Origin of the sequence: Alistipes sp. Marseille-P2263 (assembly GCF_018101075.1) — a bacterium.
GTDB lineage: Bacteria > Bacteroidota > Bacteroidia > Bacteroidales > Rikenellaceae > Alistipes > Alistipes dispar.
In genome coordinates this window covers 1-115343 of the sequence record NZ_JAGQEJ010000004.1, presented here as the reverse complement: position 1 = coordinate 115343, position 115343 = coordinate 1, and the positions used below count along the sequence as shown (strand labels likewise).

The 115343-nt window shown below is 64.6% G+C and carries 87 protein-coding genes and 1 tRNA gene (1 of these 88 running past the window's edge); 48 read left to right on the top strand and 40 right to left on the bottom strand.

Features of this window, described 5'->3' with window-relative positions:
* Both KB554_RS06345 and KB554_RS06340 read right to left on the bottom strand, forming a co-directional pair.
* A protein-coding gene (locus KB554_RS06345) for a glycoside hydrolase family 2 TIM barrel-domain containing protein (RefSeq protein WP_211035248.1) crosses the window boundary here: on the bottom strand, nucleotides 1-1127 show its 5' end (the start). It extends 1942 nt beyond the left edge of the window; the window shows 1127 of its 3069 coding nt (coding positions 1-1127); it begins with the start codon at nucleotides 1125-1127; its stop codon lies off the left edge, out of view.
* A 12-nt stretch (nucleotides 1128-1139) separates the two neighbouring features.
* Nucleotides 1140-2999, bottom strand: a complete 1860-nt coding sequence (locus KB554_RS06340) for a U32 family peptidase (RefSeq protein WP_211035247.1) — start codon at nucleotides 2997-2999, stop codon at nucleotides 1140-1142.
* A gap of 218 nt (nucleotides 3000-3217) precedes the next feature.
* On the opposite strand from KB554_RS06340, the gene serS reads away from it, so the two are divergent.
* The 4 genes from serS (at nucleotide 3218) to KB554_RS06320 (ending at nucleotide 6268) form a co-directional block, all read left to right on the top strand.
* Nucleotides 3218-4489 (top strand): serine--tRNA ligase, encoded by a 1272-nt coding sequence (gene serS, locus KB554_RS06335; protein ID WP_211035246.1) that lies wholly within the window; start codon nucleotides 3218-3220, stop codon nucleotides 4487-4489.
* Between the two features lie 55 nt (nucleotides 4490-4544).
* Nucleotides 4545-4712, top strand: coding sequence for a 4Fe-4S binding protein (locus KB554_RS06330; RefSeq protein WP_211035245.1), 168 nt, complete (start codon nucleotides 4545-4547; stop codon nucleotides 4710-4712).
* 85 nt (nucleotides 4713-4797) lie between these two features.
* Entirely contained in the window at nucleotides 4798-5682 is an 885-nt protein-coding gene (bla, locus tag KB554_RS06325; RefSeq protein ID WP_211035244.1) for a class A beta-lactamase, read from the top strand.
* 4 nt (nucleotides 5683-5686) lie between these two features.
* Nucleotides 5687-6268, top strand: coding sequence for a sugar O-acetyltransferase (locus KB554_RS06320; protein WP_211035243.1), 582 nt, complete (start codon nucleotides 5687-5689; stop codon nucleotides 6266-6268).
* Nucleotides 6269-6279: 11 nt separating this feature from the next.
* Here the strand turns inward: KB554_RS06320 and KB554_RS06315 are convergent, their stop codons facing one another.
* The 7 genes from KB554_RS06315 to cysS all read right to left on the bottom strand — a co-directional run bounded on the left by KB554_RS06315 (nucleotide 6280) and on the right by cysS (nucleotide 13353).
* A complete protein-coding gene (locus KB554_RS06315) occupies nucleotides 6280-7470 on the bottom strand; it encodes a DUF1343 domain-containing protein (protein WP_211035242.1) in 1191 nt (396 codons plus the stop codon).
* Between the two features lie 64 nt (nucleotides 7471-7534).
* Entirely contained in the window at nucleotides 7535-8128 is a 594-nt protein-coding gene (locus KB554_RS06310; RefSeq protein ID WP_211035241.1) for a GNAT family N-acetyltransferase, read from the bottom strand.
* A gap of 9 nt (nucleotides 8129-8137) precedes the next feature.
* Nucleotides 8138-9253, bottom strand: coding sequence for a peptide chain release factor 2 (prfB, locus tag KB554_RS06305; protein ID WP_211035240.1), 1116 nt, complete (start codon nucleotides 9251-9253; stop codon nucleotides 8138-8140).
* 3 nt (nucleotides 9254-9256) lie between these two features.
* Nucleotides 9257-9892 (bottom strand): cytidylate kinase-like family protein, encoded by a 636-nt coding sequence (locus KB554_RS06300; RefSeq protein ID WP_211035239.1) that lies wholly within the window; start codon nucleotides 9890-9892, stop codon nucleotides 9257-9259.
* Between the two features lie 15 nt (nucleotides 9893-9907).
* A complete protein-coding gene (locus tag KB554_RS06295; RefSeq protein ID WP_211035238.1) occupies nucleotides 9908-11308 on the bottom strand; it encodes an MATE family efflux transporter in 1401 nt (466 codons plus the stop codon).
* Nucleotides 11309-11329: 21 nt separating this feature from the next.
* A complete protein-coding gene (locus KB554_RS06290; RefSeq protein WP_211035237.1) occupies nucleotides 11330-11824 on the bottom strand; it encodes a hypothetical protein in 495 nt (164 codons plus the stop codon).
* Nucleotides 11825-11877: 53 nt separating this feature from the next.
* The gene (gene cysS / locus KB554_RS06285; RefSeq protein WP_141427885.1) at nucleotides 11878-13353 is read right to left on the bottom strand and encodes a cysteine--tRNA ligase; all 1476 of its coding nucleotides are present in this window, start codon (nucleotides 13351-13353) and stop codon (nucleotides 11878-11880) included.
* 183 nt (nucleotides 13354-13536) lie between these two features.
* On the opposite strand from cysS, the gene KB554_RS06280 reads away from it, so the two are divergent.
* Nucleotides 13537-16758, top strand: coding sequence for a DUF2723 domain-containing protein (locus tag KB554_RS06280; protein ID WP_211035236.1), 3222 nt, complete (start codon nucleotides 13537-13539; stop codon nucleotides 16756-16758).
* A gap of 284 nt (nucleotides 16759-17042) precedes the next feature.
* Here the strand turns inward: KB554_RS06280 and KB554_RS06275 are convergent, their stop codons facing one another.
* Nucleotides 17043-18728, bottom strand: a complete 1686-nt coding sequence (locus KB554_RS06275; protein WP_211035235.1) for an AMP-binding protein — start codon at nucleotides 18726-18728, stop codon at nucleotides 17043-17045.
* 98 nt (nucleotides 18729-18826) lie between these two features.
* Here KB554_RS06275 and queG point away from each other — a divergent pair, with 98 nt between their 5' ends.
* Entirely contained in the window at nucleotides 18827-19735 is a 909-nt protein-coding gene (gene queG / locus KB554_RS06270) for a tRNA epoxyqueuosine(34) reductase QueG (RefSeq protein ID WP_211035234.1), read from the top strand.
* Between the two features lie 159 nt (nucleotides 19736-19894).
* Here queG and KB554_RS06265 read toward each other — a convergent pair whose 3' ends face one another.
* Together KB554_RS06265 and KB554_RS06260 are read right to left on the bottom strand one after the other, a co-directional pair.
* Nucleotides 19895-20854 carry a hypothetical protein gene (locus KB554_RS06265; protein ID WP_211035233.1) on the bottom strand — a complete coding sequence of 320 codons (960 nt, stop codon included), beginning with the start codon at nucleotides 20852-20854 and terminating at the stop codon, nucleotides 19895-19897.
* Between the two features lie 108 nt (nucleotides 20855-20962).
* Complete coding sequence (locus KB554_RS06260) at nucleotides 20963-21427, bottom strand: nucleoside deaminase (RefSeq protein ID WP_211035232.1); 465 nt, start codon at nucleotides 21425-21427, stop codon at nucleotides 20963-20965.
* 108 nt (nucleotides 21428-21535) lie between these two features.
* Here KB554_RS06260 and aspS point away from each other — a divergent pair, with 108 nt between their 5' ends.
* A complete protein-coding gene (aspS, locus tag KB554_RS06255; protein WP_211035231.1) occupies nucleotides 21536-23290 on the top strand; it encodes an aspartate--tRNA ligase in 1755 nt (584 codons plus the stop codon).
* Nucleotides 23291-23391: 101 nt separating this feature from the next.
* Here the strand turns inward: aspS and KB554_RS06250 are convergent, their stop codons facing one another.
* Entirely contained in the window at nucleotides 23392-23700 is a 309-nt protein-coding gene (locus KB554_RS06250) for a hypothetical protein (protein ID WP_141427892.1), read from the bottom strand.
* Between the two features lie 315 nt (nucleotides 23701-24015).
* Here KB554_RS06250 and KB554_RS06245 point away from each other — a divergent pair, with 315 nt between their 5' ends.
* From KB554_RS06245 to trmB, 7 genes are all read left to right on the top strand, one after another.
* The gene (locus KB554_RS06245) at nucleotides 24016-25290 is read left to right on the top strand and encodes a replication-associated recombination protein A (RefSeq protein WP_211035230.1); all 1275 of its coding nucleotides are present in this window, start codon (nucleotides 24016-24018) and stop codon (nucleotides 25288-25290) included.
* The gene (locus KB554_RS06240; RefSeq protein WP_211035229.1) at nucleotides 25287-25781 is read left to right on the top strand and encodes a metallophosphoesterase family protein; all 495 of its coding nucleotides are present in this window, start codon (nucleotides 25287-25289) and stop codon (nucleotides 25779-25781) included. Before KB554_RS06245 ends, KB554_RS06240 begins: the two co-directional genes overlap by 4 nt.
* 344 nt (nucleotides 25782-26125) lie before the next feature.
* Entirely contained in the window at nucleotides 26126-28585 is a 2460-nt protein-coding gene (locus tag KB554_RS06235) for an ATP-dependent Clp protease ATP-binding subunit (protein WP_211035228.1), read from the top strand.
* Between the two features lie 182 nt (nucleotides 28586-28767).
* The gene (locus KB554_RS06230) at nucleotides 28768-30126 is read left to right on the top strand and encodes an MATE family efflux transporter (RefSeq protein WP_141427896.1); all 1359 of its coding nucleotides are present in this window, start codon (nucleotides 28768-28770) and stop codon (nucleotides 30124-30126) included.
* A gap of 36 nt (nucleotides 30127-30162) precedes the next feature.
* A complete protein-coding gene (gene ricT / locus KB554_RS06225) occupies nucleotides 30163-31827 on the top strand; it encodes a regulatory iron-sulfur-containing complex subunit RicT (RefSeq protein WP_211035227.1) in 1665 nt (554 codons plus the stop codon).
* A 12-nt stretch (nucleotides 31828-31839) separates the two neighbouring features.
* Nucleotides 31840-32289 carry a hypothetical protein gene (locus tag KB554_RS06220; RefSeq protein WP_232522924.1) on the top strand — a complete coding sequence of 150 codons (450 nt, stop codon included), beginning with the start codon at nucleotides 31840-31842 and terminating at the stop codon, nucleotides 32287-32289.
* Between the two features lie 49 nt (nucleotides 32290-32338).
* Nucleotides 32339-33088 carry a tRNA (guanosine(46)-N7)-methyltransferase TrmB gene (trmB, locus tag KB554_RS06215; RefSeq protein WP_211035226.1) on the top strand — a complete coding sequence of 250 codons (750 nt, stop codon included), beginning with the start codon at nucleotides 32339-32341 and terminating at the stop codon, nucleotides 33086-33088.
* A gap of 224 nt (nucleotides 33089-33312) precedes the next feature.
* On the opposite strand, the gene KB554_RS06210 is transcribed toward trmB, so the two are convergent.
* Entirely contained in the window at nucleotides 33313-34416 is a 1104-nt protein-coding gene (locus KB554_RS06210; RefSeq protein WP_141427899.1) for an alkaline phosphatase, read from the bottom strand.
* 74 nt (nucleotides 34417-34490) lie between these two features.
* Between KB554_RS06210 and ung the strand changes: the two genes are divergently transcribed.
* From ung to KB554_RS06195, 3 genes are all read left to right on the top strand, one after another.
* Complete coding sequence (ung, locus tag KB554_RS06205; RefSeq protein WP_211035225.1) at nucleotides 34491-35153, top strand: uracil-DNA glycosylase; 663 nt, start codon at nucleotides 34491-34493, stop codon at nucleotides 35151-35153.
* A gap of 234 nt (nucleotides 35154-35387) precedes the next feature.
* The gene (locus KB554_RS06200; protein WP_211035224.1) at nucleotides 35388-35882 is read left to right on the top strand and encodes a flavodoxin; all 495 of its coding nucleotides are present in this window, start codon (nucleotides 35388-35390) and stop codon (nucleotides 35880-35882) included.
* Nucleotides 35883-35884: 2 nt separating this feature from the next.
* Entirely contained in the window at nucleotides 35885-36241 is a 357-nt protein-coding gene (locus KB554_RS06195) for a DUF2023 family protein (protein ID WP_141427902.1), read from the top strand.
* 147 nt (nucleotides 36242-36388) lie between these two features.
* Here the strand turns inward: KB554_RS06195 and KB554_RS06190 are convergent, their stop codons facing one another.
* The 8 genes from KB554_RS06190 to KB554_RS06155 form a co-directional block, all read right to left on the bottom strand.
* The gene (locus KB554_RS06190) at nucleotides 36389-37249 is read right to left on the bottom strand and encodes an RNA polymerase sigma factor RpoD/SigA (RefSeq protein WP_141427903.1); all 861 of its coding nucleotides are present in this window, start codon (nucleotides 37247-37249) and stop codon (nucleotides 36389-36391) included.
* 64 nt (nucleotides 37250-37313) lie between these two features.
* Nucleotides 37314-38795, bottom strand: a complete 1482-nt coding sequence (locus KB554_RS06185; protein WP_141427904.1) for a Do family serine endopeptidase — start codon at nucleotides 38793-38795, stop codon at nucleotides 37314-37316.
* A 179-nt stretch (nucleotides 38796-38974) separates the two neighbouring features.
* Nucleotides 38975-40279: a methionine adenosyltransferase gene (metK, locus tag KB554_RS06180; RefSeq protein ID WP_141427905.1), complete on the bottom strand. Its 1305-nt coding sequence runs from the start codon at nucleotides 40277-40279 to the stop codon at nucleotides 38975-38977.
* A gap of 359 nt (nucleotides 40280-40638) precedes the next feature.
* Nucleotides 40639-42672 carry a transketolase gene (locus KB554_RS06175; protein ID WP_141427906.1) on the bottom strand — a complete coding sequence of 678 codons (2034 nt, stop codon included), beginning with the start codon at nucleotides 42670-42672 and terminating at the stop codon, nucleotides 40639-40641.
* Nucleotides 42673-42773: 101 nt separating this feature from the next.
* Nucleotides 42774-44048 carry an ATP-dependent Clp protease ATP-binding subunit ClpX gene (gene clpX / locus KB554_RS06170; protein ID WP_141427907.1) on the bottom strand — a complete coding sequence of 425 codons (1275 nt, stop codon included), beginning with the start codon at nucleotides 44046-44048 and terminating at the stop codon, nucleotides 42774-42776.
* A 6-nt stretch (nucleotides 44049-44054) separates the two neighbouring features.
* Nucleotides 44055-44726 carry an ATP-dependent Clp endopeptidase proteolytic subunit ClpP gene (gene clpP / locus KB554_RS06165; protein WP_141427908.1) on the bottom strand — a complete coding sequence of 224 codons (672 nt, stop codon included), beginning with the start codon at nucleotides 44724-44726 and terminating at the stop codon, nucleotides 44055-44057.
* Nucleotides 44727-44968: 242 nt separating this feature from the next.
* Complete coding sequence (locus KB554_RS06160) at nucleotides 44969-46294, bottom strand: trigger factor (protein WP_211035223.1); 1326 nt, start codon at nucleotides 46292-46294, stop codon at nucleotides 44969-44971.
* Between the two features lie 171 nt (nucleotides 46295-46465).
* A complete protein-coding gene (locus tag KB554_RS06155; RefSeq protein WP_211035222.1) occupies nucleotides 46466-47761 on the bottom strand; it encodes a S28 family serine protease in 1296 nt (431 codons plus the stop codon).
* Nucleotides 47762-47895: 134 nt separating this feature from the next.
* On the opposite strand from KB554_RS06155, the gene KB554_RS06150 reads away from it, so the two are divergent.
* From KB554_RS06150 to rnr, 5 genes are all read left to right on the top strand, one after another.
* Nucleotides 47896-48705 (top strand): glutaminyl-peptide cyclotransferase, encoded by an 810-nt coding sequence (locus KB554_RS06150; protein WP_211035221.1) that lies wholly within the window; start codon nucleotides 47896-47898, stop codon nucleotides 48703-48705.
* A 78-nt stretch (nucleotides 48706-48783) separates the two neighbouring features.
* Entirely contained in the window at nucleotides 48784-52404 is a 3621-nt protein-coding gene (gene metH / locus KB554_RS06145) for a methionine synthase (RefSeq protein WP_211035220.1), read from the top strand.
* A complete protein-coding gene (locus KB554_RS06140; RefSeq protein ID WP_211035219.1) occupies nucleotides 52401-53357 on the top strand; it encodes a methylenetetrahydrofolate reductase in 957 nt (318 codons plus the stop codon). Before metH ends, KB554_RS06140 begins: the two co-directional genes overlap by 4 nt.
* Nucleotides 53358-53401: 44 nt before the next feature.
* Nucleotides 53402-54517 carry a M20 family metallopeptidase gene (locus tag KB554_RS06135; RefSeq protein WP_211035218.1) on the top strand — a complete coding sequence of 372 codons (1116 nt, stop codon included), beginning with the start codon at nucleotides 53402-53404 and terminating at the stop codon, nucleotides 54515-54517.
* Nucleotides 54514-56808, top strand: a complete 2295-nt coding sequence (rnr, locus tag KB554_RS06130; protein ID WP_211035217.1) for a ribonuclease R — start codon at nucleotides 54514-54516, stop codon at nucleotides 56806-56808. The genes KB554_RS06135 and rnr overlap by 4 nt, the downstream gene beginning before the upstream one ends.
* Before the next feature lie 177 nt (nucleotides 56809-56985).
* Here the strand turns inward: rnr and KB554_RS06125 are convergent, their stop codons facing one another.
* From KB554_RS06125 to KB554_RS06070, 12 genes are all read right to left on the bottom strand, one after another.
* Entirely contained in the window at nucleotides 56986-58923 is a 1938-nt protein-coding gene (locus KB554_RS06125) for a glycoside hydrolase family 97 protein (protein ID WP_211035216.1), read from the bottom strand.
* A 99-nt stretch (nucleotides 58924-59022) separates the two neighbouring features.
* Complete coding sequence (locus KB554_RS06120) at nucleotides 59023-60525, bottom strand: glycoside hydrolase family 125 protein (protein ID WP_211035354.1); 1503 nt, start codon at nucleotides 60523-60525, stop codon at nucleotides 59023-59025.
* 154 nt (nucleotides 60526-60679) lie between these two features.
* Nucleotides 60680-61111 carry an ATPase gene (locus KB554_RS06115; protein WP_198418195.1) on the bottom strand — a complete coding sequence of 144 codons (432 nt, stop codon included), beginning with the start codon at nucleotides 61109-61111 and terminating at the stop codon, nucleotides 60680-60682.
* A gap of 43 nt (nucleotides 61112-61154) precedes the next feature.
* Nucleotides 61155-63002 (bottom strand): V-type ATPase 116kDa subunit family protein, encoded by a 1848-nt coding sequence (locus KB554_RS06110; RefSeq protein ID WP_242116310.1) that lies wholly within the window; start codon nucleotides 63000-63002, stop codon nucleotides 61155-61157.
* Nucleotides 62999-63607 (bottom strand): V-type ATP synthase subunit D, encoded by a 609-nt coding sequence (locus KB554_RS06105; RefSeq protein WP_141427918.1) that lies wholly within the window; start codon nucleotides 63605-63607, stop codon nucleotides 62999-63001. Before KB554_RS06105 ends, KB554_RS06110 begins: the two co-directional genes overlap by 4 nt.
* Before the next feature lie 6 nt (nucleotides 63608-63613).
* Entirely contained in the window at nucleotides 63614-63835 is a 222-nt protein-coding gene (locus KB554_RS06100; protein WP_211035215.1) for a hypothetical protein, read from the bottom strand.
* A 22-nt stretch (nucleotides 63836-63857) separates the two neighbouring features.
* Nucleotides 63858-65183: a V-type ATP synthase subunit B gene (locus tag KB554_RS06095; RefSeq protein ID WP_141427919.1), complete on the bottom strand. Its 1326-nt coding sequence runs from the start codon at nucleotides 65181-65183 to the stop codon at nucleotides 63858-63860.
* A 3-nt stretch (nucleotides 65184-65186) separates the two neighbouring features.
* Nucleotides 65187-66941 carry a V-type ATP synthase subunit A gene (locus tag KB554_RS06090; RefSeq protein WP_211035214.1) on the bottom strand — a complete coding sequence of 585 codons (1755 nt, stop codon included), beginning with the start codon at nucleotides 66939-66941 and terminating at the stop codon, nucleotides 65187-65189.
* Nucleotides 66942-66949: 8 nt separating this feature from the next.
* Nucleotides 66950-67786, bottom strand: a complete 837-nt coding sequence (locus KB554_RS06085) for a DUF2764 family protein (protein WP_141427921.1) — start codon at nucleotides 67784-67786, stop codon at nucleotides 66950-66952.
* Nucleotides 67787-67793: 7 nt separating this feature from the next.
* Nucleotides 67794-68408, bottom strand: a complete 615-nt coding sequence (locus KB554_RS06080; RefSeq protein WP_141427922.1) for a hypothetical protein — start codon at nucleotides 68406-68408, stop codon at nucleotides 67794-67796.
* A 190-nt stretch (nucleotides 68409-68598) separates the two neighbouring features.
* Nucleotides 68599-69678 (bottom strand): phosphodiester glycosidase family protein, encoded by a 1080-nt coding sequence (locus KB554_RS06075; protein ID WP_141427923.1) that lies wholly within the window; start codon nucleotides 69676-69678, stop codon nucleotides 68599-68601.
* 374 nt (nucleotides 69679-70052) lie between these two features.
* Nucleotides 70053-71258 carry an ROK family transcriptional regulator gene (locus tag KB554_RS06070; RefSeq protein WP_141427924.1) on the bottom strand — a complete coding sequence of 402 codons (1206 nt, stop codon included), beginning with the start codon at nucleotides 71256-71258 and terminating at the stop codon, nucleotides 70053-70055.
* A 608-nt stretch (nucleotides 71259-71866) separates the two neighbouring features.
* Between KB554_RS06070 and KB554_RS06065 the strand changes: the two genes are divergently transcribed.
* The 12 genes from KB554_RS06065 (at nucleotide 71867) to KB554_RS06010 (ending at nucleotide 90209) form a co-directional block, all read left to right on the top strand.
* Complete coding sequence (locus KB554_RS06065; protein ID WP_232522926.1) at nucleotides 71867-75019, top strand: TonB-dependent receptor; 3153 nt, start codon at nucleotides 71867-71869, stop codon at nucleotides 75017-75019.
* Between the two features lie 21 nt (nucleotides 75020-75040).
* Nucleotides 75041-76705 (top strand): RagB/SusD family nutrient uptake outer membrane protein, encoded by a 1665-nt coding sequence (locus KB554_RS06060; protein WP_211035213.1) that lies wholly within the window; start codon nucleotides 75041-75043, stop codon nucleotides 76703-76705.
* Nucleotides 76706-76738: 33 nt separating this feature from the next.
* Nucleotides 76739-77134: a hypothetical protein gene (locus KB554_RS06055; RefSeq protein WP_141427926.1), complete on the top strand. Its 396-nt coding sequence runs from the start codon at nucleotides 76739-76741 to the stop codon at nucleotides 77132-77134.
* Between the two features lie 39 nt (nucleotides 77135-77173).
* Nucleotides 77174-78568: a DUF5018 domain-containing protein gene (locus KB554_RS06050; protein ID WP_211035212.1), complete on the top strand. Its 1395-nt coding sequence runs from the start codon at nucleotides 77174-77176 to the stop codon at nucleotides 78566-78568.
* Between the two features lie 143 nt (nucleotides 78569-78711).
* A complete protein-coding gene (locus KB554_RS06045; protein ID WP_211035211.1) occupies nucleotides 78712-80001 on the top strand; it encodes an alpha amylase family protein in 1290 nt (429 codons plus the stop codon).
* Nucleotides 80002-80029: 28 nt separating this feature from the next.
* Nucleotides 80030-81400, top strand: coding sequence for a family 10 glycosylhydrolase (locus KB554_RS06040; RefSeq protein ID WP_179954823.1), 1371 nt, complete (start codon nucleotides 80030-80032; stop codon nucleotides 81398-81400).
* Nucleotides 81401-81423: 23 nt separating this feature from the next.
* Nucleotides 81424-83388, top strand: a complete 1965-nt coding sequence (locus KB554_RS06035; protein WP_211035210.1) for a glycoside hydrolase family 97 protein — start codon at nucleotides 81424-81426, stop codon at nucleotides 83386-83388.
* Nucleotides 83389-83392: 4 nt separating this feature from the next.
* Nucleotides 83393-84901 (top strand): calcineurin-like phosphoesterase family protein, encoded by a 1509-nt coding sequence (locus KB554_RS06030; RefSeq protein WP_211035209.1) that lies wholly within the window; start codon nucleotides 83393-83395, stop codon nucleotides 84899-84901.
* 12 nt (nucleotides 84902-84913) lie between these two features.
* A complete protein-coding gene (locus tag KB554_RS06025) occupies nucleotides 84914-86926 on the top strand; it encodes a glycoside hydrolase family 97 protein (RefSeq protein ID WP_211035208.1) in 2013 nt (670 codons plus the stop codon).
* Between the two features lie 4 nt (nucleotides 86927-86930).
* A complete protein-coding gene (locus tag KB554_RS06020; protein ID WP_242116308.1) occupies nucleotides 86931-88358 on the top strand; it encodes a calcineurin-like phosphoesterase family protein in 1428 nt (475 codons plus the stop codon).
* 15 nt (nucleotides 88359-88373) lie between these two features.
* Complete coding sequence (locus KB554_RS06015; protein WP_211035206.1) at nucleotides 88374-89489, top strand: SGNH/GDSL hydrolase family protein; 1116 nt, start codon at nucleotides 88374-88376, stop codon at nucleotides 89487-89489.
* Nucleotides 89490-89513: 24 nt separating this feature from the next.
* On the top strand, nucleotides 89514-90209 hold the full coding sequence (locus KB554_RS06010; protein ID WP_211035205.1) for an SGNH/GDSL hydrolase family protein: 696 nt from the start codon (nucleotides 89514-89516) through the stop codon (nucleotides 90207-90209).
* Nucleotides 90210-90308: 99 nt separating this feature from the next.
* Here the strand turns inward: KB554_RS06010 and KB554_RS06005 are convergent, their stop codons facing one another.
* Both KB554_RS06005 and KB554_RS06000 read right to left on the bottom strand, forming a co-directional pair.
* The gene (locus tag KB554_RS06005; RefSeq protein ID WP_211035204.1) at nucleotides 90309-91715 is read right to left on the bottom strand and encodes a DUF5009 domain-containing protein; all 1407 of its coding nucleotides are present in this window, start codon (nucleotides 91713-91715) and stop codon (nucleotides 90309-90311) included.
* Between the two features lie 3 nt (nucleotides 91716-91718).
* Nucleotides 91719-93152, bottom strand: a complete 1434-nt coding sequence (locus KB554_RS06000) for a DUF4301 family protein (RefSeq protein ID WP_211035203.1) — start codon at nucleotides 93150-93152, stop codon at nucleotides 91719-91721.
* Between the two features lie 153 nt (nucleotides 93153-93305).
* On the opposite strand from KB554_RS06000, the gene murB reads away from it, so the two are divergent.
* The 11 genes from murB to KB554_RS05945 all read left to right on the top strand — a co-directional run bounded on the left by murB (nucleotide 93306) and on the right by KB554_RS05945 (nucleotide 102115).
* Nucleotides 93306-94313 (top strand): UDP-N-acetylmuramate dehydrogenase, encoded by a 1008-nt coding sequence (gene murB, locus KB554_RS05995; protein WP_211035202.1) that lies wholly within the window; start codon nucleotides 93306-93308, stop codon nucleotides 94311-94313.
* Between the two features lie 64 nt (nucleotides 94314-94377).
* A complete protein-coding gene (tilS, locus tag KB554_RS05990) occupies nucleotides 94378-95721 on the top strand; it encodes a tRNA lysidine(34) synthetase TilS (protein ID WP_211035201.1) in 1344 nt (447 codons plus the stop codon).
* A 4-nt stretch (nucleotides 95722-95725) separates the two neighbouring features.
* Nucleotides 95726-96796: a DNA polymerase III subunit delta gene (gene holA / locus KB554_RS05985; protein ID WP_141427939.1), complete on the top strand. Its 1071-nt coding sequence runs from the start codon at nucleotides 95726-95728 to the stop codon at nucleotides 96794-96796.
* On the top strand, nucleotides 96793-97512 hold the full coding sequence (locus KB554_RS05980; protein ID WP_211035200.1) for an aminotransferase class IV: 720 nt from the start codon (nucleotides 96793-96795) through the stop codon (nucleotides 97510-97512). The genes holA and KB554_RS05980 overlap by 4 nt, the downstream gene beginning before the upstream one ends.
* A gap of 102 nt (nucleotides 97513-97614) precedes the next feature.
* Nucleotides 97615-98214, top strand: a complete 600-nt coding sequence (locus KB554_RS05975; RefSeq protein WP_211035199.1) for a DUF6549 family protein — start codon at nucleotides 97615-97617, stop codon at nucleotides 98212-98214.
* A gap of 89 nt (nucleotides 98215-98303) precedes the next feature.
* Nucleotides 98304-98777 carry a pantetheine-phosphate adenylyltransferase gene (gene coaD, locus KB554_RS05970; protein WP_141427942.1) on the top strand — a complete coding sequence of 158 codons (474 nt, stop codon included), beginning with the start codon at nucleotides 98304-98306 and terminating at the stop codon, nucleotides 98775-98777.
* A 4-nt stretch (nucleotides 98778-98781) separates the two neighbouring features.
* Nucleotides 98782-99816, top strand: coding sequence for a UDP-3-O-(3-hydroxymyristoyl)glucosamine N-acyltransferase (gene lpxD / locus KB554_RS05965; protein WP_141427943.1), 1035 nt, complete (start codon nucleotides 98782-98784; stop codon nucleotides 99814-99816).
* A gap of 9 nt (nucleotides 99817-99825) precedes the next feature.
* Nucleotides 99826-100881 (top strand): TlpA disulfide reductase family protein, encoded by a 1056-nt coding sequence (locus KB554_RS05960; RefSeq protein ID WP_211035198.1) that lies wholly within the window; start codon nucleotides 99826-99828, stop codon nucleotides 100879-100881.
* Nucleotides 100882-101001: 120 nt separating this feature from the next.
* Nucleotides 101002-101592 (top strand): crossover junction endodeoxyribonuclease RuvC, encoded by a 591-nt coding sequence (ruvC, locus tag KB554_RS05955; RefSeq protein ID WP_141429937.1) that lies wholly within the window; start codon nucleotides 101002-101004, stop codon nucleotides 101590-101592.
* Nucleotides 101593-101711: 119 nt separating this feature from the next.
* Nucleotides 101712-101785, top strand: a tRNA-Arg gene (locus KB554_RS05950).
* 63 nt (nucleotides 101786-101848) lie between these two features.
* Entirely contained in the window at nucleotides 101849-102115 is a 267-nt protein-coding gene (locus tag KB554_RS05945) for a hypothetical protein (RefSeq protein ID WP_211035197.1), read from the top strand.
* A gap of 58 nt (nucleotides 102116-102173) precedes the next feature.
* Here KB554_RS05945 and KB554_RS05940 read toward each other — a convergent pair whose 3' ends face one another.
* From KB554_RS05940 to KB554_RS05925, 4 genes are all read right to left on the bottom strand, one after another.
* Nucleotides 102174-103166, bottom strand: coding sequence for a glycoside hydrolase family 43 protein (locus tag KB554_RS05940; RefSeq protein WP_211035196.1), 993 nt, complete (start codon nucleotides 103164-103166; stop codon nucleotides 102174-102176).
* A 94-nt stretch (nucleotides 103167-103260) separates the two neighbouring features.
* Nucleotides 103261-104655: an efflux transporter outer membrane subunit gene (locus tag KB554_RS05935; protein ID WP_141427946.1), complete on the bottom strand. Its 1395-nt coding sequence runs from the start codon at nucleotides 104653-104655 to the stop codon at nucleotides 103261-103263.
* On the bottom strand, nucleotides 104652-107747 hold the full coding sequence (locus KB554_RS05930; protein WP_211035195.1) for a multidrug efflux RND transporter permease subunit: 3096 nt from the start codon (nucleotides 107745-107747) through the stop codon (nucleotides 104652-104654). Before KB554_RS05930 ends, KB554_RS05935 begins: the two co-directional genes overlap by 4 nt.
* Nucleotides 107748-107750: 3 nt before the next feature.
* The gene (locus KB554_RS05925; RefSeq protein ID WP_141427948.1) at nucleotides 107751-109010 is read right to left on the bottom strand and encodes an efflux RND transporter periplasmic adaptor subunit; all 1260 of its coding nucleotides are present in this window, start codon (nucleotides 109008-109010) and stop codon (nucleotides 107751-107753) included.
* A 463-nt stretch (nucleotides 109011-109473) separates the two neighbouring features.
* Here KB554_RS05925 and KB554_RS05920 point away from each other — a divergent pair, with 463 nt between their 5' ends.
* From KB554_RS05920 to KB554_RS05910, 3 genes are read left to right on the top strand one after another with little or no spacing between them, the layout of a single operon-like run.
* The gene (locus KB554_RS05920) at nucleotides 109474-110556 is read left to right on the top strand and encodes an efflux RND transporter periplasmic adaptor subunit (protein WP_141427949.1); all 1083 of its coding nucleotides are present in this window, start codon (nucleotides 109474-109476) and stop codon (nucleotides 110554-110556) included.
* A 12-nt stretch (nucleotides 110557-110568) separates the two neighbouring features.
* Nucleotides 110569-113610 (top strand): efflux RND transporter permease subunit, encoded by a 3042-nt coding sequence (locus KB554_RS05915; protein ID WP_141427950.1) that lies wholly within the window; start codon nucleotides 110569-110571, stop codon nucleotides 113608-113610.
* Complete coding sequence (locus KB554_RS05910; protein ID WP_232522928.1) at nucleotides 113607-115115, top strand: TolC family protein; 1509 nt, start codon at nucleotides 113607-113609, stop codon at nucleotides 115113-115115. The genes KB554_RS05915 and KB554_RS05910 overlap by 4 nt, the downstream gene beginning before the upstream one ends.
* Nucleotides 115116-115343 lie beyond the last annotated feature (228 nt).

Below are 115343 nucleotides of genomic sequence, written 5' to 3'. Positions count from 1 at the left end.
ATATTCAATTCTTTCATAATGCGTATATCCTCGATCATCCGCTCACGGCTCACGGCATATCCCTTCAGGGGATCCATCTCGTGACGGTCGGCGCCCTTGATCAGCACGGGCTGCCCGTTCACGAGCAGTTGCCCGCCGCGAATCTCCACCGAGCGGAATCCGACGCACTGCGTGACGGTCTCGGTCACCCGGCGGCCGTCCGACACGGCGATTTCGAGCGTATAGAGGTTCGGCTCCTCGGCCGACCATTTCGCGGGACCGGCCACGTCCAGCTCCGCGGAGGCTGCGCCGTCGCGGGGTTTCAGCGTTCCGGAAGCCACCTCCGCACCCGCCGCGTCGCGCAGCGTCAGCGCGAGGGATTTCACCTGCGGCGTGGTCCGCGTCTCCACGGCCAGCACGGCGTCGCGGTAGTCGGCGTCGAGCGCGGTCGTGATGCGCACGTCCTCGAGGTGCGCCCTGTCGCGCGCCACCAGCTCCACGCTGCGGGCGATGCCCGACAGCCGCCAGAAGTCCTGATCCTCCAGATACGTGCCGTCCGACCAGCGGTAGATCTGCAGCGCGACGAGGTTCTCGCCCGGCCGGAGGTACTTCGTCACGTCGAACTGCGCCGCCAGCTTGCTGTCCTCGCTGTAACCGACGAAGCGGCCGTTGATCCAGACGTAAACGTTCGACGTGGCGGAACCGATCGAAAGCGTGACCTGCTTCCCGGCCCAGCCGGCCGGCACGTCGAACGTGCGGCGGTAGGAACCCACGTGATTCTCGGCGTCGGGGACGTGCGGCGGATCGTTCCGGAAGTTGCCGCGCCATGCGTAGCCCACATTGACATAGACCGGATCGCCGTATCCGTTCAGCTCCCAGATTCCCGGCACGGGCATCGTATCCCATGCGCTGTCGTCGTAATCCGTGCGCCAGATGCCGTCGGGCCGCTCCGTCGCGTGGCGCACCCATTTGAAACGCCACACGCCGTCGAGCGACAGCCGCTCGCCCGCCTCGAACGAGGAGCGCATCGGCAGCCGGTTCACGGCATTGACCTCCGGATCGCGCCATTCGGTCCACGTCTGCGCCGCAGCGCCCCATGCAAAGCCCGTCAGGAACCACGCCGTCAGGGCCAGGATTCGTCTTTTCATGACTTTTCGGTTTTATTTCGGTTTCAGGTTCGTTCCGTCCGTATCGGAGGTGCAGTCCACGAGGCTCATCTCGCACCGCCGGCAGTCGAAATCGAGCCGGTAGCGGTGCCGGCCGCGTTCGAGCCACAACCCGCCCCGCAGGCGGGGATTTTCGCGCAGGCATTCGCCGATCTCGCGGCGGATGCAGTAGGCCGAGCGCAGCACCGTACGGCCCGCGGTCGTCGGCGCCAGGTCCAGCCCCCGCTCGATCCGCAGCACCCCGTGGTCGCGGTAAAAGGCCTCGGCCAGACGGTTGGTCACGTTCTCCTCGGCCGTGAGGCATTCCGAAGGGTAACGCGCTGCGGGATCCTCGGCGAGAATCCGGTGTTCGGGAACCCGGGCCCGCCGCATCTCCGCGAGCCGTCCGAGCGCCTCGCGGCGCAACCCGGCCACGAGCGACGCGGGGGCGAATCGTTCCGCGCCCCGCACCTCGACCCCGCGCACGGAGAAGATCGTGTCGCCGCTGCGGACGGCCTGCCGCCGCAGCGCCTCGGCATTGGCCTCCGGATCGTGCGCCGGGCCGAGCTCCACGCGCCGCGACGCCGAGGCCGCGATCCCCTCGCAGTCCGTATAGGTCAGGCGCAGCTCCCCGGCCGAGACCTCCGCGAGCGCCGTGACGGGAATCACCCGCCGCGTGCGGCTGCGCTCGACCCGGAGCGTGAAGGCCCTGTCGTAGTTGCGGAAAACCTCCGCGCCCGGAACGATTCCCTCCATGCGGCGGGGCACGATGCGTCCGCCCTCCGCCGCATTGACGTTCGTGCCGACGAGGCCTCCGGGCGTAACGAAACAGATGCCGTCCCCGGCCGCCAGCGTCCGGCCCTCCGCCGCGTCGAGCCGAAAAGCGCCCCGCTCGACCCGGACGACACGGCCGATGCGCTCGCCCACGGCCTTCGGCGTGTCGAACGACGCCACGCCGGCGCACCGTCCCGCGAAGAAGTATTCGGATTCGCCGCGCGTGAAACTCTTGGCCGTGTCGGGCGTGAAGTCCGGGACGCTCTCGCCCACGGAGGCCCGTCCGAGACGGGGCCGGGCGGCCAGCGCCTCGTCCGTCGCCCGGCGGTAGAAGGCCACCACGTTGCGAATGTAGTTCACGTCCTTGAGGCGCCCCTCGATCTTGAACGACGTGACGCCCGCATCGAGCAGTTCGCCCAGATGCGCCGACAGATTCATGTCGCGCACCGAGAGCAGGTGCTTCCCCGCGATATAGGTGTGTCCGCGGCCGTCCGTCAGGTCGTAGGTGAGCCGGCAGGGCTGGCTGCATGCGCCGCGGTTGCCGCTGCGCGCGGACATCGACCGCGACAGGAAGCAGCGGCCGCTGTACCCCACGCAGATCGCCCCGTGCACGAAGCACTCCACCTCGGCCCGCGTCGCGCGGCAGATCGCGCGGATTTCGTCGAGCGAAAGGTTCCGCTCCAGAATGACGCGCGCGAACCCCGCCTCGCCCAGGAACCGCGCCCCTTCGGGCGTGCGGTTCGACACCTGCGTCGAGGCATGCAGCTCGACCGGAAGATCCATCCGCCGCAGGGCCATGTCCTGCACGATGAGCGCATCGACCCCCGCGGCGATCAGCTCGCGCGCCTGCCGTTCGGCCTCCTCCAGCTCGTCGTCCCAGAGGAGCGTGTTGAGCGTGGCGTGCACCCGCACGCCGTAACGGTGGGCGTATCCGACCGCACGGGCGATCTCTTCCGCCGCATTGCCCGCGGCCTGCCGAGCCCCGAACTTCGCGCCGCCCATGTAAACGGCGTCGGCCCCGTAATCCACGGCGGCCACGGCCGAAAGGTAGTCCCTGGCCGGTGCGAGCAACTCGACGGTTTTCCTGCGAAGGCTTTCCATAGATGAAACAAAGGTAAAGTTTTTTCACGAAATTCGGCGCATTCCCGCCCGGAATCGCCGCCTCCGGGACGCGGAAAAGCGAAAGAACGCTCCGGACGGCCGCCGGAAAGAGCCGCGGCGCGCCGCAGGAAAAAATTCGCCGCGCGCACGCGCAACATTGCTTTGAATTTACTATTTTTGCATTCTGTAACGCGCATATTCAAAAACCGAGAGATACTATGCTTACAATCAAGCAAATCCGCGACGACATGCAGGCCGCCGCACGCCGTCTGGCGAAGAAGGGCGTGGACGCCGCGCCCGTCATCGAAAAGATCGTCGCCCTGGACGACCGCCGCAAGGCCATCCAGGTCGAGCTGGACACGACGCTCGCCGCCCAGAACAAGGCCGCCAAGGAGATCGGTGCGCTGATGGGCCAGGGCCGCCGCGACGAGGCCGAGGAGCGCAAGCGCTTCGTGGCCGACCTCAAGGAGAAATCCTCGCGCCTGCAAGCCGAATCGACCGACGTGCAGCAGGAGTTGCAGGCGGCGCTGGTGACGCTCCCGAACTTCCCCGCCGACATCGTGCCCGAAGGCCGGACGGCCGAGGACAACCTCGTGGTGAAGCTCGTGGAGAACTACACCGCCCTGCCCGAGAATCCGCTGCCCCACTGGGAGCTGGCGAAGAAATACGACATCATCGACTTCGATCTGGGCGTGAAGCTCACCGGCGCGGGATTCCCCGTTTACAAGGGCAAGGGCGCACGGTTGCAGCGCGCGCTGATAAACTACTTCCTCGACTGCAACACGCGGGCGGGGTATCTCGAGGTCGAGCCGCCGATCATGGTGAACGAAGCCTCGGGCTTCGGCACGGGCCAGCTGCCCGACAAGGAGGGCCAGATGTACCACGCCACGGTCGATAACTTCTACATGATCCCCACGGCCGAAGTTCCCGTGACGAACATCTACCGCGACGTGATCCTCGACGAGAAGGATTTTCCCGTGAAGATGACCGCCTACACGCCCTGCTTCCGCCGCGAGGCCGGTTCCTACGGCAAGGACGTGCGCGGCCTGAACCGCCTGCACCAGTTCGACAAGGTGGAGATCGTGCAACTGTCGCTGCCGGAGCGTTCGTACGAGGCGCTCGACGGCATGGTGGCCCATGTCGAGGGCATCGTCCGCTCGCTCGGCCTGCCGTACCGCATCCTGCGGCTGTGCGGCGGCGACATGTCCTTCACCTCGGCGCTCACCTACGATTTCGAGGTCTATTCCGAGGCGCAGAAGCGCTGGCTGGAGGTCTCCTCGGTCTCCAACTTCGAGTCGTTCCAGGCCAACCGCCTGAAGCTCCGCTACCGCGACGCCGAGAAGAAGATCCGTCTGGCGCACACGCTCAACGGCTCCTCGCTGGCCCTGCCGCGCATCGTGGCCGCACTGCTCGAAAACTTCCAGACGCCCGAAGGCATCCGCATTCCCGAAGCGCTGGTTCCCTACACGGGATTTGATATTATCGAATAAGTTTCATATATTTGTCGGACACAAACACACACTTTAACAATAAATCTTTACAGCAATGGCTTACAAAATCACCGACACCTGCGTCGCTTGCGGAACCTGCATCGGCGAATGCCCCGTCGAGGCCATCTCGGCCGGCGATATCTACGTGATCGACCCGGACAAGTGCATCGACTGCGGCACGTGCGCAGGCGTCTGCCCGAGCGAGGCGATCGTATCGGAGTAACGACGACGACGTAAAATCCGACAACAGCCGCTCCGGGGACCTTCCGGAGCGGCTGTTTTTACGGTCCGCCCCGAAAAACACCGCCATGATCCGCACGATCTGCCTCGCGGCCGCCCTGCTCGCGGCGGCCTGCACCCGCCCGACGGATGACCTGGAACACCGCCTCGACGAGGCGCTGAAGGGCCGCCGCGCCCGGATCGGCGTCGCCGTCCGCACACCCGACGGCCGCACGATCCGCCGCGGAGACGTTCCGCTGCCGCTGCTGAGCGTCTTCAAGGTTCCCGTGGCCCTGGCCGCCCTCGACCGTGCCGCACGCGAACGCATGCCCCTTTCGGCTCCGTTCGACGTAGGTCCCGAACGGCTCGACGGCAATACGTACAGCCCGATGCGCGACTCGCTGCCGCCCGAAGGAGGCACGGTGACGCTCGCCGGCCTGATCCGGTACAGCATTTCGTTGAGCGACAACATCGCCTGCGACCGGCTGCTCGATTTCGCCGGAGGTCCCGCAGCCGTGGAGGAGTACCTCCGCGGGGCGGGCATCGGAGGATTCCGCATCGCGGCCTCCGAACGCACGATGCACCGCGCGACGGAAAACCAGCGCCTCAACACGGCCCCGCCGTCGGCCGTCTGCGAACTCTTCGCCTGCCTGCTGCGGGGCGGACTGCTCCCCGCGGAATACGACGCACTGCTCCGCAGCGCACTGGAGGAGGCCCCGACCGGAGCGAACAAGCTCCGTGCGGGACTGCCCGGCAACGTCCGCCTCGGCCACAAGACCGGCTCCTCGGACCGCACGGCCGAAGGCGTGCGCATCGCCGACAACGACGCGGGCTACGTCCTGCTGCCCGACGGCCGGAGCTACTGTGTCGCGGTCTTCGTCACCGACTCCCGCGAGACGGACGGAACGAATGCCGCCATCGCCGCCGAGATCTCCCGTGCGGCCTACGAATGTTTCACCCGAAACGACCCGTAACGAAATGAACGAACTCGAAAAGATGCGGGCGGGACTCTGGCTACACGCCGTCTGTCCGCCCATCGGCGAGGCCCTGCGCCGGACCGAGGAACTGGTCTTCACACTCAACGCCCTGCCGCCCTCGCGGCGCGAGGAGCGCGAAGCGATTCTGAAACGGCTTTTCGGCCGGGTCGGCCGGAACTGCTGTCTGCACAGCCCGTTCCATTGCGACTTCGGGGAGAGCATCTCCATCGGCGACGACTTCGTGGGGAACTTCGGCCTCACGATCCTCGACGAAGCGCCCGTCACGATCGGCGACCGGGTGCTGATCGGCCCCAACGTGGGTATCTACACCGTGAACCACGCCCTGCTGCCCGACCAGCGGGCCGAAGGGATCATGCGCTCGCTGCCCGTCACGATCGGCAACGACGTCTGGATCGGCGGCCATACGGTCGTAACGCAGGGAGTAGCCATCGGCGACGGCACGGTGATCGGCGCAGGAAGCGTCGTGACGCGCGACATCCCCGCCGGGGTCGTCGCCGTGGGCAACCCCTGCCGCGTCGTGCGGCCCGTCACCGAGGCGGACCGCATCGCCGAAGTCTTTTAGGGCATGCCCGCCTATTCGTACAACAGATACTTCGCCCGCAGTGCGGTAAAACGCGCGACGTCCTCCTGCCAGCGGGCGCGGATCTCCTCGTCGGAGGCTCCGGCGCGGATCATCGGGCGCACCCACCCCACGCCGACGAGCTTCTCGAACATCGGGGTGAAGAACTCCTCGCCCAGCGCCTCCAGATCGCGGTAGGCGTCGATCACATAGCGCAGCGAGAAACCCACCCCGCGCGCCTCGCCCAGCGGCATGCCGCTCAGATCGACGCCCCGGCACACGCGCCCTTCGAGCGGCGGGTGCTTGGCTCCGTCCGTCGGACGGGGCGTGAAGGAGAACTCCCGTCCGCGCATATCCGGATGGCCGTAAACCTCGAACGGCCGGTCCGTGCCGCGCCCGAGGCTCACGACCGTCCCCTCGAAGGGGCACAGCGAGGCATAGAGGTAAACGGCGCGCTGCGTCGGCAGGTTGGGCGACGGCGCCACGGGCAGCCGGTATTCGGTGGCATGGGTATAGCCGCGGCACGGGACGACGGTCAGATCGCACGGCGCGGCCCAGCTCTCTCCCACGGCCATGCGGGCGATCTCGCCGAGCGTCATGCCGTGCAGCACGGGGATCGGCAGCGCCCCGACGCCCGAACGGTACTTCATGTCGAGCACGGGACCGTCCACCCGCCCGCCGTTGGGATTCGGACGGTCCAGCACGATCACCCTGCGCCCGGCGGCGGCACAGGCGTCCATCATCCGCAACATGGTGATATGGTAGGTGTAGAACCGCAGCCCCACGTCCTGCATATCGACCACCAGGACGTCGAACGTGCGCATCGTCTCTCCGGAAGGACGGCCCGACCCGCCGTCGTAGAGCGACCGGATCGGAATGCCCGTCCGCGGGTCCTCCGAATCGCCCACACGCTCCCCGGCGTCGGCAGCGCCGCGGAACCCGTGCTCGGGCGAGAAGATGCCCGTCACGCGGAATCCTCTCCCGTGCAGCAGATCGACCAGATGAACCCTCCCGGAGGCGTCGGCGCCCGGCGCACCGGGCATGTCGGCCACGGAGGTCTGGTTGGCCAGCACCGCCACGCGGCGCCCTTCGAGCAACGGGAAATAGGCCGTGGTGTCGGTCATCCCGACCCGCGGCTGCGCCAGAACGGCCGGTGCGGCCAGCAGCGCACACACGGCCAGACAACAGAATATCCGACGTTTCATAGGCTTTTACGGATTTTTCGCTCTTCGCTAATACAACGGTCTCCGGGGGACAGCCGCCCGGAGATCAGGGATTCTCCACGAAATGAACCGGATGCCGGTCCCAGTATTTCCGGTAGGTCTCATTCTCCCGGCCGTTCAGATCGAGCTGGTACATCCGGAAGGTCACCGGACGGTTCTTCGGCTGCCACAGCTCCTCGTACGAGTAGCGGTAGGTCATGCCGACGGCCCGCATCACGGCTCCGCTCCGCGGATTGTTCACGTCGTGCGTCGCCGTGACATACGGCGCGCCCGTCCGCTTCAGCCGTGCGATCACCGCCCGGCAGGCCTCGGTGCAGATGCCACGGTTCCAGAACGCCCGTCCGAGGGCGTATCCCAGATCGCGGCTGTCGTCGCCGCTCACATGCACACAGCCGACAGGCTCCGGCCTTCCCTTCAGGCAGACCGCATAGTAAAGCCCGCCCTGCCGGACCCAGTCGCCGATATACCGCAGGTAGCGCTCCGCCTCCGCCGCATCCCGCAACGGAAACATCGGCAGGAACTCATTGACCTCCGGATCGCCCAGGAAGGCGAGCAGCGCCTCCGCATCCTCCCCGGAAAAACGCCGCAGCAGCAGCCGATCCGTCTCCATGCGATCCGTATCTCCCGCAACCGGCTCCATATCCCTCTCTTATTGCGCCTGCCCGCCGAACTCCATCAGGTAGGCCTTGATGAAGGCGTCCAGGTCGCCGTCCATGACCGCCTCCACGGCCGAGGTCTGCACGCCCGTGCGGTGGTCCTTCACGCGGCGGTCGTCGAAGACGTAGGAGCGTATCTGCGAGCCCCACTCGATCTTCTTCTTCGACGCCTCGAGCGCCTGCTGCGTGGCCATGCGCTTGTCCAGCTCGCGCTGGTAGAGCTTCGACCGGAGGATGCGCATGGCATTCTCGCGGTTCATCAACTGCGAACGGGTCTCCATGTTCTCGATCAGGAACTCCACCGCCTCGCCCGTGTCGGGGTCCTTGCCGTGGTAACGCAGCCGCACGGCCGTCTCGACCTTATTGACGTTCTGGCCGCCCGCACCCGACGAGCGGAAGGTGTCCCACTCGATGTCGGCCGGATTGATCCGTATCTCGATCGTATCGTCCACCGCGGGCGAGACGAAGACCGACGCGAAGGTCGTCTGCCGCTTGTTGTTGGCGTTGAAGGGCGACAGGCGCACCATGCGGTGCACGCCGTTCTCGCTCTTGAGGTAGCCGTAGGCATACTCGCCCTCGAACTCGAGCGTGCAGGACTTCACCCCCACCTCGTCGCCGGCCTGGTAATCCAGCACCTTGACCTTGTAGCCGTGCGCCTCGCCCCAGCGGGTATACATGCGCAGGAGCATCGACGCCCAGTCGAGCGCCTCCGTGCCTCCGGCTCCGGCGTTGATGTCCAGAATCGCCCCCAGCTTGTCCTCGTCGCGGCGCAGCATGTTGCGCATCTCGAGCTGTTCGATACGTTCCAGCGTCCGGGCATACTGCTCGTCGAGTTCGGCCTCCGTCACCACGCCCTCCTTCACGAAGTCGGGCATCAGCTGCAGGTCCTCGACCTCCTTGCACACGGCGTCGTAGTCCTCGACCCACGCCTTGATCCCCGCCACCTTGCGCAACTGCTCGCGCGCCTTGTCGGGATTCTCCCAAAAATCCGGCTCCTGGGTCTTCTCCTCCTCGTTGCGGAGGTCGATGCGTTTCTGCTCGATGTCCAGACACCGCTCCAGCGCCGCACGGCGCCGCTCCATCTCCTTGATCTGCTCTGCAAGTACCATACGTCAGAATTTCATGTTCAGTTTCCGCGACGCGAACTCCAGGATGAAATCCGCCGTTCCCTCGTCGCCGAAGACCGAGGAGTCGATGCAGAGGTGGTAGGTCGCAGCCGCCCCCCAGGTCTTCGAGCTGTAATAATTGTAGTAACCGGCCCTGCGGGCGTCGCCGCGCTCCATCTGCGCACGCGCCTCGTCGGCCGTGCAGCCCGTGCGCGCGCAGATGCGGCGGATGCGGTCCGCCTCGGAGGCCGAAATGAAGACATCGACCCGCCGCGGGTGCTCGCGCAGAATGTAGTCGGCGCACCGGCCGACGAAGATGCACGACTCGCGTTCGGCCACGTCGCGTATCACGTCGCTCTGGATCTTGAACAGCGCGTCGTTCGACAGCACGCTGGTCACCCCGCCGCAGTCGCCCGCGAAGGGCGAGCGCAGGTAGCCGATCATGGTCGAAAGCACGCTGCGCGACTCCTTCTCGTCGGCCTTCTCGAAGAACTCGGCGCACAGGCCGCTCTGCCTGGCCGCCAGCGTCAGCAGCTCCTTGTCGTAGAGCCGGACGCCCAGCCGCCGGGCGATGATCTCCCCGATGTCCTTGCCGCCGCTGCCCAGCTGGCGGCCTATGTTGATTACGAACAGCTCTTTCATGGTCGTCGTTCTGTTTTATTCGTTGGCGGAGCGGGCGGCCATCGCGGCCCGGAATTTCCGCAGTTGATACGTCAGCATGAAGAAGGCCACCACCGTAGCCAGCAGGTCCGACAGGGGCATGGCGCACCACACGCCCCAGCCGCCGCCCCAATCGGTATGGGCCTCGAAGACGCGGGGCAGGAACAGCAGGCCCGGCAGCAGGAAGACCAACTGGCGCGACAGCGACATGAAGATCGCCTTGCCGGCCATGCCGATACTCTGGAAAAAGTTCGTCGCCACCATCTGGAACCCGATGATCGGGAAGCAGAGGAAGACGATGCGCATGCCGTCCGCGGCCAGCCGCACCAGCTCCTCGTCGGTCGTGAAGAGCGACACGGCCAGATGGGGCATGAACTCCCCGACGACGAAGCCCGAGGAGGTGACGCACACGGCGCATACGATCGTCAGCCGCAGCACCTTGAGCACGCGGTCGTACTGCTGCGCGCCGAAATTGTACCCGGCGATGGGCTGCATGCCCTGGTTGATGCCCATGACGATCATGACGAAGATGAACGCCAGGCGGTTCACGATGCCGTAGGCGCCGATCATCAGATCGCCGCCGTAGGTCTTCAGCCCCTTGTTGATCAGGATGACGATGAAACACGCCGTGAGGTTCATCAGAAAGGGCGACATGCCGATAGCCAGCATGTCGCGGACGAGCCGTCGGCGCAGCCGGTAGATGCCCGGCTGGAAGTGCATCAGCTCGCGGCGGTCCGACAGGATGCGGAACTGCCAGACGAGCGACACGACCTGCGCGATCACCGTGGCGATGGCCGAGCCGCGGATGCCCCAGCCGAAGCCGTAGATGAACAGCGGGTTGAGCGCGGTGTTGATGAGCACCGTGTTGATCGTGGCGTACATCGCCTTGCGGGGATTGCCCGAGGCGCGCAGCACGGCGTTCAGCCCCAGATACATGTGCGTCACGACATTGCCCGCGAGGATCACCGACATGTATTCGCGGGCGTAGCCGATCGTGGCATCGCTCGCGCCGAAGAAGTAGAGTATCGGGTCGAGGAACGCCAGTGCGAGCAGGCCGAAGACGGTTCCGATAATCAGATTGAGCACCAGCACGTTGCCCAGCACCAGGCGGGCCGTGTCGTAGTCGCGCTGTCCCAGACGCATCGACACGAGCGTCGCGGCGCCCACGCCCACGAGCGACCCGAAGGCCGCGGCGAGGTTCATCAGCGGGAAAGTCAGCGCCAGTCCCGAGATGGCCAGAGGTCCCACGCCGTGACCGATGAAGATGCTGTCCACCATGTTGTAGAGCGACGAGGCGGTCATGGCGACCACCGCCGGCACGGCGTATTGCACGAGCAGCTTCCGGATACGCTCGGTCCCGAGCTCCATCGCCGCCGATTTGAGTTCTGTTGTCGGCATAATTCCTCTTTCGTTTTCTCCTTACCGCGGCACGGCCCGGTCGAGCCGGCCGAACCACTCCCCGTAGAGCTCCGGATCGGTCGCCAGCCCCAGCTCCTCGGTGCAGAACGCCTGCGCCGAAGAGGAGTACCACTGCCGCGAGACGTAGATCGTAAGGCACACCTCGCTGGTCTGCTGCGCCGGGGCGACGAGGAAGCTCATGCGGCGGATTTCGCCCGCCACGGGAACCGCGGCCCCCTCATAGGGCAGCACCTGCCGCGCCACGACCAGCCCCGAGCTCCGGTCCGCCGTCTCGACGAAGCACCCCTCGGCGCGCAGGACCCCGAGCAGCAGCGAGAAGGTCTCCTCCGCGCCGACGGTCATGCGGTGGCGCGTCAGCGAGTCGATTTCCTGCGGCGCCGGCATTCCCGAGCCGACGGCCGTGCCCTGACGCGACTGCATGTAGAACGGGGCCGTGCAGCCGCACGCCCCGACCGCCACGACGGCGGCCGCGAGGTATTTGATCCATCCTCCCATTTCCGAACGACTTTCGCATACGGCGGCCGCGGAAATCCCCGGCCGCCCCTTTCCTACTCCAGTTCCCAGTCCGAACCGTCCTTGCGGTCCTTGACGCGGATTCCGGCCGCCGTGAGTCCGTCGCGGATGCGGTCCGACGCGGCCCAGTCCTTCGCGGCCTTCGCCTCCTGCCGCATGGAGAGCAGCATCTCCACCAGCGGCGTCACGTAGTCGCGCCCGGCGGCCGCACCGGCGGCCTTCTCGTCGCGCAGGCCCAGAATGTCGAACGCATAGCGGTGCACGGTGCGCTTCAGCGCGTCGAGGTCGGCCTCCGAGATCGTCTCCCGCCCGTCGGCGATCTGGTTGATCGTCCGCACCCAGTCGAAGAGCGCCGAAATGACCATCGGCGAGTTCAGGTCGTCGTCCATCGCCGCGCGGCACCGCTCCTCCAGCTCCGCGGGATTCACCGTCGAAGCGGCCGCAGGGCGGAGCTTCTCCAGCGCCTCGATGCCCTTCATCAGGCGGTCCAGCCCCTTCTCGGCGGCCTGCAAGGCCTCATTCGAGAAGTCGAGCGTCGAGCGGTAGTGGGCCTGCAGGACGAAGAAGCGAATCGTCATGGGCGAATAGGCCTGCGCGAGCAGCTCGTGCGTCCCCGCGAACAGTTCCCCGAGGGTGATGAAGTTGCCCAGCGACTTGCCCATCTTCTGCCCGTTGATCGTAATCATGTTGTTGTGCACCCAATAACGTGCCGAATCGTGCCCGAGCGCCGCCGTGGACTGCGCGATCTCGCACTCGTGGTGCGGGAACATCAGATCCATGCCGCCGCCGTGAATGTCGAACCGCTCGCCCAGGTAGCGCATCGACATGGCCGAGCACTCCATGTGCCAGCCGGGGAATCCTTCGCTCCACGGCGAGGGCCAGCGCATGATGTGTTCGGGCGAGGCCTTCTTCCACAGCGCGAAGTCGTAGGAGTGGCGCTTGTCCGACTGCCCGTCCAGTTCGCGCGTGTTGGCCACGATATCCTCCAGATTGCGGCCCGAGAGGCGGCCGTAGCGGTATTTCCCGTTGTACTTCTCGACGTCGAAATAGACCGACCCGTTCGAGACGTAGGCGAACCCGTCGTCGAGAATGCGCCGGATCAGCTCGATCTGCTCGATGATATGGCCCGAGGCGTAGGGCTCGATCGAGGGCGTCTCGACGTTGAGCGCATCCATCGCCCTGTGGTAGCGCTCCGTGTAGTAGTGCGCCACCTCCATCGGTTCGAGCTGCTCGAGCCGTGCCTTCTTGGCGATCTTGTCCTCGCCCTCGTCGGCGTCGTGCTCCAGATGGCCCACGTCCGTCACGTTGCGCACGTAGCGCACCTTGTAGCCCGAAGCCTTCAGGTAGCGGAACAGGAGGTCGAACGTCACCGCCGGCCGGGCATGCCCCAGGTGGGGATCGCCGTAAACGGTCGGTCCGCAGACATACATGCCGACGCGCCCGGCCACGAGCGGCTCGAAGGTCTCCTTGCGGCGGGTGAGCGTATTGTAAAGTACGAGTTTGGAATCCATAGCGCTTTTTGAAAAAAATCGTTTCGAACGGGTAAAGTTACGACTTTTTCGCCACATATCGGCCATTTCCCGCCGAAAAAATCCCCTGCGGCGGAGTTTTCCGCACGCACCGCGTAATAAGAATTGGAAGTCCGGCGTTAAATAGCTATATTTGCCGAGATAAACCCGTATCATATACCGTATATGACATTTTTCAAACGCTGGAACAACATCGTCGGATGGGCCGTCTTCGCCATCGCCGCGATGGTTTACCTTCTGACGATGGAACCCGTTTCGAGTCTCTGGGACTGCTCGGAGTTCATCGCCACCTCCTACAAACTCGAAGTGGGCCACCCGCCCGGAGCGCCGCTGTTCATGATGCTGGCGCGTCTGGCCACGCTCTTCGCCTTCGGCAACCCCGACTACGTGGGCATCGCCGTCAATACGATGAACTCCCTGGCCAGCGCCTTCTGCATCCTCTTCCTCTTCTGGACGATCACCCACCTGGCGCGGCGCATGATGACCCGCGGCGGCGACCCCTCGTCCGCACAGACATGGGCCGCGCTGGGCGCCGGAGCCGTCGGTGCGCTGGCCTACACCTTCACCGACACTTTCTGGTTCTCGGCCATCGAGGGCGAGGTCTATGCCCTCTCGTCCATGTTCACGGCCCTCGTGGTCTGGCTCATGCTCAAATGGGAGGAGCAGGCCGACCAGCCCCACGCCTCGCGCTGGATCGTGCTGATCGCCTACCTGATGGGCCTCTCGATCGGCGTGCACATCCTCAACCTGCTGACCATCCCCACGCTGGCGTTCATCTACTACTTCCGCACGACCGACCGCGTGACGTGGCGCGGCGCCGCGTGGACGACGCTCGCGGCCGGGGCCGTGCTCGTGTTCATCAACAACATCATCATCCCCTACACGGTCTGGATCGGCGCGCAGATCGACACGCTGGCGGTCAATACGCTGGGGCTTCCGGTCAATTCGGGCATGGTGGTCTTCGCGCTGGCGCTCATCCTCGGACTGGGCTGGGCCTCGTGGAAGGCCCACCGCCGGGGGCGCGTCGTCCTGAACATCCTGCTGCTCTCGACGACGATGATCCTCGTGGGCTTCTCCTCCTACGCCTCGATGACCATCCGCGCCGCGGCCAACCCGCCGATGAACTCCAACAACCCGAACAATCCGCACGCGCTGCTGGCGGTGCTCAACCGCGACCAGTACGGCAGCCGCCCGCTGCTCTACGGCCCCTACTTCTCGGCGCCTCCCGAGGCGCTCGTGGAGAAGGAGGTCACCTACCTCGACGAGGACGGGCGCTACAAGACGGCGCGCATTCCCTCGCACTACACCCACGCCCCGGAATTCATGCACCTCTTCCCCCGCATGTGGGACGCCAACAAGGACGAACGGGAGTACAAACAGTGGGGCGCCTACCGCACCCGCACCGAGATCGCACGCGACGAAAACGGCGAGGCGGTCCGCGACGAGCAGGGGCGCCCCGTGCGGCAGGAGGTGCTCGACTTCGGCCGCAGGCGCACCTATACGGACTCCTACGGCGACACGCGCGCCGTGACCGAACCCACCTTCGGGGAGAACCTCCACTACTTCTTCAACTACCAGCTCTCGTACATGTACTGGCGCTACTTCCTCTGGAACTTCGTGGGGCGCCAGAGCGACATACAGCCCACGCGCACGACGATCACCGACGGCAACTGGCTCTCGGGCATCAAATGGATCGACGAGAAGTACCTCGGACCGCAGGAGAACCTGCCGCGCGAGGTGGCCGGCAACAAGGGCCGCAACACCTACTACTTCCTGCCGTTCCTGCTGGGACTCGTCGGGCTGCTCTACCAGCTCAACCGCGACCCGCGCAACTTCTCGATCGTCATGTGGCTATTCATCATGACGGGTATCGCGCTGGTCTTCTACTTCAACACCTCGCCGGGCGAACCCCGCGAACGCGACTACGTCTATGCCGGCTCGTTCTACGCCTTCTCGATCTGGATCGGCTTCGGCGTGCTGGCCCTGCGCGAACTCTTCGCACGGCTGACCGGGCGCGACACGGCGGCGGCCGTCGCCGCAACGGCCGTCTGCATGGCCGTTCCCGCGATTCTGGCGGCCCAGAACTGGGACGACCACGACCGTTCGGGCCGCTACATGGCGCGCGACATCGGCTGGAACTACCTCCAGTCCACGCTGCCCAACTCCATCATCATCAACTACGGCGACAACGACACCTTCCCGCTCTGGAACAATCAGGAGGTCTATGGCGTGCGTCCCGACGTGCGGATCATGAACACCTCCTATCTGGGCGGCGAATGGTACATCGACGAGATGAAGACCCGCGCCAACGACGCTCCGGGCGTGCCCTTCTCGCTGCCCAAGAGCAAATACACCCATACGAACGACTACATCCCGGTATATGACATCGTTGACCATCCGGTGGACATCCGCGAGGTGATCGACTTCGTGCGCAGCGAGGATCCGCGGAGCAAGACCGCGCTCTCCGACGGCACGCCGACCGATTACATTCCCTGCAAGCGCATCGCGCTGCCGGTGAACAAGGAGAACGCCATCGCCTCGGGCATCGTGGCCGAGAAGGACCGCGACCAGATGGTGGACACGGTTTACATCAACCTCAAAAAGAACGCGCTGGCCAAGAACGAGCTGATGCTGCTCGACATGCTGGCCAATTTCGACTGGAAACGCCCGATCTACCTCACGCAGGTCTATATCCTGCAGAACTTCGGACTGATGGACTACCTCCAGTTCGACGGCTACGCCTACCGTTTCGTGCCGATCCTCACCCCGGTACGGAACGCCTACGAAATCGGCCGCATCGACCCCGACTACGCCGCGCCGCTGCTGCGCGACAAGTTCCGCTACGGCAACCTCTCGGACCCGGACATCTACTGCGACTACTTCATCCAGTACAACCTCTCGGCCTCGCACGCCCGGGAAGCCTTCGCCCGCGTGGCCAAGGAGCTGTTGCGGCAGAACCGCGTGGAGGAGGGCGTCGAGCTGCTCGACCTGGGGCTCGAACGGCTCCCGACCTCGCAGATCCGCTTCACGGACGCCAACACCTACCCGTTCCTCGAGGCCTACTACGCCGCTTCGGCGCTCGGTGCGCCGGATGCCGCCGGGAAGGGCGACGCCCTGCTGCGCGAATACGCCCGGACGCTCATCGAGTACATCGAGTACTACCTGCAATTCGAGGGAGCGCAGGGCGACATGATCTCGGGTGCGCTCGACGAGAAGCTCGACCAGTTGGGCGACGTTTACTACCTGGCCAGCTACGCCGGACGCCGCGACGTGGTGGCCGAGCTGAACGACTACTACCGTTCGCTGGGTGTCTCGGAGGAGAACCTGCTCGACGCAGGCGACAAGCCCCACGGCGACACGGTGCAGATAGCGCCCGCCGGGGAGTGACCGCCGGGGCGAAACGCCCGGCGGACAGGGCCAAGCCGGCCAAGCCGGAAAAAGGTTGCAGCCAAAACTGCAACCTTTTTTCATTACGGCCTTTCCGCACCGCCTGCCGCCGGAAGGACGGTCCGGACGCCGGCGCATGCCGGCGCATGCCGGCGGGCGCCGAACGCCGGATGTTCCGCCGCATGCTCCGGACTCCGGACCGGGCCGAAAACAGGACGGTCCCGGGAATCCGGGACCGTCCTGTCTGTCGTCACCGCCCTCGCGGGCACGGGACACGCGCACGACTACCGCGCTCCGGAACCGGAGGGACCGCCCTGCGGATCTTCCTCCCCGCCGGAGGCCTTGCCGCGCTTATTGTAGAGGAAGCGCTTGATCTTGTGCGTCGGGGTCTTGACGAACTCCTCCTTCTCCTCGACGACCTCCGAGATGCGCGAGAAGCGGCTCACCTTGGCATTCACGAAATCCATGATCTCCTTCTTGAGCTGTTCGGTCTTGGCCTCCCACGCCTCCTTCTGCGTCGCCCACTCCTCGCGCCAGTCGTCGAGCATCGCCTCGATCTCCTCGCGGTTGAAATGCACCAGCGCCACCAGACGCCCCTCGTGCTCGGTGACGATCGAATCGGCGATGCAGACGTGCGAGTTGAGCACGCTCTCGATGTCCTCGGGATAGATGTTCTCTCCGCCCGGGCCGACGATCATGTTCTTCAGGCGGCCTTTGATATAGAGCCACCCGTCCTTGTCGAACTCGCCCAGGTCGCCCGTGCGGAACCAGCCGTCGGGAGTGAACGCTTCGGCCGTGGCTTCGGGATTCTTGTAATAGCCCAGCATGACGCTCGGCGTGAGCGCCACGATCTCGCCCTGGCGCGTCCGGGCATCGACGTTCTCGAGCCGCAGCTCGACGCCCGGCGCCTGCGGTCCGGTCGATCCGAGGCGCACCTGCGCCGGCGCGGCCCCGGCCAGCAGCGGCGCGGTCTCGGTCAGTCCGTAACCGATGGCATAGGGCACGCGGGCCTCCAGAAGGAACTGCTCGGCCCCCCGGTCGAGCTTCGCGCCGCCGATTCCGAGGAAACGCAGCCGGCGCCCGAAGAGCTTCATCAGCTTCTTGCCCGCCACGCGGTGCAGGTAGCGGCGCATGAACCCCACGCGGTAGAGTGTGCGCCAGAAGCCGTTGGAATTGAATTTGGCCAGCACCTGGTGGCGGTAGATCTTTTCGATGATGAGCGGCACGATGAGCATGACCGTGGGCCGTACCGACCGCAGGGCCGGCATCAGCGCCGAGGCCGTGGGCGGACGGTCCAGATAGACCACCCGCGCGCCCATCGAGAAGGGGTAGATCATGCCGATCGAGCATTCGTAGGTATGCGACAGCGGCAGCACCGAGAGAAACGTGTCCTCGCCGCCGATGGGGAAGATCGCGGACGACATGTCCACCTGCGCGCAGAGCGCCCGGTGGGTGAGCATCACCCCCTTGGGCTTCGAGGTCGTGCCCGAGGTGTAGATGATGACGGCCAGATCGTCCGGCGCGGGCACGGCCGTCGTCCCCTCGCCGCGCACGCGCTGCGAGATGACGCCGAGGTTTTTCGTGCGCACCACGACGTTCAGCCGCTCGATGGTCCGTTTCGAAAGGCGGGTGAACAGACGGTCGGAGACCAGCAGCGCCCGGGCCTCCGAGTGCTCAATGATCATGTCCAGCTCCTCGCCCGAGAAATCGGGCAGAATGGGCACGGCGACCATCCCCGCGGATGTCACGGCCAGGTAGCATACGCCCCAGTTGGGCATGTTGCTGCTCAGCAGGGCCACCTTGTCGCCGGGACCGAGCCCCGCTCCGGTAAGCGTCTCCTGCACCCGGGCGATACGGCGGCCCACTTCGGCGTAGGTCAGCTCCTCGCCCTCGTACATGGAAAAGGCGATCCGCGACGCGAACCGCTCCGTGCTCTGACGGACCAGTCCGTACAGTGTATTGATCGTCATGTCAAATTTCGAATTAACGTCGTATGAATAACGCGGAATTTGCGGCGAAATTACTAATTTTCGCCTGAAAATCCCTATTTTTGGGCTAAAATATCAAAATGCTCGACCATCGGAACATCAAACGGCTCGCCGCCGGGGAGGGGTTCGACCTCTGCGGCATCGCGCCGTGCCGCCATCTGGCCGAGAACGAAGCCCGTTTCCGCGAATGGCTGGCGGCGGGCTATCAGTCGTCGCTGGACTATCTGGAACGCAACGCCGACAAGCGGTTCGACCCGCGGCGGCTGGTCGAGCGGGCCCGGACGGCGGTGGTCTGCGCCGTGGCCTACAAGAACCGCGCGAGCGAAGGCTACCCGCCCGGCTGCCGCACCCGCATCGCCTCCTATGCCTGCGCGGCGGATTACCACGCGACGATCCGCGACCGCCTCCGCCGGATGCTCGCCGCGCTGAAGGCCGCCCACCCCGCACTCGAAGGGCGCGCCTTCGTCGATACGGCTCCGCTCTGCGAGAAACAACTGGCCGTGGAGGCCGGGCTGGGGTGGATCGGACGGCAGTCGCTGCTCGTCACGCCGCAATACGGATCGTTCGTACTGCTGGGAGAGCTGATCCTGACGGACGAAGCCGACGCCTACGACGCCCCGTTCGAGGGGGAGGGCTGCGGCCGTTGCCGCCGCTGTCTCGAGAGCTGCCCCACGGGGGCTCTCGTCCGCTCTCGGATGCTCGACACGGGGCGCTGCATCGCCTGCCACACCATCGAAAAGGAACCCGGCACGGAGGTGGATCTCCACGGCTGGATATTCGGCTGCGACGCCTGCCAGAGCTGCTGTCCCCACAACCTCCGCGCACCGCTCCACCGCGACCCGGCGTTCGATCCCCTCTTCGATCCGCTCGCCATGGACGAGGCGGCGTGGCTCGCGCTGGACGAAGCGCGCTTCGGGGAGCTTTTCGGCCGCACGCCCCTCACCCGCAGCGGTCTGCGACGCATCCAGCGAAACATCCGCCGGAAATGATTCCACAACGGCCAGAGCGGAACGGTCCAGGGCTTCCGCCGCTCCCGCCCGGCCTCCGTCAAACGGAAAGCGGACTTTCCCCCTTCGGGAAAGTCCGCTTTCTCATATATCTCCGAACGGCCCTGCGGCCGACCGGTCTCCTCCGGGGTTCCGGACCCCTTACTTCGTCAGCTCGGTCAGCGCGGCCTTGGCATTCTCGGCGGCCGGGCCGTCGGTCACCTTCCGGAAGGCGGCGACGGCCTGGTCCTTCATCTCCTTGGCGTTGTAGGCGGCGCCCAGCAGGTAGTACATCAGGCTCTTGTCGGCGGCCTCGGTCTGCGCGGCGGCAGCGGCCTCGCCCAGCTCGATCACCTTGGCGTAATCCTTCTTGCCGGCATAGGCCTGCAGACGGATATTCTGCGCCAGCGCGCTCTCGGGATTCTTCTCCAGCATCTTGTCCGCAGCGGCGATGATGCCGTCGTTGTCGCCCGCGGCCTGCAGCTTGGCTACCATGTTGTTGGTATAGAGCGTAATCATCTCCCGGGCCTTGGCGGCATCCTCCGCATACTTGGGATGCGTCTTGGCCGCTACGGCCTCATAGACGTCCATGCCCTTCTCGTACTGGGCCATGTCGCCGCTGGCCATGAACATCTCGCAGTAGCTCATCGCCAGGTTCAAAGCCATGCCCGTATTGTCGGGATCGGCCTTGTAGCCCTTCTCGAAGATGCCGGCGGCCGTCGCATAGTCCTTGCTGTTGAAGGCGTCGCCGCCCTGTATCTGGTAAATCTTGGCCACCCAGCCGTTCGACTTGCCCATCTGGGTCATGTCGCCGTAAAGCTCGGCCAGCTCGGCCGACTTCTCGAAGTTCTTCAGCGCCTCGGCGTAGTTCTTCGTCTTCAGCGAACCGCCGCCCAGCATGAAGTAGCACTTCGGAAGCGTCGTCTTGGCCGTGGCGACCATCGAAGCGGCGTCGGGATTGTCGAGCCCCTGGTCGATCACCTGTTCGAACTTGGCGGCCGCTCCCGCGAAATCCTTGGCGCCGTAAGCGGCGGCCGCTTCGTTGTAAAGCGCCGTGACGTCCTGCGCCGAGAGCGACGCGGCGGCAAACAGCGCGATTGCCGATACAAATAACTTTTTCATGTCGTGTGTTTTTCTTTAAAGTTTTTCAGTTCTTTTCTCGCTCCACACGCCCTGCCTGGTCGGACGCGTCGTTCGCAAAAGTATAAAATTTTTCTTTCTCTTCAAATACTACCCGCGCAAAAGGGCGAAAAACGAAGTCATCAGCTCTTCGCACTCCGCGGCGAGAATCCCCCGCGTCACGGAGGTCCTGGGATGGAGGACCGATTCCGAATAACGGCGGTAGCCCCTCTTCGGATCGTCGGCGCCCCACACCACGCGCCCCGTCTGCGCCCACGCGATCGCCCCGGCGCACATGACGCACGGCTCGACCGTCACGTAGAGCGTGCACTCGGGCAGGTACTTGCCCCCGACGGTCGCCGCAGCGGCCGTCAGGGCCTGCATTTCGGCGTGCGCCGTGGGGTCCGAAAGCGTCTCGACGAGGTTGTGCCCCCGCCCCACGACCGCCCCGTGCGAGACGACCACCGCCCCGATCGGGACCTCCTCCTCCGCCAGCGCCTTGCGGGCCTCGTTCAGCGCCAGCCGCATGAATTTTTCGTCCATCGACCGCTGCTCCTCCTCCGTTCCGTTCGTCATATCCTCATTTTTTGGTTTTCCGGCGCGTTATTCCCGTTAAAATTGCTAACTTTGCGGGTTGCGAAGACAAAGGTAACGAATCGGAACAAAAATACAAAATACGATACCATGTACAGAACCCATACGTGCGGCTGCCTGAGAGCCTGCAACGTGAACGAGACCGTGACCCTGGCCGGGTGGGTGCAGAAAGTGCGAAACCTCGGCGCCATGACCTTCATCGACCTGCGCGACCGCTACGGGCTGACGCAGATCACGGTCGAGGAGCATTCGGCGGCGGAGGTGCGCGAAGCGGCTTCGCGCGTGGGCCGCGAATGGGTGCTCCGCGTCACGGGACGCGTCGTCGAGCGCGAGGCGAAGAACCCCAAGATGCCCACGGGCGACATCGAAGTGGTCGCCGAGCGGATCGAGGTGCTCAACGAGGCGCAGACCCCGCCCTTCACCATCGAAGAGCAGTCGGACGGCGGCGACGACCTGCGCATGAAATACCGCTACCTCGACCTGCGCCGCCCGCCCCTGCAGCGCAACATGATCCTGCGGCACAAGATGGCGCAGGAGATCCGCCGCTTCCTCGACAGCGAGGGATTCCTCGAGATCGAAACCCCCTATCTGATCAAATCCACGCCCGAAGGGGCGCGCGACTTCGTCGTACCGAGCCGCATGAACCCCAACCAGTTCTACGCCCTGCCGCAGTCGCCGCAGACGCTCAAGCAACTGCTCATGGTGGCCGGCTACGACCGTTATTTCCAGATCGTGCGCTGCTTCCGCGACGAGGACCTGCGCGCCGACCGCCAGCCCGAGTTCACGCAGATCGACTGCGAGATGTCGTTCGTCGAGCAGGAGGACGTGCTCGAAATCTTCGAGCGCTGGGCCAAGCACATGTTCCGCGAGGTGCTGGGCGTCGAGTTCGCCGAGCCGCTGCGCCGCATGCCGTGGATCGAGGCGATGGAGAAGTACGGTTCGGACAAGCCCGACCTGCGCTTCGGCATGGAGTTCGCCGACCTGACGGAGGCCGCGAAAGGGCACGGGTTCCCCGTCTTCGACGAGGCGGAATACGTCGTCGGATTCGCCGCCCCGGGCTGCGCCTCCTACACGCGCAAGCAGATCGACGCCCTCACCGAGTTCGTCAAGCGGCCGCAGGTGGGCGCCAAGGGGCTGGTCTGGATCCGCGTCGAGGCCGACGCCGTGAAGTCGTCGGCGGACAAGTTCTACACGCCCGACGAGGTGCGCGCGCTGGCCGATCGCTGCGGCGCGAAGGCCGGCGACATGGTCTTCATCCTCTGCGGCCGGAAGTTCAGGGCGCTGACGCAGCTCTGCGCCCTGCGCCTCGAGGTGGCCCAGCGGCTCGGACTGCGCGACCCGAAGAAGTTCGCCCCGCTGTGGGTCGTGGACTTCCCCATGTTCGAGTGGGACGACGAGACGCAGCGCTTCTACGCCATGCACCACCCCTTCACCTCGCCCAAGCCCGAAGACGTGCAGTACCTCCGGAGCGACCCGGGACGCGTGCGCGCCAACGCCTACGACTTCGTATGCAACGGCACGGAGCTGGGCGGCGGTTCGATCCGTATCCACGACCAGCAGTTGCAGGCGCAGATCTTCGAGTGCCTGGGCTTCACGCCCGAGGCGGCCGAGGAGCAGTTCGGCTTCCTGATGAACGCCTTCAGATACGGCGCGCCCCCTCACGGCGGCCTGGCCTTCGGCTTCGACCGGCTCTGCTCGCTCTTCGGCGGTTCGGACTCGATACGCGACTACATCGCCTTCCCGAAGAACAACGCCGGCCGCGACGTGATGCTCGACGCTCCCTCGGCCGTCGCGCAGGCGCAGCTCGACGAGCTCTGTCTGGAATTGAGGAATCCGGAGGCATAGAGCCGAAGTCGTCCGACACAGGTCCACCGACCGATTGTGCATACACCCCTGCCGCCGCTGCGGCAGGGGTGCATACATAAAAACGGCTCGGTTCTCGAGACCTACATGGCGGCGATGAGCGAGCCTATCGCTCCTGCCACAACGATTAAAATAATCAGCGCGATACACGACATTACCAATCCGGCGATCGCCAAACCGCGCGGAACCCGGAAAATGCCCACGAACGAGAAAATCAGTCCCAACAGCCACAACACCCAGCCCAAACCGGGCATCCAACTGAAAATCAATCCGAGTAAAGCCAGCACGAAACCGGCGGTTCCCAGTCCATTGGACCGTTTTCCCTCCGATTGGTTGACGATAACAGTCTGTCCTCCACGATCATAGGGATAACTCCCTTCCTTCTTTTCCATAAATGCAGTCGATTTATCCGCCGCCCGCACCCCGGCAGCAAAAAACAAAAAAGAAAGCGTGGTGCCGAAGCCTATTTCAGAATCGTAGGTCGTAGGATACCCTGCAAGATAAAATAAGCGACAGCTCCCACGCCTATACCCGCGAAATACGGATACGACGCGGCAAGATGTTTGCCTATTCCTCTCTTGCAATGAATTTCCTACGTTCACGATTCGGGAACAGACTTACACTCTCCGTGTTTGTCAGTATGTCCGGCAAATATAGGATTATTTTTTGAAAAATCGCTATCTTTGTTCCCGTAAACCGAAAGCACCATGTCCGCACCCCTTGCCGAACGGCTCCGCCCCCGAACGATCGACGAATACATCGGTCAGGAACACCTCGTGGGACGGAACGGCGTGTTCCGCAAGTTCTTCGAGACGGGCAACGTCCCCTCGTTCATCCTCTGGGGTCCGCCGGGCGTGGGCAAGACCACCCTCGCGCGGATCGTCGCCACGCAGCTCGAACGTCCCTTCTTCACCCTCTCGGCCGTGACGTCGGGCGTGAAGGAGGTGCGCGAAGTGATCGAGTCGGCCCGCAAGAGCCGTTTCTTCGACCAGCGGCCCCCGTTCCTGTTCATCGACGAGATACACCGCTTCAACAAGTCGCAGCAGGACTCGCTGCTGGGGGCCGTCGAACAGGGTGTCGTGACGCTCATCGGCGCGACGACCGAGAACCCGTCGTTCGAGGTGATCTCGCCGCTGCTGAGCCGCTGCCAGGTCTACATTCTCCGCCCGATGGAGGACAAGGACCTGCAAACGCTGCTCGACCGGGCGCTGACCGCCGACGCGGAACTCCGGGAGCGGGAAATCGAGGTCCGGGAGACGGGCGCGCTGTTCCGTTTCTCGGGAGGCGACGCACGCAAGCTGCTCAACATCCTCGACATCGTCACAGGCGCCACCGAGGGCAAGGTCACGATCACCGACCGTTATGTCACGGACTGCCTCCAGCAGAACATCGCCCTCTACGACAAGAACGGCGAGCAGCACTACGACATCATCTCGGCCTTCATCAAGTCGGTCCGGGGCAGCGATCCCAACGCGGCGATCTACTACCTCGCGCGGATGCTCGCCGGAGGCGAGGAGCCGCGCTTCATCGCCCGGCGGCTCGTGATCCTCGCCTCGGAGGACATCGGACTGGCCAATCCCAACGCCCTGCTGCTGGCCAACGCCTGCTTCGACACGGTGCACAAGATCGGCATGCCCGAGGCGCGCATCACGCTGGCCGAGACGACCATCTACCTGGCCACCAGCCCCAAGAGCAACTCGGCCTACGCGGCCATCAACAAGGCCCTCGCGCTCGTGGAGCACGACACGACCAACCGTCCCGTGCCGCTGCACCTGCGCAACGCCCCGACCAAGCTGATGGACAAGGCCGGCTACGGCAAGGGCTACAAATACGCCCACGACTACGCGGGCAACTTCGCCGAACAGGAGTTTCTGCCCGAAAGCCTCGCGGGCACGAAGTTCTACGAACCCAACACCGGAAACGCCGCCGAAGCGAAGATCGCCGAACGGATGGCGCAGTTGTGGAAAGAGAAATACAAATGAAACGCATAGGGATCATCTCCGACACGCACGGCACGTTCGACGACACGCTGCGGGAGTTCCTCCGCGACGTGGACGAAATCTGGCACGCGGGCGACATCGGTTCGCTCGAGATCTCGGACCGCATCGCAGCCTTCAAGCCCCTGCGGGCCGTGGCCGGAAACATCGACGACGCGCTCACGCGCCGCATCTACTCCGACTTCAACGTCTTCGACTGCGAAGGCGTGCGGGTGCTGATGACCCACATCGGCGGCTACCCCCGCCGCTACGACCCGCGGGCGCTGGCCCGAATCCGCAGCGTGCACCCCAAACTCTTCGTCTCGGGGCACTCCCATATACTCAAGGTCATGTACGATCCGATCTACGACCTGCTGCACATCAACCCCGGCGCAGCGGGCGAATACGGCTTCCACAAGGTCCGCACGGCCGTGCGCCTTACGATCGACGGCGCGCAGATGCGCGACATGGAGGTCGGCGAGTGGTCCCGGCGGTAGGAAGTCCCGCCCCGGGAGGGAAAATCCTTTTCCGCAAAAAGCCGGGAAAATACGCCGAAGCGGCCGTCGCAATGCGCCGGAACGCATTCCGCATACCGTCTCCGGATGCGGCGCCAAACGGTCATGCGCTACACATATCCGCCCGACAACATCCCGACACGCATTATATAACACTGTATATAAGCAATTTAATCGCACATAAGGACATGCACGATCCGGAGAGAATCCGGCTTCAGCCCGGCTACGGGACAATCCGCAAAGGCCACGCACCAAACAAATACGTCCATATAATATTCACATAAGCCCCCGCGTTAGTCTGTCGAAACCAAAAAGACGACGCAACGATGCAACTGAAAATTTCGAAAACGCTCGAGGGGCTTATCGCCCGTTCGGCATTCAACACGACGAAGGCGGGCATCACCCACTCGCTCAAGGATTTTCTCGCGCTGGAGCTGCTCCGCGAGGAGGGCTCGCTCGCCTTTCAGCTTTTGTCAGCACGGCTCCGCGACTGGGAGCTTTACCAGATACGTCTGCGCATCGAGCGCGAAGTCGCCTCCGCCAAGGCGAAGGCGGACGACCGCTCGTCCGAGGAGTTCTACCGCAACTTCTCCGCCGAACTGCTCGCCACGTCGGACGCTCCGCGGAGCGTCACGACGGGTCACGCCCTGCTGTCCATCGCCGGCGACCGCACGACGGCCACCGCGCGCGTACTGGAAATGTACGGCATCACGCCGGAGACGATCGCCGAGGAGCTGCGCAAATTCGCCGCAGGCGGCGACTTCCGCACGGAGATCGAGGTGCACCGCCTCGACTTCAACGAGGAGAACCGCCCCGCCGAACAGCGCTCCGCCGCGCATCCGCTCGACAAGTTCGGCGTGAACCTCACGCGGCTGGCCCGCGAAGGGCGCATCGACCCGGTCATCGGACGCGACCGGGAGATCGAGCGCGTGGTGCAGATTCTCTCGCGCCGCAAGAAGAACAACCCCATCCTGATCGGCGAGGCGGGCGTGGGCAAGAGCGCCATCGTCGAGGGGCTGGCGCTGCGCATCGCGCGGGGCGAAGTGCCCTACACCATCGCCGGAAAGACGCTCTTCTCGCTCGACGTCTCGTCGCTCGTGGCGGGCACAAAGTTCCGCGGCGAGTTCGAGGAGCGGATGCAGCAACTGCTCGACGGGCTGCGCCGGGCGCAGGACACGATCGTGTTCATCGACGAGATCCATACCATCGTGGGCGCAGGCTCCACGCAGGGGAGCCTCGACACGGCCAACATCCTCAAGCCGGCCCTCGCCCGGGGCGAGTTGCAGACCATCGGCGCCACGACGCTCGACGAATACCGCGAGAACATCGAGACCGACGCCGCGCTCGAACGCCGCTTCCAGAAGGTGCTCGTCGAGCCGACGACGCCCGAGGTGACGCTCCAGATTCTGCGCAACATCGCTCCCGGCTACGAACGGCACCACAAGGTGCGCTACTCCGACGAGGCCCTGCGCGCCTGCGTGACGCTCACCGGACGCTACGTCGCCGACCGCTACTTTCCCGACAAGGCGATCGACGTGCTGGACGAGGCCGGATCGCGCGCGCACCTGCGCTCGGCCCGGGAGCCGGATTCGCTCCGCTCGATGGAGGCCGAACTCGACGAGGTCCGCCGCGAACGGCGCGAAGCGGTCGAAACGCTGGTTTACGAAAAGGCCGCCGCGGCGCGGATGCGCGAGCTCGCGCTCCGTTCCAAGCTGGACGAGCGCCGCGCCGAATGGCGGCACACGCTCGAACACAACCCCGTGCAGATCACCGAGGAGGACATCCGGCAGGTGCTGACCGACATGACGGGCATTCCGGCCGAACGCATCTCGGACGGGGAGGCCAACCGCCTGCGGAACCTCGGCGACTACCTCGCACGGCGCGTGGTGGGCCAGCAGGAGGCCGTGGAGAAGATCGCACGCACGATCCGCCGCTCGCGCACCGGGCTCAAGGACGAGAACCGCCCGATCGGCGTCTTCCTCTTCGTCGGCCCGACGGGCGTGGGCAAGACGCTGCTGGCCAAGGAGGTTTCGAAGTGGCTCTTCGACGAGCAGCGCGGCCTGATCCGGATCGACATGTCCGAATACGGCGAGAAACACAACGTCTCGCGCCTGATCGGATCGCCGCCGGGGTATGTCGGATACGGCGAGGGCGGCCAGCTCACGGAGGCCGTGCGGCGCCGGCCCTACTCGGTGGTGCTCTTCGACGAGATCGAGAAGGCGCATCCCGAGGTCTTCAACACGATGCTGCAAATTTTCGACGAGGGACACCTCACCGACGGCGCGGGCCGGAGGGTCGATTTCCGCAACACGATCCTCATCATGACCTCCAACGTCGGCTCGCGCGCCGCCGTGCGGCGATCCGCGCAGGTGGGTTACAGCACCCCCTCGAAAAGCTCCTGCACCGCCGCCGCGCCGCAGGGCGAGTACCGCAAGGCGCTGGAAAGCGTCTTCGCGCCGGAGTTCCTCAACCGCATCGACGAGATCGTCGTCTTCCGCACGCTCGACGAGGGCGACGTGGAACGGATCGTCGAGCTGGAGCTCGAAGGGCTTTTCGCCCGCACCTGCCGGCTGGGTTACAAGGTCAAGATCACCGACGGCGCCAAGCGACGCCTGGCGGCGATGGGCTACGAACCGCGCTACGGCGTGCGGTCGCTCAAACGGACGCTGACGGACAACGTCGAGGAGCCGCTCTCGTCGCTCATCCTCGACGGCAAGCTCCGCATGGGCGACACGGTGGTCGTCGAGTCGGACAAGGCCCGCGGCGTGAGGCTGCGCGTCGCCTGACGGAGCGCACGGCGGCAGCCGGCCCCGTTCCGAGCAGACAGTCCCGACGGGCTGTCTGCTCTTTTGCGTCCGGAAGGTGTCCCGAAAGCATTTTTCTCCGCCCCTTTCGGCTCCGCATGAGGTTATTCGGGCCAAAATTCGTACCTTTGCCGCCCCGAACCGAATCGCAACCGAAACATATTATGTACAGATTTTCGCTATACAGGGAGCAGTACCGGCAAAACCTGCGGCTGGCGCTGCCGATCGTGCTGACGCAGGTGGGACAGATTCTCACGCAGGTGGCCGACAACCTCATGGTCGGCCGCTACGGAGGCGACGACCCCACGCCGCTGGCCGCCGTGTCGTTCGGCGGCGCCGTGTTCTTCATCCTCTTCGTCGCCGCCATCGGCATGGCGCTGGGCCTCACGCCCCTCGTGGGGGAGCTTTACGCCCAGAAGGACCGGATCCGCTCGGCCGCCCTGCTCCAGAACGGCATCCTCTTCTACACGCTGCTGGGACTGATCATGGCCGGCGTGCAGTATGCCGTCATCCCGCTGATGTACCACCTCAAACAACCCGTCGAGGTGGTCGAAATGGCCATTCCCTACTACCGGATGCTCGTCTTCAGCATGCCTTTCATGATGCTGTTCTTCTCCTTCAAGCAATTTCTCGAGGGCGTCGGCAACACGAAGGTCGAAATGGTCGTGACGATCCTGGCCAACCTGGCGAACATCGGCTTCAACTCGGTCTTCATCTACGGACGTTTCGGTCTTCCGGAGATGGGCGCCGAGGGCGCCGGACTGGGCACGCTGCTCTCGCGCGTGCTGGCCGCCGCCCTGATCATCGGCTACTTCTGCCGCCACAGGGGCTACCGCCGCTACCTCGACGGATTCTCGCACCGCGTGCTCTCGGCCGAGGTCGTGCGGCGGCTCGTGCACATGGGCCTGCCGATCGCCATGCAGATGTTCCTCGAATCCTCGGCCTTCGTCGGCACGGGAATCATGATGGGCTGGTTCGGCAAGATCGCCATGAGCGCCAACCAGATCGCCATCACGCTGGGCAACTGCGCCTTCATGATCGTCATGTCGATCGGCGCGGCGACGACCATCCGCGTCTCGCACTGCTACGGCGCACGCAACGTCGGCGAACTGACGCTGGCGGCCAAAGCCTCCTACCACCTCGTGCTGGCATGGAACGCCCTCGCGGCGCTGGTGTTCATCTCGCTGCGCCACCTCATCCCGACCTTCTTCACCACGAACGCCGAGGTCATCGCCACGACCTCCTCGCTGCTCGTCTTCGCCGCCCTCTATCAGCTCTCGGACGGCATCCAGAACGTCTCGGTGGGCGTGCTGCGCGGCATCCAGGACGTGAAGGTCATCATGCCCATCGCGCTGGTCTCCTACTGGCTGCTCAACCTCCCGGTGGGCTACCTGCTCGGCTTCACGCTCGGCATGGGCCCCACGGGACTTTATCTGGGCTTCGCCGTGGGGTTGTCGTCGGCCGCCGTGCTGCTCATCCGCCGCATCCGCCGCAGCGTCCGGAAACTCCGTGCGGGCAATTGAAATTTTTTTCGTATCTTTACGCAAATTATGCCTACGATGGATACCGAAAAACCGCATAACAACAGATTCAAACCCGAAATAGGCCGCGGCTGCGCCTTCTGCGACTGCGGCTCCGAAGTCGAAGCGAAGCCCTGCGACGGCTGCTTCAAACTCCACGAGACGGCGTGGCTCGAGGAGTACCCCGTCAATGTCCCGAGCGACATCGTCGAGGTGCGCTTCAAGAACACCCGCCGCTCGTTCTACCAGAATGTCAACAACCTGCCGCTCAAACGGGGCGACATCGTGGCCGTGGAGGCTTCGCCCGGCCACGACATCGGCATCGTCTCGCTCACGGGCGACCTGGTCGCGCGGCAGATGCGCCGCACGGGCTTCAACCCCTACAACGGCGAGTTCAGGAAGATCTACCGCAAGGCCAAGCCCTACGACATCGAACGCTGGCAGGAGGCCATCGCCCTCGAACACGAGACGATGATCGCCTCGCGGCAGATCGCCGCCGACATGGGACTGAACATGAAGATCGGCGACGTGGAGTACCAGGGCGACAAGATCAAGGCCATCTTCTACTATATCGCCGACGAGCGCGTGGACTTCCGCGAGCTGATCAAGGTCTTCGCCGAGCGGTTCCACATACGGATCGAGATGAAGCAGATCGGCGCGCGGCAGGAGGCGGGCCGCATCGGCGGGCTCGGCGCCTGCGGCCGCGAGCTGTGCTGCGCCTCGTGGATGTCGAGCTTCTCGAGCGTCACGACGGGCGCCGCGCGCGTGCAGGACATTTCGCTCAACCCGCAGAAGCTGGCCGGGCAGTGCTCGAAGCTCAAGTGCTGCATGATGTACGAATACGACGCCTATGTGGACGCCCGCAAGGAGTTCCCGCGCCTGCGCGAACCCCTGCAGACGATCGACGGCGAGTGGTTCCTCGTCAAGAGCGACGTGCTGGCCGGCACGATGACCTTCTCCTCGTCGAAGGAGGCGATGGTCAATGCCACGACGCTTCCCGTCTCCCGCGTCAGGGAGATTCTCGCCCTGAACCGTCAGGGCAAGAAGCCCGACCGGCTGCAACACGCCGACTCGCTGCGCGACGAGCCCGAGGAGCCGACCTACCGCGCCGAGGAGGACAGCATCACCCGTTTCGACCAGGCCAAACGCCGCAAACGGGGCGGACGCAACCGCGGCCGCGGCGAGAAGACGCCCCAGGGCGAAACGCAGAGCGCCGCTCCGCAGCAGCAGCGCCGCGACGGCGGCGAAAACGCCGGAGAGCGCAGCGACCGCAGCCGTCCCGCACGCGAAGGGGGCCGCGGGGAGCGCAGCCGCCGCCGAGGAGAGCGTCCGCGCAACGGCGAGGAGCGTCCGAACGACGACGCCGGAAACACCCCGCGCAGCGAAGGCCGCGAGCCGAAGGCTGCCGACCGCGACGACAACCGCGCACAGCGCACCGAATCCCGCACGAACGACGCCCCGCGCGATCGGGGCGAGGGCAACCGCTCCCGCCACAACCGCAACCGGCGGCGCGGCGGAGGCAATGCGCCGGGCGGGAGCGGCGGCAATCCGGACGGGGGACGCTCCGGAAAGGGCGACGCCCCGGCCGGCGGAGGAGGCAATAACGGCGGCGGGCGCGACAATGGCGGCGGCACACCGGGCGGCAACGGTCCGGTATCCGGAGGCAACGGCAACAACGGCGGCACGCCGCCGCAGAACGCATAACACCCGCAGGCCGTGAAACGCATCGTCCGGCGTATCGCTTCTCCGGCGGCTGCGATTGCGGCGGTCGCTGCGGCCGGAGGCTGCACGCAGCCCTTCCGGTCGAACGCCGCGGACACCGATCCGGTCTCGTGGAAGGACCCGGCCGGAATCGTGCTGGCGAACGCCGACACGACGTCGTTGCGCGACCTGACCCTGTTCCTGCGCTGCAACGACCGCTTCGGCGAGGATACGCTGACACTGCGCATCGCCACGACAACACCCGATTCGCTGCGCTTCGAGGAGTTTTTCCGCATAACGTCTCCGCGCACAAACGGTCCGGCAGCCATCGCCCGCGAAATCGCCGTACCCTACCGCCGCCGCGTCCGTTTCGCACGGGAGGGCGACTACCGCATGACGATCGCACCGACACGGCCCGTGCGCGGTATCGAAGCCGTCGGGATCGGAACCTCCGACAGCCAATGACAGAATTTCAACCCCGGTCCGCCCGTCAAGGCGGCAGATTCATCCGGTTATGGGAAAAGACAAACTCCGCAAATTCCGCGAAAACCTGACTTTCGACTGTTTCGTACAACCCGAATTCGACGAGGTGTTCCGCCGCGACCACCCGCTTAAGGGACATTGGCACGACTCGTTCTTCCGCAACGACAACCCGATCGTCCTGGAGCTGGGCTGCGGCAAGGGCGAATACACCGTGGCGCTGGCCGAACGCGACCCGTCGCGCAACTACATAGGCATCGACATCAAGGGCGCCCGCATGTGGCGCGGAGCCAAGACCGCGACCGAACGGGGTATGCGGAACGTGGGATTCCTGCGCACGCGCATCGAGTTCATCAACGGGCTCTTCGACGAAGGGGAGGTCTCGGAGATCTGGATCACCTTCCCCGATCCGCAGCTCAAAACGCGCCGCGCCAAGAAGCGGCTCACCTCGCCGCTCTTCCTCGAATACTACGCCCGCCTGCTCCGGGCCGACGGGACGATCCACCTCAAAACCGACTCCAAGCACCTCTACGCCTACACGAACGAGGTCATCCGCCGCTTCGGTCTGCCCTGCGCGGTCTCGAACCCCGACATCTACGGCTCGGGGTATGCCGACGAGGTGCTTTCGGTGAAAACGGCTTACGAACAGTTGTTCCTCGGCATGGGGCTGCCGATCACCTACACGCGCTTTTCGCTCGGCGGCCGGCGCGAATTCCCCTGGTTCGACTGGGAGGAGGACGAAAAGCCGGAGAAGGACAACGAAGCCGAACGCGGAAACCGCTGACCCGGAACAAAACGCCGTTTCCGATCTCCGGCCGGCCGCCATGCAGCCGGATTCCCCGTCCGGGGCGGAACCCGTCCGCCTCGCCGATCTTGCCCGACACGATCGAGAAGGTCGCCGCCGGATCCGGAACGCGCTGACGGCAAGTCCTCCAAACGGCGAATCGGCGCCGCCCTGGAACGGGCGGCGCCGATTCGCATTCCGACAGACATGTCCGCCGCTTCGGACTACTCCAGACCGAGCAGCTCCATGATCCGGCGGGCCAGTTCCGTGTTGTCCATCACGCCGCGGATGGCATCGGCTCCCGCACCGTAGAGATAGACCGGCACGAGCGTTCCGGTATGTCCCTTCGTCGAGAAGCGGTAGTCGATGCCGCTCTCCGCACGGGTGAAATCGGCATTGCCGCTGGGAATCGTCAGACCGCCCGTCTCGTGGTCGGCCGTCACGACGACCAGCGTTCCGGGCGTGCGGTCGGCGAAGTCCATCGCCGCGGCCACCGTCCGGTCGAAATCGCGCATCTCGGCCAGCAGCCGTTCGGCGTCGTTGCCGTGGCATGCGCCGTCGATCAGCGAACCTTCGATCATCAGCAGGAATCCCCCGCCGCGCTCGCCGGCAATCCCTTCGAGCAATTCCATCGCCTTGCGTGACGCGCGCGGCAGGAAATCGCCCCGCTCGGAGACCGCGAATCCGTCGAACTCCTTCTCGTCCACGGCGCAAAGCAACCGCCCCGACGAGACCTCCTCGGCCTCGTCGAGCGACTGCACGACCCGGTATCCGCGCCGGGCGAACGCCTCGGCATAGGTTCCGCCCTCGTCGCAGGGCTTTTGCAGATTCCGCCAGCCGCCGCCCAGCATCACGTCGATCCCCGACGAAAGCATGTCGCGCGTGATGGCCTCCGTCTCCCCGCGGTTTCCGACATGCGCGTAGAACGCCGCGGGTGTCGCATGCTGAAGGTAGGTCACCACGGCCAAGCCCGTGGCCATATCCCGCTCCGCGGCGCGTTCCATCATCGAATGCAGCGCATTCCCTTCGGGATCGAGCCCCAGCACGCTGTTGTTCGTCTTCCCGCCCGTCGCCAGCGCCGTACCGGCCGCCGCCGAATCGGTGACGCGGTTGTTGGCCGAGTAGGTCGAGATGAGCGCCACACCCTCGGCCCGGTCGAAGGCCGTGGGTTCATAGCCGTTTTCGATCTTGAGCATCGATACCTGCGCCAGCCCCATGCCGTCGCCGATCAGATAAATCACATTGCGCACGCCTTCCGCGGAGGTCTGCGCCGCCAGGCTCCCCGCCGAAAGCAGAAAAGCCGCCAGAAAAAGTATCGTTTTCTTCATAACGGAAACAAAGTTAGCGATATTGAGCGAACTTTTTACTACATTTACGCAACTTTAACCGCATCGTAACTCCTATGGATGTAAAGATCGCACCCGACTGGAAAGAGCTGCTGGCTCCCGAATTCGAGAAACCCTATTTCGTCACCCTGACCGATTTCGTCCGGCAGGAATACGCCACGCGGCGCATCTACCCGCGCGGCAGCAACATCTTCCGGGCTTTCGACAAATGCCCGTTCGACCGGCTGAAGGTGGTCATCATCGGGCAGGACCCCTACCACGGCCCCGGGCAGGCCAACGGCCTCTGCTTCTCGGTGGCGGACGGCATTCCCTTCCCGCCGTCGCTGCAAAATATCTTCAAGGAGGTCTCCGACGACACCGGAACGCCCGTCCCCGCCTCGGGCAACCTCGACCGCTGGGCCGAACAGGGCGTGCTGCTGCTGAACTCCGTGCTGACGGTCCGCGCCCACGAGGCGGCCTCGCACGCAGGCCGCGGCTGGGAGACCTTCACCGACGCCGTGGTCCGCGCCATCGCCGAACGCAAGGAGGGCATCGTCTATATGCTCTGGGGCAGTTACGCCCAGCGCAAGGGCGCCATCGCCGACCCGCAGCGCAACCTCATCCTCAAGGCCGTGCACCCCTCGCCGCTCTCGGTTTACCGGGGATTCTTCGGCTGCCGCCACTTCTCGCGCGCCAACGACTACCTGCGCTCGGCGGGCAAGGAGCCGATCGTCTGGTAGCCCGCTCCGCGACAGGCCGTCCCGCGAAGGGATGCCGCCCGCCGTGCGGTCCGATTCCGGAAACAGCGTCCCGGCGTTTCCGCACCTTCCGACGCCCCCGCATCCGCTCTCCGCGATGCGGGGGCATCGCACAAAGACGGTATCGGTCCCGCCGCAAAAATCCCGGAATCTCGGTATTGCCCGACTTGCGGAAATGCCGTTTCTTTGCATAGAACCAAAAACACATCAGAGACTATGACCGGAATTTTTTACGGCAGCACGACCGGATCGACCGAGGCCGTCGCACAGGACATCGCCAAACAGCTCGGCATCGCGGATGCCGACGTACACAACGTGGCCGACGCTTCGGCCGACGAAACCGACAAATACGACCTGCTGGTCCTCGGCTCCCCGACCTGGGGCAACGGCGACCTGCAGGACGACTGGTACGGGTTCCTCGACCGGCTGAAGACCCGCGACCTGACCGGCAGGAAGGTCGCCCTGTTCGGCTGCGGCGACAGCGGCTCCTACCCCGACACCTTCTGCGACGCCGTAGGGCTGCTCTACGAGGAGCTGCAACCGACCGGATGCATTTTCGTCGGCTCCTACGAACCCGTGGGATACGACGTCACGGACTCGCTCGTCTGCGCCGACGGCAGGTTCGTAGGGCTGGCCATCGACGAAAGCGCCCCGGACAAGACCGAAGAACGCGTCGCGGCATGGTGCCGGCTGCTCAGAACCGAAGAATAGCCATGAGCGCCGAAGAGTTCCACCGCTACGACTCGATGAAGCTGTTCCTGCACCAGATCTACGAGTTCCGGAAGGGCGTGCGCAACCTCGTGCTCTGCACCATGTGCCGCACGTGCGCCTCGCTGCTCGCCGAACGGCTCGAACGTCAGGGCATCGGCTACCTCATTCAGGAGGTGGCGGGCAGCAAGGTGAACCTCTATTTCGGCAACCGCCGCTGCCTCGATGCCGTAGCGACATTCATCCACAAACCGCTCAACCGGCTCTCGCCCGAGGAGGATTTCATGCTCGGCACCATGCTCGGCTACGACATCGCGGGACAGTGCGAACGCTACTGCAAGCGTCTCCGGGAACAGGCATAGGAATCCGGGTATCCGGACACAAGTCCCGGATGCGGACATACATACGCCCCGCCGCGAGGAACGCTCCGTCCGCCGGAGCCTCTCCCGTACGACGAAACGGCCCCGGAGCGAATCGCTCCGGGGCCGTCTTCTCGCTCCGATCCGGGGTTATCCCAGATAGGACTTCAGGAGCTTCGACCGCGACGAATGACGCAGGCGGCGGATCGCCTTCTCCTTGATCTGACGCACGCGCTCGCGCGTGAGGTCGAACTTCTCGCCGATCTCCTCGAGGGTCATCTCCGAGCAGCCGATGCCGAAGAAATACTTGATGATGTCGCGCTCGCGCTCGGTGAGCGTCTCCAGCGCGCGGTCCACCTCCGTCGAAAGCGACTCGTTAATCAGCCCGCGGTCCGCATTGGGCGAATCGGGATTCACCAGCACGTCGAGCAGCGAGTTGTCCTCGCCGTCGGCGAACGGGGCATCCACCGAGACATGGCGGCCGGCGACACGCAGCGTGTCGGTCACCTTCTCCTTCGGAAGCTCCAGCTCCGAGGCCAGCTCCTCGGGCGACGGCGTGCGCTCGTGCTCCTGCTCGAAGCGGGCGAACGCCTTGTTGATCTTGTTGAGCGAGCCGACCTGGTTCAGCGGCAGACGCACGATGCGCGACTGCTCGGCCAGAGCCTGGAGAATCGACTGGCGGATCCACCACACGGCGTAGGAAATGAACTTGAAACCGCGGGTTTCGTCGAACTTCTCGGCGGCCTTGATAAGCCCCAGGTTCCCCTCGTTGATGAGGTCCGGAAGGCTCAGGCCCTGATTCTGGTATTGTTTGGCGACGGAGACCACGAACCGCAGGTTCGCCTTGGTGAGTTTCTCCAGCGCCTCCTGGTCTCCTTTCTTGATCCGTTGGGCGAGTTCCACCTCCTCCTCGACCGTGATGAGCTCCTCCTTGCCGATCTCCTGCAAGTACTTGTCCAGCGACGCGCTCTCGCGGTTGGTGATGGATTTCGTGATTTTTAACTGACGCATCTTCTTATCTGTACTCCAAAAAAGTTAATCTTCCGCATGAAAAACCCGCCCGGACCGCCGCCGGCTACTCCACAAGCATATAGCTTGCCGAGCGGCCGTTGGGATAGATGCCGTCGATCGAGCGGATCTTCTCGGTCATGCGCTCCATGTCCGAGAGCGAGTAAACCGGCGCGTCGTTGATGTGCGTAATCACGAATCCCTGCTTGACACGGGCACGGGAGAGGATTCCGCCCTGCTTGACGCCGACCACCTGCACGCCGCCCCGAATGTCGAGCTCGCGGCAGAGTTTCGTGCCCGCGTCGGCGAATTTGCCGCCCAAAGCCTCGACCACATCGACGTCCTCCTTGGTGATCAGTTCCGTTTTACCTGCCTTATTACGCAAAGTGACGTCGATTTGTTTCACGTCGCCGTCTCTTTTTACCGACAATTTCACCTTGTCGTTGGGACGGTGGCGTGCGATCTGCTCCTGCAGCGTCGCGGCATCGTTGATTTTCAGACCGTCGATCTCCACGATCACGTCGCCCTTGCGGATGCCCGCCTCCGAAGCCGAGCCGCCCTCGGTCACGCCGGCCACATAGACGCCGCCGATCTCCTTGATGCCGAGTTCCTCGCCCTCGCTGTCGATGAAGTCCTGATCCACGGGACGGAACATGATGCCCAGCATGGCGCGCTGCACGACGCCGTACTCCTTCAGATCGACCACTACCTTGCGCACGATCGACTCCGGAATGGCGAACGAATAGCCGATGTAACTGCCTGTCTGCGATTTGATGAGCGTATTGATGCCCACCAGCTCGCCGTGCGTGTTCACCAACGCGCCGCCCGAGTTGCCGGGATTCACCGCGGCATCGGTCTGGATGAACGACTCGATGCGGAAATCGTTGGGAATGGCCCCCAGATTACGCGCCTTGGCGCTCACGATGCCGGCCGTGATGGTCGATTGCAGGTCGAAGGGCGAACCGATGGCCAGCACCCACTCGCCCAGCCGCAGCGCATCGGACGAACCGAACGGCAGCGTCGGCAGGTCGTCGGCGTCGATCTTCAGCAGCGCCACGTCCGTCGCCGAATCCGTGCCGACGAGCCTGGCGTCGAACGTCCGCCCGTCGTTGAGCTTCACGCGTAGTTTCGAGGCGCCGTCCACCACGTGGTTGTTCGTCACCACATAGCCGTCCTTCGAAATGATGACGCCCGAGCCTCCGGCCCGCTGTTCGCGGTAACGCGGCCGCCCGTCGCCGTAACCGTAGTCCTGCGGAATGCCGAAGAACTCGAGGAACGGGTCGTAGCCGCGGCGCTGCGGCATCTCGACCTGCTGGATGGCCTCGATATTGACCACGGCCTTCACCGCGTTCTCGGCGGCATACGTCAGGTCGGGATACTTGTCGCTCTGGTACGACGTGAAATGCGTGCCCAGCGCCGGGGTGCGCTCCACCTCGCGTTCGATATACTTCACCTCGCCGCCGCGCCCGCCGCTCACGGCCCAGGCCGTCACGCCGCCCGCCGCAGCCGCGACGGCGATAGCTCCCAAAAACAAAAATGCCTTTTTCATAATGAATCGAAATGTTTAGGTTCTAATTATCATTCGGAGGCAACTTCATCCATAAGCGAATCGTTTTTCAAGCCGGGTTTGCAGGACAAACGCACCCGCCCGGCCGGTTAGTATGTCCGTCCGGCACAAAAATCGGGGCATCCCCGACGGACGCCCCGATTCCATTGCCGTACAGACCGTTACAGGCCGAACTCTTTTTTGATGGCATCCACCGCGTCGAGTTTCTCCCAGCCGAAGTACTCGATCTCGCGCTCGGTCTCCGCACCGTTCTCCCAGACCTTCTCCACCCGTTTGTAGGGACGGTTTCCGAAGTGTCCGTAGGAGGCCGTGGCCTCGAAGATCGGGTTTTTCAGCCCGAACCGCTTCACGATGGCCGCCGGACGCAGGTCGAAGAGCCGGCCGACGCGGCGCGCGATCTCGCCGTCGGTCATTCCCGCGATGGCCGCCGGGCGCTCCGAACGGTAGGTATCGACATAGACCGAGAGCGGCTCGGCGATGCCGATGGCGTAGGAAAGTTCCACGAGCACCTCGTCGGCGACGCCCGCCGCCACGAGGTTCTTGGCGATATGCCGCGCGGCGTAGGCCGCCGAACGGTCCACCTTCGAGGAATCCTTGCCCGAGAAGGCGCCGCCGCCGTGCGCGCCCCGGCCGCCGTAGGTATCGACGATGATCTTGCGGCCCGTGAGGCCCGTATCGCCGTGAGGGCCGCCGATGACGAACTTGCCCGTGGGATTCACGTGCAGGATGTAGTCGCCCGTCAGCAGCTCGGAGAGCTTGTCGCCGGCCCGCTCCAGACGCGCCTTGACGCGCGGAATGAGGATCGTGCGCACGTCCTCGCGGATCGTCTCCTGCATCCTGCGCTCGGCCTCCTTCTCCGTGAGGCCCCCGCCCGGAAGGATGAACTCGTCGTGCTGCGTCGAGACGACGATCGTATGCACGCGCAGCGGCTTGCGCGTCCGCTCGTCGTATTCGATGGTCACCTGCGACTTCGAGTCGGGCCGCAGGTAACGCATCACCTCGCCCTCGCGGCGGATCGCCGCCAGCTCCTTGAGAATGACATGCGAGAGGATCAGCGTCGCGGGCATCATCTCGCGCGTCTCGTTGCAGGCGTAGCCGAACATGATCCCCTGGTCGCCGGCCCCCTGCTCCTCCTCGGCCTCGCGCACGACGCCCCGGTTGATGTCGGGCGACTGCTCGTGAATGGCAGACACCACGCCGCACGAGTTGCCGTCGAAGCGGTACTCGCCCTTCGTGTAGCCGATGCGGTTGATGACGCGACGCGCCACGCCCTGCACGTCCACGTACGCCTCCGAGCGCACCTCGCCCGCCACGACCACCAGTCCCGTGGTGCAGAGCGTCTCGCACGCTACCTTCGAGTTGGCGTCGTGACGCAGGAATTCGTCCAGGATGGCGTCGGAAATCTGATCGGAGACCTTATCGGGATGCCCCTCGGACACCGATTCCGATGTAAACAAAAAGCCCATTGTTATCCGTTTTTTAGGGTTAAACGTATAAAATGGGAAAAATTGGCTGTTGGAATAAAAAACGTGCTGTTTTAGCGATTTTTTATTGTGGTTGCAAGCAGTCCAAATCTTTCCACATTCCCCCGCCCGACAGACGGGAGGACAAAGGTACGCATTTTTTCCGGAACCGCAAAATCCGGCCGCGGTTTTCCGCGAAAACGGGAATCCGGCGGAACGGGTCCTCGCCCCGTTTCCGTCGCCGCGCACCGGCATCCGGACCGGCCATGAAACGCCGCCTGCCGACCGCGCCCGGGTTCGCAGAACGAAAAAGCCACCGCGGAAGCGGTGGCTTTCATCATTCATATCGAGGTGCGCCAAAACTACCGCCCCAGCATCTTCTTCACTTCGGCCGCCACGGTCTCGCCGTTGTAACCGAACTTCTCGTCGAGGACCTTGAAGGGGGCCGAATAGCCGAAATGGTTCAAACCGTGGATCGTCCCCGCATCGCCCACGAGGCCCCGCAGGTTCACCTCGAGCCCCGACGTCATGCCGTAACGCGGCAGTCCCGCAGGCAGCACGCTCTCCTGGTAGGATTTGGGCTGGTCGCGGAAAAGCCCCTCGCTCGGAACGCTCACCACACGCACGGGGATTCCCTCCGCCGCGAGCAGCCCGGCGCCCTCGGCGAGCGTCGAGACCTCCGAACCCGACGCGATGAGCACGGCGGCGGGCTTGGCGGCGTCCATCACCACGTATCCGCCCTTGGCTATCTGCGCGGCCTCCTCGCGGCGGCTCGTGGCGAGCGTCTTCAGGCTCCGGATATTCTGACGCGACAGCACGAGCGCCACGGGACGCTGCTCCTCGAGCGCGAGCTTCCACGCCATGACGGTCTCGTCGCCGTCGGCCGGACGCAGCACGAGCATCGACCGCTCGCCGCGGTGATTGCGCACGTGTTCCATCAGCCGGATCTGCGCCTCCTGCTCGACGGGCTGGTGCGTCGGGCCGTCCTCGCCCACGCGGAACGAGTCGTGCGACCAGACGTAGATGACATGCAGGCGCATCAGCGCCGAGAGACGGACGGCCGGCTTCATGTAGTCCGAGAAGACGAAGAACGTGCCGCACACCGGAATCACGCCGCCGTGCAGCGCCATGCCGTTCATCACGCACGCCATCGTCAGCTCCGAAACGCCGGCCTGGAAGAACTGCCCCGAGAAATCGCCCTTCACGAAGGCCCGGGTCTTCTTGAGGAACCCGTCCGTCTTGTCCGAATTGGACAGGTCGGCCGACGAGACGATCATGTTCCCTACCTTCTCGGCGTAAACGCCCAGCACCGCGGCCGAAGCCGCGCGCGTCGCCACGTCGGGCTTCACCTCGATCGTCTTGTAGTCGATCTCGGGAAGCTCGCCCGAGAAGAACCGGTCCATCCTGCGCGCCAGCTCCTTATGCTCCGCGCGCCACGACTTCTCGACGGCGGCCTGCTGCGCGGCCCAAGCCCGCAGCGCCTCGCGCCGCTCGGCGAACACCTCGCGGCTCTCGTCGAAGACGGCGAACGGATGTTCGGGATCGCCCCCCAGATTGCGGATCGTGGCCCCGATGTCCGCCCCGGCGGCCGTGAGCGGCTGGCCGTGCGTCGAGACCTTGTCCTCGAAGCTCTCTCCGGCGGGACCCCGGGCCCCCTTGCCCATCACCGTCCGGCCGATGATGAGCGTCGGCCGCTCCGTCTCGCTCTCGGCGGCGACCAGCGCCTCGCGGATCGCGTTGATGTTGTTGCCGTCGATCGAGAGCACGTTCCAGCCCCACGCCTCGTACTTCATGGCGACGTTCTCGGTGTCCACCTCGTCCACCTTGGTCGAGAGCTGCACGTTGTTCGCATCGTAGTACATGACGAAATTCGAAAGCCCCAGATGCCCCGCGATGCGGCCCACGCCCTGCGAAATCTCCTCCTCGACGCTGCCGTCCGAAATGTAGGCATAGGTCCGGTGCGCCGTCCACTCGCCGAAGCGCGCCGCAAGGAACCGTTCGGCGATCGCGGCGCCCAGCGCCATGGCGTGCCCCTGTCCCAGCGGGCCCGAGGTGTTCTCCACGCCGCGCAGCACGTCCACCTCGGGGTGGCCGGGCGTCACGCTGCCCCACTGCCGGAGCGACTGCAAGTCCTCGGTCGTATAGTGTCCGGCCAGCGACAGCGTCGCATAGAGCATCGGCGACATGTGCCCCGGATCGAGGAAGAAGCGGTCGCGGTGCGGATAGGCCATGTTGTCGGGATCGTATCGCAGGAATTCGGCGAAGAGGACCGTGATGAAGTCGGCGCCGCCCATCGCGCCGCCCGGGTGTCCCGATTTCGCCTTTTCGACCATCGCGGCCGACAGGATGCGGACGTTGTCGGCGACGCGCGTAAGTTTGGAATTTGTAGAAGACATGAAGTTAGCGTTTTATAAGTTCTGTATATCTTGTCGGTCCGTTCGGCGGAGCGGCGTCGGGAACCGGCCGGGGTCTCTCCGGCCGGACCGTCCCCGGGGCGTCATCCCACCTGCTTGAGCTCCCGCATGTTCGCCTTCTCGACCTTCTTCCGGGCGTAAGGCAGCGAAACGGTGAATTTCCGCGTGTCGGTCGAAGGCAGCTCGAACATGGTGTCCATCATGATCGCCTCGCAGATCGAACGCAGGCCGCGGGCGCCGAGCTTGAACTCGACGGCCTTGTCCACGATGTAGTCGAGCACCTCCTCGTCGAAGGTAAGCTCCACGCCGTCCAGCTCGAAGAGCCGCACGTACTGCTTGACGATGGCGTTCTTCGGCTCCGTGAGGATCGAACGCAGCGCCGCCTTGTCGAGCGGCTGCATGTAGGTCAGCACCGGAAGACGGCCCACCAGCTCGGGAATCAGCCCGAACGACCGGAGGTCCTGCGGCGTGACGTACTGCATCAGGTTGCCGCGGTCGATCGGATCGGCATTGAGCCGTCCGTAACCCATGGCGCGCGTATTGAGCCGCTGGGCGATGCGTTTCTCGATCCCGTCGAACGCGCCGCCGCAGATGAAGAGGATGTTGCGCGTATCGACCTGGACGAATTTCTGCTCGGGATGCTTGCGGCCGCCCTGGGGCGGAACGTTCACCACCGTGCCTTCGAGAATCTTGAGCAGCGCCTGCTGCACGCCTTCGCCCGAGACGTCGCGCGTGATGGAGGGGTTGTCGCCCTTGCGGGCGATCTTGTCGATCTCGTCGATGAAGACGATGCCGCGCTCGGCCTGCGCCACGTCGTAGTCGGCCACCTGCAACAGCCGCGAGAGGATGCTCTCGACGTCCTCGCCCACATAGCCCGCCTCCGTGAGGACCGTCGCATCGACGATCGTGAAGGGAACCTTCAGCAGCCGGGCGATCGTGCGGGCCATGAGCGTCTTGCCCGTGCCCGTGGGCCCCACCAGGACGATATTCGACTTGTCGAGCTCCACCTCGTTCTCCTTCGGGGCGTACATGAGCCGCTTGTAGTGGTTGTAAACCGCCACGGACATGTAACGCTTCGCCGCGTCCTGCCCGATGACGTACTGGTCGAGGAACGCCTTGATCTCGGCCGGTTTGAGCAGCTCCTCCATCCTGAGCGGAGCCGCGGCGGCGCGCTGCCGTCCCGGAACGATGTCGTTGTCGAGCATGATCTTGTAGCCGTTCTCGATGCACTTGTTGCAGATCGAGGCGCCGTTCGCTCCCTGGAACATGATCTCCACCTCCGAGCGCCGGGCGCCGCAGAACGAGCAGTTGTCGCCGCCGCGGGAGGCATTGTTGTTGCCGTTTTTATTCTGTGCCATGCAAGGTTACTTTTCGCGTTTGGAGAGCACTTCGTCGATCAGGCCGTACTCCTTGGCCTCCCTGGCCGACAGCCAGTGGTCGCGGTCGGCGTCCTTCTCGATCTTGCGGATCGAGACGCCCGAATGCGCCGCGAGGATCTCATACAGCTCGCGTTTGGTCTTCAGTATCTCGCGGGCCGTGATCTCGATGTCCGAGGCCTGCCCCTGCGCCCCGCCCAGCGGCTGATGGATCATCACCCGCGAGTGCGGCAGCGCCGAACGCTTGCCCTTGGCGCCCGCCGCGAGCAACACGGCGCCCATCGAGGCCGCGAGGCCCGTGCAGATGGTCGCCACGTCGGAGCTGACCAACTGCATCGTGTCGTAGATGCCCAGCCCGGCCGAGACGGACCCGCCGGGCGAGTTGATATAGATCTGGATGTCCTTCTCCGGATCGACCGACTCGAGGAACAGCAACTGCGCCTGAATGATATTGGCCGCATCGTCGTAGATCGGGGCGCCGAGGAAGATGATGCGGTCCATCATCAGACGCGAGAAGACGTCCATCGTGGCGACGTTGAGCTGCCGCTCCTCGATGATCGTCGGCGAGACGTATGCGGCGCTCGCCGAGCGGAAATCGTGCAGCCTGAGCGAGCCGATGCCGCAGTGCAGCCGGGCGTATTTTTCAAATTCGGAAGTCATGTCAATTTCGTTTTCAGTCAAAAAAAGGACTTTGCAAACTTCAAGCCTGCAAAGTCCAAAGATAGGTATTTTTTCGCAGAGTTCCGAGCCTTTTTGCGAATGCAGTCATCATTCCGCCGTTTTATCGCTGTTTTTCCGGCCCGGAAAGAGGGCGGAAACCGCCCTGTCGCCGGGTATCCCCCCCCCGAAAGCACGGCTCCGGCAGCCTGTTTCCGGCCGCGGGAGAGACCGGCGGCCCCGTGCTAAAGCGCCTGCGCCAGCTTGGCGAAATCGTCGGCGGAGACGGACTTCTCCGTCACCTTGACCTTCGACTTCACGTCCTCGACGACCTTCGTCTCGTAGAGCTTCTCGTAAATCTTCTGCCCCTGCTCCTTGTCGGCGAGAATCTTCCCTGCGTAGCCGGCGAGCATGTCCTCGGGAGCCGACGGCATGCCGTACTGCGCGAACTGCGCGGCGGCCAGCGCCTTGGCTTCGGCCTCGGCCTCCTCCTTGCTCACCGAGAGGTTGTCGGCCTTGATGAAGTGCTTCTGGAGGTAATTCCACGTGAACATCTTGAGGAACTGGTCGAAATCCTTCTCGATCTCCTCCATCGTGAACTTGCCCTCGTTGATGGTGTAGAGCCAGCGCTTGAGGAACGCCTCGGGCATCTTCAGGCCGGCCTTCTTGACCAGGTAGTTGCGCACCTCGAGCGTAAAGAGGTAGTCGCTCTCGCGGCGCAGCTCCGACTCGATCTGGGCGTCGATGAACTTCTCGAACTCCTCGGCCGTCTTGACGTTGCCCGCGGGGAAAGCCATCTTGAAGAACTCCTCGTTGAGCTCCGGCTCGGCGAACTTGCGGATCTTGGTGATCTCCAGTTCGAACTCGGGATTGATGCCCTCCAGCTCGTGCTCCTTGACCTGAAGGCAGGCGGCGCGCTGCGAAGGGTTCTTGTAGAGCTCATTGACGTTCACCTTCGTCTTGAAGCCCACCTTCTTGCCGACGAAGGGCTTGCGCTCCTCCTCCGACATGGAGATCAGCCCCACGTAAGCGTCCTCGACCTTCATCTCGCCGTTGTCGAGCGTCACGGTCAGCGCCTCGTCCGAAGAGACCTTCTCGGCGTCCACCAGACGGCCGAAGCGGCGCAGGAAGTTCGAGCGGTAGTCCTCGTGCATCTTCTTGTCCACCTTGATCTTATGGTAGGTCAGCTTGTCCTTGTCCGAAAGCTCCAGCTTGATCTCGGGAGCCTCGCCGATCTCGAACACGAACTCGAACTCGGTTCCGTTCTCGAAATCGAAGTCGCCCTGCTCCTCGGAAGGGATGACGTCGCCCAGGTAGTCGATGTTCTCCTTCTGGAGGTATTCGAAGACGGAGTTCGACGCCTTGCGGTACGACTGCTCAGCCAGCACGCCCTTGCCGTACATTTTCCTGATGAGGCTCATCGGAACCATGCCCGGACGGAAACCCGGGACGTTGGCCTTGCGCTTGTACTCGCGCAGCGCCTTGTCGACCTCCTGCGCATAATCCTGCTCGCCCACCGTAACCTTGATGAGCGAGGTGTTCTGCTCGCGTTGTTCTCTTACGATATTCATATTGAATCGGTTGTTATTTTGTTTCTTACCTCTCGGAATCGGCCTGCAAAGATACGAAATAAAGAATTAACGGCAATGCGAATCCGACAAATATTTTCCTCCGCCTCTCCGCGCCGCGCACCGGGCGGAAGGCCGCTGCGGGGAATCCCCGCCGGGGGCGACGGCGCGCCGTTACTCCGCGAGCCAGCCGCGCAGCGTGGCGACGGCCTCGCGGCGCATCGAGTCGGGCAGCGTGGCGATCCGCGTGCGGTGGCTGCCGCCGGGCTGCACGAAGGCCTTCATGTTGCGCTTGCCGGGCGTCGCGGCCCACGCCGCGCCGGGAGCCGTCCACGGATCGTCGCCGCCGTAAATGAAGATCATCCGCGGGTCGTTCCTCTTCAGGTAGCGGGTGATCTTGCGGCCGAGTTTCTTCGAGAACTTCGTACCCCGCAGCTCCTCGGGCAGAAACAGCCGGCGCAGGTAGTCCCGCGTATCGACCGACGTGTACTCGCGGAACGGCTCGGCATCGTAGGGATAGTAGCCCAGTTCGCGGGCCGCCTGCACGAAGAAGGGCGCCTGCGCGTTGCCGGAGGAGAAGTAGTCGGGTCCGGCATTGGCCACGAGGAAATCGAGCACCTCCTCGTCGGAAGCCTCCGCCGAAGGGAGCTTCTCCGGATCGAATCCCCACTGCCACAGGGAGAACCCCAGCTCCAGGGTGCAGTAGTCGAAAATCTCCTCCACGGGGACCCGGAACGCGTAACCCTTCTGCTCGCAGACCGCGCGGAAGCCGGGCATCAGATCGGCCTTGCGGCGGAAAACCTCCCGCTGAAACTCCCGGACAGCGGCGCGGCTCTCCGCCGTGCCGACCTGCGCGAGGAACGGCGCGAAGCGCTTGTCCTCCACGGCATGGCACACCGGGCCCACGTAGGGCACGTAAATATCCACGTCACCGGGGAAATAGGCCGCATAGAGCATCGTCGTCGTGCCGCCCTTGCTGATGCCCGAGGCGATCCACTTGCCGGGGTACAGCTCGCCGAAGAGCGTCCGGATGCGGTGCAGGTCGCAGGCCGAATTCTCGGCCGTCAGGTAGCGCCAGTCCAGCGGCTCGGGAGTCGAGCGGTCGAAATAGCGGTGCTCGACGAAGACGATGTTCGTATCGAAAAGCTCCGACAGCTCGTCGCGGTACTTCTCGGGCAGCGCGAAGTTGGCGTCGTAACCCTGCGTGATGAGCACCGTGGGACGGTCCCATCCGACGTGCATCACCACCACGCGCTGCAAGAAGCTTCCCCGCTCAGGATGGCGCCAGTCGAGCGGCTGCGTCAGCATCACCTCGTACTTCCCGGCGAACTCGCCCGCCGGCAGGGCTTTCGTCTCCTCGACGCCTTCGAGCGCGGCGATGCGCTGCCCGACCCGGCCGCCGTCGGCTCCCGACGCCGCGAGGGAGACCGTCGTGAACAGGAGACACAAAAGAGTCAGTCGTTTCCACATAGTATCGTTCGGATCAAAGGTTTGAACGGACAAAGATAGGTAAAATTCACCGCTTCGCAATACAAATATGCAGCTCCGGCGCGGAACTATGCCGCAAAAAACGTATCTTTGCACGATTATTCTCCATCGCATACATGAACAGAACCGCATATCTGCTCGCCGCCGCGCTGCTGCTGGCTTCCTGCGGCGGCTCCGCGGCCCGCACCGGACGCGCCGGGGACACGACGCGCACGGCCGCGGCGGCCGAACCCGTCCACTACACCTACCGCGTGAAGGCGGTCCATCCCCATTCGACCTCGGCCTACACGCAGGGGCTGTTCTTCGCCGGAGGACTGCTGTGGGAAGGCACGGGGCAGTACGGGCAGTCGGTCGTGCAGCGGACCGACCTGGCGACGGGACGCACGGAGGTGCTCTTCCGGCTCCCCCGCTCGGAGTTCGGCGAAGGCATCGCGCTCGTCGGCGGCGAACTGTTCCAGCTCACCTGGCAGTCGAACACGGCCCACGTTTACGACCCGGAGAAACGCACCGGGCTACGCGACCACCGCTACGCCGGCGAGGGGTGGGGGCTGACGACCGACGGCGAGAAACTCTACATGACCGACGGCACGGCGAATCTCTACACGATCGACCCGGCGACGTTCCGCCGCGAAAGGCGCACGACCGTCACGCTCCGGGGCGAACCCGTGGAGCTGCTCAACGAGCTGGAGTGGATCGACGGCCGCATCTGGGCCAACGTTTACACGACCGACCAGATCGTCATCATCGACCCGGCGACGGGCCGCGTGGAGGGGATCGTCGATCTGCGGGGGCTGCTGCCCGACGAAGACCGCACGCCCGGAACCGACGTGCTGAACGGCATCGCCTACGACGCCGCCACGGGCCGCATCTTCCTCACGGGCAAGAACTGGAGCAAACTCTTCGAGATCGAGCTCGTCCGCCAATAGGCCGCACGGATGCGGCCGCGGACGGCCGCCGCTGCGCACGGACGCCGCCGGACGGCGAAAAAAACACGGAAACGGAACATGACAAGCAACAAACTATACGACTGCCTCGACGAGCGCATCCTGCTGCTCGACGGCGGATTCGGCACGATGGTGCAGGGCTACGGCCTCGGCGAGGAGGAGTACCGCGGAGAGCGGTTCCGCCGCTGGGAGGTGCAGCTCAAGGGGTGCAACGACCTGCTTGCGCTGACCCGCCCCGACACGGTGCGCGAGATTCACGAAAAATACCTTCGGGCCGGGGCCGACATCATCACGACCGACTCGTTCAACGCCAACGCCGTGTCGCTGGCCGACTACCGCCTGGAGGGACTGGCCTACGAGATTTCGAAGGCCGCGGCCGCCGTGGCCCGCCGGGCGGCGGACGCCTTCACGGAGCGCAACCCGCTCAAGCCGCGGTTCGTGGCCGGCTCGATGGGCCCGACGAACCGCACCGCCTCGATGTCGGCCGACGTGGCGGACCCCGCGGCGCGCGAAGTGACGTTCCGCCGGCTCGCCGAAGCCTACACGGAGCAGGCGCGGGGCCTGCTGGACGGCGGCGCGGACATCCTGCTGATCGAGACCGTCTTCGACACGCTCAACGCCAAGGCGGCCCTCTACGCCATCGACACCCTCTGCGCCGAACGGGGGCAACGGGTTCCCGTCATGGTCTCCGGCACGCTGGCCGACGCCAGCGGCCGCACCCTCTCGGGACAGACCGTCGAAGCCTTCGCCGTCTCCGTGTCGCACGCGCGCCTGCTCTCCGTGGGGCTCAACTGCGCCTACGGAGCCAGACAGCTGCTCCCCTACCTCGAACGGCTCGCCGCCGTGGCCGGCGTGCGCGTCTCGGCGCACCCCAACGCCGGCCTGCCGAACGTCATGGGCGGCTACGACGAGACCCCCGCGATGTTCGCCGAGGACGTGGGCGAATACATGCGCCGCGGGCTGGTCAATATCGTGGGAGGCTGCTGCGGCACGACGCCGGCGCACATTTTCGAACTGTCGAAGATCGTCGGCGGCTACGCCCCGCGGCCGCTGCCCGCACCGCGGCACGAAACGGTGCTGAGCGGTCTGGAGCCGCTGCGGATCGTCCCCGAGGCGAACTTCATCAACGTCGGCGAACGCACGAACGTCGCCGGATCGGCCCGTTTCGCCCGCCTCGTGCGCGAAGGCAACTACGAGGAGGCGCTCTCGGTGGCCCGCGCGCAGGTCGAGGCCGGGGCGCAGATCGTGGACGTCTGCATGGACGACGGCCTGATCGACGGTCCGCAGGCCATGCGCACGTTCCTCAACCTGATGGCCTCGGAGCCCGAGATCGCCCGCGTGCCGGTGATGATCGACTCGTCGAAGTGGGAGGTGCTGCAGGCCGGGCTGGAGGCGACGCAGGGCAAGGCCGTGGTGAACTCCATCTCGCTCAAGGAGGGCGAGGCGGAATTTCTGCGCCGCGCCCGGGAGATCCGCCGCTACGGCGCCGCCGCGGTGGTGATGCTTTTCGACGAGCGGGGGCAGGCCGACACCTTCGAGCGCAAGACGGAAGTGGCCGAGCGGGCTTACGCGCTGCTCACCGGCGACGGATTCCCGCCCGAAGACATCGTATTCGACCCCAACGTGCTGGCCGTGGCCACGGGAATCCCCGAACACGACGGCTATGCCAAAGCCTTCATCGACGCGACGCGCTGGATCAAGGAGCACCTCCCCCACGCGAAGGTCTCGGGCGGGGTGTCGAACCTCTCGTTCGCCTTCCGCGGCAACAACGCCGTGCGCGAGGCGATGCACTCGGCGTTCCTCTACCACGCCATCCGGGCCAGAATGGACATGGGCATCGTCAATCCGCAGATGCTCCGCGTTTACAGCGAGATCGAACCCGAACTGCTCTGCCGCGTCGAGGACGTGATCCTCTGCCGCCGGGCCGACGCCGCGGAGCGGCTCACGGAGTACGCCCACGAGGTGCAGCAGACGGCCCAGGCACAGCCGCAGGCTCCCGACGCATGGCGTGCGGGGACGCTCGAGGAGCGTATCGGGCACGCGATGCTTAAGGGCGTGGCCGACTACGTGGAACAGGACGCACTGGAGGGTTACGAAACGCTGGGAAGCCCGATGGCGGTGATCGACACGCTGCTGATGCCCGCGATGGAGCGGGTCGGAGCCCTCTTCGGCGAGGGGAAAATGTTCCTGCCGCAGGTAGTGAAGACCGCCCGCGTGATGAAGCGCGCCGTGGCGGCGCTGACGCCCTACATCGAACGAGGAGCGGAACAGGCGCCGCACAGCGCCGGCAAGGTGCTCATCGCCACGGTCAAGGGCGACGTGCACGACATCGGCAAGAACATCGTCTCGGTAGTGATGGCCTGCAACGGCTACGAAATCCGCGACCTGGGCGTGATGGTCGAATCGGAACGCATCGTGGACGAAGCCGTGGCATGGGGCGCGCAGTGCATCTGCCTGAGCGGACTGATCACCCCGTCGCTCGACGAAATGGCGCACGTCTGCGAGGAGCTGGAGCGCCGCAGGCTGCGCATTCCGGTCATCATCGGCGGCGCGACGACCTCGGACCTCCACACGGCGGTCCGGATCGCCCCGGTCTATTCGGGCGTCGTGGTCCACTCGGCGAACGCCAGCCGCAACAGCCAGATTCTCGCACGGCTGCTCGGTCACGGCGGCGAGCGGTATGCCGCCGTCGTGAAGGCCGGGCAGGAGACCCTGCGCGGCGAATACCTCCGGCGGGAGGCCGCGCGCGAACTCGTTCCGATCGCCGAGGCGCGCAGGAACGCCCGCCGCACCGCGCCGCACCGTCCCGTGCGGCCGCTCCACCCGGGGCGGATGGTCTTCCCCGACTACGACGTGGCCGACGTCGAACCCTACATCGACTGGAACTTCTTCTTCCCCGCCTGGGGCATGAAGGGCCGCTACCCGGAGATTCTGGACCACCCCGAACAGGGGCCCGAGGCGCGCAGGCTCTTCGACGACGCGCAGGCGCTGCTGGCGCGCATCCGCGACGAACGGCTGCTGACGTTGCAGGCCGTCGCGGGCATCTTCCCCGCCCGTGCGGAGGGCGACGACATCCGGGTGACGGACAGCAAGGGGCGCGAACGGACCCTGGCGATGCTCCGCAACCAGACGCGCGGCGAGGAGAACCGCTCGCTGGCGGACTTCATCGCTCCGGAAGGGGACTGGATCGGCTGTTTCGCCGTGACGGCCGGCATCGGGCTGAAAGAGCTCGCGGAGCGGTTCCGCGCGGAGGGCGACGACTATTCGGCGATCATGGCCAAGCTGCTGGCCGATCGCCTGACGGAGGCTTTCGCCGAGGCCGTGCACGCCTTCGTGCGGCGGCAAATGTGGGGCTACGAACAGGGCGACCCGCTCCCTCCCGGGCGGATCGTCCGCGGCGAATACCGGGGCCGCCGCATGGCCTTCGGCTATCCCGCCTCGCCCGACCACTCGCTCAAACGGGAGGTCTTCGATCTGCTCGCGGTGGAGATCACGACGGGGATGCGCCTGACGGAGAACTGGATGATCTCCCCGGGCGAGGCGCTCTGCGGACTGTTCTTCGCCGACGCGGAGTACTTCTCCGTGGGCCGGATCGACGCAGAACAACTCCTGGACTACGCCCGCCGCAGGGGCATGGAGGCCGGGGAAGTGAAAAAAATCATTCCGAACAACATCCGATGAACGTACCAGAGATCATAAACGAAGCCATCGCCGCCGGACGCACCCGGTTCGCCTTCGAGCTGCTGCCGCCGCTCAAGGGGGACGGGATGCAGAAGATTTTCGCGGCCATCGACCCGCTGATGCCCTTCGACCCGGCCTATATCAACATCACCTACCACCGCGAGGGTATCAAGGAGACCGCGCTCCCGGACGGCGGCATCGAATGGCACGTCGTGCGCCGCCGTCCCGGCACGGTGGGCATCTCGGCCGCCATCCAGCACCGCTACGGCGTGGAGGTGGTCCCGCACCTGATCTGCGGGGGCCTCTCGAAATACGACATCGAGGACACGCTCATCGACATGGATTTCCTCGGGCTGCACAACGTGCTGGCGCTGCGCGGCGACCGGTCGCAGAACGAACGGCGGTTCATGCCCCACCCGCAGGGACACGCCCACGCGGCGGACCTCGTGCGGCAGATCGCGGCGATGAACCGCGGGGAGTTCGTGGACGGCGAAGTGGAGGAGTGCCACCACTCGAAATTCTCGATCGGCGTGGCCGGCTACCCCGAAGTGCATTTCGAGGCCCGCGACGTGACGAGCGACATCCGCCACCTCAGGGAGAAGATCGACGCCGGGGCGGAGTACGTCATAACGCAGATGTTCTTCGACAACAGCCGCTACTTCGACTTCGTGCGCCGCTGCCGCGAGGCGGGCATCGTCGTGCCGATCATCCCGGGCCTCAAGCCGATCTCGACGCTGCGCCACCTGGAGGTGCTGCCCGAAACCTTCGCCGTGACGCTGCCCGAAGAGCTGGTCCGCGAAGCGAAGGCGCACCCGGAGCACGTGCGCGAAGTGGGCGTGGAGTGGACCGTCGCCCAAAGCCGCGAACTGATGGCCGCAGGCGTCCCCGTGCTCCACTACTATACGATGAGCCGCACGACCAACATCCAGCAGATCGTGAAGGCCCTCTTCTGAGAGGGTCCGGCCGCAAAAGAGACGACAGACCAAACCGATACGAAATGACACCCGTCGAATTCCGCCGCCGGCTGCACGCGCATCCCGAACTCTCGTTCCGGGAGGACGGCACGGCGGCATTCATCGCAGAACAGCTCGCAGAGCTGGGCATCGAACACCGCACGATAGCCCGGACGGGCATTCTGGCACGCATCCCGGGACGCCGGACGACGCCGGGCGACCGGCGGGCCGTGGTGCTGCGCGCCGACATCGACGCCCTGCCGATCGCCGAGCGGACCGGATTGGCGTACAGCTCCCGGAACGCAGGAGTGATGCACGCCTGCGGACACGACGTGCACGCGGCGGTGCTCTTCGGCGTCCTGCAACGCCTGGCCGCCGATCCCGACTTCGGCGGCACGCTCCTCGGGCTGTTCCAGCCCGGCGAGGAGTGCAACCCCGGAGGCGCCTCGCTGGTGCTGGCCGAGGACCCGTTCGGGGAGTACGACATCCGGGCGGTGATCGGCGAGCACGTGGAGCCGCAGCTCGAAGTCGGCACGCTGGGATTCCGCGCCGGGAAGTACATGGCCGCGAGCGACGAGCTGCGCCTCCGGGTCCGCGGCACGGGCGGCCACGGCGCGCTGCGCAGCCAGCTCAGGGACCCCGTGGCGGCGGGCGCCGAGCTGCTGACGCGCCTCGTCGCGCTCAACGGCGAGGAGTGCGTGCTCTCGGTGGGCCGCGTGCAGGCCGATGGGGCGACGAACGTCGTGCCCGACGAACTGTACATGGAGGGCACGCTGCGCACCTTCGACGAACGCGAGCGCGAAATCATCCACCGCCGCATCGCCAACATCGCCGCGGACATCGACAAACGCCACGGCGTGCGCACCGACGTCGGGATCGGCCGCGGCTATCCGTGCGTGGTGAACGACGAAATCCTCGTCAAACGGGCCGTGGCGCTGGCCCAAGAGACGGGGCTGAAGGTCGAGATGCTCCCGCTGCGCACCACGGCCGAGGATTTCGGGTTCTACTGCCGCGTCTATCCGTCGCTGTTCTACCGGCTGGGGGTGGGCGCCGCCGCAGGACGCCCCCACACGTCCTCATTTTCCCCCGACGAGGGGGCCATCGACGCGGGCATCGGCTTCATGGGCCGCCTGGCGTTGCAAATACTCAACAGACAATGAAAAAGCAAAACACCCGCCGCACTCAGCGAAGCGCGGCGAAGACGGACCGGACGTCCGTGATACTGAATCTTTTCCGCGAGGCTCCCAACAACAAGTTCTCGCTCAAGCACCTGGCCTCGGCCTCGGGAGGCGCCTCGAAGGAGGGCCGCCGCGAGACGCTCGAAATCCTCGGGCGGCTCTTCGAGGAGGGGATCGTCGAGGAGTGCGCACGGGAGAAGTACCGCCTCACGCAGAAGCACCTGCCCCACTACGAGGGCGTGGCCGACATGACCTCCTCGGGCGCGGTGTACGTGCGGGTCGAAGGGCTCGAAAACGATATTTTCGTCAATCAGCGCAACGCCTCCAACGCCCTCGACGGCGACCGCGTGGAGGTGGCCGTGATGCACCGCGGCCGCGACGGGAAACTCGAAGGCCAGGTCACGCGCATCGTCGAACGCAACCGTAAGCCCTACGTGGGTGTGGCGGAGGTGGGCGCGCACCAGATCTTCGTGCGCGCCGACTCGCGCCGGATGCCCATGGACATCTACCTGTCGAAACGCACGTGCCCCGACATCCGCGACGGCGAGAAGGTCGTGGTGCGCATCGCCGACTGGCAGCCGGGCAGCAAAAGCCCCGTGGGCGAGCTGGTCGAGCGGCTGGGCATGGCCGGCAACAACGATACGGAGATGCACGCCATTCTGGCCGAATACGAACTCCCCTACCGCTTCGAGGAGGAGGTCGAGCGGGCCGCCGGGGCCATCGACGCCCGGATCACGGCCGGGGAGATCGCCTCGCGGCGCGACTTCCGCGACACGGTGACCTTCACCGTGGACCCGGCCGACGCCAAGGACTTCGACGACGCGCTGTCGGTGCGCAGGGTGCGCGACGGCGTGTGGGAGATCGGCGTGCACATCGCCGACGTCACGCACTACGTCCGCCCGCACTCGACGATCGACGACGAGGCCGTAGAGCGCGGCACGTCGGTCTATCTGGTGGACCGCACCGTGCCGATGCTGCCCGAGCGGCTCTCGAACGAGCTCTGCTCGCTGCGCCCCAACGAGACGAGTCTCTGTTTCTCGGCGGTCTTCACGCTCGACGAGAACCTCGAGATTCTCGACGAATGGTTCGGCCGCACGGTGATCCACTCCGACCGCCGCTTCACCTACGCCGAGGCGCAGGAGGTGATCGAGACGGGCCGCGGCGACTACGCCGAGGAGATTCTGACGCTCAACCGTCTGGCCCAGGGACTGCGCCGCCAGCGGTTCCGCAACGGCGCGATCTCGTTCGACCGCGAGGAGGTGAAATTCCGGCTCGACGAGAACGGCAGGCCGCTGGGCATCTACTTCAAGGAGCAGAAGGAATCGAACCAGATGATCGAGGAGTTCATGCTGCTGGCCAACCGCCGCGTGGCGGAGTTCTGCAGCCACCGCCGCAGCGAAAAGGGCCGTGCCGTGCCGCGCACGATGGTCTATCGCGTGCACGACACCCCGAGCGAGGAGAAGCTCGACCGGTTCCGGCAGTTCATCCTCCGCTTCGGCCACGTCTTCAAAGCCTCGAAAGGCCGCGCCGTCGCCAGGGAGATGAACAAGCTCTTCGCGCAGATCAAGGGTTCGACCGAGGAGAACGCCGTTTCGACGATGGCCGTGCGCGCCATGGCCAAAGCCTACTACTCGACCGACAACATCGGCCACTACGGACTGGCGTTCCCCTGCTACACGCACTTCACGTCGCCCATCCGCCGCTATCCCGACATGATGGTGCACCGCCTGCTGGCGCACTACCTCGCCGGGGGCAAATCGGCGGACAAGGCCGAAATCGACGCCCTGTGCGAACGGGCGTCGGACCGCGAGGTGATCGCCGCGGAGGCCGAACGCGCCTCGATCAAATACAAGATGGTCGAATTCATGAAGGAGCACATCGGCGAGGAGTTCGAGGGCCACATCTCGGGCCTCACGGAGTGGGGCGTCTATGTGGAGCTGGACGAGACGCACATCGAGGGCATGTCGTTCCTGCGGGACATCGAAGGCGACTACTTCTCCTTCGAGGAGACGACCTACGAAATCGTCGGCCGCGCCACGGGCCGCCGCCTCACGCTGGGCGACGCCGTGCGCATCCGCGTCAAGCGCGCCGACTTGCAGAAGCGGCAGCTCGACTTCGAGCTGCTGCTGCCCGGAGCCCCGGCCCGGCACAAGGGCGGAGACCCCGATTTCCACGGGTCGCGCGGCAGCCACACCGCCGGCGGGAACGGGGCCGGGTCACGCGGCCGGAACGGCGGCGGATCGCACCGCTCGTCGCGCCGGAAAGGAAGGTAGGCCTTCGGCCGGAAAGGCTTGAGGGAACGCCCCGAAGAACGCAGCGCATTCCGGAACCGCACGGCGTATGCCGGACAAATATCCGGATGTCCCGAAAACGGCGATCGCCCCTGCCGCACGATTGTGGCAGGGGCGATCGGTTTCCGGAGGACCCGGCCGCCCGGAGACCCGGCGGGCCTACTCGATCACGGCGGCCCAGCCGCCGTTGCGTACCATCTTCACGGGAATCCGCGTCGAGGCATCGACGATGCGGACGCGGCGCCTGTAATCCATGGCCTGGAGATCGGCATTCACGCCGTCCTCGAACGAAGTCATGCGGAACTTGCGGCCCGCGGGCAGGAAATCCAGCGCGATCTCCGTCTCGAAAGGTTCGTTGTTCGTGAATCCGCCGACGTACCACTTCGCCCCCTTGCGGCGCGCCACGACGAGCTGTTTGCCGCACGCGGCATGCAGGACGCGCAGTTCGTCCCACGTCGTAGGAACCGAGGCGATGAACTCCGCCGAAGACCGTTCGCGTTCATAGGCCATGGGGCTGTCGGCGAGCATCTGCAACGGAGCCTCGAAGAGCACGTACAGCGCCAACTGGTAGGCCCGGGTTCCCGATCCCATCGGATTGGAGTTGGTCGAACGGTTCTCCTCGGGCTGCGCGGAGAGCATCGCGCCGGGCGTGAAGTCCATCGGCCCCACGGCGTTGCGGATGAACGGCAGCAGGTTGCTGTTCTCGGGCTGGCAGCGCGCCCCCTGCTCCATGCCGAGCACGCCCTCGTAATTGACGAGGTTGGGGTAGGTCCGGAAAAGCCCCTTCGGAGTGTAGGAGCCGTGCCAGTCCACCAGCAGGCGGTGTTCCGCGGCGCAGCGCGTCACACGCTCGTAATAGGAGACCATCCACTGATCGCTGCGGTCCATGAAGTCGATCTTCACGCCCGCAATGCCCCACTCCTCGAGCTGCCCGAAGAGGCGCTCCATGTCGCGCTCGACGGCCAGCCACGTGAGCCAGAGTATGATCCGGACGCCGCGCTGCCCGCCGTAGGCGACCAGCTCCTCGAGGTCGAGGTTCGGATTGGGGCGGAACACGTCGGTCGTAGATGCCGACCACCCCTCGTCCATGATGATATAGGGAATGCCGTACTCGGCGGCGAAGTCGATGTAACGGCGGTAGGACTCCGTATTGCGTCCGGCGCGGAAATCGACGCCCGTAAGACGCATGCCGTTCCACCAGTCCCAGCTCACCAAACCGGGCTGCACCCAGCTCCAGTCCCGCTCGGCGGCCGGTTCGGCCAGCAGCCACACCAGCTCCTGCCGGACGAGATCGGCATCTTCGCGCGCCACGGCGGCCACCCGCCACGGGAACGTGCGTGCACCCTCCGTCCGGGCGATATAGGTCTCCTCCGAAAGGATTTCGAGGCTCCGGTCGTTCTTGGGCCCGTACTCCTTCGGCACGCGCGGGAAGGTCGCCGTGAAGCCTCCCCTGCCGTCGCCGCGGAGGAACATGCAGGGATAGTCGCGCAGATCGGACTCCGCGAGCAGCACCTTGCGGCCCGAAGGCTCGGCCGTCAGCACCGGAAGGTAGGTCATACGGCCGTCGGGACCGAAGGCGGAGAGTTGCCGGAGGGTGTAAGGCTCCTCGTACATCGAGTTGAACCCGCCGACCTCCGAAAGCCACGCCTCGCTGCCCGAGGGCAGCGTGAAGCGCACGCGCTCCTCCATGACGTCGATGCCGCCCGGAAACGAGGTCACGAAGCGGTAGGCCGCGCCCTCGTCGAAGAGGCGGAACTCCAGCGCGTAGCCGCCCGCGAAGTCGAGCCGCACGGCATTGTAGCGATTGCGCACCCCGGCGTTTTTCGTGGGGTTGATCCGTTGCAGCAGCTCGTCGGCCGACGAGCGCGACACACGGCGCAGGCGGGGCCGTTCGCCCAGCGTGCGGTCCGCGAGCCGGAGCGCGAGGCCCTCGCCGCCCAGCACCGCGTCGTCGCCGTCGCGCAGCGTGTAGTCGATCCGGTCGGTCACCTCGACCGTAAGGCGAAGCCGGCCATCGGGCGACGCGACTTCGATGGGTTTCGCCTGCGCCGCACCGCCCAAAAGCAATGCGCAGCAGACTGACAACAGTCTCTTCATATCGTAAAATTTAGGTAGTCATACGGAATCTCACGCCGTCGGTCCGCACGGCGGCGCCGTCAACCGCCCCGGCGCCGGGGAACGGTCCGGCAACGGGCCTCACTCGATCACGATCGAATTGAGCAGATCGGCCTTGCCTTCGTTCACCAGCTTGAGGATCAACTCGCCGAAGAGCGTGTTCTGCCAGGCGAACCACGCACGGGTGAAGTTCGCGGGATCGTCCTTGTGGAACGACTCGTGCATGAAGCCCGTGCCGGCGTCGGTGGTCATCAGCGACTCGATGCAGCGCTTGATCTCGGCGTCGTCCTGCGACGTGAAGGCCTTCATCATGATACTCATGGGCCACACCATGTCGTATCCCACGTGCGGACCGCCGATGCCCTCACCCGCCGTGCCGCGGAAGAAATAGGGGTTCGATTCGCTCCAGACGAACCGGCGGGTATTCTGATAAACCGGGTCGTTCACGTCCACGTCGCCCAAATAGGGCATCGCCAGCAGCGACGGCACGTTGGCGTCGTCCATGAGGAAACGGTTGCCGTATCCGTCCACCTCGAAGGCGTAGATCTCGCCGAATTCGGGATGGTCGTAGGTGGCGTATTTCTTCAGGGCCGCCTCCACCTCGTCGGCCAGCGACCGGCACTCGGCGGCCATCTCCGGCCTGCGGTTCACCTCCGAGAGAATCTCGGCGGCCTTGCGCAGCGACGTCACGGCGAAGAAATTCGACGGCACGAGGAACAGGAAGGTCGTCGCATCGTCCGACGGACGGAACACCGAAGCGATCAGCCCCACGGGATTCACCGGATTGCCGTTGCCGACGTTGCACACCGTGTCGAGCTGGCGGTCCGTGACGCGCAGGAAGGTATAGGGTCCCACGCCCTCCTTGCGCTGCTGCTCGCGGAACGTCCGGAGGATATTCTCCATGGCCGTGAGCCAGTGTTCGTCGAAAACCGACGTGTCGCCCGTCCGTTTCCAGTATTCATAGGCCAGGCGGATCGGATAACAGAGCGAGTCGATCTCCCACTTGCGCTCGTAAACCTCGGGGCGCATCTGCGTCCCGTCGGTCTGCCAGTGCGTGTCGGGATCGGGATCGAGCGGATCGAGGAAGGCGTTGGCATAGGGATCCAGCCCGATATACTTGAACTGGCGGCGGATGACGCCCGCGATCATGCGGCGCAGCTTCTCGTCCTTCGGAGCCAGCTGCACGTAGGGCCACACCTGCGCCCCGGAGTCGCGGAGCCACATGGCATGAATGTCTCCCGTATAGATCACCGTGTCGTCCCTGCCCTGCTCGTCCTCGCGGGTCCAGCGCACCGTCGTATCGAGCGTATTGGGGAAGCAGTTCTCGAACATCCACGCCAGCCGGGCGTTGGTGAGCACGCCCTTGACGCGGGCGATTTCGGCCTCTACGGCCTCGGAGGTGAAGAGCCGCTCGGCCTCGGCGGGCCGGTTCGTCACGGCGTATTTCGATGCGGAGGCGGGCAGACGCGTATTGTCGGCCGCCGCAACGGGCACGTCGGCGCGGTTTCCGCATCGTTCATGGGCCGCGGCGGAAGCGCCCAGCGACAGCGCGGCGAGCAGAGTGGTTACGGAAAAAAGTTTCATTGTCATAAATCGCATGTTTTGGTTGATGAATCGCAGCACAAAGATCGCAAAACGGATGCAAAGAAAAAAGAATCGGCGGAAAAAGAGTGCGGCGCGGAGCGAAAAAAAGGGCGGACCCGCGGCCCGCCCCGAACGGAATCGCTTCCGCGGAGGATCAGATGGCGCCCGCGATCAGGAAGATGGCGGCCACCGTCAGAATGGCGTACAACTCGGGGAATGCGGCGAGGATCAGCGTCTTACCCATCACGTCGTGGCCGTTGCCGATGGCTGCGATGCCGTTGGCGCAGATCTTGGCCTGGTAGTACGACGAGAAGAGGCAGACGAGGCCCGTCAGCAGGCCCGCGCCGAAGATGGCCGCACCCTGCAGCATGGTCATCGACTCGGTGAGAAAACCCTTGATGATGAAGTAGCCCACGAAACCGTAGAGGCCCTGCGAACCCGGAATGGCCGAGAGAATCATGTAGCTACCGAATGCGCCGCCGTTCTTCTTCATGGCGCCGACCGAAGCCTGGCCGGCGATCGAAGTGCCGATACAGCTCGCCGCGCCCGAAAGGCCCACCATCAGCGCTACGCCGATGTAGCCCATAATAATTGCAGTTGTTGTTCCCATAATCGTAAATTGTTTTTAGTTATTGATTTTCCGAATCATCCATTTTGCGCAGGGGCTCGAACGAACGCATCGACATTTCGAAGCCCGCATTCTTGTAAAACTCCACGAACGTCAGACGCATCGGGTGCACGAACGACGAGATGGTGGACATGAAGAGATTGATGCCGTGGCCCACGAGCAGAATCGGGACCATGACGAGCAGCCGCACGACGATGTTCGCCCCCTCGGGCACGAAGCCGTCGGCCAGCGCATTGAAGACCGTGGCGAGGATGCCGCCCGAGAGACCGATGGCGAACAGGCGGATGTACGACAGCACGTCCGAAAGGATACCCGTCAGGTTGTTGTAGGTGTCCCACAGCCCGAGGCCGAAATTGACGAAGGGATTCCTGCCCGGCGAGTTGAAGAAGAGCATCAGCACGGCTCCCGCGCCGAGCGTCGCGTAGAAGGCCGGCGAGGAGGGCGTATAGAAGGGAATCGTCCAGGCGGGATCGAGCATCGGAAGTCCGCCGGCCACGCTCGCGCCCAGCAGCACAAGCAGCCACCCCAGCGAGGCGAGCGAATGGCGGAAGCCCGCGGTCGAGGAGATCATCACGACCTTGAGCAGCATGCCGAAGAGAATCTGCACCATGCCGATGGCCAGCGCGATGGAGAAAAACCTGCCCTGGAAATCGAAGAACGGAATCCCGGGGAACCACTCCTTCATGTTGATGCCGAAGAACGATCCGCACAGCAGGCCGAACGCGACGGTCATCGCGCCGCACAGCGTGGCGAACCACGCGGCTTGCCGCATCATGCCGGGCTTCCGGTTCCGCGAAAGCATCCACACGCCCAGCAGCGTCAGGATGGCGCCGTAGCCGGCGTCGTTGAGGCAGATGCCGAAGAAAAGCATGTAGAAGGGAGCGAAAAAGGGCGTGAGGTCCATCGTTCCGTATTTCGGCCGGGCGTACATGTCGCCCACCAGTTCGAACACGCGGGCGAACCGGTTGTTCTTCAGCTTCACGGGCGTATCGTCCCCGGGCTCGGGATCGCCCTTGAGATAGACCACGCCGGGATAGGCTTCGAGCAGGGCATCCACCCTGTCGGAGGTCTCCTCCTCGGCCCAGCCCTCCATGACCACCAGCCGGCCTTCGGCCTCGGCGTGCGCCGTGGCCTTCACGCGCGCGCCTTGCAGTCGTTCCCGAAGCGAAGCGGCGTATCCGGCGAGCAGCCGCTCCGATACGGCCACGCGCGAAAATTCGGCGTCGAGGCGCGCCAGTCCGGCCCGGGCCTCCGCGATGCGGCGCTCGGCCTCGCGGATGTCCATGCCGGGCGCCTTCATCTCCTGCGCATCGAGCGGAATCTCCTCGCCCGGAGCCGCCACGACGACGAACCACACGGCAGTGTCCGACCGGCCGATCTCGGCCAGGGCATACTGCGCGGACCATCCGGTCGCATTCTTGTCGAAAAGGTTGCGCTGCGTCGAGAAATAGCGCAGCACCACCCCGTCGGCGGCCAGCGCCCCGACACGCGCCGGGTCGAAAGCCCCCCATGGGCGCAGCTCCTCGGCGGCCTTCTCCAGCCGGCCGATCTCGGCCTGCAGGGCGGCGGCTTCGCGCTGCGCCGCGGCATAACGTGCATACGCCTCCTCGCCCGAAGCGAACGGCGCGGCCTGCGCGTCGAAGCGTCCTGCGTCCGCACGGAACGTCTTCAGGAACTCGGCGGCCCGGGCGCAGCCCTCGATGTCGAGCATCAGTTGGCGATCCTCCTCCGAAGGCTCCCAGCCCGTCGTGGTGATGTCCACCAGCCCCAGTTCGCGCAGCCGCCCGATGAAATCGTCGCTCTGCGCCGCATAGAGCACAAAAGCGTATTTGGACATTTTCGCGATCATAGCATTGCGCCCTCCCCGGCGGCCTGTTGCTTGGTTTTCACGATTTTCTGAGCGGATTTCGAGAGATTCTCCTCATCCTCCATGAAGCGCTTGATCTTCCGGATGGCATCCTCGTAGCCGGGAATCTGCACCTTCTCGTAGAGATTCACCTTCTGCGTGGTCTTGCGGCGCGCGAAGTCCAGCAGCTCCATCTTCCGACTGTAAACCTCGTACTCGATGCCCAGCCGGGCCATGCGTTTGAGCAGGTCGATCCCGGCGGCGAACCACACGGGCGACGAAAAGAGATCGTAGGGCTTTTCCTCGAAAAGCACCTCCCGCAACACGGGCGTACGCACGCCCGCGATCTTCTGCGTGTCGAGCTCCACGTCGTCCACCCGCAGCAGTCCGGCGTCGAATTCGCCCCAGAGCGCGGTCATGTAGTCGTACTCGGCCCTGAGGGCGTCGAGCCGGCGGCGCAGTTCGCCCGCCGCGTCCTTCGCCCGCTTGACCTCTGTACGCAGAGCCGATTCCTTGCTCTTGATCGTCGGGAGAGCCTTCTGCCGCATCTTCAGTTGCTTGCCCAGCTCGCCCAGCGAGGTTTTGTTATACTGAAATTTGATTGCCATAGCTTTCTATTTTTCCGAATCACGCTGCCGCCGCCCGACCGCGCCCGTCACGAGCGTCCCCACGCCGGGACTGACGGCCGCCGTCAGTGCGGACGTGCCGTGCGATCGTCCGGGCAGACCGTCCTCCGTCACGAGAAGCGGCCCCCGGGCCGGCACCGGAATGACTGCCGACTGCGCCAGACCACAGGCCCGGCGGTTGCGTCTTCCTCCGCCCGTTCTCCCGTCCATCGCCGTGCCGCGTTGCATCCGCTCAGACGGTCTTCGGCCAGTACTTGGCCACCAGTTCGCTCTTGATCGCCACCTCCTCCTCGGAGAAGTACTCGGCGAAGAGCCTCCACGCCGTGTCGAGCATCTCCGTGATGCCGATATTGACGTCGATGGCCAGCAGTTTCTCCGAATAGTCGCGGGCGAAGTTGAGCGTGCGCTCGTCGTAGTCCGACAGGTCGAAGCCGTTCTCGAGTTTCGTCTTGGCATTGGCCGCATCGGCGTAGAGGCGCACGCAGGCGTTCATCACCTGCGGATGGTCCTCGCGGGTCTTCTTGCCGATGACCAGCTGCTTCAGACGCGACAGCGAACGGAACGGGTCCACGATGACCTTGCCCGTGTCGGAGTCGTTGCGCAGGAACAACTGGCCCTCGGTGATGTAACCCGTGTTGTCGGGGATGGCGTGCGTGATGTCGCCGCCCGAGAGGGTCGTCACGGCGATGATCGTGATCGAACCGCCGTTGGGCAACTGCACGGCCTTCTCGTAGATCTTCGCCAGGTCCGAATAGAGCGAACCGGGCATCGAGTCCTTCGAGGGAATCTGATCCATACGGTTCGAGACGATGGCCAGCGCATCGGCATAGAGGGTCATGTCCGTGAGCAGCACCAGCACCTTCTCGCCCTTGTCCACGGCGAAGTACTCGGCGGCCGTGAGGGCCATGTCCGGCACGAGCAGCCGCTCGACGGGCGGGTTCTCGGTCGTATTGACGAACGAGACGATGCGGTCCAGCGCACCGGCGTTCTCGAAGACCGACTTGAAGTAGAGGAAGTCGTCGTTCGTGAGGCCCATGCCGCCCAGGATGATCTTGTCGGCCTTGGCGCGCAGCGCCACGTTGGCCATCACGGCGTTGTAGGGCTGGTCGGGATCGGCGAAGAAGGGAATCTTCTGCCCCGTGACGATCGTATTGTTCAGGTCGATGCCGGCGATGCCCGTGGCGATCAGCTCCGAAGGCTGGATGCGCTTGAAGGGATTGACCGTCGGGCCTCCGATCTCGCGCTCCTCGCCCTCGACGGTCTCCCCGCCTTCGAGCGGCTCGCCGTAGGCGTTGAAGAAGCGGCCGGCCAGGTTGTCCGAGACGCGCAGTTTCGGGGGCTCGCCGTGGAAGACGACCTCGGAGTCCGTAGCCACTCCCTCGGTCCCGGCGAAGACCTGAAGCGTCACGTTCTCGCCCATAATCTTCACCACCTGCGCCAGCTTGCCGCCCACGGTGGCCAGCTCGTCGTTGCCCACGCCCGAGGCGCGGAGCGTCACGGTCGCCTTGGTGATGTTGTCAATCTTGGTGTATATCTTCTGAAATGCTCGTGTTGTCATGGCTTATTTCGTTTTTGCGTCCACATACGCTTCGATCTGCTTGCGGTAATCCTCGAATTTCTCGGACTTCCACTCCGAATAGTTCATCTGTCGGAAGAGGTTGATCAACCCCTTGAAGAACTGCGAGCACTCCTCGAAATCGGCGAAGCCGAACGATTTCCGGCAGACGTCCAGCACCATTTCGTACATCATCTTCTGGCGTTCGATCGGACAGTTGGCGTCGATGTCGTCGAAGGCGTCCTGCTGCAGGATCACGAAGTCGATCAGCTCCGACTTCCAGAACCGCTCGTGGTACTCGACCGGCACGCCGTCGTCGCCCAGAATGTTGATCTGGTCGTTGGCCTCCTTGCCGCGCTGCACGATGGTCTTGCCCGCATAGACCCGATCGACCCACTCCTTCTCGATATGCTCGTCGAGGTAGGCGCGGATCTCGGGGTATTCGAGGTATTTCGAGTAGGACTCCAGCGGATCGATGGCCGGGTAGCGCTTCGAGTCGGCGCGTCCCTGCGAGAGGGCGTAGAAACAGCGCGCGGCTTTCTTGGTCGATTCGGTCACCGGCTCCTTGAGGTTGCCGCCCGCGGGCGACACCGTTCCGAGGAAGGTCACCGAACCGGTCCGGCCGTTGTTGAGCGTCACCAGTCCGGCGCGCGAGTAGAAGTTCGAAATGATCGCCGAAAGGTCCATCGGGAAGGCGTCCTGACCGGGCAGCTCCTCCAGGCGGTTCGACATTTCGCGCAGCGCCTGCGCCCAGCGCGACGTGGAGTCGGCCATGACGAGCACCTTGAGGCCCATCGCCCGGTAGTACTCTCCGATGGTCATGCCCGTATAGACCGACGCCTCGCGCGCGGCGACGGGCATGTTCGACGTATTGCAGATGATGATCGTGCGCTCCATGAGCTTGTGCCCCGTGCGGGGATCGACCAGCTCGGGGAACTCCTTGAAGATCTCGACCACCTCGTTGGCGCGCTCGCCGCAGGCCACCATGATGATGATGTCGGCGTCGGCCTGTTTCGAAATGGCGTGCTGGAGCACCGTCTTGCCCGCGCCGAACGGTCCGGGAATGAAGCCCGTGCCGCCCTCGGCCATCGGGTTGAAAGTGTCGATGGCGCGCACGCCCGTCTCCATGACGCGCGACGGACGCGGCTTTTCGCGGTAACAGCGCACGGCCTGCTTGACGGGCCACCGCTGCACCATCGTGATGTCGTGGTCGCACCCCTCGGCATCGGTCACGACGGCCACGGTGTCGGTCACCCGGTACTTGCCGGCCGGGACGACGCTCTTCACCGTGTAGGTGTCGGTCATCGCGAAGGGGACCATGATCTTGTGCATGACCCACTGCTCCTTGACCTCGCCCAGCCACGACGCGGCCGTGACCCGGTCGCCGGCGGCGGCCAGCGGCGTGAACTCCCATTCGGCCCCGAAGTCGATGGGGTCGGTGACCGAGCCGCGGGCGATGAACAGTCCGTCCATCTTCTCCAAGTCGTTCTGCAAACCGTCGTAATTGCGCGACAGCAGGCCCGGGGCGAGCGTCGCCTCGAGCATGTGGCCCTCGAACTCGACGCGGTCGCCGATCTTCAGGCCGCGGGTGCTGTCGAAAACCTGCACATAGGCCGCATCGCCTATGACCTTGATGACCTCGGCCATCATTCTGGTATCTCCCGTGTGAACGTAGCAGATCTCGTTCTGCGCCACGGCGCCGTCGGCCTTGACGATCACGATGTTGGAAATGATACCGTTTACGCTTCCCGTTGTTTTCATCGTATCTTTCATTGTTTATTTTCAATCAGTTTCCGCCCGTCGAGCGCCTCGACGAGCCGCGCGAACATTTCGCGTCCGTGCGCCGGGTCGAGCCGCGACCAGCGGGCCACCAGATTCACCCGCACCAGGTAGGAGAGGATGGCGTCGATGTCGAAATAGTCGAACGCGGCCAGCTCCTCGGCCTCCCGCCAGCGGATACGGTCGATCTTGCGCTCCTTCTCGACGAGGTTCGCCTCCTCGTTCACGGCGGCGATCACGGCGTCGATATAGGGAAGCTCGCCCCGCAGCCCGAAATCCGACGCGGAGCTACGCTGCAACTGTTCGGCCACGTCGCCTCCGCCCACGACCGCCTCCCCGACATTGCGGCCAGCGGCCCGTGCCGAGACGGCTGCGGCGATGTTGCGCAGCGTCCGGTCGAACTCCGACCAGGCGCGCAGGAAGTCGCCCCCGGCACGTTCGCAGGCGGCGTAATAGGCCCCGAAGAGCGCCCGTTCGAAACGCTGCGCCGTATCCACCTGTTCGGCGTCCTCGCCTTCGGGATCGGCGTAGGCGCGCACGACGCGGGCGACGGCTTCGGGCAGGCGCTTCGGAGATTTCAGCTCCGCCGCCAGCTCCTCGCGCGTCAGCAGCCCCAGGGGGTTGTGCGCCGCGCGTCCCGCACGCAGGGCGGCGAGGTTCTCGCAGTCGTAGTAGCCGTAGAGCAGACGCACCTGCTTCGCATCGCGCGCCGACACTCCGTCGAGAATCTCGGCGACGATCGCGCGGGCGTCGAAGCCCTTCGTATCGGCGTCGAGCGCATACTCCCGCAGTCCGGCCACCAGGCAGTAATAATCGCTTCCGAACATGACCCTGCTATGCCTTGAACAACATGCGGGAAACCTTCTCGCGCAGGTACTCCGAAAGGAGCGCCTCGAGGTCGGCGTCGGAGAACGAAATGTAGTAGCCGCCCTCCTTCGGACCCACCTTGAAGCCCGTCTTCACCTGCTTCGACCAGCCCACTTCGACGCCTGCCGAGAGCAGCTCCTTCGCGCAGGCGTCGAACGCCTTGTCGAGCTGCGCACGCTCCGCCTCGGGCAGCAGGGCCGTCAGCTCCACCCTGCCCGACGCGTCGCCCGTCCAGTTCTTCGCCATCGAGAGCAGCATCCCGCGGATGAACTCCGGATCGAGAGCCGTGCGTTTCACCCCTTCGGACGTAGCTTCGGCGACGATCAGCGAAGCGATCTCCGACTTGATCTTCGCAACGGCCTGCCGGCCCGCCAGCGCGACCTCCGTCAGGATGTTCTTTCCCGCATCCTCGGCCTCGGCCCGGGCGCGACTGACGATCTCCGCGGCCTCGCTCCGGGCGTCGGAGACGATCTTTTCGGCTTCCCTGCGGGCGTCGGCCACCAGCTTGTCCGCCTCGGCGCGCCCCTTCTCCAGCCCCTCGTCGTAGAGTTTCCGGGTCAGTTCCTGAAGTTTGTTTTCCATAGCGTTATTTAGTTTTGATTATCGTTTCTCAAATTTCGCACACAAATATATAAAAGATTCCCGGATAACCTCGTTTTCGGGCGATAATTTATCTGATTTTGACAATTTTGCAGAACAAAATGCACCATCGGGGACACAAAACGGCCGGCGGAGAATCCCGCCGGCCGCACAGCGTCTCCCGGGCGCAGGGCTACTCCTCCGCGGCGATCACGACCGCCGTGGGAATCCGCCGCTCGACGATCGCCGCTCCCGCAGGATCGGTCCCCTCGGTGTCGCTCGGCATGTTGAGCACCTTTCCCTCCCTTCCGACGAAGGTCGAGGAGCCGCCGCCGTCGAGATTGACCGCCTCCGTACAGCCCAGCGAAATCAGTTTGTCGGCCAGTTCGGGCAGCGTGAATCCCTTGCTGCCCCGCTTGTTGCGGCCGTCGCACACCAACACGACCAGTTTGCCGTCCGCCGTCGCGCCGATCGCCGTGCGCGGCTGGCGCGAAAGGCCCGAGACACCGCCGTGGTCCAGCACCTCGCGCCAATAGCTCTCCTCGGCGACATTCTTCCCGTCGCGGACCAGCATCGGGCCCGCACCGACAGCCTGCCGCACCTCCCAGCGGCGGCCGCCTTCGGTGAGCGAGCTGGGCGGCGCGGACATGAACGTCCCGGTGCGCTCGTCGTTGCCCAGCGGCGAAGGAAAGGCATAGGGCTGTCCGCCCTCGTCCCGCACGCAATAGGCCCACACCGCCTCGAAAGAGCCGTCGGCCGACTGCCCGAAGGCAGCCCGCACGGGATAGTAAACCGTGGGAGGCTCCGTTTTCCGGTAGAGGTCCTCCTGCGCGGCGAGCGACCGGAGCTCCCCGTCGGCGACCAGCAGGCTCACGGAGGTCGTGCCGCCGAAGAAGCCGCCGTTCACCACGACACAGGGCACGCCCTTGCCCGACGCGGCGAAATCGGCGAAGTACTCCGTCGGTCTCTTGGCCGCGGAGAACTGCGGACAAAAGCGCAGTTTGGGATTGGCTTTCAGATCGGCCACGGCATAAAAGCCGAGACACTGTCCGCCGCCGGAAAGATCGTCCGCAAAAGCCTCGACCGTCAGTCCTGCGGGATAACCGTCCGATCCGGAGGGTTCGTCGCCTCCGTCCGGCTCGTTCCCGCCCGTCCCGCCGTTCCCGGACAGGGGCGGCGGAGTCTGGTGGTCGCCGCCTTCGCACGACACGAAGACGCCACCCGTCAAAACAGCCGCCAGCAACAGGCGGCAAAGCATGTGTTTTCGTTTCATTATCGGTATTCGAATTAGACGGGTTAAATATAATAAAATAATTTTTCGAATCTTTCCGATATTGTAAATAAATTTACTTGAGTTCGCTCCGCGGAAACCGACCGCCGAATCCCGCCCCGACGGCAGCGCGGCGGCAGGACACCGCCGCATACCGCTCTCTCCGGACACGGAACCGGGCCGGGCCGGAGAAACGGGCTCCGGAAGAACGGAACCCGGGCCGGACGGAAATCGGATGAGACCAAGAGCGGAGAAAGTCCGGCAGGGCGCGGACGACGATTATAATATAGGTATCGGCACGCATTCGGCGCCCCGCATGACGGAAACGCCCCCGCTTTGCATGAAAGCGGGGGCGTCCGTATCGCAGAAGATTCGGATCAGTAGAATCCGAGGGCCTTGCTACGGGCCAGCAGGCACGCACCGATAACCCCGGCGCGCTCGCCCAGCGTCGAAAGCTTGATCTGCGTATCCTTATAGACGAGCATCAGCGAATACTTATTGACCGCCGTGCGCACGGGCAGCATCAGCGACTCCCCGGCCACGGAGAGCAGGCCGCCGATGACGATCATCTCGGGATTGAACATGTTGATAAGTCCGGCGATGGCCTTGCCCAGCGTATGCCCGACCGATTCGAGAATCTCGATGGCCAGCACGTCCTCCTTCAGCACGGCGTCGAGAATATCCTTCAGGGTGATCTCCTCGCCCTTGTTGAACTTCTCGGAGAGCATCGACACGCTGCCCGAACGCAGCTTCTCTAGGAAAAGGCGGTGCAGCGCCGAACCCGAAGCTCCCGTCTCGAGGCAGCCGCGCTTGCCGCAGCGGCAGATGATCTCGTTGTCGAGCAGCGGGAAATGGCCGAACTCGCCCGAGAAGCCCGACTTGCCGTAAAAGACCTTGCCGTCGAGAATCATGCCCAGCCCCAGGCCCCACGAGGCGTTGATATAGAGCATCGTCTTCTCGCTGTGCGCATCGCCGTACATATATTCGCCGTAGGTGGCCGCGCGCGTGTCGTTCTCGATATAGACCGTGCAGCCCAGCCGCTCGCCGAGCAGCACTGTCAGCGGCTGCTCCTCGACGAAGAAGTAACTGTAACTGTACCCCGTCTGCGAATTGACGCGGCCCGAAATATTCACGCCGACGGCCAGCACCTTGTCGTGGGGAATCTTGTGCCCGTCGATGAAGCCGCGGATGATGTCGCAGAGCCGGTCGAGCGAATGGGGGTCGTTGTCCATCAGGAAATCGACGGTCGTATCGGCGAGCAGCTGCCCCTTGAAATTGACGACCGCGAGCACCACCGAGTCGGTCCGTATCTCCACGCCGACGAAATAACCCGCATAGGGATTCAGGCCGTAGATGTTGGGTCTCCGGCCTCCGGCCGTGCCCTGCTCGCCGAAATTGTGGACGAAGCCCTCCTCGATCAACTCGCCGATGAGTTTCGTCACGGTCGGCACGCTCAGATTGACGGCCCGGCTCAGATCCGTAATGCTCGAATCGCCGCTGAAAATGTACTGCCGGATAATCTGTTGTTTGAGAATTGCGTTTTTGTTGCCTTCCGTAGCCTGCTTCAGAAACGAACTGGTCATATTTCCGTTTTGTTTAATTTGCGTTTTCCATGGTAAAGTTACCAATTAAAATGCAAACAGCCAAAAGAATCCGGCGAAAACGACGGCGAAACGAACCGGACCGGACACCCGGAAAGACTTTTTCCGGCAAATACGGAGGCGGAATCCGGAAAGATTCCGCCGGTCCGGGCAGTTCCGAACCGTATAATTTTACCACGAAGCGCTTTCAGAATAAAATTTATTACAATAATTATTTGCAGAAATAATATTTGTTGCTATTTTTGTTTCCGATTTACCCGGAGCGAGGGCCGAAAAATACCTCTGTCCCGACCGGAACGCCTATTTTTTATAAAGACACCGCGCATGAACCGTAAGGATTTTCACCGGCCCCGACCGGCCGGAACCGCCGCACGCACGGAGACGCCCCTGCCTCCGGCCGGCGCTGCGGAAACGGCCGGAGGCGTTCCGTCCCCGGAACGGAATCACGGAACGGACTCATACCAATCGACACACAACAACTAACTAAAAAATCATCGGCAGACAGAAAAGACAGAAAAAACGGAACGAAGGTAAAGACGAAAGGGGAGCACGGCTCCCGGACAAGCAAATTCAAACCTATCTATTGACTTATGAGAAATGATTTACAACTGAGATTTTCCGGCCTGCGTCGTGCGACACGGCGTGCGGCGGCATTGTTCGCGGTGCTGCTCATGGGGACCGGAATCACTGTGGCTCAGCAACTTTCCGTATCCGGCCGGGTAACCGGCGCCGAGGGGGGGGGAATTGCGGGAGCTACGGTCGTAGTCAAGGGTGACAACACCCGGGGAACTACGACGGATTCGCAGGGCGCCTACACGCTCGAAGTGAAATCCGGCAACGATATCCTCGTATTCAGTTTCATCGGTTACAAGACCGTAGAAATCCCCGTAAACAACCGGACGACCGTAAACGCCAGCCTGAGCGAAGACGCCACGGAAATGGACGAGGTGGTGGTAGTCGGTTACGGCACGCAGAAGAAACAGTTCCTCGTGGGTTCGGTCTCGTCGGTATCGAACAAGGAGCTGCTCAAGGCCCCGATGACCAACGTGTCGAACATGATGACCGGCAAACTGCCCGGTGTCACGAGTATCCAGCGTTCGGGCCAGCCCGGCAGCGACCAGGCCTCGATCCTGGTCCGCGGCTCCTCCACGTTCAACGATTCGAGCCCGCTCTGCCTGGTGGACGGCGTGGAACGCATGATCAACACGGTCAATCCGAACGACATCGCCTCCATCTCGATTCTCAAGGACGCCGCCACATCGGCGATCTACGGCGTCCGCGGCGCCAACGGCGTCATTCTCATCACGACCAAAAGCGGTTCGGAAGGCGCCACGCAGATCTCCTACGACGGTTCGGTGACCTTCTCCACGAACACCGCGCTTCCCGAATTCCTCAACGCCCAAGACTACATCGGCTGGCACAACAAAGCCCGCGAAATGGACGGGCTCGCTCCCGTGTGGACCGACGAGGTGATCGCCAAGATGAAGGCCGACGGAACCTACGGCGAAACGGACTGGGTGGACCTGCTCTTCAAGAACTACGGCTTCACCCACCAGCACAACATCTCCGCGACGGGCGGCAACGACCGGATCAAGCACTACACGAGCGTCGGACTGATGAATCAGGACGGTATCGTGCCGAACACCTCCTACAAACGGTTCAACATCCGGTCGAACATCGACGCAAAGATCGCCCGCAACCTCAGCTTCTCGATGAACGTGAGCGGATTCCGCGAGAACAAGAATGCGCCGGGATACCCGATCACCAACCAGTACGACTTCAACCCGATCATGCAGGCCTTCTACGCCCTGCCGATCATCGCCCCCACCTACAAGGGACTGCCGCAGGGCTACATGAACGGTTCCTACACCCAGCAGCCGGTGGCCGCCGTGGAGCAGAGCGGTTATATCCGCGACACCCGCTGGCAGTTCGAGGGCAACGCCAAACTGGAGTACGACTTCGGCAGCATCGAGGCGCTCCAGGGCCTGAAGGCCGGCGTATTCGTCGCCTACGACTACTCCAATTCGACGAACCGCAACTTCAACCGGTCGTTCAACCTCATGTCCTTCTCGTCCTCCACGTTCGAATCGACCCAAGTGACGGCATCGGGAATCAACCTGCTGAGTTCGTTCAGCAAATCCGCGTCGTGGGGCGACAGTTTCACGGTCCGTCCGACGATCACCTACGAGCGCGAGTTCGGCGGCAAGCACAACGTCAGCGCCCTGTTCCTCTACGAGCAGAAGAAAGGTTACTCGGATACGATGACCGGCCGCAAGAACGGCTACTACGCCGACTATCCGGTCGATCTCTCGCTCGGTTCGACCTGGGAAGGCATCGACGTTCCGGTCAGCGGCTCCTTCAGCGATACGGGCATCGCCAGCTTCGCGGGCCGCATCAGCTATGCCTACGACCGGAAATACCTCGCCGAGTTCACCTTCCGAGCCGACGGTTCGTACAAGTTCGCGCCGCATAACCGCTGGGGCTTCTTCCCCTCGGTCGCCCTCGGATGGGTCGTGTCCGAAGAGAATTTCTTCAAAAAGGCGCTGCCCAAGGTGGACTTCCTCAAACTCCGCGCATCGTACGGCGAACTGGGTGCGGACGACACGTCGGCATGGCTCTACATGCAGAGCTACTCGACGACGGCCCCCAGCTTCAGCTATATCGTGGGCGGCACGGGGCATACGGCCTACTACACGAGCAACTACGTCTATGACAACCTCACCTGGTCGCGCACGCACAGTTTCAACGTCGGCTTCGACCTGTCGGTATGGGAAGGCAAGCTGGGCGTGGAGTTCGACTGGTTCTACAAGCTGACGGACCACATCCTCGAACAGGTGGCCGGATCGTACGCTCCGTCGCTGGGCGGCAACGTCCCCTCGTACATGAACTCGGGTAAAATGGACAACCGCGGTTTCGAGCTGGTGCTCAAGCACAACAACCACTTCTCCAGCGGCTGGCGCTACTCGCTGACCGGAAGCCTCTCGTGGGCCCGCAACAAGGTGCTCGCCAAGCATATTTCGGACGACCACCCGATGTACCGCGCCATCCTCGGTCAGCCGATCGGCTCGGTCTACGGCTTCAAGGCGACGGGGCTCTTCCAGACCGAGGAGCAGATCGCCAATGCGCCGACGGCCCCCTCGGGCGAAAAACGGCTGGGCGACCTGATGTACGCCGACATCAACGGCGACGGCAAAATCGACTCGTCGAAGGACTTCGTGAAGATCGGACGCAGCTACACCCCGGAGATGAACTTCTCGCTGAACATGGAGGTAGCCTACAAGAACCTCTACCTGACGGCCCTCTGGCAGGGCGCGGCGCTCTGCTCCTACCAGTTGAGCGCGGCCTATAACAGCGGAACGTTCGACAACACGATGTACACCCGTCCGTTCTACTCCAGCGGCAACGCCCCCTACTATCTGGTGGAAGGCGCCTGGCGCGAAGACAACCGCGACGCCGAATACCCGCGTCTGAGCACGGTGGCCAACGGCAACAACGCATGGCCCTCGTCGTGGTGGGTGAAGAACGGCGCCTACCTGCGTCTGAAGAACCTGCAGATCGGCTACACGCTGCCGCAGCACCTGCTCAACAAGACGGGCATCGAGCGCGTGAACATCTATATCGCCGGCACGAACCTGCTTACGTTCAGCGCCTTCAAATACGTGGACCCCGAGATGCCTTCGGTGAACAACGGCTACTATCCGCAGCAGCGCACCTACAGCATCGGCGTCAATCTTTCCTTCTAAACCGCAAAAGCTACGAATACCATGAAAAAAACGATATTGACAATGGGTCTGGCCGCCGCCTTATGCGGCACGTCCTGCTCCGACGTCATCGACCTGAACCCGGGCGACCGCTTCTCTCCGGCCACGGTCTGGTCCTCGACGACGACCGTGGACAGCTATGTGCTCGGACTCTATTCGATCTTCAGCTCCAGTTGCGAATTCTACGGCACGGGATCGCCCAACCTGACGGATGCCTATTCGGACATACTGAAGAGCGGTTCGTGGGACCAGTACAACCACAGCTACAACCGCTCGCTGTTCCAGGAATCGGCGTTCAACAGCACCAGCGCCGGGGCGTTCGAGTGCTGGAGCACCCACTACGAACGTATCCGCCGCGAAAACGAGTTCCTGCGCGACGCCCCGAAATACCGGGAGAAGTTCGGCGAGAAATGGATGGACACCCGCATCGCCGAGGTGCGTTTCTGCCGCGCCTACGCCTACTACCTGCTCTGCCGCGTCTATGGCGGGGTGATTCTCCGCACGGAGGTCGATGGCCCCGAGCAGAACGACAAGGCCCGCTCGACCGAAGCCGACTGCTGGGATTTCATCATCGAGGAGCTGAAGGACCTCGCTCCGCAGCTTCCGCAGGGGAACAAAACGGAGAACGGAGACAACTGGGACGACGCCAACTACGGCCGCGCCACGCAGCAGGCCGCCTACGGACTGCTGAGCCGCGTCGCCCTCTTCGCGGAGCGCTGGGACGTGGCCGCCCAGGCCGCGCGCGACGTGGAGAAGTGCGGCGGAGCGCTCGACCTGACGGGCTATGCCAACGTCTTCAACGGCGACCTGAAGAGCAATAAGGAGATCCTCTTCGGAGTGGACTTCGAACAAGATGTCATCACGCACCGCTACGACGCGTACGTACGTCCCAGCGGCGATGCCAAGGCGCTGGGAACGTCGGCGCTCTATTCGGTGTTCTTCCCCACGAGCGAACTGGCGGACAGCTACGAAATGGCCGACGGCACGCCCTTCAGTTGGGAAACCCACGGCAGCGATCCCTACACGGGCCGCGAACCGCGCTTCTACGCCACGATTCTCTACAACGGCGCCTCGTGGATGGGCCGCACGATCGAAAGCTACGTGGGCGGCGCCGACGGATTCAAGGAGTACGAGAACTCCAAATCGGCCAACACGACCGTGACGGGCTACTACCTGCGCAAATACCTCAAGGACGGAGACAAGAGCTGGATCACCGCTTATTCGGCCCAGACGTGCATCCTGATCCGCTATGCCGAAGTGCTCCTGAACAAGGCCGAAGCGCTGGCCGAACTGAGCTGGGACCAGAACAGCGTCGAGGCGTTGCAGGCGCTCAACGACGTCCGCGGACGCGTCGGTCTGCCTTCGCGCCAGACCGCCAGCAAGGAGGAGTTCATGGAATTCGTCCGCCACGAGCGCATGGTCGAGCTGGCCGGCGAGGGCTTCCGCTACTGGGATCTGCGCCGCTGGAGGCTGGCCGAGGAGGTCATCAACGGCAAGAACGTGCACGGCGTGAAGATCACCAAGACGGACAGCGGATTCAACTACGAGCACGTGGACGCCGACAACGGCAACAAGCGCATCTTCTACGACCGTTACTACCATTTCGCCATTCCCGAGTCGGAGCGTTCGAAAAACCCGCTCTGCGACAACAACCAAGGATGGGTATAACGACAACCGAACCATAACAAAACAGCAACGACTATGAAACTCCGCAGATATTTTGCCGTCCTGGCAACGGCCGCCCTCACCGCCTTCGCCGCGGGATCGTGCGCCGAGCCCGAGGACGAATTTCTCCACACCGACAGCCGGCTCCTCTCCATCGAGGTCCAGCCGGCCGGAGGCGGCGCCGGAATCGCGGGCGTCATCGACGAGACCACGGGCGAAGTTTACTTCCCGATTCCCAAGAAGGAGCGCGAGAAGTACGACATCACCAGCCTCATGGTACGCGCCGAGGTGGAATACGACACCTTCATCACCCCCTCGCTGACGGGGCTGAAGGACCTTTCGGACCGCGACAACCCCTTCACGATCACCCTCACGGCCGGGGACAAGGGGACGCGCACCTACACCTTATGGGCCTTCTACACGCGCCGCTAAAACAAAACCCATCACTAACGAAAAAACTTTGAGACGAATATGAAAACCTTCAAATCATTTGCTTTCGCCGTTGCGCTGGCAGGTCTTACGCTGCCGATGGCAGGCTGTTCGGACGACGACACCGCGCCCAAGGGCGAAGACGTGGAACGCGGCGACAAGGCGTGCCGCATCGAAACCTTCACGCTGAACTTCAGCGACGGCACGACGCTTTCGGGCGACGTCTATGACTACGACAAATCGGTGGACCTCTCCTACACGACCGCCGAATTCGAGATGATGAAGTCCGCAACGGCCACGCTGACGCTTTCGGAGGGCGCGACCGTGTCGCCCGATCCCTCGCAGACGGCGGACTACACGCAGCCTCTGTCGTTCACCGTGACGGCCAAGGACGGCAAGACCACACGCACCTACACGACCAAACCCGTGGAGAAGGTACTGGAAGGCTATACGAAGGTCGAAGCGGCAACCTCCAAGACCGCGACGGAAATGGGTATCGGAACCGCCGCGGACTACAAGTTCGTCGGCGTGAGCGGCGACAAGCTCGTCGTCGGGAAAAAGGTCTTCGACTACAAGACCTTCGCGCCCGCAGGCGACCTGAACATGACGGGATACGAAGATCAGAAGATGACCGGCATGGCCAACGACGAGGCCGGACACCTGATCGCAGCCGTCAATGCCGACGGTGCGAGCGCCGTGCCGACGACGATCATCTGCTGGAAGGACGGCTGGGACAAGGCTCCGTCGGAGTACATCAAATCGGAGACGAGCTTTATCGGCAAACAGATCTCGGCCAGCGGCAACCTGCTGGAAGGCGCGGGTATCGTTTCCGCGATGAACGGCACGGGCCCCAAAGGCGCGCATTTCGCCTGGGCCCACCTCGACGGCGCGTCGCATCCGGAGACTCCGTTCTACGGCGTGGAAACCAACGTACCCTCGAACGACGGCAACTGGTCGCAGACGATCTCGGCCTGCTCGGGCGACCCGCTGGGAACCTGGTTCGTCTTCGACCCCGAAAGAAGACCCGACCCGGATGATCCGAATAAAACAGTGGGTCTCGGCAGGGCCTATACGTTCAGCAACTGGTCCGCTCCCAACAATTTCAACATGACCCCTATTCCGGGTGCAGTAGAAGATGGCCTGGAAGGCTGGGGCAACCTGACGCTGGGTTCCGTACGCGCATTCACATTCAACGGCACGGCTTACGGCGCCTACATTTCGACCGGATGGCCTATGACCTACGTATCCATTGTGGACGCCAACGGCGAATTCCTGCTCAACCCCAATGATACCGCCACTCCCATATCGCACAACGGTTCGGAGCCGATCCCGCAGATCACCTACGTATATAACGAGTCCGAAGGCGCAGGCTATGTCTTCGCGCTCGAAGCGGGCCAGTTCGTGAAGAGCTGGAAGCTGACCGTCGTTTACGAATAGCCGCCCCGCCGGACCGCGCCCGCCCGGGCGGCGGTTACGGACACCGAACATCCGCGTTTTTCCGGCCCGGGGCCGTTCCCGGGCCGGGAAGATGCGGTTCTTTTGAAATCACAGTCATCACACACGAAAATTAGTTCAGGTTTATGAAAATTCGTACATGGATCGCAGCGGCGCTGGCAGGCACGGCCCTCTGCACGGCCTGCTGCGGAGGGGCCGGAAATCCGCCCCGCGCGCCGAAGAGCGGGCTGGCCAAATACCTCTGGTTCGACGCCGAGGCCAACTTCGCGCGCTTCGCCTCGCAGGATTCGATCCGCTACTGGCTCGACCGGGCCGTCGAGACGGGCTTCAACCGCATCGTCGTGGACGTCAAACCCGTCGAGGGCGACGTACTCTACAAGAGCGACTTTATGACCGAGCTGACGGACTTCCGCGGCACGAAGACCGACCGGACATGGGACTACCTGCAATTCTTCCTCGACGAGGCGGCTCGGCGCGATCTCGAAGTCACCGTCTCCACCACGATCTTCCCCGCAGGGCTCACGGCCACGCGGCAGGGCCCGGTCTTCCGCGACGCGGCATTCGACGGCCGCACCTGCATCGAATACATGCCCGACGGCACGCTGCTCGACATCCGCGACGACAAGGCGATCAACGTGGCGTTCCTCAACCCCGCCATGCCCGAGAACCAGGAGTGGGCGCTGCGCTTCATCCGCGAGATTCTCTCCAAGTACCGCTTCGACGGCTATGCGCTCGACTACTGCCGCTACCCCGGCGCCACGGCCGACTTCTCGGAGTTCTCCCGCAGGGAGTTCGAACGCTTCCTCGGCCACGCAGTCGAGCGTTTCCCCGAGGACATATTCACCTACGACGAGGAGAGCAACCGCATTCCCGGAAAATACTACAAGCCGTGGTGGGAGTACCGCGCGAAGGTGGTCCGCGACTTCATCACCCGCGTCCGTGCCGCGGTGGACGAACTGCAGCCCGACGTGCGGCTCGAATACTGGGCCGGTTCGTGGCTCCACGCCATCTACGCCAACGGACAGAACTGGGGCAGCCCCCGCTCGACATTCTCGGACGAATACCTCGACACGTGGGCCACGCCCGGGTACAAGGAGGCCGGCTTCGCCGACCTGCTCGACGTCTTCATCACGGGAACCTACCTCGAACGCGTCTGGGGAGCCGACGACAACGAGTCGATCGAGTACGGGCTCAACCGCTCGCTGCGCGACGTGGCGGGCGACTGCACGGTTTACGGATCGCTCTACGCGCAGAATCACCTTGACCAATTCGACGATGCGGTGTATCTTTGTCTCAAGAAGACGAAGGGCGTGATGGTCTTCGACATCGTGCAGGTGATCGAACACGACCTCTGGGACTCCATCAAGCGGGGCATCGACCGCGCCGAGGCGGAGATCGCGAACGAAGGAAAATGACACGACCGAACGAAAAACAGGCGAACGAATGACAAGACGAATACTGCCGCTGCTATGTGCAGCGCTGCTGGCAATGCCCTTTACGGCCTGCTCGGAGGAGCATCAGGCCCCGCCCTCGCTCGACCAGGGCGGCGACGACGAAAACGACAAGCCGGTCGATCCCGGCGACGGCCCCGCGAGCGGGAAGGAGAAGATGCTCTGGTTCGACGCCGAGGCCAACTTCCAGCGCTTCTCCACGAAGGAGGGCATCACCGCGATGCTCGACAAGACCGTGGAGGCGGGATTCAACAAGATCGTCGTGGATGTCAAGCCCGTCGAGGGCGACGTGCTCTACGCGAGCGACTTCATGACGCAGGCCACCACGATCGGATCGGTCACCGTCCCCGCCCGCGGCTGGGACTACCTGCAATTCTTCCTCGACGAGGCGCACAAGCGCGGTCTGAAGGTCACCGTCTCCACGACGATCTTCCCGATGGGCATGCCCTCGACGCGGCAGGGGCCCGTCTATCGCGACAGCAAATGGAACGGCAAGACCTGCCTGCAAAACAAGCCCAAGGCGGGCGGCGGCAGCCAACTGACGGACATCAAGGACGATCCGACGAAAGTGGCCGCCTTCCTCAACCCCGTGCTTCCCGAAGTGCGCGAATTCGCCCTGAGCTTCATCCGCGAGATCGTCTCCAAATACGACTTCGACGCCTATGCGCTCGACTACTGCCGCTTCCCGGACAACCAGAGCGACTTCTCGGAGGCGTCGAAACGGGCCTTCGAGGACTACGTCAAGGGCAGCGTCGCGACGTGGCCCGACGACGTGTACACCTACGACGCGAACGGCGGCATCGTCGCAGGCCCCTACTACAAGCAGTGGTGGGAGTTCCGCTCGATGGTCATCCGCGACTTCGTGGCCGCCGTGCGGCAGGAGATCAAGGCCCTCAAACCCGACGTGAAGCTCGAATACTGGGCCGCCTCGTGGTGGGGCGCGCTCTACGCCAACGGCCAGAACTGGGCCAGCACCTCGTTCATGCCGCTCCAGGACATCGAAGCCCCGAATTTCCGCGCATGGTGCTCGAACAACTACAACCGAACGGGTTTCGCCGACCAGCTCGACACGTTCCTGCTGGGAACCTACCTGCCGCGCGTTTACGGCCCCGAGGACGGCGAGTCGATCGAGTTCGGCATCAACCGCGCCGAGCGGATGCTCCTCAACGCCTGCACCTACTACGGCACGATCGAGTGCTCGCAGAAGAATTTCGACGTCGAGGAGGCCTGCTACTACTGCCTCAAACGCACGGCGGGACTGATGGTCTTCGACATCGTGCACGTCATCAACAACGACATGTGGGCGGCCATCAAGCGGGGCATCGACCGCGCCGAGGCGGAGGACGCCGCCGCACAGCAATGAACTCACAGACAACTATGCGAACCATGAAAAGACTCTTTCTGATCGCCGCCGCGCTGACGGCCGCGACAACGACCTCCGCCCGGGAATACACCGTCACCTCCCCCGACGGAAAGATCGAGGTGAAGGTATCGACGCAGCCCGAGCTGCGGTGGAGCCTCTCCCGCGCAGGCGATCGGCTCCTCGAACCGAGCCGCATCGGCCTCACGCTGGCCGGCGAGGCGCCGCTGGGCGTCGCCCCCGCGGTGCGGAGCGTCCGCACCGAAGCCATCGACACGCGTTCGACGGCCGAGGTCCCGACGAAGTTCCGCGAGCTGCACGACCGCTGCAACGAACTGTTGATCGCCTTCCGCGGCGACTGGGCCGTGCGGCTGCGCGTCTATGACAACGGCGCGGCCTACCGCTTCGAGACCGCACGCCGGGGCGAGACAGTCGTCGAGGACGAGACCGCCGAGTTCAACTTCGCCTCCGACAACGACACCTACTGGACCCGCGAGCGGAACCCGGACTTCATCTCCCACTGCGAGGCGTTCTTCGAGCGCAAGCGGCTCTCGGAGCTGGAGCGCTCGGTCTACGCCTACCTGCCCGTCTATTTCGCCACGCCGGGCGGCACGCGCATGGTCGTCACCGAGACCGACCTGGAGGACTACCCCTGCATGTTCCTCTTCGGCGGCGAGGGCCGCAGGCTCCGCGCCGAATTTCCGCCCGTGGTGCTCGAAAGCCGCCTGAAGGAGGGTTCGGACCGCAACGAGGAGTTCCTCCGCAAGGCCGACTACATCGCCGTGACGGAAGGCACGCGCACCTATCCGTGGCGCGTGGTGACCGTCGATGAGGACGACCGCGCGCTGCTGGAGAACTACCTCCCCTACCAACTGGCCTCGAAGGCCGTCGAGGGCGACGCCTCGTGGGTGCGCCCCGGCAAGATCTCGTGGGACTGGTGGAACGGACTGAACGTCTATGGCGTGGATTTCGAGGCCGGCGTGAACACGGCCACCTACAAGTACTTCATCGACTTCGCCGCCCGCTACGGACTGGAGTACATCCTGCTCGACGAGGGGTGGTCGGTGAGCACGCTCAACATCCGCGAGCCGCGCAGGGAGGTCGATCTGAAGGAGATCGTCCGCTACGGCAACGAAAAGGGCGTGGGCGTGATCCTCTGGACGCTCTGGAACCCGATGAAGAAGGACCTCACGGGCATTCTCGACACCTACCGCGACTGGGGCGTGAAGGGCATCAAGATCGACTTCATGCAGCGCTCCGACCAGGAGATGGTCAATTTCTACGAACAGATCGCCCGCGCGGCCTACGACCGCGGCCTGCTGGTCGATTTCCACGGCTCGTTCAAGCCCGCCGGACTGCAACGCAAATACCCCAACGTGCTGTCGTTCGAAGGCGTCTATGGCATGGAGAACGACAAGTGCTCGAAGGACATCACCCCGGCGCACGACTGCGTGCTGCCCTTCACGCGCATGGTGGCCGGACCGATGGACTACACGCCCGGCGCCACGGTGAACGCCACGGCCGCCGACTTCTCGGTCAGCTGGAGCCATCCGATGAGCCAGGGAACGCGCGCGCACCAGGCGGCGCTGTACGTCATCTACGAAAGCCCGCTCCAGATGCTCTGCGACTCGCCGTCGCACTACCTCCGCACGCCCGAGTTCACGGGCTTCATCGCCGCCGTGCCCACCGTCTGGGACCAGACCGCGGCGCTGCACGCCTCGGCCGGCGAATACGCCGCCGTGGCACGCCGCAACGGCGACCGGTGGTACATCGGCGCCATCACCGACTGGACGGGCCGCGACATGGAGATCGACCTCTCGTTCCTGGGCGAAGGCCGCTACCGCATGCAGTACTTCGCCGACGGCGTGAACGCCGACAGCTATGCGCAGGATTTCCGCACCGGGGAGCGCGAAGTGACCCGGGAGGACAAACTGAACGTCCGGCTGGCCTCCGGAGGCGGCTGGGCAGCCATTCTGACCCCCGTAAAATGACGCCATGAAACGCAGGATTTTTCTGACCCTTATCCCGGCGCTCGCCGCCTGCTTCGCCCTCGCCGGGGCGGAGCGGACGGCGCAGCGGCCGACGGAGCCGCAGCCCGCCGAGCTGCGCGGCCGCGTGACGGCCGACGGCCGGGGCGTGGAAGGCGTGGCCGTGACCGACGGCCGGACCATCGTCCGGACCGACGCCAAAGGACGCTACCGCCTCGCATCGGCCTCCGACGCGGAGTTCGTCTATCTGACCCTCCCCGACGGGTACGAAATCCCCGCCGAAGCGGGCGCGGCCGCATTTTACCGGCGCATCACCGGACAGGAGCGGCGGTACGACTTCGCGCTGCGGAGAGCCGGACGCGACATGATGCGCCACCGCCTCGTCCTCGTGGCCGATCCGCAGGTCTATTTCGAAGAGGAGCTCGACAGCGTGCGCCGCGCCTCTGCGGACATCCGCCGCACGGCATCGGACGGGGTGGAGACCTTCGGCGTGGCCTGCGGCGACATCATCGGCGACATCACGCGCCGCCCGACGCTCTTCGGGCCGGTGCGCGATGCGCTGGCCGAAAGCGGCGTGCCGTTCTTCTACGTCTTCGGCAATCACGACATGGATACCGACGTGCGCACGAACGACTACTCCAAACGCTCGTTCAAGGAGCGTTTCGGCCCCACCTACTACGCCTTCGACCGCGGGAAGATCCATTATGTAGTGCTCGACGACGTCTTCTTCCTGGCCCGCAGCTACCTCTATGCCGGTTACCTCGAGGAGCGGCAGCTCCGCTGGCTCGAACAGGACCTCGCCTCCGTGCCGGCCGGCTCGACCGTCGTCGTATGCCTCCACATCCCCACCTGGTCGTGCGCCGCACGGCGGGGCGAATGGGGCAAGGAGCAGACGAACAAGGTGCTCAACAACCGCCGGGCGCTCTACAAGCTGCTCGAACCCTACCGGGCGCACATCCTCTCGGCGCACGAGCACTACAACGAGAACTACACTCCCGTGCCGCACGTCTTCGAGCATGTCCACGCCCCGCTGAGCACGCTCTTCTGGCAGACGCCGCTGAGCATGGACGGCATTCCGGCCGGATACGCCGTTTACGAAGCCGACGGCGGACGGATCGCGTCGTGGTACTGGAAGGCGGTCGATCACGACCGGGGACGCCAGTTCACGGCCTACGCCGCGGGCGCCGACCGCCACAAGCCCGACGCCGTGACGGTGAACGTATGGAACTACGACCCGGCGTGGAAGGTACGCTGGTACGAGGACGGCCGCTGCCGCGGCGAGATGACCCGCTACACGGGTTACGACGAGTCGATCTGCGACTACGTCGCACGCTACGGCGACCGCTTCAAATACAAATACATCGGCGCCGCACAGACCGAACACCTCTTCTACGCCGTTCCCTCGTCGCCCGACGCCGAGGTACGCGTGGAGGTGACCGACCGGTTCGGCAACGTCTATGAATGGTCCGCCGGGAAGGGATACACCTCCCGTCCGGCCGCACAAACCGCAAAATAAACACCCGACACAATGCGAAGACAATTTGCGCTGCTCGCCGCGCTGGGGCTGTCGATGCTCCTCGGCACGGGATGCAGTCAGGATACGGCGGTCAGTTCGCCCGACGGCGGGCTGACGCTGCGCGTGGCCGAACGCGACGGCCGCATCGGATACACGCTAAGCCGCGGGGAGACGCTCCTCCTCGACTTCTCGACACTCGGATTCGAACTCCGTGACGCCCCGGCGCTGCGCGACGGGCTGACGATCGACGCCACGGCCCGGACATCGTTCGACCAGACCTGGGAGCAGGTCTGGGGCGAAGAGCACTTCGTCCGCAACCGCTACAACGAGCTGCGCGTCACGGTACGCGAACGCGAAGCGCCCGGACGCCGCTTCGACGCGGTGTTCCGCCTGTTCGACGACGGCGTCGGATTCCGCTGCGAATTCCCCGAGCAGCCCGCACTGGGCGAGTTCGTCATCATGGACGAGCTGACCGAATTCCGCTTTCCGCAGGACCACATGGCCTGGTGGATGCCCACGCGCGAGCCCTACTACGAAAGTATCGCGCGCCACACGCCCCTCTCGCGGATGGACACGGTGAACACGCCGCTGACGCTCGAATGCGCCGACGGCACGTACCTCGCCCTGCACGAGGCCGACCTGACGGACTACGCCAAGATGAGCCTTCGCCCCGCCGGCGAGGAGGGCACGACGCTGCGCTGCTGCCTCACGCCGTGGTCGAACGGCGTGAAGGTTTACGCCCGGACGCCGTTCCGCACGCCGTGGCGCACGGTCGTCGTCGGCGACACCCCCGGCGACCTGGCCACCTCGCGCCTGATGCTCAACCTGAACGAACCCTCGAAGATCGAGGACACGTCGTGGATCCGGCCGGGCAAGTACATCGGCATCTGGTGGTCGATGCACCTCTTCCAGGAGACCTGGGCACAGGGGCCCGAACACGGCGCCACGACCGAAAACATGATGCGCTACATCGACTTCGCCGCCGAGAACGGCATCCGGGGCGTGCTGGCCGAGGGATGGAACGTCGGCTGGGACGGCGCATGGACCAAGAACACCGACAGGATCAGTTTCACGCAGCCCTATCCCGACTTCGACATCGCCCGGATCGCCGAATACGCCGCCAGCAAGGGCGTGGAGCTGATCGGCCACCACGAGACGGGCGCCAACACGAAAAACTACGAGGCGCAGATGGAGGAGGCTTTCGCCTTCTACCGCAAATACGGCGTGCGCGTCGTCAAGACGGGCTATGTCAACGTGCTCATGGACGGCAAGGAGCTGCACGACAGCCAGTACGGCGTGCGGCACTACCGCAGGGTGATCGAGACGGCGGCGCGCTACGGCATCTGCATCGACAACCACGAGCCGGTGATGCCGACGGGCCTCGAACGCACGTGGCCCAATCTGATGACGCAGGAGGGCGTCCGCGGACAGGAGTACAACGCCTGGTCGCCCGACGGCGGCAACCCGCCCGAACACACGACCGTCCTCCCGTTCCTGCGCGGACTGGCCGGACCGATGGACTACACCTTCGGGACGTTCGACTTCTCGAACCCCGTGTCGCCTTTCGCGCGCGTGCAATCGACCGTGGCCCGCGAACTGGCCCACTACGTCGTGATATACAGCCCGTTGCAGATGGCTTCGGACCTGCCGGAGAACTACGCCGGAAAACCCGCCTTCGCCTTCATCCGCGACGTGCCGACCGACTGGGAGCGGACCGTCGTGCCGCAGGCCGTCATCGGTGACTACTGCGTCTTCGCGCGTCAGGAGCGCGACGGGGAGGACTGGTATCTGGGCGCCGTTACGGACGAGGAGCCGCGCACGGTCGAGGTCGCGCTGTCGTTCCTCACGCCCGGACGGAAGTACACGGCGCAAATCTACGCCGACGGCGAGGGGGCCGACTGGAAGACGAATCCCTATGCCGTCGAAATCACGGAACGCGAGGTCGGGGCCGACGACAGGCTCACGATCCGCATGGCATCGGGCGGCGGCTGCGCCGTCCGGTTCAAGGCCCAAAAAACCGAATAGGACCATGAAACGAATCACACTGATCGCATGGGCGCTGCTCGCGGTCCTCACGGCCGGCGCCGGGGAGCGGGTCCGCCGCGGCACGGTCCGCTGCGAGGGCCGGGGCGTGGAAGGCGTCGTCGTGACCGACGGCACGCACTGCGTCCGGACCGACGCCCGGGGACGCTTCGCGCTGCCCCGGACGGAGGACGCCCGCTTCGTCTATCTCTCCACGCCCGCCGGTTACGACTCGCCCGTCGAGGAGCACGTCGTGCGGTTCTTTCTCCCCGTGGACGACGCGCGCCGCAGCTACGACTTCGAGCTGTGGCGCGAGGCCGCGGACCGGACGCGCCACGGCTTCGTCGTCGTGGCCGACCCGCAGGTATTCGCCCGCGGGGAGTTCGCGCTGCTCGCCCGCGCCGCGGACGACATCCGCGCGACGGCCGAAGAGGCGGACAGGCCGTTCCACGGCATCTGCGTCGGCGACCTCATCGCGGGCGACCACACGTTCTACCCGCAGTACAACGAGACGATGGCCCGCACGGGACTGGCGTTCCGCAACGCGATGGGCAACCACGACATGAAGATCTGGGGCCGGTCGTACGAGAGCTCGCTCCGGGCGTTCGAGGACGTGTACGGCCCCAGCCACTACTCCTACAACGTGGGAAAGGTGCATTACGTCGTACTCAACGACAACTTCTTCATCGGCCGCGACTGGTACTACATCGGCTACCTCGAGGAGCGGCAACTGGCCTGGCTGGAACGCGACCTGGCCTGCGTCGCGCCCGGGAGCACGGTCGTCGTGGCGATCCACATCCCGACCGCGTTCCGCGGCAAGGACGGACAGCCGTTCGACTACGCGAAGGCGGCCAAGACGCTGGCCAACTACAAGGCGCTCCATCGGCTGCTCGAACCCTACCGGGCGCACATCGTCTCGGGACACCTGCACACGACGGCCAACTGCGAGATCGGCGAACGGCTCTACGAACACAACGTCGCGGCGCTGAGCGGCGCGTGGTGGCAGGGCGCGATCTGCACCGACGGGACGCCCGCGGGTTACGCCGTCTTCGAAATCGACGGCGACCGGGTGAGCTGGTACTACAAATCCGTCGGCCTCCCGCGCGAAGTGCAGATGAAGCTCTACGACGGCGGGGACGATCCCGCATTCGCGGGACGGATCGTGGCGAACGTCTGGAACTGCGACGCGGCATGGCGCGTGGAAATGCGCGCCGACGGCGGCGAACCGGTCGCGATGGAGCGCACGATGGCCGCCGATCCCCAGGCGCGCACGCTCTACGCCGACCCGTCGCAACTCGTGCACAAATGGATCACGGTCGTCCCGTCCGACCACTACTACGCGGCGCCGCTGCCCGCCGGAACGCGGCACGTCGAAGTGACCGCCCGCGACCGCTTCGGCAACGTCTGGCGCGCCGAAAAGAAAATCGAACAATAAAAAAACCGAACACCTATGAAAAAACACCTGTTTACCGCGCTGCTCCTCCTCGCCGCCGGATTCTCGGAGGCCCGGGAGACGCTGCCGCACGAATCCGCCGCCGCGGAAACGCTCCGATTCACTCCGGCGACAGCGCCGGAAATCCGATTCGTGGGACGCGCCGCACGCTCCGACGACGGCGCGCTCTCGTTCGACTGGAGCGGGTCCTACTTCTCGTTCCGATTCGAGGGTACGCGGTGCGCCATGCGGGCCGCGGACTCGAAACGGAACTACTACAACGTATTCGTGGACGGCAAACCCCATGGAAAAGTCACCGCAGAGGGACCGGCGAAGACCATCGTGCTGGCCGAGGGACTCCCCCACGGTGTACACACCGTACTCGTACAGAAACGAACCGAGGGCGAGCAGGGACGCACGACGCTCTTCGCTGTCGGTTCCGACGGGCCCCTGCTCGATGCGCCCCAGGCCCCGGGCCGGCACATCGAGTTCATCGGCGACTCGCACACCTGCGGATACGGCACGGAGGGCAAATCCCCGAAGGAGCCCTTCACGCCCGAGACCGAGAACTGCGACCTGGCGTGGAGTTGCATCATCGCACGCTACTTCGACGCAGACTACACGCTCATCGCACACTCCGGGCAGGGAATCGTACGCAACTGGGGCGACGAGAAGGAGGTCTCCGACTGCACCATGCGCGAGCGCATGATGCGCACCTTCGACATGGAGGAGACGCCCCTCTGGGACTTCGCGCAGTACCGGCCCGACATCGTGGTAATCAAACTCGGATCGAACGACTTCAGCGAGGGAGTCGCCCCCTCGGAGGAGGCTTTCAACGCCTCCTATGCGCAGGCGCTGCGGCAGATCCGCGCGGCCTACGGCGACGTGCCCGTGCTGTGCGTCGCCCCGGCCGAGAACACGACCGTCCACGGCTACCTGCAAACCTTCCTCCGGGAGCAACAGGACCCCGCGCTGCACTGCACCGTGATGACCCCGGGAATCACCAACTGGGGCAACGACATGGGGGCCAACTTCCACCCCAACCACCGGGGCCACCGGAAGCTGGCTTCGGCCATCATCCCCTACATCGCCACCATAACGGGGTGGGAAATGCCGGAAAAAGTCGTATATTAGAGGCCGGAAAATCAAACCTACGCGATGAAAAACCTGAAAAAACTCCTCCTGCTCGCCGCCCTGACCCTCTCGGCGGCGACGGCAGCGGCCCAGGACCCCGAAACGGACTGGGCGAATTTCGGCCGCTTCGAAGCGGAAAACGCCGCCCTCGCCTCCTCGCCCGAGGTCGTGCTGATGGGCAACTCGATCACCGAAGGGTGGATCCGCCTCCGTCCCGGCTTCTTCGCCGAGAACGGCTACGTGAGCCGCGCCATCAGCGGCCAGACCACCTCGCAGATGCTCGTGCGCTTCCGCGCCGACGTCGTGGAGCTGCACCCGCGGATCGTGGTGATCTGCGCCGGAACGAACGACATCGCCCGGAACACGGGCCGCATTTCGCTCGAACACATTCTGGACAACCTCCAGTCGATGGTCGAACTGGCCCGCGCCAACGGCATCCGGCCGATCCTCTGCTCCGTGCCGCCCGCCGGAGCGTTCGGCTGGCGTCCGGGGCTGAAGCCGGCGCAGGATATCGTCCGCCTCAACGGAATGATCCGCGCCTATGCCGACGCGGAGGGCATCCCCTATGTCGATTACCATACCCCCATGGCCGCGGCCGACGGGTCGATGAACGCCGACTACACGAAAGACGGCGTGCACCCCACCGAAGCGGGCTATGCCGTGATGGAGCGCATCCTGCCGCCCGTCGTCAAGCGGGTGCAGGCCGAAATCGGGAAATAACGGCCCCGGCAGCGGGCATTTTCAGCCCCGGCGAAACGAACGGCCGGGCCCCGAACGAATCGGGGTCCGGCCGTTTTCCGCGGGAACCGGTCCCGGACGTCAGGTCCGCCAGAACCACCCGCGTTTCGAGAATCCGGCCGTGAGGAGCACCATCAGCGCCGTGATGAGCACGCCCCGGAAGAGACTCATCGCACAACCGCTGCCGCCCCACAGCCAGGGCAGCGGAACGACGCAGGCGAGGAGCGTCAGCAGCGGAACGATCACGTAGCCCGCCGCCACGTAGGCCGCCATCGGATTCTGGCCGCAGCGCACGAGCGACCCGGCCCGCGGACGCAGGCACTCGAACCAGACGGTGGCCGCCGTCACCACGAACGAAGCCAGCCCGACGGTCACGAAGAAGTAACTGATCGTGGCGTGGTCCTTCTTGATGCCGCCTTCGAACGCCTCGAACGCCAGCCCCAGCAGAAGCCAGAAGAATCCGGTCGAGACGAGACGCGCGAGCAGCCCTTCGGTCTCCGTCCGCGGACGGCGCAGCAGCAGCCACGCCGCACCTCCCAGCGCGACGGTCAGCAGCAGGTTCGCCGTCAGATGCCGCGTGAAAAGGCCCCACATATTGACCGGCACGGCCAGCAGGACGAGCCCCGCCGCGAGGTACGTGCGGACGGGGTCTGCCGGACGTTCGCCCGCCTCCGGCCGCCGCGCCAGCCAGCGGGCGACCAGATCGCCGGCGATGCTGCCCGGCAGGGCGATGCAGAGGTATTTCATGAACTCGGCACGGTAGAGCCACGGCGCGAACGAGGCGTTCCACAACGTCTCGTTCCACGATCCCGGCACCGACGCGCCGATCTTCAGCGCCACGAGCAGCGCCACGACGCCCAGCCTCGCCAGCGGACGGCGGCGCGTCGCCCACCAGACAAACGACCCGGCGACCACGACGTTGGCCAGCACCAGAATGATGATATCCGACCGCTCGACCGAAACCGGCACGCCGAGCCGGCGGTAGAGCAGCATCATCGCCACGAGCCACACGGCGCCGCAGGCGTTGAGCAGGTCGTTGCGCCTCTTCGACAAGGCCGGCAGACGGATGAACAGCGCGAAATAGCCGCCCCACACGGCGAGCGTCAGCAGGGCCCGCAGGGCCGGCTGCGGCAGCACCTCGTTGAGCCGCCACATGCTCAGATTGCCCAGCGCGACGGCGAAGAAGGCCAGCAGCACGCCCCGCCGGAGTATTCCCCCGACGATCGCGGCGGGCCGCACGCCCCGGTCCAGCTTCCGTCCGAGCGAGAACGGGAACGCCGCGCCCATCGAGAAGAGGAAGAAGGGAAAGACCAGGTCCACCCACGTGATGCCCGGCAGCGAAGGGTCGAACGTGAAGTCCGGAGGCGGGACCTGCGCATGGAAAAGCCATGCCGGAAGCGCGGGATTCCAGCCGAAGTTGCCCGAGAGAACCATCCCCACGATGGCCAGCCCGCGCAGCAGGTCGATAGCGTATGCACGTCCCTTCATCGGCTACCGGTGTTGGGGGCGCAGCAGGTCCTGCACCACTTTGACGGGAGAGAAGGTCGTGATCGGAACATCGACGAAGACGGTGTTCCACCGTGCCATCGCGCCGTTCCAGAGCCCCGGGAGCTCCTGCGCGCGCAGCGGCCGTCCGCCCGCGGATTTCGACGAGATGAAGCCCGTCGCGGGATCGGTATATCGGCGCAAGTCGAACTTGCGGCCCTTCGAGTCGCGGATGCCGCACACCAGATCGACCGGATTGAAATGCGTGGCCGCCTGCATGAGCGGCTGGTCGGCGGGAGCGATCTGGCTCGACTCGGCGATCTGCAACGACTCCGTGCCGTCGGGATTGGCCACCCAGAAGGGACCGCCGCCCGGCTCGCCCTCGTTGCGGACCATGCCGCAGACACGGATCGGACGGTCGAGCACGGCGCGCAGCAGCGCCGAATCGTAGTCTGAGGGGAGCTTCACGCACAACCGCCGCTCGACGAACGCGGCGATCGGGGCCAGCTCGGCGCCCCCGACCTCGAGGGCCTTCAGGTATTCGAACGCCTGCTCCTGCAACCCGAGCAGCACGCCGGCCAGCGCCTTCTTCCAGCGGACCGTGTCGCCCCGGCGGGCATCGGTGGTCACGTTGTCGATATTCTTGATGAACACCACGTCGGCGTCGATCTCGTTCAGGTTCTCGATCAGCGCGCCGTGCCCCGCGGGACGGAACAGCAGCGAGCCGTCCTCCTGCCGGAAGGGGGTGTTGTCGGGATTCACGGCGATGGTGTCGGTCGAGGGCTTCTGCACCGAGAAGGAGATGTCGTAGCGGACGCCGAAACGTTTCTCGTAGAGGGGGACACGCTCCGCGAGCAGCTCCTCGAATCCGGCCATGTGCTCGGGCGAGACGGTGAAGTGGATGCGCACCCCACCGCCTGACGCGGCATAGGCCGCGCCCTCGGCCAGATGCTCCTCGACGGCCTTGCGGCTCCCCTCGGGATAGGCATGGAAGGTCACCAGCCCCTTGGGTTTGCGGCCGTACTCCAGCCCGTCGTTCACGATGGCGTCCACCTTCGCCCGGTCGTCCGCCCCCGCAGGCAGCACGGCCCGCAGCTCGGGCCAGAAGGCGAACTCTTCGAGGTGCTCCAGCAGCGTATCGACGCCCTTGCCGCGCCGGCCCTCGTTCACGAATTCGAACAGCTCCTTGAACATGCGGGTCGCCGCGCCCGAGGCGGGGACGAATTTCACGACGCCCAGCCGGGCCGCATCGCGTTCGTAACGCGCCACGGCCGCATCGGCCGCCGCCGCGTCGAGCAGCGTCACGCCGTCGCCGGGCGACGCGGCCCGCACGACCTTCAGGAAGGGGAATCCCCGTCGGAAATTTTCCAACTGCGCCTCGACCTGTCCGAGCGTCAGGCCGCGGGCTTCGATCTGTCGTAAGTCTTTTTCGGTAAACATCGGATCGTTCGTTTTTTTAGGTTGTCGTATCGTCGGACCGGGGGCCGCGCGCCGCGGGCGGAGAGCGCCGCGCGGTACGGGAAAAAACCGCCGGAAGCGGAATGGTCCCCCGCGATCATTCAAAGTTACTAAATAATTCCTAACTTTGCACGTATGATCCGAGAATTTCACCACATCAGCCTGCGCGACCGCAACAGTTTCGGCGTCGAGCAGCAGGCCGCACGGCTCGCCGAGTTCGAAACGGCCGACGACCTGCGGGCGATCTTCGCCGGAGGCGCGCCCGCGGAGTGGTGCGTGCTGAGCGGCGGCAACAACATCCTCTTCACCCGGGACTACGACGGGCTGCTGCTGACCCCCGCGGCGCGCGGCATCGCCGTGACGAAGGACGAGGGCGACAGGGTGTACGTCCGGGCCGAGGCGGGCGTCGAATGGGACGACCTGGTGGAGTGGGCCGTCGGGCGGGGACTGTGGGGCATCGAGAACCTCTCGCTCATCCCCGGCAAGGCCGGAGCCGCGCCGGTGCAGAACATCGGAGCCTACGGCTGCGAGGCGAAGGATGTCATCGAACGGGTGGAAATGTTCTGCGTCGAAACGGGCACGATGCTCACGCTCGACGCGGCGCACTGCGGCTTCGGCTACCGCGAGAGCGTCTTCAAGCACACGCTCCGGGGGCGCGTGGTCATCACGGCCGTCGAGCTGCGCCTTTCGCGCACGCCGCAGCCCCGGCTGGACTACGGGGACGTCGCGCGCGAGGTCGAGGCCCGCGGGGGCGTGTCGCTGCGCAACATCCGCGAGGCGATCTCGGCGATCCGCCGCGCGAAACTCCCCGATCCGAAAGTCGCGGGCAACGCGGGCAGCTTCTTCAAGAACCCGGTGGTCGGAGCCTCCGAAGCAGCGCGGCTGCTGGCTGCCTGGCCCGACATGCCGCACTACCCCGCCCCGGACGGCGGCGTGAAGCTGGCCGCCGGATGGCTCATCGACCGCGCGGGGTGGAAAGGCCGCAGCGAAGGGCGCGTCGGCGTGCACGAGCGGCAGGCGCTGGTGCTCGTGAACCGCGGAGGCGCGACGGGCGCCGAAGTGATCGCCTTCGCCCGGCGGATCCAGCGGTCGGTCGCCGAACGGTTCGGCGTGGAGATCTCGACCGAAGTCAATATCCTCTGAACACCCCCGCCGCAGCCGGGCCCGCCCCGCCGGAAAGGGAACGAAACGAAAACATGTCGGAACGATGAATCTGCCGGAAGCCTTTCAACGCTATATCGACGAGAACCGCCTCGTCTCGCACGACGACCGCATCCTGCTGACCGTCTCGGGCGGCGTGGACTCGATGGTCATGCTGTCGCTGTTCACCCGCTGCGGATACTCCGTGGGCGTGGCGCACTGCAACTTCCAGCTGCGGGGCGCCGAGAGCGACGAGGACGAGGTGTTAGTCGAAGAGGAGGCCGCCAAATACGGCGTGCCGTTCTACAACAAACGGTTCGAGACGGCCGCGGAGATGGAACGCACGGGCGAGTCGATGGAGATGGCGGCCCGGCGGCTGCGCTACGCGTGGTTCGACCGTCTGAGCCGCGAACACGGCTATACGGCCGTGGCGATCGCCCACCATGCCGACGACTCGATCGAGACGTTCTTCATCAACCTGCTGCGCGGCACGGGGCTGCGCGGGCTGACGGGCATTTCGGCCCAGATCGGCAAGGTCGTCCGTCCGCTCATGTTCGCCTCGCGCAAGGAGATTCTCGAATACGCCGTCCAGCAGCGCATCCCCTTCCGGGAGGATTCGTCGAACCGCTCGACCAAATACCTGCGCAACAAGATCCGGCTGGGGCTGATTCCCCGCATCCGGGAGATCAACCCCAAATTCACCCTCCTGATGCGCCGCAACCTCGCGCGGCTCACCGACGCGCAGTTGTTCATCAACCACGGCATCGAACGCATCCGCGGAGAGGCCGTCGAGAGCCGCGACGGAATCGACACGATCCGTCCCGAGCGCATCGACCCGGCCTTCCCGCGCGAGTTCGTCATCTACGAGCTGCTCAGCTCGGCCTACGGCTTCAAGGGCGACACGGTCGATGCGCTGTGCCGCGCCCTGGAGCAGAACGCCACGGGAAAGCGCTTCTACGCCCGCGACCGCGTGGCCACGATCGACCGCGGAGCGATCCGCGTGGCTCCGATCGCCCCGGACGACGACTGCCTGACGACCGTCCGCCAGGGCGCCCTGCGCAGCTACTGCGGCAACTCGGCGCTCTACTACGAATACCTCTCCGTTGACGAGGTCAGGACGTTCGACACCCCTCCGAACGTCGCGCTGCTCGATGCCGACAGGCTGCGCTATCCGCTCACGCTGCGCCGCTGGCGCGAGGGCGACCGGTTCATCCCCTTCGGCATGACCGGCAGCAAGAAGGTCAGCGACTTCCTGGTGGACGCCAAGGTGTCGATGCCCGAGAAGCAGCGGCAGTTCGTGCTGCTCTCCGGCGACGAGATCGCATGGCTCGTCGGCCGCCGCATCGACGACCGCTACCGCCTGACGCGCGGCACGGAGAACGTGCTGCGGATCACCAAAGAGATTCTCTGAAAACATGGCAAAAAGCGCACTCAAATTCCGCGACTCGGTCGCCCGGTACGAACAGCTCGCCGCAGAGATCGCGGCCCGGAGGTTCGCTCCCGTTTACCTGCTCATGGGCGAGGAGGGCTACTTCATCGACGCGCTGGCCGAACGGCTCGCCACGACCGTCCTCGACGAGGCGTCGCGGGCCTTCAACCAGATCACCGTCTATGGCCGCGACACCGACGCCGGACAGGTGGTGAACCTCTGCCGGCAGATGCCCATGATGGGACAGTACCAGGTGGTGATCGTCAAGGAGGCGCAACAGTTGCGGGGCATCGAGAAACTCTCGTACTACACGCAGAAGCCCTCGCCCACGACCATTCTCGTCGTCTGCCACAAGGAGAAGAACGCCGACAAGCGTTCGGCCTTCTACAAAGGATGCGCCGCGAACGGCGCGGTGTTCGAATCGGTGCGGCCGCGCGACTACGAGATCGCCTCGTGGTTGCAGCAGTTCGTCAAGGGGCGGGGGCTGACGATCGACCAGAAGGCGCTGTCGATGCTCACCGACCACCTGGGGACCGACATCGCCAAAATATCGAACGAGCTGTGCAAGCTCACCGTCTCGCTGCCCGAGGGAACGAAGCGCATCACCGATGCGGATATCGAGGCCAACATCGGCATCTCGAAGGATTTCAACAACTTCGAACTGTGCAAGGCCGTCCTCACGCGGGACATGGGCCGCGCGCTGATGATCGCCGACCACTTCGCCCGCAACCCCAAGGACAACCCGCTGCTGCTGACCGTCATGGCGCTGTTCGGGCAGTTCCGCGACCTGTTCGTGGTGAACTACCTGCGGTGGCTCGCACGCCACAAGGGCAAGCCCTTCCCGCCCGATCAGGAACTGATGCGTATCCTGCGCAAGAACAACACGTTCGTCCTCGCCGAAATCAAGCAGAACGCCGCGGCGTGGGACAACCGCAAAGTCTTCGGCATCCTCGGGCTGCTGCGCGAATACGACGCCAAGAGCAAGGGGCTCAACGCCGGCGGCGCGCCGGACGGGGAGCTGCTGCGCGAACTGCTGCTGAAAATCTTCTTCGCTTGACGGAGCTCTGCCTATACCAGACCGTGCACGTAGCCCGCGGGCGCGCGCGGAACGTCGCAGCGCATGCGGCGCTGCTCGACGCAGCGTCGCGCGCCCTGTTCGGACGTCCCTATGCACCCGATCCGGCACGGCTCGCAGCCCGCATCGAAGCCCTCGCCGCAGCGGAACGCTACCCGGCAGGCGTCTCGGGTTTCGTACGCCTCGAGCTGACGCCCGAAGGCGGCGAACGGCTGCTCGCGGCCGGCATCTCCCTTTACGACGGGTACGCCCTGCGGAGCCTCTCGCCCGCGGCCGTCACGCTCCGCTACGACCCGCTCTGCCCCGAAGCCCCCACCTCGGCCCGGGAGGCCGCGGAACTGCTGGCCGCACGGCTCGCCGCCCTCCGCGGCGCGGCGGCGGCCGTGCGCTGCGACGCGGAGGAGCGGCTGCTCACGGCCGACGGCGCCCCATTGTTCGCCGTGCGCGGACACACGGTGTACACCGCCCCCGCGCCCGCGAGCGTCGAGGGATGCCTGGTGCGCGAAGCGGTCCGGGCGGCCGGACTGACGCTCCGCGAGGAGCCGCTCCAACGCCGCGAGCTGCCCCGGGCCGAAGAGCTGTTCTACGCCGACCACCGGGGCATCACGGCCCTTTCACGCTGCGACGGGCAGCCGCTCATGACACTCGTCGCCGAACGCGTCGCGGAGGCGCTGGAGGGGCTGTTTCCGAAAAAATAGAAACCCGAACGCCCTCCGCCGCCCTATCTTCGGAGCGTCGAACCGGACCCTGCGCCGTGCGGAAAACCGTCCCGGCAGCAGGGTCGTAAAAACGCTTCAATCATGAAAAAATTCCTTCTCTGCTACGCCGTCCTGACGACGGCGCTGCTCGCCTGCGCCTGCCGCTCCTGCCGCCACGCCCGCGGGGAAAGCCGGCGTCTGGCCGACAACCAGACCGCCCTCGCCTCCGAAGTCGAACGCTACCGCACACGGCTGGGCGAGGAGGCCGCCTCGGTGCAGGCGCTCCGCCTCCGCTGCGCCGAGTTCGAGGAGCTGCGCGCGGCCGACGCCGCCCGCATCCGGCAACTGGGAATCAGGCTGCGCCGGGTCGAAGCCGCGGCGAAGAGCTCGACGCAGACCGCCGTCGTACTCCGCGCGCCGCTGCGCGACACGCTCGTTCCCCGCCGGGCGGCGGTCCCCGCATGGGACACCCTGCGGCGGTTCCGCTGGCGCGATCCGTGGGTCACGGTCGAAGGGTCGATAGGCCGCGACTCGGTCGAATGCCGCATCCGCAGCGTCGATACCCTGCGCCAGGTCGTGCACCGCGTCCCGCGCCGGTTCCTCTTCATCCGCTGGGGCACGAAAGCCCTCCGGCAGCAGATCGTCTCGTCGAACCCCCACACGCGGATCGTCTACACGGAGTACGTCCGCATCGAGCGCTGACCCGCACGCAGCTGCAGGACACACCCCGCCGAATAAAAAATCCGCCTGAACCCTTGCCCTTTTCACTTTGTTGCGTATCTTTGTCCGGTATGGAACGGACTGCAATCTTTCCGGGGTCGTTCGACCCTTTCACGCGCGGCCACGCCGCGCTGGTCGAGGAGGCGCTCAACCTGTTCGACCGCGTGGTGATCGGCATCGGCAACAACACGGCCAAGCAGGGGTTGCTGACCGTCGGAAACCGCAAGCGGCTCATCGACGACATCTACGCCCGCAATCCGCGCGTCGAGGCCCGGGTTTACACGGGGCTGACGGGCGAGTTCGCCGAGCAGATGGGCGCCTGCGCCATCATCCGCGGCGTGAGGAACACCACCGACTTCGAATACGAACGCACGATGGAGGCCACGAACCACCGCATCTACCCCGAGATCACGACCGTGATGCTCTTCACCCCTTCGCCCGTGGCGGACATCTCCTCCTCGACGGTCCGCGAGGTGCTCTCGTTCGGACGCACGGTGGAGGAGTTCATGCCCGAAGGAATCGACATAAACAACTACTTGCAATAAGCCTATGATGGAATTCACAGCCGAAATGATCGCCGGGTTTCTGGGCGGCGAAGTCATCGGCGACAAAAACGCCAAAGTGCACACCGTCTCCTCGATCGAGGAGGGGAAGGCCGGATCGCTGACCTATCTGACCAATCCCAAATACGAACCCTTCGTCTATACCACCGGAGCGTCGATCGTACTCGTGGACAGTTCGTTCACGCCTTCGCGCCCGGTCGCCGCCACGCTCGTCAGGGTGGCCGACGCCGGAGCCTGCGTGCTCCGTCTGCTCGAAATGTACAACGCCGCGAAGCCCCGCCGCACGGGGATCAGCCCCCGCGCCTCGGTGGCCGAAGAGGCCGTCGTGGGCGAGGAGTGCTATATCGGCGATTTCGCCGTCGTCGAAGCGGGCGTGCGGATCGGCAGGGGATGCCAAATCTACCCGCAGGTTTACCTCGGGCAGGGCACGACGGTGGGCGACGGCACGATTCTCTACCCAGGGGTCAAGGTCTATGAAGGCTGCACGATCGGCAGCCGCTGCATCCTCCACGCCGGCGCGGTGATCGGCGCCGACGGCTTCGGATTCCTTCCCAACGCCGAGGGGGGCTTCGACAAGATTCCCCAACTGGGCAACGTGGTGATCGAAGACGACGTGGAGATCGGAGCCAACACCTGCATCGACCGCGCCAAAACCGACTCGACCGTCATCCGCCGTGGCGTGAAACTTGATAACCTGATCCAGATAGGACACAACGTGCAGATCGGCGAGAACACCGTTTCGTCGGCGCAGACCGGCATCGCGGGGACTTCGAAGGTCGGGGCCAACTGCTTCCTCGCGGGGCAGGTGGGCATCGCCGACCACGTGACGATCGGCGACCGCGTGAAGATCGGCTCGAAGAGCGGTCTGGACAAGGACGTGCCCGACGGGGAGATCCGCTTCGGCTACCCGGCGCTGCCCGGCATGCAGTACCACCGCGCGGCCAATGTCTTCAAACGGCTTCCCGAGCTGGACAAACGGGTCCTGGCCCTGGAGAAAGAGATTACGGAACTTAAAAAATAACTGACGACCATGAAAAAGATTCTGACACTCGCAGCGGCCGCCGCCGTGCTGTGCAGCTGCGGCAATAACGAAAACCGGTATGTCGTCGAGGGCAATCTCGAAGGCATCAACGAGATGGTCTATCTGTTCGACCGGCAGCAGCAACTGCTCGACTCGGCCAAGGTAGAGAACGGCGCATTCCGCATCGAAGGCGTGGCCGAAGCCCCCGCGAGCGCCATCCTGACCGACGCCCGCGACATGCGCGGAACGTTCGGCGTCATGCTGATCCTCGAACCGGGCACAATCACGGTGGCCCGCAGCGAGCAGGAGCAGAACGCCCTGTTTGCGACAGGCACCGTATCGAACGACGCCAACACGGCCTACATGACCGCCGGCAGCGAGCTGATCCGCGAATTCCGCGATCCGGAGACCACCGACGAGCGCCGCGAGGCCATCGAGGAGGAGTACGAGGAGCTGGGCAGCCAGGCCCTCGAGCAGAACCGCAACAACTATTTCGGCGTGGTGATGCTCTCGCAGCAGGCCTACGGACTTTCGGGCCAGGAGATTCTGGACGAGATCGCCCTCTTCCCTGCGGAGTTGCAGCAGACCGGGGAAATGACCAAAATCAGGGAGAATGCCGAGCAGAAGCTCAAGACCGACGTGGGACAGCCCTATATCGACGTCGTACAGCCCGACGCCGACGGCAAGGAGGTGTCGCTCAAATCCGTCGTAGAGAACCCGGCGACGAAATACGTCCTGCTCGACTTCTGGGCTTCGTGGTGCGGTCCCTGCATGGGCGAGGTTCCCCACCTGAAGAAGACCTACGGGGAGTTCCACGATAAGGGATTCGAGATCTACGGTGTGTCGTTCGACAACAACCGCGACAAGTGGCTCGCCGCCGTGAAGGACAACGGCATGGACTGGATCCACGTGAGCACGCTCGGCGGATTCGACAACCAGGCGGCCAAGGATTACGCCGTACAGGCCATTCCCACGAACCTGCTGATCGACCGCGAGGGCAGGATCGTCGCCAAGAACCTGCGCGGCGAGGCGCTCTACGAGAAGATCGGGGAGCTGCTGAAATAGCCCGTTCCGCCCGACCCTGCGCCCCTCCGGTTCCGGTTCGCCGTCCGGAGGGGCGCTTTTCCGAATCCGTTTCACCGCAAACCGCGCACGCCGTTGGCTGACAAGACATCCTACCGCATCATGGGCATCGACCCCGGCACGAACTACATGGGTTACGGCGTGCTGGAGATCGAAGGGCGCACGCTGCGTCCGGTCGTGCTGGGCGACATCGACCTGCACCGGATCGCGGATCCCTACGCCAAGCTGCGCTACATCTTCGAACGCGTCGGCGCGCTGGTCGATACCTACCGTCCGCAGGAGGTGGCGCTCGAATCGCCCTTCTTCGGCGAGAACGTGCAGTCGATGCTCAAGCTCGGGCGGGCGCAGGGCGTGGCGATGGCCGCCGCGCTGAGCCGCGGCCTCGACGTATTCGAATACGCCCCCATGCGCATCAAACAATCCATCACCGGACGCGGCTCGGCCGCCAAGGAGCAGGTCGCCGCCATCGTCTGCCGCACGCTGGCCGTCGAACGGCCGCCGAAGCGGCTCGACGCCACGGACGGAATGGCCGTGGCCCTGTGCCACTACTTCACGACCTCCGGCCCGATGAACGCCCTGCTGGGAAACGACCGCGTCAAGGGCCTCGGCGGAGGCAAAAAGGCCGCCTCGAAGGGCGGATCGCAAAGCTGGGAACAGTTTCTGAAAAAACACCCCGACCGGGAGATCAAATAATCCGCACCGCAATGCAATAGCAATCAACGCATTGCACTACGGAGACAGAAATTCGGCAATTTTTTCCCGAAATTATTTGCGAGTTTCGGATTTCCGCCGTATATTTGCACTCGCAATTCGGCGCCGTAGCTTAATTGAATAGAGCATCTGACTACGGATCAGAAGGTTACAGGTTTGAGTCCTGTCGGCGTCACAGGAGAAAGAGAGTCCAAAAGGCTCTCTTTCTTGCATTTAGGGAGTGCCCGAAAAAGAAGGAATGGAAACCCGTCCCGCGGCGGACAGGATTCATATTCCGGAAAGGGCCGGAGCAAAAAAACGGAAAAACCGAAAACCGGGAAAAAGCCAAAAGCCGGACGCAGAAAACCGGAAAGGCCCCGAAGCCGGACGAAGGAACCGGGAGGGAACCCGAAAAAAGGGACATGCGACGAAAAGCGCGACGAAAAAAGGGGATGCCCGACAAAGTCTCCTCCGCAAGCAAAAATCACCCCTGTCGGAGATTGCTCCGACAGGGGTGAACACGTAAGGCCGAACTCGTCGGACTGCCTCTTGTACCGGCAGTTCCGGCCTCCGGCCGGGCTTCTCTACAGATTGCGGGACAAATCGCGGGCCTCCACTCCTTCGAATGTCAGCCGGACCGGTTCGATCCGGCCCTCGGCGTCGAACGTCATCCGTTCGATGCACACCTGCCGGTGAGCCCCCTCGCCGTCGCCCAGCGGATGACGGTGATAGACGATATAGTAGTCGTCCGTGCCCGGGATGCGGATCACGGAGTGATGTCCGGCTCCCGTAGCCACGGCGGGGTCCTGCCGCATGATCGTTCCGATGCGTTCGAACGGCCCGAGCGGCGAATCCGACACGGCGTAGGCCACCGAATAGTCGGGGCCCGTCCAGGCTCCCTCGGACCACATGAAATAGTATTTTCCCTTGCGTTCGAACAGGAACGGCCCCTCGGTATAGCGTTCGGGGGTGATCTCCTTGTAGAGCTCCCCGTCGTCGAAAGGACGGATTCCCGTGAAGTCCTCCTTCAGCCGCACCACGTTGCAGTGGCCCCAGCCGCCGTAATACATGTAGTATTCGCCCCCGTGTTCGTAAACGAACTGGTCGATGGGCTGCGCGCCGTTCACGATCTCGCCGATCAGCGGCTTGCCGAGCAGATCGCGGTAGGGTCCCTCGGGACGGTCGCTCACCGCCACGCCGATACCGCCGACCTCGCCTTCGTGCACGTCGTTGGCCGCGAAGAAGAAGTAGTAGCGGCCGTCCTTGCGGATGGCGGCCGGCGCCCACATGGCCCGCCGCGCCCACGCCACGTCGGCCTGCTTCAGGATGCCGGTGTGCTTCGTCCAGTGCACCAGGTCGTCGGAGGAGAAGCAGTCGAAGGAGAGCTGCTCGTCGTAGGGAAGGCTGCTCGTGGGATAGACCCAGCAGGTTCCGTCGTAAACGACGGCTTCGGGATCGGCATACCATCCCTCGAAAATGGGGTTGCCGCTCCGTTCCGGCGTTCCGGACCCGGCGCAGGAGACGCCGAAGACCGTGCACCCCGCCAACGCGAGCAGGCTGAAAAAGCGGATGTTCATAACGTTTCAGTTGGAATTGACGACGCTAAAATACGAAAAATCCGCCACGGACCCGCAGATCCGCGGCGGAAAATTCGCCGGCGCACGCCCGCGCTCACTTCCGCCCGCCGTCGGGCATCGTCCAGCCGCCGCCCAGCGCCTTGTAAAGCTGCACGAGGGCCAGGTGCTCGTCGCGGACGGCATTGCTCAGCCCGATCTGCGCATCGAGGTAACGCCGCTGGGCGTCCAGCACGTCGATGTAGTTGATATTGCCGCCGCGGTACTGGATATTCGCCAGTTTGACGTATTTGCTGGCGGCATCGCGGAGCGTGACGTTCAGCTCGGCCGTCCGCCGGACGTTCCGGTAGGTCACGATGGCGTCGTCGGTCTCCTTGAAAACCTCAAGCACCTTCTTCTCGTAGGCCAGACGCGCCTCGTCGTAGGCCGCCAGCGCGGCACGGTACTTGGCCTGCCTACGGCCGAACCCGAAGACCGGGGCTGCGATCGCCCCCGCCACATAAGAGAAGGGCGAACGGAAAAAGCCCGTCAGCTCGCTGTTCTCCACGCCGCCCGTCAGCGTGAAGGTCAGCCGCGGGAAACGGTCGGCATAGGCCATGCCCGCCTCGGCCATCGCGGCCCGGAGCTGCTGCTCCGAAGAACGCACGTCGGGGCGCCGCTGCAACAGCCCCGAAGGCAACCCGACGGGCAGGCTGTCGGGCATGGTGATGTTCAGCGCCAGCCCGCTCCGCCGCACCTCCCCTCCGGGATAGCCGCCCGCGAGCAGCGAGATGCTGTTCTCCATCATCCGGATCCGCCGTTCGAGATCGGGGATGCGCGCCGCCGTGGTGGCGTACTCCACCTGCGCCTGCTGATAGACCGTCTCGGCCGTGAGGCCCCCTTCGAACCGCAGTTTGGCCTGATGCACGTCCTCGCGCCGCGTCTCGAGCGTCCGCCGCACGATCGCCAGTTCGTTGTCGAGCGCCATCAGTTCGAAATAGGCCGTGGCGACCTCCGCCACGAGCGTCATGCGCATCGCGCGCCAATCCTCCACCGACGCGAGGTATTCGGCCCCGCCCCGGCGTTTGGCCCAGCGCAGGTTGCCCCACAGGTCCAGCTCCCAGCTCACGGAGGCCTTGGCTCCCATTTCGGGGTCGTTGCTGAACGGCTTCTCGTAATAATCGTTCGTCTCGCGGTTGGCATAGACCGAAGCGGAGAAAACGGGCAGCCGGCTGGCCTTGTCGATCCGGTAGAGCTGCCGCATCCGCTCGACGCGCGCGGCGGCCGCCAGCATGTCCTTGTTGGCGGCGAGCGTCCGTTCGATCAGGTCGCACAACGCCGCATCGCCGTAGAACCGCCACCACGCGACGTCGGCGACGGTCGTCGAATCGGTCTGGTCCGGGGAGAGGGTCTCCGGCAGGTTCAGCTCGGGCGACTTGCAGTGCCTGACCGCCGAACAGCCGCAAAGGAAGGCCGCCGCAAGGGCGGCAAGGTATATCGGGATTCGTTTCATCGTTTCAGTTTGGCTTTAAGACGGTAAATCCAGACGAAGAAGAAGGGCACGAAGACGATGCCGGCGGAGATGGCCACGAGCATGCCGAAGAACACGCCGGTTCCGATGCCCTGGCGGCTCGCCGAACCCGGCCCCGACGCGAAGACCAGCGGCAGCAGGCCCAGAATGAAGGCCAGCGAGGTCATGACGATCGGGCGGAAGCGCAGGTGCGCCGCCGTGACGGCCGCCTCGACGATGTCGCGTCCCTTCTCGACCTCCTCCTTGGCGAACTCCACGATCAGGATGGCGTTCTTGGCCACCAGACCCACGAGCATCACCAGTCCGATCTGGAAATAGATGTTGTTCTCCAGTCCGCATATCCAGATGCCCAGATAGGCCCCGATGCCGGCCACCGGCAGCGACAGGATCACGGCCACGGGAACCGACCAACTCTCGTACTGCGCCGCGAGGAAGAGGAAGACGAACAGGAAGGCCAGCGCCAGCACGACGCCCGTTTGCCCGCTCACCCGCTTCTCCTGATAGGAAAGGCCGCTCCATTCGACGCCTATATCCGCCGGAAGATGCTCGGCGACGATCCGCTCCAGCGCATCCATCGCCTGCCCCGAGCTGTAACCGTGGGCCGCCTCGCCGGAGATGGTCGCCGAGGTGAACATGTTGAACCGCTTGATGGTTCCGGGTCCCGTCGTGTAGTCGGTCGTGCCGAGGGCCGTGACGGGGATCATCGCCCCGTCGGCGCCGCGCACGAAGAACAGGTTCAGGTTGTCGCGGCTGGCCCGGTAGGGCGCTTCGGCCTGAATATAGACGCGGTAGATGCGGTTGAACAGGTTGAAGTCATTGACGTAGATCGACCCCGTGAAGGCCTTCATCGTCGAGAAGACGTCCGACATCGAGACGCCCAGCAACTGCGCCTTGTCGCGGTCCACGTCGAAGTAGAGCTGCGGAATGTCGCCCTGCATCGACGACGACAGCCCCGTCAGCTCGGGCGTCCGCCCGGCGTAGTACATCAGCGTATCGACCGCCTGTTGCAGCTCGCCGTAGGTCGTGTTGCCGCGCGCCTCGAGCACCATCTCGAAACCGCCCGACTGCCCCAGTCCGGGAATCACCGGCGGCGTCGAGAGGTAAACCCTGCTCTCGGGATAGCGCGACAACTCGTCGCGCACGCGCCGCATCACCTCGCCGATATCCTCCGTCTCGCGCTCGTCCCACGGCTTGAGGATGACGGTGAGCTGACTGCGCGCCTGGTTCGTCCCCACACGGGGACTCGACCCCGTCACGTTGAGCACGTATTCGACGTCGGGGTCCTTCTTCAGGAAGCGCACGGCGCGGTCCGTGACCTCGCGCGTCCGCTCGATCGTGGCGCCCTCGGGCAGCTCCAGCTCCACGGTGAAGTATCCCTGATCCTCCTGCGGCATGAAACTCTGAGGAACCAGCCGGTTCATCGCCCAGATGCCCACCAGCACGATGCCGAAGGCGGTCAGCATCCGCCGCGAACGGCCCAGCGCCCGCACGATCGTCCGGCCGTAGAGGAGATTGCCGCGGGCCAGGAAGAGGTTGATATAACGGAAAATGCGGTTTTTCTTTCCGGCGTTCTCGGGCCGCAGGAACAGCGAACACATCACCGGACTGAGCGTCAGCGCGACAACAGTGGAGATGATCACCGACACGGCGATCGTGATGGTGAACTGCCGGTAGAGCTGCCCCGTAATGCCCGAGAGGAAACTCACGGGCACGAACACGGCGCAGAGCACCAAGGACATGGCGATCAGCGCCCCGCCCAGGCTGCGCATCGCCTTCTTCGTCGCCTCGTAGGGCGACAGGTGCTCCTCGTGCATGATACGGTCCACGTTCTCCACCACGACGATGGCGTCGTCCACCACGATGCCGATGGCAAGGATCAGACCCAGCAGCGTCAGCAGGTTGAGCGAGAAGCCGAAGACGAGCATCACGCCGAACGTACCGACGAGCGAAATGGGCACGGCGACGATCGGGATGAGCGTCGCGCGCCAGCTCTGCAACGAGAGGAAGACCACGAGGATCACCAGCACCAGCGCTTCGAAGAGCGTGCGGTAAACGTGGTGGATCGATTCGGAAATATAGGTCGTCATGTCGAAGGGCACGTTGTAGGTGATGCCCTCCGGAAAGTTGCGGCTGATCTCGTCCATCGTGGCACGGACCGCACCGGCCACCTCAACGGCGTTGGCCCCGGGCAGCATGTAGATATCCAGCACGGCGGCGTTGCCGCCGTTGATGCCGCTCTCGGTGTTGTAGGACTGCGCCTCGAGCGAAATGTTGGCCACGTCGCGCAGACGGATGATCGACCCGTCGGGATTGGCCCTGACGACGATGTCCTCGAACTGGCTCACCGACGACAGACGCCCCTGCGCCGTGATGGGAATCGTCACGTCCACGCCCTCCATCGGAGCCTGTCCCAGCACGCCGGCCGCCGATTCGCGGTTCTGGTCCTTCAGGGCGTTCTGCAAGTCCTTGACCGTCAGTCCCAGGTCGGCCAGCTTGTCCGGCTCGACCCATATCTGCATGGCGTAGTAGCGGCTGCCGACGTTCGAGACGCGCCCCACGCCCGGAATACGGCGCAACATGTCCAGCACGTTGAGCGTGGCGTAGTTCGAGAGGTAGATTTCGTCGAACTTCGGATCCGACGACAGCAGCGTGATGGTCAGCAGCTTGCTCGACGCCTGCTTCTCGACCGAGATGCCGTTCTGCACGACTTCGGCCGGCAGGCGCGCCTCGGCCTCCTTGATGCGGTTCTGAATATCGACGGCCGCCAGATCGGGGTTCGTCGAGATGTCGAAGGTCACCGTCACGGTGAAGCCGCCCGAGTTGGAACTCGACGACTCCATGTAGATCATGCCCGGCGTGCCGTTGAGCTCCTGCTCGATGGGCGTGGCCACGGCCTGCGTCACGGTCTGCGCGTCGGCGCCCGGATACGAGGCCGAGACCTTCACCACCGGAGGCACGATCTGCGGATACTGATCGACGGGAAGCAGCGCCAGGCCGATCGCCCCCACGATCACGATCACGATGGACAGGACGGTCGAGAAGACGGGCCTGTCGATGAAAAAGTCGCTCTTCATGGCCTATTCCTCCCCGGTTGCGTTATCCTCCCGGCGGATCGGCGCCACCGGTTCGACCTTCATGCCGTGCTGGAGCTTGTGATACCCCTCGACGACGATCCGCTCCTCGGGCGAAAGGCCGCGCTCGACGACCATCTTGTTGTCGGGAATTTCCGGTCCGGTCTCCACGAACCGCTTCTCCACGACGCTGTCGGGCCGCACGACATAGATATAGGCCCCGCCCTTCTCGATCACCAGCGCCTTCGTCGGCACGACCACGGCGTCCTCCCTGACGTCGAGCAGCAGCTTCACCTTCGTGAACTGCCCCGGCAGCAGGATGTGGTCCGGGTTGGCCATCTCGGCCCGCACGGAGAAGGTTCCCGTCTGGGGATCGACCTGCGGATCGGCGAAATCGACCAGTCCCCGGTAGGGATACTGCGAACCGTCGGCCAGCGTCACGGTGATATAGGGATTCCACTTGCGGGTGGTGTCCTTCTGACCCAGATTGACGTTGCGCGCTTTCGAGCGCAGGTAGTCCAGCGCCGTCATGCTGAAATCGACGCGCACCGTATCGCTCTTCACGACGGTCGCCAGCAGCGACTTGCCGCTCGGACCGACCAGCGTGCCGATGTCCACGTTGCGCTCGGAAATGTACCCCGAGACGGGTGACTGCACGGTGGTGTAGCCCAGCGTCATCTCGGCTTGCGTGAGGTCGGCCTCGCACACCACCACGTCGGCCGCGGCGCTCTCGTAGGAGGCGATGGCGTTGTCCAGGTCGAGCTGGCTGGCGGCGTTCTGCTCGTAGAGCGGCCGGATGCGCTCCAAGTCGCGCTGCGCCTTGAGCGCCTGCGCCTTGGCCTTGTTGAGCTGCGCCTTGGCCTTGTTCACGCGCGCCCGATAGAGTTTGGGGTCGATGACGAAGAGCGTCTGCCCCTTCTTGATATACGTGCCTTCGGTGAAGAGCATCCGCTCGAGATAGCCCTCGACGCGGGCGCGGATCTCGACGAACTGCTGCGCGCGGATGCGCCCCACGTACTCGCCATAGACGCTCACGTCCTCGACCTCCACCGGTTCGGCCGCCACGACCGGCAGCACCTCCGGCACGGGACGCGGCCGCAGCCACCACCAGACACCGCCGCCGGCCGCCAGCAGCGCGCAGACCAGCACGATCCACCGTTTGCGGTTCATCTCGACCGACACATGCGGAATCCGTTCCGCCACTCCCCTCTTCAGTTTGTCCAGATCCAGGTTCTTCAGATCGGGTTTCATTCTTTCGAAATTCATCTTACTTTTTTGTCTGTTTTCGCCGCAGTACGGGCACGGCCGCACGCGGGCTTATCGTCGCGAAAGGGACAAACCGCGGACCAATCCGGCCGCCGCAAACGCAAAACGGTCATTTCCAACCCCCTAACGGAACGACGGGACAAAGATACGCAAAAAAAACGTGGAAACGTTCCACACCCGCCGGGGAGATATTCCACAACCGGCTGCCCGGCGGGGCGCGTTGTCCGGCCCGCCGGAGGCCGGAGGCGCTCCCCGGAAACGCCCGCCGGACGTTTCCGGGGAGCGGCGAAACCCGGAAAACGCATCCCCGGTACATTTTTCCGCCACTCCGGACACACTTTGGCCGGCTTTTTGCGACATTTATATATTTTTTTGTTCCGCAAAAGGTGAATTTTTGCGACGAAAGCTGCATTTTGTCGTATATTTGCATACGATTTCCGAACCTAAACCGCACTTTCGCACAATGAACAAAAAGAAGAGATGGATTACGACCGCCGCGATTCTCGCCGTATTCTGCGCTGCGCTGGGATATTACAATTTCCGTCATGACAGCCCCGACGCGGAAGCGGGACCGGAGGCGCTCCCCGCGCCGCGACAGAAGAACGTCCTGAACGTGAACGGAATGGTCATCCGCCCGCAGACGCTCACCGACGGCATCACCACCATCGGCAACCTGCTTCCCGACGAGGAGGTGGACCTCTCGTTCGAGACCTCGGGCAAGATCGTGGAGATCAATTTCCGGGAGGGAACCGCCGTGCGCAAGGGCGAGTTGCTGGCCAAGGTGAACGACAGGCCCCTGCAGGCGCAGCTCTCACGCTACGAGGCGCAGCGCAAGCTGGCCGAAGACCGCGTCTATCGCCAGAGCGCCCTGCTCGAAAAGGACGCCGTGAGCCAGGAGGCCTACGAACAGGCCCGCACCGAACTGGCGATGCTCTACGCCGACATCGACATCGTGAAGTCGAACATCGCCCTCACGGAGCTGCACGCCCCCTTCGACGGGGTGATCGGCCTGCGCAACGTCAGCGAAGGCGCCTACGCCTCGCCCGACGTCGTGGTGGCCAAGCTCACGAAAATCTCGCCGCTGAAGATCGACTTCTTCGTCCCCGAACGGTACGCCAACCAGATCAAGCCCGGCACGCGTCTCACGTTCACCGTCGAGGGGCGCGACGAGCAGTTCCGCGCCGAGGTTTACGCCACCGAGTCGAAAGTGGACATCGAGACCCGCACTTTCGCCGTGCGCGCGCTCTTCCCCAACCGGCAGGGCAAACAGCTCCTCCCGGGACGCTTCGCCGACGTCAAAATCCGGATGCACGACATTCCGGACGCCATCGCCATCCCGACCGAGGCGATCGTCCCCGAAATGGGCGTGGACAAGGTTTACCTTTACAAGGGAGGCAAGGCGCGGGCCGTGACCGTCCGCACGGGGCTGCGCACCGACTCCTCGATCCAGATCATCGCGGGCCTCAATGTCGGCGACACGATCATCACCTCCGGCACGCTGCAACTGCGCACCGACCTGCCCGTGAAACTCGACACCGTAGAATAAACCCGCCGCCGCATGAACATCTCCGAATTGAGCATCCGGCGGCCCGTCATGGCCACGGTGCTGACCATCATCATCCTGCTGTTCGGCGTCATCGGATACACCTACCTCGGCGTGCGCGAATACCCGAGCGTGGACAACCCGATCATCTCCGTGACATGCTCCTACCCGGGCGCCAACGCCGACGTGATCGAGAACCAGATCACCGAGCCGCTCGAGCAGAACATCAACGGCATTCCGGGCATCCGCTCCATGTCGAGCACCAGCCAGCAGGGGCAGAGCCGCATCACCGTCGAGTTCGAGCTGTCGGTGGATCTCGAAACCGCGGCCAACGACGTGCGCGACAAGGTGTCGCGCGCGCAGCGCTACCTGCCGCGCGACTGCGACCCGCCGACCGTGGCGAAGGCCGACGCCGACGCCACGCCGATCCTCATGGCCACGATCCAGAGCGACAAACGTTCGCTGCTCGAGCTGAGCGAAATCGCCGACCTGACCGTCAAGGAGCAGTTGCAGACCATCAGCGACGTCAGCTCGGTCGAGATCTGGGGCGAGAAACGCTACTCGATGCGCCTGTGGCTCGACCCTGCGAAGATGGCCGGCTACGGCATCACGCCCGTGGACGTCAAGGAGGCGCTCGACCGCGAGAACGTCGAACTGCCGTCGGGCAGCATCGAGGGCAACACCACCGAGCTGACGATCCGCACGATGGGCCTGATGCACACCACGCAGGAGTTCAACGACCTGGTGATCCGCGCCGACGCGGGCCGCATCATCCGCCTGAGCGACATCGGCCGCGCCGAACTCGGTCCGCAAGACACGCGCAGCTACATGAAGATGAACGGCGTGCCGATGGTCGGCATCGTCGTCATCCCCCAGCCGGGCGCCAACCACATCGACATCGCCGACGAGGTTTACCGCCGCATGGAAACCATGCGCAAGGACCTTCCCGAAGACGTGGTGACGGGCTACGGATTCGACAACACGCGTTTCATCCGCGCCTCGATCGACGAGGTGAAGCAGACCGTTTACGAGGCCTTCGTGCTGGTCATCATCATCATCTTCCTCTTCCTGCGGAACTGGCGCGTGACGCTCATCCCCTGCATCGTGATCCCCGTCTCGCTCATCGGTACGTTCTTCCTCATGTACCTGGCGGGCTTCTCGATCAACGTCCTCTCGATGCTGGCCGTGGTGCTCTCGGTGGGTCTGGTCGTGGACGACGCGATCGTGATGACCGAGAACATCTACATCCGCATCGAACGCGGCATGACGCCTTTCGAGGCGGGCATCGACGGCGCGAAGGAGATCTTCTTCGCCGTGCTCTCCACCTCCGTGACGCTCATCGCCGTCTTCTTCCCGATCGTCTTCATGGAGGGCACGACCGGCCGCCTGTTCCGCGAGTTCAGCCTCGTGGTCTCCGGCTCGGTGCTCATTTCGACTTTCGCGGCCCTCACGGTGACCCCGATGCTCGCCACCAAGCTCCTCGTCCGGCAGGAGCGCAAGAGCTGGTTCTACAACAAGACCGAGCCGTTCTTCGTCGGCCTCAACAACTTCTACAGCCGTTCGCTGGCGGCCTTCCTGCGCCGCCGCTGGATCGCCCTGCCGCTGGTCGGCGCGATGGTCGTGCTGATCGGCCTGCTCTGGAGCACGATCCCCACGGAGATGGCCCCGCTCGAGGACCGCTCGCAGATCACGATCAACACCCGCGGCTCGGAGGGCGCGACCTACGAATACGTCCGCGACTACACCGAGGACATCAACCGCCTGGTCGATTCGCTCGTCCCCGAAGCCGAGGCCACGACGGCCCGCGTGTCGAGCGGCAGGGGCAATATCCGCATCGCCCTGAAGGACATTTCCGAACGCAGCCGCAGCCAGATGGAGATCGCCGAGGAGCTGTCGGCCGCCGTGCGCGCGAAGACCAAGGCACGCGCTTTCGTGCAGCAGCAATCGACCTTCGGCGGACGCCGCGGCAACATGCCCGTGCAGTACGTGCTCCAGGCCACCTCGATCGAACGCCTGCAGGAGGTGCTGCCCGAGTTCATGAAACGCGTTTACGAAAGCCCTGTCTTCCAGATGGCCGACGTGGACCTGAAGTTCAGCAAGCCCGAGGCGCGCGTGACGATCAACCGGGACAAGGCCAACCTGCTCGGCGTCAGCGCGCAGGACATCGGCGAGACGTTGCAGTACGGACTGAGCGGCCAGCGCATGGGCTACTTCTACATGAACGGCAAGCAGTACGAGATTCTGGCCGAGATCAACCGCCAGCAGCGCAACAAGCCCGCCGACCTCAAGTCGATCTACGTGCGCGGCGACGACGGCAAGATGATCCAGCTCGACAACCTCATCACGCTCGTCGAGACGGTCGCCCCGCCGCAGCTCTACCACTACAACCGGTTCCTCTCGGCCACGATTTCGAGCGGACTGGCCAAGGGCAAGACCATCGGGCAGGGACTCGACGAAATGGACCGCATCGCCGCCGAGGTGCTCCACGACGACTTCCGCACGGCGCTGGCCGGCGACTCGAAGGAGTTCCGCGAAAGCTCGTCGAGCCTGATGTTCGCCTTCCTGCTGGCCATCCTGCTGATCTACCTCATCCTGGCCGCGCAGTTCGAGAGTTTCAAGGACCCGCTGGTCATCATGCTCACCGTGCCGCTGGCCATCGCCGGAGCGCTCGTCTTCATGTGGGGCACGGACCAGACGATGAACATCTTCAGCCAGATCGGAATCATCATGCTCATCGGTCTGGTGGCCAAGAACGGCATCCTGATCGTCGAATTCGCCAACCAGAAGCAGGAGGCCGGCGAGGAGAAGATGGCGGCCATCCGCGACGCGGCGCTGCAACGCCTCCGCCCGATCCTGATGACCAGCGCCTCGACGATCCTCGGCCTGCTGCCGCTGACCGTGGCCACGGGCGAGGGGGCCAACGGCCGTATCGCCATGGGTATCGCCGTGGTGGGCGGCATGCTCGTCTCGACGCTGCTGACCCTCTACATCGTGCCGGCGATCTACAGCTATGTCTCGACCGACCGGAGCAAACGAACGAAAAACGAAGCACTATGAATATGAAACGGGGATTGATTACGCTGCTGGCGGCCCTTCTCTGCATCGCGGCCGCCGCCCAGGAACGACAACCGCAGCCCGGACACGCGGAGACGACGCACGAAACGGGAACGGAACGGCCCGCAGCGGACGACGTGCGCCCGGAGGCGGCATCCGCCCCGCTGCGCTCCGGGAAACCCGGCTCCGGCGCGAAAGGCGGTCCGACGGACGGACGGATCGCCCCCGTACCGGCCGCCGCGCCGGCCGCCGGGGAGGTGCTTTCGCTGCGCGAATGCCTCGAAAAGGGGCTCGAACGCAACTACGACATCCGCATTGTCCGCAACGAGGAGCGCATCACGGACAACGACGCCACGGCGGCCAACGCCGGGATGCTCCCCACGATCGACCTCTCGGCCGGTTACGGAAGCAACGTGAACCGCATCCGCACGACGCCCCGCGAAGGCGACGTCACGACCGCAAAAGGCGTTTACGACGGAACGTTCGACGCCGGGGTGGCGCTCAACTGGACCCTCTTCGACGGGTTCCGCATCCGCGCCGACTACCGCAAGTTGCAGGAACTGAAAGAAAAAGGAGCCTTGCAGACCCGTCTCACGATCGAGGATTTCATCGCCTCGTTCACGGCCGAATACTACAATTTCGTGCAGCAGACCCTGCGCCTCGAGAATTTCCGCTACGCGATGGCGCTCTCGCGCGAACGGCTCCGCATCGCCGAGGCGTGGTATCACGTGGGCAGTTCGGCACAACTCGACGTGTTGCAGGCCCGCGTGGACTTCAATGCCGACAGCTCGCAGTACATGTCGCAGCAGGAGGCCGTCGTGGCCTCGCGCATCCGGATCAACGAGCTGCTCGCCAACGAAGAGCTGGACCGCAGGTTCCTCGTGCGCGACACGGTCATCGCCATCGACGACGCCCTGCAATGGGACGTCCTCGTGGCCGAGACCCGCACGGCGAACGCCGAGCTGCTGATGGCCGACCGCGACAACGCGATCTCCGAGCTGGAGTTGCAGAGCATCCGCTCGCGCAACTACCCCTACCTGAACCTCACGGCCGGCTACGGCTACACACACAACCGCTACGGCAGCGGCACGACGCGGATGCGCGGCCAACTGGGACTGAACGCCGGATTGCAGGTGGGCTTCACGATCTTCGACGGCAACCGCCGCCGCGAACAGCGCAACGCCCGCCTCAACGTCGAGAACACGCAGCTCACGCGTCTGCGGCTCGAACAATCGCTCATGGCCGACCTGTCGAACTTCTGGCAGGCCTACCGCAACAACCTCGAAGTGATCCAGCTCGAACGGGAGAACCTCGTCGCGGCACGCGAAAACTACCGGATCGCCATGGACAGGTATCTGCTGGGCGACCTCTCGGGAATCGAGATGCGCGAGGCGCAGAAGAGCCTGCTCGACGCCGAAGAGCGTATCCTGACGGCGCAGTACAACACCAAGCTGTGCGAAATCTCGTTGCAGCAGATCAGCGGCAACGTCACGGCTTACATGCAATAACCGCACGGGCGCGACCCACGCCCGTGTGCGGCCCGGGCCGGCGCATTCCGGCATCCGGTCCGAATCCCGTTACCACGTCCCGCCCCGGCCGCCGAACCCGTGCCGGGGCGGAGCCGTTTTTCCAAAAGCCGATTCCACGAACGAGACCACGGCCCCCCGTTACCGGCCCGGTTCGGGCACATCGCCCGCCCCGGGGACCATTCCACCCCTGCCGCAGCGCCTCTCCGG

Coding starts and splice junctions, on each gene's coding strand:
- KB554_RS06005 (WP_211035204.1), bottom strand. CDS start 91,715: ATGAAGGGACGTGCATACGCTATCGACCTGCTGCGCGGGCTGGCCATC.
- KB554_RS06090 (WP_211035214.1), bottom strand. CDS start 66,941: ATGAAAACAACGGGAAGCGTAAACGGTATCATTTCCAACATCGTGATC.
- KB554_RS06040 (WP_179954823.1), top strand. CDS start 80,030: ATGACAAGACGAATACTGCCGCTGCTATGTGCAGCGCTGCTGGCAATG.
- KB554_RS05935 (WP_141427946.1), bottom strand. CDS start 104,655: ATGAAACGAATCCCGATATACCTTGCCGCCCTTGCGGCGGCCTTCCTT.
- KB554_RS05940 (WP_211035196.1), bottom strand. CDS start 103,166: ATGAACATCCGCTTTTTCAGCCTGCTCGCGTTGGCGGGGTGCACGGTC.
- KB554_RS06210 (WP_141427899.1), bottom strand. CDS start 34,416: ATGAAGAAAACGATACTTTTTCTGGCGGCTTTTCTGCTTTCGGCGGGG.
- KB554_RS06000 (WP_211035203.1), bottom strand. CDS start 93,152: ATGTTTACCGAAAAAGACTTACGACAGATCGAAGCCCGCGGCCTGACG.
- KB554_RS06330 (WP_211035245.1), top strand. CDS start 4,545: ATGGCTTACAAAATCACCGACACCTGCGTCGCTTGCGGAACCTGCATC.
- KB554_RS06085 (WP_141427921.1), bottom strand. CDS start 67,786: ATGTTCGGAAGCGATTATTACTGCCTGGTGGCCGGACTGCGGGAGTAT.
- tilS (WP_211035201.1), top strand. CDS start 94,378: ATGAATCTGCCGGAAGCCTTTCAACGCTATATCGACGAGAACCGCCTC.
- rnr (WP_211035217.1), top strand. CDS start 54,514: ATGAAAAAGCAAAACACCCGCCGCACTCAGCGAAGCGCGGCGAAGACG.
- KB554_RS06200 (WP_211035224.1), top strand. CDS start 35,388: ATGACCGGAATTTTTTACGGCAGCACGACCGGATCGACCGAGGCCGTC.
- KB554_RS06260 (WP_211035232.1), bottom strand. CDS start 21,427: ATGACGAACGGAACGGAGGAGGAGCAGCGGTCGATGGACGAAAAATTC.
- KB554_RS06095 (WP_141427919.1), bottom strand. CDS start 65,183: ATGACAACACGAGCATTTCAGAAGATATACACCAAGATTGACAACATC.
- ung (WP_211035225.1), top strand. CDS start 34,491: ATGGATGTAAAGATCGCACCCGACTGGAAAGAGCTGCTGGCTCCCGAA.
- KB554_RS06275 (WP_211035235.1), bottom strand. CDS start 18,728: ATGACGATCAATACACTGTACGGACTGGTCCGTCAGAGCACGGAGCGG.
- serS (WP_211035246.1), top strand. CDS start 3,218: ATGCTTACAATCAAGCAAATCCGCGACGACATGCAGGCCGCCGCACGC.
- KB554_RS06175 (WP_141427906.1), bottom strand. CDS start 42,672: ATGTCTTCTACAAATTCCAAACTTACGCGCGTCGCCGACAACGTCCGC.
- aspS (WP_211035231.1), top strand. CDS start 21,536: ATGTACAGAACCCATACGTGCGGCTGCCTGAGAGCCTGCAACGTGAAC.
- KB554_RS05975 (WP_211035199.1), top strand. CDS start 97,615: ATGAAAAAATTCCTTCTCTGCTACGCCGTCCTGACGACGGCGCTGCTC.
- lpxD (WP_141427943.1), top strand. CDS start 98,782: ATGATGGAATTCACAGCCGAAATGATCGCCGGGTTTCTGGGCGGCGAA.
- KB554_RS06340 (WP_211035247.1), bottom strand. CDS start 2,999: ATGGAAAGCCTTCGCAGGAAAACCGTCGAGTTGCTCGCACCGGCCAGG.
- KB554_RS06105 (WP_141427918.1), bottom strand. CDS start 63,607: ATGGCAATCAAATTTCAGTATAACAAAACCTCGCTGGGCGAGCTGGGC.
- KB554_RS06310 (WP_211035241.1), bottom strand. CDS start 8,128: ATGGAGCCGGTTGCGGGAGATACGGATCGCATGGAGACGGATCGGCTG.
- queG (WP_211035234.1), top strand. CDS start 18,827: ATGCTCGACCATCGGAACATCAAACGGCTCGCCGCCGGGGAGGGGTTC.
- KB554_RS06230 (WP_141427896.1), top strand. CDS start 28,768: ATGTACAGATTTTCGCTATACAGGGAGCAGTACCGGCAAAACCTGCGG.
- KB554_RS06300 (WP_211035239.1), bottom strand. CDS start 9,892: ATGAAAGAGCTGTTCGTAATCAACATAGGCCGCCAGCTGGGCAGCGGC.
- KB554_RS05960 (WP_211035198.1), top strand. CDS start 99,826: ATGAAAAAGATTCTGACACTCGCAGCGGCCGCCGCCGTGCTGTGCAGC.
- KB554_RS06155 (WP_211035222.1), bottom strand. CDS start 47,761: ATGTGGAAACGACTGACTCTTTTGTGTCTCCTGTTCACGACGGTCTCC.
- KB554_RS06015 (WP_211035206.1), top strand. CDS start 88,374: ATGAAAAAACACCTGTTTACCGCGCTGCTCCTCCTCGCCGCCGGATTC.
- KB554_RS06280 (WP_211035236.1), top strand. CDS start 13,537: ATGACATTTTTCAAACGCTGGAACAACATCGTCGGATGGGCCGTCTTC.
- ruvC (WP_141429937.1), top strand. CDS start 101,002: ATGGGCATCGACCCCGGCACGAACTACATGGGTTACGGCGTGCTGGAG.
- holA (WP_141427939.1), top strand. CDS start 95,726: ATGGCAAAAAGCGCACTCAAATTCCGCGACTCGGTCGCCCGGTACGAA.
- KB554_RS06290 (WP_211035237.1), bottom strand. CDS start 11,824: ATGGGAGGATGGATCAAATACCTCGCGGCCGCCGTCGTGGCGGTCGGG.
- KB554_RS06140 (WP_211035219.1), top strand. CDS start 52,401: ATGAACGTACCAGAGATCATAAACGAAGCCATCGCCGCCGGACGCACC.
- prfB (WP_211035240.1), bottom strand. CDS start 9,253: ATGGTACTTGCAGAGCAGATCAAGGAGATGGAGCGGCGCCGTGCGGCG.
- KB554_RS06055 (WP_141427926.1), top strand. CDS start 76,739: ATGAAACTCCGCAGATATTTTGCCGTCCTGGCAACGGCCGCCCTCACC.
- KB554_RS06110 (WP_242116310.1), bottom strand. CDS start 63,002: ATGATCGCGAAAATGTCCAAATACGCTTTTGTGCTCTATGCGGCGCAG.
- KB554_RS06190 (WP_141427903.1), bottom strand. CDS start 37,249: ATGCGTCAGTTAAAAATCACGAAATCCATCACCAACCGCGAGAGCGCG.
- KB554_RS06125 (WP_211035216.1), bottom strand. CDS start 58,923: ATGAAGAGACTGTTGTCAGTCTGCTGCGCATTGCTTTTGGGCGGTGCG.
- KB554_RS06315 (WP_211035242.1), bottom strand. CDS start 7,470: ATGAAACGTCGGATATTCTGTTGTCTGGCCGTGTGTGCGCTGCTGGCC.
- metK (WP_141427905.1), bottom strand. CDS start 40,279: ATGGGCTTTTTGTTTACATCGGAATCGGTGTCCGAGGGGCATCCCGAT.
- murB (WP_211035202.1), top strand. CDS start 93,306: ATGATCCGAGAATTTCACCACATCAGCCTGCGCGACCGCAACAGTTTC.
- KB554_RS06020 (WP_242116308.1), top strand. CDS start 86,931: ATGAAACGAATCACACTGATCGCATGGGCGCTGCTCGCGGTCCTCACG.
- cysS (WP_141427885.1), bottom strand. CDS start 13,353: ATGGATTCCAAACTCGTACTTTACAATACGCTCACCCGCCGCAAGGAG.
- KB554_RS06010 (WP_211035205.1), top strand. CDS start 89,514: ATGAAAAACCTGAAAAAACTCCTCCTGCTCGCCGCCCTGACCCTCTCG.
- KB554_RS06150 (WP_211035221.1), top strand. CDS start 47,896: ATGAACAGAACCGCATATCTGCTCGCCGCCGCGCTGCTGCTGGCTTCC.
- KB554_RS05920 (WP_141427949.1), top strand. CDS start 109,474: ATGAACAAAAAGAAGAGATGGATTACGACCGCCGCGATTCTCGCCGTA.
- KB554_RS05930 (WP_211035195.1), bottom strand. CDS start 107,747: ATGAAGAGCGACTTTTTCATCGACAGGCCCGTCTTCTCGACCGTCCTG.
- KB554_RS06295 (WP_211035238.1), bottom strand. CDS start 11,308: ATGCCGACAACAGAACTCAAATCGGCGGCGATGGAGCTCGGGACCGAG.
- KB554_RS06050 (WP_211035212.1), top strand. CDS start 77,174: ATGAAAACCTTCAAATCATTTGCTTTCGCCGTTGCGCTGGCAGGTCTT.
- KB554_RS06195 (WP_141427902.1), top strand. CDS start 35,885: ATGAGCGCCGAAGAGTTCCACCGCTACGACTCGATGAAGCTGTTCCTG.
- coaD (WP_141427942.1), top strand. CDS start 98,304: ATGGAACGGACTGCAATCTTTCCGGGGTCGTTCGACCCTTTCACGCGC.
- KB554_RS06320 (WP_211035243.1), top strand. CDS start 5,687: ATGAACGAACTCGAAAAGATGCGGGCGGGACTCTGGCTACACGCCGTC.
- bla (WP_211035244.1), top strand. CDS start 4,798: ATGATCCGCACGATCTGCCTCGCGGCCGCCCTGCTCGCGGCGGCCTGC.
- KB554_RS06135 (WP_211035218.1), top strand. CDS start 53,402: ATGACACCCGTCGAATTCCGCCGCCGGCTGCACGCGCATCCCGAACTC.
- KB554_RS06245 (WP_211035230.1), top strand. CDS start 24,016: ATGTCCGCACCCCTTGCCGAACGGCTCCGCCCCCGAACGATCGACGAA.
- KB554_RS06035 (WP_211035210.1), top strand. CDS start 81,424: ATGAAAAGACTCTTTCTGATCGCCGCCGCGCTGACGGCCGCGACAACG.
- KB554_RS05915 (WP_141427950.1), top strand. CDS start 110,569: ATGAACATCTCCGAATTGAGCATCCGGCGGCCCGTCATGGCCACGGTG.
- KB554_RS06070 (WP_141427924.1), bottom strand. CDS start 71,258: ATGACCAGTTCGTTTCTGAAGCAGGCTACGGAAGGCAACAAAAACGCA.
- KB554_RS06120 (WP_211035354.1), bottom strand. CDS start 60,525: ATGAAACTTTTTTCCGTAACCACTCTGCTCGCCGCGCTGTCGCTGGGC.
- ricT (WP_211035227.1), top strand. CDS start 30,163: ATGGATACCGAAAAACCGCATAACAACAGATTCAAACCCGAAATAGGC.
- KB554_RS06045 (WP_211035211.1), top strand. CDS start 78,712: ATGAAAATTCGTACATGGATCGCAGCGGCGCTGGCAGGCACGGCCCTC.
- KB554_RS06115 (WP_198418195.1), bottom strand. CDS start 61,111: ATGGGCTACATCGGCGTAGCGCTGATGGTGGGCCTTTCGGGCGCGGCG.
- metH (WP_211035220.1), top strand. CDS start 48,784: ATGACAAGCAACAAACTATACGACTGCCTCGACGAGCGCATCCTGCTG.
- clpX (WP_141427907.1), bottom strand. CDS start 44,048: ATGGCACAGAATAAAAACGGCAACAACAATGCCTCCCGCGGCGGCGAC.
- KB554_RS05910 (WP_232522928.1), top strand. CDS start 113,607: ATGAATATGAAACGGGGATTGATTACGCTGCTGGCGGCCCTTCTCTGC.
- KB554_RS06160 (WP_211035223.1), bottom strand. CDS start 46,294: ATGAATATCGTAAGAGAACAACGCGAGCAGAACACCTCGCTCATCAAG.
- KB554_RS06065 (WP_232522926.1), top strand. CDS start 71,867: ATGAGAAATGATTTACAACTGAGATTTTCCGGCCTGCGTCGTGCGACA.
- KB554_RS06235 (WP_211035228.1), top strand. CDS start 26,126: ATGCAACTGAAAATTTCGAAAACGCTCGAGGGGCTTATCGCCCGTTCG.
- KB554_RS06185 (WP_141427904.1), bottom strand. CDS start 38,795: ATGAAAAAGGCATTTTTGTTTTTGGGAGCTATCGCCGTCGCGGCTGCG.
- clpP (WP_141427908.1), bottom strand. CDS start 44,726: ATGACTTCCGAATTTGAAAAATACGCCCGGCTGCACTGCGGCATCGGC.
- KB554_RS06075 (WP_141427923.1), bottom strand. CDS start 69,678: ATGAAACGAAAACACATGCTTTGCCGCCTGTTGCTGGCGGCTGTTTTG.
- KB554_RS06265 (WP_211035233.1), bottom strand. CDS start 20,854: ATGAAAAAGTTATTTGTATCGGCAATCGCGCTGTTTGCCGCCGCGTCG.
- KB554_RS05925 (WP_141427948.1), bottom strand. CDS start 109,010: ATGAATTTCGAAAGAATGAAACCCGATCTGAAGAACCTGGATCTGGAC.
- KB554_RS06025 (WP_211035208.1), top strand. CDS start 84,914: ATGCGAAGACAATTTGCGCTGCTCGCCGCGCTGGGGCTGTCGATGCTC.
- KB554_RS06240 (WP_211035229.1), top strand. CDS start 25,287: ATGAAACGCATAGGGATCATCTCCGACACGCACGGCACGTTCGACGAC.
- KB554_RS06030 (WP_211035209.1), top strand. CDS start 83,393: ATGAAACGCAGGATTTTTCTGACCCTTATCCCGGCGCTCGCCGCCTGC.
- KB554_RS06060 (WP_211035213.1), top strand. CDS start 75,041: ATGAAAAAAACGATATTGACAATGGGTCTGGCCGCCGCCTTATGCGGC.
- KB554_RS06080 (WP_141427922.1), bottom strand. CDS start 68,408: ATGGAAAACAAACTTCAGGAACTGACCCGGAAACTCTACGACGAGGGG.
- KB554_RS05945 (WP_211035197.1), top strand. CDS start 101,849: ATGGAAACCCGTCCCGCGGCGGACAGGATTCATATTCCGGAAAGGGCC.
- KB554_RS06100 (WP_211035215.1), bottom strand. CDS start 63,835: ATGGACGGGAGAACGGGCGGAGGAAGACGCAACCGCCGGGCCTGTGGT.
- KB554_RS06250 (WP_141427892.1), bottom strand. CDS start 23,700: ATGGAAAAGAAGGAAGGGAGTTATCCCTATGATCGTGGAGGACAGACT.
- trmB (WP_211035226.1), top strand. CDS start 32,339: ATGGGAAAAGACAAACTCCGCAAATTCCGCGAAAACCTGACTTTCGAC.